This window comes from Streptomyces sp. V2I9 (assembly GCF_030817475.1).
In the GTDB taxonomy this organism is placed as follows: domain Bacteria; phylum Actinomycetota; class Actinomycetes; order Streptomycetales; family Streptomycetaceae; genus Streptomyces.
Genome location: NZ_JAUSZJ010000002.1, coordinates 6,836,285 through 6,938,157, shown reverse-complemented (window position 1 = coordinate 6,938,157; position 101,873 = coordinate 6,836,285). Strand labels below are relative to the sequence as shown.

The 101,873-nt window shown below is 72.8% G+C and carries 85 protein-coding genes, 1 tRNA gene and 3 pseudogenes; 54 read left to right on the top strand and 35 right to left on the bottom strand.

Annotated features, from left to right (window positions below; translation table 11 throughout):
• Nucleotides 1-296 precede the first annotated feature (296 nt).
• Entirely contained in the window at nt 297-983 is a 687-nt protein-coding gene (locus QFZ71_RS29995; protein ID WP_373465175.1) for a DUF5701 family protein, read from the top strand.
• A 340-nt stretch (nt 984-1,323) separates the two neighbouring features.
• Here the strand turns inward: QFZ71_RS29995 and QFZ71_RS29990 are convergent, their stop codons facing one another.
• Nucleotides 1,324-2,427, bottom strand: a complete 1,104-nt coding sequence (locus QFZ71_RS29990) for a M23 family metallopeptidase (RefSeq protein WP_307671290.1) — start codon at nt 2,425-2,427, stop codon at nt 1,324-1,326.
• Between the two features lie 292 nt (nt 2,428-2,719).
• Here QFZ71_RS29990 and QFZ71_RS29985 point away from each other — a divergent pair, with 292 nt between their 5' ends.
• The gene (locus QFZ71_RS29985; RefSeq protein WP_307671289.1) at nt 2,720-3,259 is read left to right on the top strand and encodes a GNAT family N-acetyltransferase; all 540 of its coding nucleotides are present in this window, start codon (nt 2,720-2,722) and stop codon (nt 3,257-3,259) included.
• A gap of 110 nt (nt 3,260-3,369) precedes the next feature.
• On the opposite strand, the gene QFZ71_RS29980 is transcribed toward QFZ71_RS29985, so the two are convergent.
• The 3 genes from QFZ71_RS29980 to QFZ71_RS29970 all read right to left on the bottom strand — a co-directional run bounded on the left by QFZ71_RS29980 (nt 3,370) and on the right by QFZ71_RS29970 (nt 6,404).
• Nucleotides 3,370-4,842 (bottom strand): FGGY-family carbohydrate kinase, encoded by a 1,473-nt coding sequence (locus QFZ71_RS29980; protein WP_307671288.1) that lies wholly within the window; start codon nt 4,840-4,842, stop codon nt 3,370-3,372.
• 129 nt (nt 4,843-4,971) lie between these two features.
• On the bottom strand, nt 4,972-5,745 hold the full coding sequence (locus tag QFZ71_RS29975) for a DeoR/GlpR family DNA-binding transcription regulator (RefSeq protein ID WP_307671287.1): 774 nt from the start codon (nt 5,743-5,745) through the stop codon (nt 4,972-4,974).
• Between the two features lie 5 nt (nt 5,746-5,750).
• Entirely contained in the window at nt 5,751-6,404 is a 654-nt protein-coding gene (locus tag QFZ71_RS29970) for a histidine phosphatase family protein (protein WP_307671286.1), read from the bottom strand.
• A 207-nt stretch (nt 6,405-6,611) separates the two neighbouring features.
• Between QFZ71_RS29970 and QFZ71_RS29965 the strand changes: the two genes are divergently transcribed.
• From QFZ71_RS29965 to QFZ71_RS29930, 8 genes are all read left to right on the top strand, one after another.
• Nucleotides 6,612-7,667 (top strand): 2-hydroxyacid dehydrogenase, encoded by a 1,056-nt coding sequence (locus tag QFZ71_RS29965; RefSeq protein ID WP_307671285.1) that lies wholly within the window; start codon nt 6,612-6,614, stop codon nt 7,665-7,667.
• A 52-nt stretch (nt 7,668-7,719) separates the two neighbouring features.
• Nucleotides 7,720-9,177 carry an FGGY-family carbohydrate kinase gene (locus tag QFZ71_RS29960; protein ID WP_307671284.1) on the top strand — a complete coding sequence of 486 codons (1,458 nt, stop codon included), beginning with the start codon at nt 7,720-7,722 and terminating at the stop codon, nt 9,175-9,177.
• A 188-nt stretch (nt 9,178-9,365) separates the two neighbouring features.
• Nucleotides 9,366-10,400 (top strand): substrate-binding domain-containing protein, encoded by a 1,035-nt coding sequence (locus tag QFZ71_RS29955; RefSeq protein ID WP_373465222.1) that lies wholly within the window; start codon nt 9,366-9,368, stop codon nt 10,398-10,400.
• Between the two features lie 60 nt (nt 10,401-10,460).
• Nucleotides 10,461-11,309: an ATP-binding cassette domain-containing protein gene (locus QFZ71_RS29950; protein WP_307671282.1), complete on the top strand. Its 849-nt coding sequence runs from the start codon at nt 10,461-10,463 to the stop codon at nt 11,307-11,309.
• On the top strand, nt 11,306-12,565 hold the full coding sequence (locus QFZ71_RS29945; RefSeq protein WP_307671281.1) for a sugar ABC transporter permease: 1,260 nt from the start codon (nt 11,306-11,308) through the stop codon (nt 12,563-12,565). Before QFZ71_RS29950 ends, QFZ71_RS29945 begins: the two co-directional genes overlap by 4 nt.
• Before the next feature lie 322 nt (nt 12,566-12,887).
• Nucleotides 12,888-13,178 (top strand): DUF3253 domain-containing protein, encoded by a 291-nt coding sequence (locus tag QFZ71_RS29940; protein WP_307671280.1) that lies wholly within the window; start codon nt 12,888-12,890, stop codon nt 13,176-13,178.
• Between the two features lie 131 nt (nt 13,179-13,309).
• On the top strand, nt 13,310-13,861 hold the full coding sequence (locus QFZ71_RS29935) for a GNAT family N-acetyltransferase (RefSeq protein WP_307671279.1): 552 nt from the start codon (nt 13,310-13,312) through the stop codon (nt 13,859-13,861).
• 179 nt (nt 13,862-14,040) lie between these two features.
• Nucleotides 14,041-17,403, top strand: a complete 3,363-nt coding sequence (locus QFZ71_RS29930) for a S8 family serine peptidase (protein WP_307671278.1) — start codon at nt 14,041-14,043, stop codon at nt 17,401-17,403.
• A gap of 132 nt (nt 17,404-17,535) precedes the next feature.
• Here QFZ71_RS29930 and QFZ71_RS29925 read toward each other — a convergent pair whose 3' ends face one another.
• From QFZ71_RS29925 to QFZ71_RS29905, 5 genes are all read right to left on the bottom strand, one after another.
• On the bottom strand, nt 17,536-18,126 hold the full coding sequence (locus QFZ71_RS29925; protein ID WP_307671277.1) for a hypothetical protein: 591 nt from the start codon (nt 18,124-18,126) through the stop codon (nt 17,536-17,538).
• Nucleotides 18,123-19,613 (bottom strand): HAMP domain-containing sensor histidine kinase, encoded by a 1,491-nt coding sequence (locus QFZ71_RS29920; protein ID WP_307671276.1) that lies wholly within the window; start codon nt 19,611-19,613, stop codon nt 18,123-18,125. Before QFZ71_RS29920 ends, QFZ71_RS29925 begins: the two co-directional genes overlap by 4 nt.
• Nucleotides 19,610-20,293, bottom strand: a complete 684-nt coding sequence (locus tag QFZ71_RS29915) for a response regulator transcription factor (protein ID WP_307671275.1) — start codon at nt 20,291-20,293, stop codon at nt 19,610-19,612. Before QFZ71_RS29915 ends, QFZ71_RS29920 begins: the two co-directional genes overlap by 4 nt.
• A 106-nt stretch (nt 20,294-20,399) precedes the next feature.
• On the bottom strand, nt 20,400-21,026 hold the full coding sequence (locus QFZ71_RS29910) for a bifunctional 2-polyprenyl-6-hydroxyphenol methylase/3-demethylubiquinol 3-O-methyltransferase UbiG (RefSeq protein ID WP_307671274.1): 627 nt from the start codon (nt 21,024-21,026) through the stop codon (nt 20,400-20,402).
• Nucleotides 21,027-21,129: 103 nt separating this feature from the next.
• Complete coding sequence (locus QFZ71_RS29905) at nt 21,130-21,648, bottom strand: hypothetical protein (RefSeq protein WP_307671273.1); 519 nt, start codon at nt 21,646-21,648, stop codon at nt 21,130-21,132.
• Nucleotides 21,649-21,873: 225 nt separating this feature from the next.
• Here QFZ71_RS29905 and QFZ71_RS29900 point away from each other — a divergent pair, with 225 nt between their 5' ends.
• The 3 genes from QFZ71_RS29900 (at nt 21,874) to QFZ71_RS29890 (ending at nt 23,985) form a co-directional block, all read left to right on the top strand.
• Nucleotides 21,874-22,230 (top strand): hypothetical protein, encoded by a 357-nt coding sequence (locus tag QFZ71_RS29900; protein ID WP_307671272.1) that lies wholly within the window; start codon nt 21,874-21,876, stop codon nt 22,228-22,230.
• A 397-nt stretch (nt 22,231-22,627) separates the two neighbouring features.
• Nucleotides 22,628-23,284 carry a DedA family protein gene (locus tag QFZ71_RS29895; protein WP_307671271.1) on the top strand — a complete coding sequence of 219 codons (657 nt, stop codon included), beginning with the start codon at nt 22,628-22,630 and terminating at the stop codon, nt 23,282-23,284.
• Nucleotides 23,285-23,433: 149 nt separating this feature from the next.
• Entirely contained in the window at nt 23,434-23,985 is a 552-nt protein-coding gene (locus QFZ71_RS29890; protein WP_307671270.1) for a tellurite resistance TerB family protein, read from the top strand.
• 557 nt (nt 23,986-24,542) lie between these two features.
• On the opposite strand, the gene QFZ71_RS29885 is transcribed toward QFZ71_RS29890, so the two are convergent.
• Nucleotides 24,543-25,034 carry an FBP domain-containing protein gene (locus QFZ71_RS29885; RefSeq protein ID WP_307671269.1) on the bottom strand — a complete coding sequence of 164 codons (492 nt, stop codon included), beginning with the start codon at nt 25,032-25,034 and terminating at the stop codon, nt 24,543-24,545.
• 82 nt (nt 25,035-25,116) lie between these two features.
• On the opposite strand from QFZ71_RS29885, the gene QFZ71_RS29880 reads away from it, so the two are divergent.
• A complete protein-coding gene (locus QFZ71_RS29880) occupies nt 25,117-25,689 on the top strand; it encodes a TetR/AcrR family transcriptional regulator (RefSeq protein ID WP_307671268.1) in 573 nt (190 codons plus the stop codon).
• A 121-nt stretch (nt 25,690-25,810) separates the two neighbouring features.
• Nucleotides 25,811-26,995, top strand: a complete 1,185-nt coding sequence (locus QFZ71_RS29875) for a GDSL-type esterase/lipase family protein (protein WP_307671267.1) — start codon at nt 25,811-25,813, stop codon at nt 26,993-26,995.
• A 113-nt stretch (nt 26,996-27,108) separates the two neighbouring features.
• On the opposite strand, the gene QFZ71_RS29870 is transcribed toward QFZ71_RS29875, so the two are convergent.
• Nucleotides 27,109-27,690 (bottom strand): snapalysin family zinc-dependent metalloprotease, encoded by a 582-nt coding sequence (locus QFZ71_RS29870; RefSeq protein WP_307671266.1) that lies wholly within the window; start codon nt 27,688-27,690, stop codon nt 27,109-27,111.
• A 245-nt stretch (nt 27,691-27,935) separates the two neighbouring features.
• On the opposite strand from QFZ71_RS29870, the gene QFZ71_RS29865 reads away from it, so the two are divergent.
• Both QFZ71_RS29865 and QFZ71_RS29860 read left to right on the top strand, forming a co-directional pair.
• The gene (locus QFZ71_RS29865; RefSeq protein WP_307671265.1) at nt 27,936-28,844 is read left to right on the top strand and encodes an NAD-dependent protein deacetylase; all 909 of its coding nucleotides are present in this window, start codon (nt 27,936-27,938) and stop codon (nt 28,842-28,844) included.
• A gap of 344 nt (nt 28,845-29,188) precedes the next feature.
• Complete coding sequence (locus QFZ71_RS29860; RefSeq protein WP_307671264.1) at nt 29,189-30,019, top strand: aldo/keto reductase; 831 nt, start codon at nt 29,189-29,191, stop codon at nt 30,017-30,019.
• On the opposite strand, the gene QFZ71_RS29855 is transcribed toward QFZ71_RS29860, so the two are convergent.
• Both QFZ71_RS29855 and QFZ71_RS29850 read right to left on the bottom strand, forming a co-directional pair.
• Nucleotides 30,009-30,431 carry a hypothetical protein gene (locus QFZ71_RS29855; protein WP_307671263.1) on the bottom strand — a complete coding sequence of 141 codons (423 nt, stop codon included), beginning with the start codon at nt 30,429-30,431 and terminating at the stop codon, nt 30,009-30,011. The two genes, QFZ71_RS29860 and QFZ71_RS29855, sit on opposite strands and share 11 nt — an antisense overlap.
• Before the next feature lie 112 nt (nt 30,432-30,543).
• Nucleotides 30,544-31,698: an endonuclease/exonuclease/phosphatase family protein gene (locus QFZ71_RS29850; protein WP_307671262.1), complete on the bottom strand. Its 1,155-nt coding sequence runs from the start codon at nt 31,696-31,698 to the stop codon at nt 30,544-30,546.
• An 86-nt stretch (nt 31,699-31,784) separates the two neighbouring features.
• Between QFZ71_RS29850 and QFZ71_RS29845 the strand changes: the two genes are divergently transcribed.
• The 3 genes from QFZ71_RS29845 (at nt 31,785) to QFZ71_RS29835 (ending at nt 34,012) form a co-directional block, all read left to right on the top strand.
• Nucleotides 31,785-32,483, top strand: coding sequence for a response regulator transcription factor (locus QFZ71_RS29845; protein WP_307671261.1), 699 nt, complete (start codon nt 31,785-31,787; stop codon nt 32,481-32,483).
• Nucleotides 32,484-32,616: 133 nt separating this feature from the next.
• Nucleotides 32,617-33,645: a sensor histidine kinase gene (locus tag QFZ71_RS29840; RefSeq protein WP_373465221.1), complete on the top strand. Its 1,029-nt coding sequence runs from the start codon at nt 32,617-32,619 to the stop codon at nt 33,643-33,645.
• 37 nt (nt 33,646-33,682) lie between these two features.
• Nucleotides 33,683-34,012: an antibiotic biosynthesis monooxygenase gene (locus tag QFZ71_RS29835; RefSeq protein WP_307671260.1), complete on the top strand. Its 330-nt coding sequence runs from the start codon at nt 33,683-33,685 to the stop codon at nt 34,010-34,012.
• Between the two features lie 174 nt (nt 34,013-34,186).
• Here QFZ71_RS29835 and QFZ71_RS29830 read toward each other — a convergent pair whose 3' ends face one another.
• Complete coding sequence (locus tag QFZ71_RS29830; protein WP_373465173.1) at nt 34,187-34,594, bottom strand: hypothetical protein; 408 nt, start codon at nt 34,592-34,594, stop codon at nt 34,187-34,189.
• A 91-nt stretch (nt 34,595-34,685) separates the two neighbouring features.
• Here QFZ71_RS29830 and QFZ71_RS29825 point away from each other — a divergent pair, with 91 nt between their 5' ends.
• The 8 genes from QFZ71_RS29825 (at nt 34,686) to QFZ71_RS29790 (ending at nt 57,068) form a co-directional block, all read left to right on the top strand.
• Entirely contained in the window at nt 34,686-47,660 is a 12,975-nt protein-coding gene (locus QFZ71_RS29825) for a non-ribosomal peptide synthetase/type I polyketide synthase (RefSeq protein WP_307671259.1), read from the top strand.
• Between the two features lie 48 nt (nt 47,661-47,708).
• Nucleotides 47,709-48,227, top strand: coding sequence for a hypothetical protein (locus tag QFZ71_RS29820; protein ID WP_307671258.1), 519 nt, complete (start codon nt 47,709-47,711; stop codon nt 48,225-48,227).
• Nucleotides 48,197-49,624: a hypothetical protein gene (locus QFZ71_RS29815; RefSeq protein WP_307671257.1), complete on the top strand. Its 1,428-nt coding sequence runs from the start codon at nt 48,197-48,199 to the stop codon at nt 49,622-49,624. The genes QFZ71_RS29820 and QFZ71_RS29815 overlap by 31 nt, the downstream gene beginning before the upstream one ends.
• On the top strand, nt 49,621-51,006 hold the full coding sequence (locus QFZ71_RS29810) for a VWA domain-containing protein (RefSeq protein ID WP_307671256.1): 1,386 nt from the start codon (nt 49,621-49,623) through the stop codon (nt 51,004-51,006). Before QFZ71_RS29815 ends, QFZ71_RS29810 begins: the two co-directional genes overlap by 4 nt.
• Before the next feature lie 101 nt (nt 51,007-51,107).
• Nucleotides 51,108-52,238 carry an AAA family ATPase gene (locus QFZ71_RS29805; RefSeq protein WP_307671255.1) on the top strand — a complete coding sequence of 377 codons (1,131 nt, stop codon included), beginning with the start codon at nt 51,108-51,110 and terminating at the stop codon, nt 52,236-52,238.
• On the top strand, nt 52,235-55,081 hold the full coding sequence (locus tag QFZ71_RS29800; protein ID WP_307671254.1) for a DUF5682 family protein: 2,847 nt from the start codon (nt 52,235-52,237) through the stop codon (nt 55,079-55,081). The genes QFZ71_RS29805 and QFZ71_RS29800 overlap by 4 nt, the downstream gene beginning before the upstream one ends.
• A 172-nt stretch (nt 55,082-55,253) precedes the next feature.
• Nucleotides 55,254-56,141 carry an SIS domain-containing protein gene (locus QFZ71_RS29795; protein WP_307671253.1) on the top strand — a complete coding sequence of 296 codons (888 nt, stop codon included), beginning with the start codon at nt 55,254-55,256 and terminating at the stop codon, nt 56,139-56,141.
• A 57-nt stretch (nt 56,142-56,198) separates the two neighbouring features.
• Nucleotides 56,199-57,068, top strand: coding sequence for a class II fructose-bisphosphate aldolase (locus QFZ71_RS29790; protein WP_307671252.1), 870 nt, complete (start codon nt 56,199-56,201; stop codon nt 57,066-57,068).
• 455 nt (nt 57,069-57,523) lie between these two features.
• Here the strand turns inward: QFZ71_RS29790 and QFZ71_RS29785 are convergent, their stop codons facing one another.
• Together QFZ71_RS29785 and QFZ71_RS29780 are read right to left on the bottom strand one after the other, a co-directional pair.
• On the bottom strand, nt 57,524-58,510 hold the full coding sequence (locus tag QFZ71_RS29785; protein ID WP_373465220.1) for a hydroxyacid dehydrogenase: 987 nt from the start codon (nt 58,508-58,510) through the stop codon (nt 57,524-57,526).
• A gap of 47 nt (nt 58,511-58,557) precedes the next feature.
• Nucleotides 58,558-58,683 (bottom strand): annotated as a pseudogene (locus QFZ71_RS29780) (carbohydrate ABC transporter permease); the annotation flags it as partial.
• On the opposite strand from QFZ71_RS29780, the pseudogene QFZ71_RS29775 reads away from it, so the two are divergent.
• The 3 genes and pseudogenes from QFZ71_RS29775 to QFZ71_RS29765 form a co-directional block, all read left to right on the top strand.
• Nucleotides 58,677-60,323, top strand: a pseudogene (locus tag QFZ71_RS29775) (polysaccharide lyase 8 family protein); the annotation flags it as partial. The pseudogenes QFZ71_RS29780 and QFZ71_RS29775 overlap by 7 nt on opposite strands.
• An 89-nt stretch (nt 60,324-60,412) precedes the next feature.
• Nucleotides 60,413-60,925, top strand: coding sequence for a DinB family protein (locus QFZ71_RS29770; RefSeq protein ID WP_307671250.1), 513 nt, complete (start codon nt 60,413-60,415; stop codon nt 60,923-60,925).
• A 135-nt stretch (nt 60,926-61,060) separates the two neighbouring features.
• Nucleotides 61,061-61,804: a transporter substrate-binding domain-containing protein gene (locus QFZ71_RS29765; RefSeq protein WP_307671249.1), complete on the top strand. Its 744-nt coding sequence runs from the start codon at nt 61,061-61,063 to the stop codon at nt 61,802-61,804.
• Between the two features lie 7 nt (nt 61,805-61,811).
• Here the strand turns inward: QFZ71_RS29765 and QFZ71_RS29760 are convergent, their stop codons facing one another.
• The gene (locus QFZ71_RS29760) at nt 61,812-62,312 is read right to left on the bottom strand and encodes a GNAT family N-acetyltransferase (protein WP_307671248.1); all 501 of its coding nucleotides are present in this window, start codon (nt 62,310-62,312) and stop codon (nt 61,812-61,814) included.
• A gap of 308 nt (nt 62,313-62,620) precedes the next feature.
• On the opposite strand from QFZ71_RS29760, the gene QFZ71_RS29755 reads away from it, so the two are divergent.
• On the top strand, nt 62,621-63,562 hold the full coding sequence (locus QFZ71_RS29755) for a MerR family transcriptional regulator (protein WP_307671247.1): 942 nt from the start codon (nt 62,621-62,623) through the stop codon (nt 63,560-63,562).
• Here the strand turns inward: QFZ71_RS29755 and QFZ71_RS29750 are convergent.
• Both QFZ71_RS29750 and QFZ71_RS29745 read right to left on the bottom strand, forming a co-directional pair.
• Nucleotides 63,559-63,726: a DUF6381 family protein gene (locus QFZ71_RS29750; RefSeq protein ID WP_307671246.1), complete on the bottom strand. Its 168-nt coding sequence runs from the start codon at nt 63,724-63,726 to the stop codon at nt 63,559-63,561. The genes QFZ71_RS29755 and QFZ71_RS29750 overlap by 4 nt on opposite strands.
• A gap of 150 nt (nt 63,727-63,876) precedes the next feature.
• Nucleotides 63,877-64,308, bottom strand: a complete 432-nt coding sequence (locus tag QFZ71_RS29745) for a hypothetical protein (protein ID WP_307671245.1) — start codon at nt 64,306-64,308, stop codon at nt 63,877-63,879.
• A gap of 595 nt (nt 64,309-64,903) precedes the next feature.
• Here QFZ71_RS29745 and QFZ71_RS29740 point away from each other — a divergent pair.
• From QFZ71_RS29740 to QFZ71_RS29720, 5 genes are all read left to right on the top strand, one after another.
• The gene (locus tag QFZ71_RS29740) at nt 64,904-66,241 is read left to right on the top strand and encodes a hemolysin family protein (protein WP_307671244.1); all 1,338 of its coding nucleotides are present in this window, start codon (nt 64,904-64,906) and stop codon (nt 66,239-66,241) included.
• Nucleotides 66,238-67,254: a hemolysin family protein gene (locus tag QFZ71_RS29735; RefSeq protein WP_307671243.1), complete on the top strand. Its 1,017-nt coding sequence runs from the start codon at nt 66,238-66,240 to the stop codon at nt 67,252-67,254. Before QFZ71_RS29740 ends, QFZ71_RS29735 begins: the two co-directional genes overlap by 4 nt.
• 127 nt (nt 67,255-67,381) lie before the next feature.
• Nucleotides 67,382-68,002 carry an L-threonylcarbamoyladenylate synthase gene (locus tag QFZ71_RS29730; RefSeq protein WP_307671242.1) on the top strand — a complete coding sequence of 207 codons (621 nt, stop codon included), beginning with the start codon at nt 67,382-67,384 and terminating at the stop codon, nt 68,000-68,002.
• Nucleotides 68,003-68,069: 67 nt separating this feature from the next.
• A complete protein-coding gene (locus tag QFZ71_RS29725; protein ID WP_307671241.1) occupies nt 68,070-68,690 on the top strand; it encodes a hypothetical protein in 621 nt (206 codons plus the stop codon).
• Nucleotides 68,691-68,807: 117 nt separating this feature from the next.
• Nucleotides 68,808-69,032 carry a hypothetical protein gene (locus QFZ71_RS29720; protein ID WP_030117083.1) on the top strand — a complete coding sequence of 75 codons (225 nt, stop codon included), beginning with the start codon at nt 68,808-68,810 and terminating at the stop codon, nt 69,030-69,032.
• Nucleotides 69,033-69,051: 19 nt separating this feature from the next.
• On the opposite strand, the gene QFZ71_RS29715 is transcribed toward QFZ71_RS29720, so the two are convergent.
• The 4 genes and pseudogenes from QFZ71_RS29715 to mptB form a co-directional block, all read right to left on the bottom strand.
• A complete protein-coding gene (locus tag QFZ71_RS29715; RefSeq protein WP_373465219.1) occupies nt 69,052-69,615 on the bottom strand; it encodes an AAA family ATPase in 564 nt (187 codons plus the stop codon).
• Between the two features lie 44 nt (nt 69,616-69,659).
• Complete coding sequence (locus QFZ71_RS30560) at nt 69,660-70,601, bottom strand: ATP-binding cassette domain-containing protein (protein ID WP_373465218.1); 942 nt, start codon at nt 70,599-70,601, stop codon at nt 69,660-69,662.
• A gap of 123 nt (nt 70,602-70,724) precedes the next feature.
• Nucleotides 70,725-71,336: pseudogene (locus QFZ71_RS30555) on the bottom strand (ATP-binding cassette domain-containing protein); the annotation flags it as partial.
• Nucleotides 71,337-71,646: 310 nt separating this feature from the next.
• Entirely contained in the window at nt 71,647-73,152 is a 1,506-nt protein-coding gene (gene mptB, locus QFZ71_RS29705; RefSeq protein ID WP_307671238.1) for a polyprenol phosphomannose-dependent alpha 1,6 mannosyltransferase MptB, read from the bottom strand.
• 239 nt (nt 73,153-73,391) lie between these two features.
• Here mptB and QFZ71_RS29700 point away from each other — a divergent pair.
• Nucleotides 73,392-73,467: transfer RNA gene (locus QFZ71_RS29700), tRNA-Trp, on the top strand.
• A 17-nt stretch (nt 73,468-73,484) separates the two neighbouring features.
• Here the strand turns inward: QFZ71_RS29700 and QFZ71_RS29695 are convergent.
• A complete protein-coding gene (locus QFZ71_RS29695) occupies nt 73,485-73,754 on the bottom strand; it encodes a hypothetical protein (RefSeq protein ID WP_307671237.1) in 270 nt (89 codons plus the stop codon).
• Between the two features lie 161 nt (nt 73,755-73,915).
• On the opposite strand from QFZ71_RS29695, the gene QFZ71_RS29690 reads away from it, so the two are divergent.
• From QFZ71_RS29690 to QFZ71_RS29665, 6 genes are all read left to right on the top strand, one after another.
• Nucleotides 73,916-74,536 carry a DinB family protein gene (locus tag QFZ71_RS29690; RefSeq protein WP_307671236.1) on the top strand — a complete coding sequence of 207 codons (621 nt, stop codon included), beginning with the start codon at nt 73,916-73,918 and terminating at the stop codon, nt 74,534-74,536.
• A gap of 110 nt (nt 74,537-74,646) precedes the next feature.
• Nucleotides 74,647-75,480 carry a PP2C family protein-serine/threonine phosphatase gene (locus QFZ71_RS29685; protein WP_307671235.1) on the top strand — a complete coding sequence of 278 codons (834 nt, stop codon included), beginning with the start codon at nt 74,647-74,649 and terminating at the stop codon, nt 75,478-75,480.
• A 63-nt stretch (nt 75,481-75,543) separates the two neighbouring features.
• Nucleotides 75,544-76,569, top strand: a complete 1,026-nt coding sequence (locus QFZ71_RS29680) for an MASE1 domain-containing protein (RefSeq protein ID WP_307671234.1) — start codon at nt 75,544-75,546, stop codon at nt 76,567-76,569.
• Nucleotides 76,570-76,885: 316 nt separating this feature from the next.
• Nucleotides 76,886-77,080: an antitoxin gene (locus tag QFZ71_RS29675; RefSeq protein WP_307671233.1), complete on the top strand. Its 195-nt coding sequence runs from the start codon at nt 76,886-76,888 to the stop codon at nt 77,078-77,080.
• 323 nt (nt 77,081-77,403) lie between these two features.
• Nucleotides 77,404-79,017 (top strand): sigma-70 family RNA polymerase sigma factor, encoded by a 1,614-nt coding sequence (locus QFZ71_RS29670; RefSeq protein ID WP_307671232.1) that lies wholly within the window; start codon nt 77,404-77,406, stop codon nt 79,015-79,017.
• A 39-nt stretch (nt 79,018-79,056) separates the two neighbouring features.
• Nucleotides 79,057-79,464, top strand: a complete 408-nt coding sequence (locus QFZ71_RS29665; protein ID WP_307671231.1) for a VOC family protein — start codon at nt 79,057-79,059, stop codon at nt 79,462-79,464.
• Between the two features lie 151 nt (nt 79,465-79,615).
• Here QFZ71_RS29665 and QFZ71_RS29660 read toward each other — a convergent pair whose 3' ends face one another.
• Both QFZ71_RS29660 and ctaD read right to left on the bottom strand, forming a co-directional pair.
• Nucleotides 79,616-79,957 (bottom strand): hypothetical protein, encoded by a 342-nt coding sequence (locus QFZ71_RS29660; protein WP_307671230.1) that lies wholly within the window; start codon nt 79,955-79,957, stop codon nt 79,616-79,618.
• Between the two features lie 40 nt (nt 79,958-79,997).
• On the bottom strand, nt 79,998-81,728 hold the full coding sequence (gene ctaD / locus QFZ71_RS29655; RefSeq protein WP_307671229.1) for a cytochrome c oxidase subunit I: 1,731 nt from the start codon (nt 81,726-81,728) through the stop codon (nt 79,998-80,000).
• Between ctaD and QFZ71_RS29650 the strand changes: the two genes are divergently transcribed.
• On the top strand, nt 81,712-82,710 hold the full coding sequence (locus QFZ71_RS29650) for an NADPH-dependent F420 reductase (protein ID WP_307671228.1): 999 nt from the start codon (nt 81,712-81,714) through the stop codon (nt 82,708-82,710). The genes ctaD and QFZ71_RS29650 overlap by 17 nt on opposite strands.
• Nucleotides 82,711-82,941: 231 nt before the next feature.
• Entirely contained in the window at nt 82,942-83,448 is a 507-nt protein-coding gene (locus tag QFZ71_RS29645; protein ID WP_307671227.1) for an SRPBCC family protein, read from the top strand.
• A gap of 66 nt (nt 83,449-83,514) precedes the next feature.
• Here the strand turns inward: QFZ71_RS29645 and QFZ71_RS29640 are convergent, their stop codons facing one another.
• Entirely contained in the window at nt 83,515-84,378 is an 864-nt protein-coding gene (locus tag QFZ71_RS29640; protein ID WP_307671226.1) for a pentapeptide repeat-containing protein, read from the bottom strand.
• 122 nt (nt 84,379-84,500) lie between these two features.
• Here QFZ71_RS29640 and QFZ71_RS29635 point away from each other — a divergent pair, with 122 nt between their 5' ends.
• Both QFZ71_RS29635 and QFZ71_RS29630 read left to right on the top strand, forming a co-directional pair.
• A complete protein-coding gene (locus QFZ71_RS29635) occupies nt 84,501-84,995 on the top strand; it encodes a hypothetical protein (RefSeq protein ID WP_307671225.1) in 495 nt (164 codons plus the stop codon).
• 65 nt (nt 84,996-85,060) lie between these two features.
• A complete protein-coding gene (locus QFZ71_RS29630; protein ID WP_307671224.1) occupies nt 85,061-85,288 on the top strand; it encodes a hypothetical protein in 228 nt (75 codons plus the stop codon).
• Between the two features lie 78 nt (nt 85,289-85,366).
• Here the strand turns inward: QFZ71_RS29630 and QFZ71_RS29625 are convergent, their stop codons facing one another.
• The gene (locus QFZ71_RS29625) at nt 85,367-86,485 is read right to left on the bottom strand and encodes an enoyl-CoA hydratase/isomerase family protein (protein ID WP_307671223.1); all 1,119 of its coding nucleotides are present in this window, start codon (nt 86,483-86,485) and stop codon (nt 85,367-85,369) included.
• 273 nt (nt 86,486-86,758) lie between these two features.
• On the opposite strand from QFZ71_RS29625, the gene QFZ71_RS29620 reads away from it, so the two are divergent.
• Entirely contained in the window at nt 86,759-88,891 is a 2,133-nt protein-coding gene (locus tag QFZ71_RS29620; RefSeq protein WP_307671222.1) for a SpoIIE family protein phosphatase, read from the top strand.
• A gap of 87 nt (nt 88,892-88,978) precedes the next feature.
• Here the strand turns inward: QFZ71_RS29620 and QFZ71_RS29615 are convergent, their stop codons facing one another.
• From QFZ71_RS29615 to QFZ71_RS29600, 4 genes are all read right to left on the bottom strand, one after another.
• Complete coding sequence (locus QFZ71_RS29615) at nt 88,979-89,602, bottom strand: LAETG motif-containing sortase-dependent surface protein (RefSeq protein WP_307671221.1); 624 nt, start codon at nt 89,600-89,602, stop codon at nt 88,979-88,981.
• Nucleotides 89,603-89,859: 257 nt separating this feature from the next.
• Nucleotides 89,860-90,348: a GNAT family N-acetyltransferase gene (locus QFZ71_RS29610; protein ID WP_307671220.1), complete on the bottom strand. Its 489-nt coding sequence runs from the start codon at nt 90,346-90,348 to the stop codon at nt 89,860-89,862.
• A 39-nt stretch (nt 90,349-90,387) separates the two neighbouring features.
• Nucleotides 90,388-91,569, bottom strand: coding sequence for a DUF6397 family protein (locus QFZ71_RS29605; RefSeq protein WP_307671219.1), 1,182 nt, complete (start codon nt 91,567-91,569; stop codon nt 90,388-90,390).
• 109 nt (nt 91,570-91,678) lie between these two features.
• On the bottom strand, nt 91,679-92,092 hold the full coding sequence (locus tag QFZ71_RS29600) for a roadblock/LC7 domain-containing protein (protein WP_307671218.1): 414 nt from the start codon (nt 92,090-92,092) through the stop codon (nt 91,679-91,681).
• 142 nt (nt 92,093-92,234) lie between these two features.
• Here QFZ71_RS29600 and QFZ71_RS29595 point away from each other — a divergent pair, with 142 nt between their 5' ends.
• The gene (locus QFZ71_RS29595; protein WP_307671217.1) at nt 92,235-92,663 is read left to right on the top strand and encodes a PPOX class F420-dependent oxidoreductase; all 429 of its coding nucleotides are present in this window, start codon (nt 92,235-92,237) and stop codon (nt 92,661-92,663) included.
• 21 nt (nt 92,664-92,684) lie between these two features.
• Here QFZ71_RS29595 and QFZ71_RS29590 read toward each other — a convergent pair whose 3' ends face one another.
• Nucleotides 92,685-93,260 carry an ATP/GTP-binding protein gene (locus tag QFZ71_RS29590; protein ID WP_307671628.1) on the bottom strand — a complete coding sequence of 192 codons (576 nt, stop codon included), beginning with the start codon at nt 93,258-93,260 and terminating at the stop codon, nt 92,685-92,687.
• Nucleotides 93,261-94,117: 857 nt separating this feature from the next.
• Here QFZ71_RS29590 and QFZ71_RS29585 point away from each other — a divergent pair.
• Nucleotides 94,118-94,741, top strand: a complete 624-nt coding sequence (locus QFZ71_RS29585) for a class I SAM-dependent methyltransferase (RefSeq protein ID WP_307671216.1) — start codon at nt 94,118-94,120, stop codon at nt 94,739-94,741.
• Nucleotides 94,742-94,786: 45 nt separating this feature from the next.
• On the opposite strand, the gene QFZ71_RS29580 is transcribed toward QFZ71_RS29585, so the two are convergent.
• A complete protein-coding gene (locus QFZ71_RS29580) occupies nt 94,787-95,692 on the bottom strand; it encodes an oxygenase MpaB family protein (protein WP_307671215.1) in 906 nt (301 codons plus the stop codon).
• Nucleotides 95,693-95,892: 200 nt separating this feature from the next.
• Between QFZ71_RS29580 and QFZ71_RS29575 the strand changes: the two genes are divergently transcribed.
• Complete coding sequence (locus tag QFZ71_RS29575) at nt 95,893-96,768, top strand: hypothetical protein (RefSeq protein ID WP_307671214.1); 876 nt, start codon at nt 95,893-95,895, stop codon at nt 96,766-96,768.
• Between the two features lie 18 nt (nt 96,769-96,786).
• On the opposite strand, the gene QFZ71_RS29570 is transcribed toward QFZ71_RS29575, so the two are convergent.
• A complete protein-coding gene (locus tag QFZ71_RS29570; RefSeq protein ID WP_307671213.1) occupies nt 96,787-96,969 on the bottom strand; it encodes a hypothetical protein in 183 nt (60 codons plus the stop codon).
• Between the two features lie 194 nt (nt 96,970-97,163).
• Between QFZ71_RS29570 and QFZ71_RS29565 the strand changes: the two genes are divergently transcribed.
• Both QFZ71_RS29565 and QFZ71_RS29560 read left to right on the top strand, forming a co-directional pair.
• Nucleotides 97,164-100,127: a DEAD/DEAH box helicase gene (locus tag QFZ71_RS29565; protein WP_307671212.1), complete on the top strand. Its 2,964-nt coding sequence runs from the start codon at nt 97,164-97,166 to the stop codon at nt 100,125-100,127.
• Nucleotides 100,124-101,533, top strand: a complete 1,410-nt coding sequence (locus tag QFZ71_RS29560) for an SWF or SNF family helicase (RefSeq protein ID WP_307671211.1) — start codon at nt 100,124-100,126, stop codon at nt 101,531-101,533. Before QFZ71_RS29565 ends, QFZ71_RS29560 begins: the two co-directional genes overlap by 4 nt.
• The last annotated feature ends 340 nt before the right edge of the window (nt 101,534-101,873 follow it).

Sequence of the window (101,873 nt, the reverse complement as noted above, 5' to 3'; positions counted from 1 at the left end):
CACCCACACCACATTTCTTAAGCACCGGTGACATTTCGCGGAGCGGGAGGCGGACCACTCTCCGCGAGGCAGCGGCCGACCGTACAAGTAGCGGTGAAGGTGAATTCAAAAGCTCGGGAATTCACCCCGCTGTCATCACGTCCCCCGCCAAAGCGCAACGACCGGCAGCGCCCCGGTAGCTCTCACGGAAGAGAAGAGCACGGGGGTCGGGGCGTGCCGGGAACACCTGGGCGGGTTCCCTCGTTCGACCTCAGGCCCAGTGCCGTACCTGTGAACCGTGAATCCGGGGGACCGCCTTGCCCGACAACCCTTCCGCCGACGCCTCCACCGCGGACACCACCGCGTCCGGCACCGATGCCAGGCTCCGGCCTCCCGCCGCACAGGCGGAGCGCCTGATCGAGCTCGGAGTGCACGAGATCGCGGGCATCCCCGCCGAGGACATCCGCGCTTTCGCCAAGACGGTGGGCCAGGTCGACGGCGTCCTGCTCGTCATCCATCCGGACCGAGCCCCTGCCTCCGCCCTCGCGCCCCTGCTCCGGCACGACGGCAAGCCTGGTTTCGTCGTCAGCGACATGCAGGACGTCGACGATTTCGTCCCCACCGGGATCGAACTCCCCGACGCGCCGCTCTACTTCGTCAGCGGGATCGACCGCGGCGACCACATGTCCAACTGGAGCCCGGAGGAGGCGCTGCCCTCCCTGGCCGGTGCGGACCGGACACCCTTGACGCTCGTCGAAGGTATCCACTGGGTACTGCAACAGCCGGCGGTGCTCGAACGGAACCGCTGCTTCATGACCATCGGATCACGTCTGCGCAAGGCCAACGGCGCGCTGGACGCGCGCACTCCGGCGATCTGGATCAGCAACGGAACAGGGCGGGACGGCCGGGAGCGGCGCAACGCGCCCAAGATCGGATGGTGTTGGTGGGGCAACCGCCACACCTGGCTGGGATTCGCTTCCACCACGGGGCGCGCGAGCCAGTAGCCTTCGGCCCCTGTTTTTCGCTGTCCGACGCGTCACAGGCGCCCCGGAGCTCGTGCTCCGGGGCGTTCGACGTCATCGGCACATCATCATTCCCCGTACTTCACCAGGAACTGACGGCGTGGTCACCCTGGAGGGCACGTACCTGCCGACCAAGCCCTTCTGATCGATACCGGTACCGCGTCACCCACGAGCGGCGGCGGGCGGGCCGGAAGAACAGCCTTCCGGCCCGCCCGGCCCGCTCCCCTCGTTGCCGCCGCCGTCCCGGGTGTGGCAGCCCCGAGTTCCGGGGTCGGAGCCCGGGCCCGGCCTGTGGACCGGGCCGGGCCCACGGTGGCCGTGATCAGCTGGTGCGGTTGTAGATCGCCGTACCGGGGCAGGCGGTCACGCCCAGGCGGGTGGCGCACCCGGCGTACTGGCTGGACCCGTTCGACCACAGCCAGCCGCCGATGGTGCGGCCGCTGAGCCAGGTGTACTGGCCGTTGTAGTTCGCGTCGTACGTGCGCAGGCTCCAGTGCACGTGGGCTCCGGTGGCGGACCCGCCCGCGCAGACGTCCGTACCGATGGTGCCCAGCAGGGCGCTGCGGCCGATCGACGTTCCGTTGTAATACGTGGTGTTGCGCATGTGGTAGTAGTCCGTCGAGAAGCCGCCGGGGTGGATGACCCGCGTCCAGCCTCCACCGGCGCCGCACATGGAGGTCGCGGTGCCCTCACGCGACGAACGGACCCGCCCGCTGGCGTTGCCGCCGGCGAAGTCGAGGCTGCTCCAGTAGCCGGTCGAGCCGGTGTGGGAGTGCGCTCCGCCGGTCAGGGTCATGTAGTAGTCGGGCATCCAGGGCAGCAGCAGCCCGTTGGTGTTGACGGCCGTCACCCCCACGGACGGCTTCTCCTGCTCCGGCGTCACCTTGCGCTGCGCGTAGGCGGTCATGTTGCGCCGTTCCGCCTTGCCGACCAGCGGAGACGTGGCCACATGGTCGGCGAACTCGCGGTCGCCTTCGAGGCCCGCGATCCACTTCCCGTCCTTGCGGTGGGCGATGTAGAGCCAGCCCTCCGGGTCGCCGTGGTGCGTGCGGGGCGCTTCGACGTACGCGACGCCGCGGGCCCAGTTGGCCGACACGGTGCGGACGTCGACGACGACCTTGCGTCCCTCGTCGGCGAGCTTGCTGACGGCCGCATCCGCCGAGAGACCCTTGGCGTCGTCGGACCGGGCCAGAACGTCGGCGGAGACGGCGTTCACCAATCCCTGTCGAGCGGTGCCGAGGTTGTCGGCGGCCGTGGACGACATCTTCACGGTGACGCCGGACGACGGCGGCGCGGCAGCCTGCGGTGCCACGGCGGATGGCGCGGCGGAGTCCCGGAGGGAAGCCGCCGCCTGGGGGGCGGTGACGAGCAGCCCGGTAACGGCGAGGGCGGCGACGGCGGTTCTCACGGACAGCTTGGAGAGCATGGGGGATGTCCCTTCTGAACAGGAGGCCCTACCGGACCGGCAGGAAGGAGGGCATTGCGGGTGGGACCATGCCGAACGGAAGACCAGGACGCGCGAATGTCATGCATGCATCAAGTTCTATGCGCATAGACTAGCGTGACTCCGCGTTGCCGCAAGAGAACAAGTAGCACTCCTGGTAGGGGAGTTGACGCCCACCGAGGCCGATCTCGGACGATGGCGCCGCGACCATGCCTCGGGGGCGGGTACTTCCGCGCCCTGGTTCGGGGACGGACGTCCGTGCGAGGATCGCTCCGTGAACGATCTTCGCTGCCGTCTCGCTTCCGGGACCGACCTCCCCGCTGTCGTACGGCTGCGTGACGATGCCGCCCGTTGGATGCTGGCGCGGGGCGTCACCCAACAGTGGCAGCCCGGCGAGCTGGGTGTGGAGCACTTCCGGAAGATCATGGAGAGCGGCGAGCTGTGGCTCGCGGAGAAGGCCGACGAGGTGGTCGGGGCCTGGGAGTTGTGGTGGGAGGACGAGGCGGCCTGGGGGCCGCAGTCCACAGCCGCCGGATACGTGCACCGGCTGATGGTGGACCGGACCGCGGTCCCGCGCGGGACCGGGCGGCAGCTTCTCCGGGTGGCCGAGCGGCGCGTGGCCGCGACCGGGCGGGAGCTGGTGCGGCTGGACTGCCTGGCCGGCAACGCGCGCCTGACCGCGTACTACCTCGACGCCGGTTACCGGGCGGTCGGGACCAAGGAGGGCAAGCCCCAGCCGGGTGGTTCCTTCAAGTCGTTCACCCTTCTCGAGAAGTCCGTACGGGACGGCGCGGAAGCGGCCTCCCTCACCTGACGTCTCCGCCGGGAAGGACCGGACCGCGGGCAGCCCTCCCGGTCCGGGGAGAGGCCCCCCGCCACCTCCTGGAGCGAAGGCGACCGGCCCCGGCCGGTGGCCCGTGCTCCTCAGTCACCGGGGAGCCAACCCCTGGCGTTGAGCTCCTCGACGAAACGGCCGAACGCGTCGTCCAGCGCCGGGCGTTCGGTCGCCACCGGTTCGACGAGGGCGCCGCCGCCCACCATGGCGGCGGCGCTCGCCGCGAGGTTCTCGTGGAGGGTTCCGGTAGCGGCGAGGAGCGCCGCGCCGAAGGCCGTCTCGGCGCGTTCGACGACCCGGACCGGGCGGTCCAGGGCGGTGGCCCGGATCGCCGTCCACACGGCGCTGCGGCTGCCCCCGCCGGCGGCGTGCAGGGGGCCGAGCACCGGGACCCCCAGGCGCACGATCCGTTCCAGTGCCAGGCGTTCGACGAAGGCCACTCCTTCCAGCGCGGCGCGGTGGGCGTCGGCCTCGTCGCGGGGGCCGCCCAGCCGGAACCCGCGGGCCGCGCCGGAAACGAAGGGGAACCGTTCGCCGTCGCGGCGCAGCGGGTAGCACACGTACGACGCCGGGCCTCGGGCCGCCGCGGCGGCGTCCAGCTCGGGCAGTCGGCCCGGTGCGACGTCGGCCAGGCACTCCCCTCCGGTGTTGGACGCCCCTCCGGGCAGCCACCAGCCGTCGGGGTGGCGGTGGCTGTAGAAGGCCCCGGTCGTATCGCGGACCAGGTGTTCGGAGACCCCTTTGAGGACGTACGTGGTGCCGAGCACGCCCACGAACCGGCCGGGTTCGACCGCCCCTGTGGCGATCTGGCCCGCGCAGCCGTCCGTCATCCCGAGGCGTACGGAACATCCTTCGGGCAGTCCCGTGGCCTCGGCCGCCCGTGGGCCGACGGTCCCGGCCTCGGTGCCGGGGGCGCGCACCTCGGGCAGCAGCGCGATCGGGAAGCCGAGAGCGTCGAAGACCTCGTGGGGCCACTGGGCGGCGCGGGCGTCGTAGCCGGTCTTGAGGGCGTGGCTCCAGTCCGTGGGGACGGGATGGCCCGTCAGGGCGCGGCCGATGACGTCGGGGGTATGCAGGACGTGGCGCAAGGCGGTGCCGTAGGTCCGCGAACACCGGACGGCCCGGCCGAGCGCGGCGGTGGGGCCCACCGACAGACCGAGCGCGTCCCAGCGGGCGCTGCCCGCCCGCTGGGCGTCGGCGTTGAGGTCGGCGGCTCGCCGGTCGTCGTACATCAGGGCCGGGCCGAGCGGTGCGCCGTCGACCCCGGTGGGCACGATGGTCCCGGAGGTGGCGGAGACGGCGACGGCGATCACCTCGCGTCCGCCTCGGGGCAGCGCGGCCGTGGTGCGGCGCAGTGCCGAGCGCACGGCGGGCCACCACGACCGGGCGTCCTGCTCGCTCGTTCCCGCGGGGGTGCGGACGGGCGGCGGCAGGTCGTTCCGCGCCTCGGCGAGCAACCGTCCCTGTCCGTCCACGCACACCACACGGACCGACGCGGTCGCCACGTCGATGCCGATCACGGCCGGGGGGCCGCCGGTGGCGCGGCGGGGTTCGCTGCTCATGGCGGGGGGCGTCCTTCCCGGCGGGGCGGGCCTCACATGTCCGGCTGGCACATGACGGTCCGTCACGATGGATGCGTACGGGGGAAATTAACACGCGTGCCATCAGGCGGGGGTGGAGCGGCCGCGGGTTCAGGTGGTGGCGGCCACCGTCACGCGGGTCCGTTCGCGGAGTCGGCCGAGCAGCTCGGGGTCGGCTCCGTCGTCCACGACGAGGTGGTCCAGGTCACCGACGGGCCCGACCCGGTGGAGCGCGGTCCGGGCGAGCTTGGTGTGGTCCATGAGCATGACCTTCGTCGCCGCCGAGGTGAGCATCGCTCGCTTGACCAGCACCACGTCCTGCTCCTGGTGGTAGGCCGACCTGGTGTCGAGGGCGGAGGTGGAGACCGCGACGAGGTCGACGGAGAGCGCCTCCACCGCCTCGACGCAGGGCATTCCGAGGAAGGAGTCATGGGTGCGCGAGTACTCGCCGCCCAGGGCGATCAGGCGTATGTCCTCGCATCCGGCGAAGACGTCGAGCACTCGGCGGGCGTTGGTGACCACGGTGAGCGGGCCGAGCCCGACCAGCAGGCCGGCCAGCGCCAGCACCGTGGTGGAGTCGTCGAGCATCACCGACATGCCGGGCTCCACGAGGGCCGCGGCGGCATGCGCGACGGCGTTCTTCTCCGCCGCGTGGACGCCGAGCCGGTAGTCGAGGCTCGACTCGAACACCGTGGACGGCAGGGCGGAGGCGCCGCCGCGGAAGCGTCGCAGCACTCCTTGCCGCGCGAGGTCGTCGAGGTCACGGTGGACGGTCATCAGGCTGACGCCGGTGAACCGGGCCAGGTCGGCGCCCGTGACCGTGCCCTGCTCCACGACGTGGTCGGCGATGAGCCGTCGGCGTTCTTCGGCGGATCTCTTGGTCATGGAGGTCAGTCTCCCGCAGGGGTGGGGCCGGGCGCGGGGGCGGGGGGCGGCAGGGTGGTGGGCACGTTGAGCGAGCGCAGCGCCGTCCGCGTCCCGTGGATCTCGATCTCCGTGACGGCCCCGTTGTCCAGGCGGGGGAAGGTGTGCCGGTAGCGGCCGAGGGGCAGTCCGAGCAGGTCGCACAGGGCGATGCGCAGCAGGGTGTTGTGCGCGACGACGAGCACGGTGCCTCCCCGGTGGCGGTGGGCGAGGTCGCGCAGGGTAGTGGTGGCTCGGGCGGCCGCGTCGGCGACGGGTTCGGATCCGGGAAAGGCGCCGGCGTCGGCGTCCTCGCGGAAGCGGCGTACGGCTTCGGGGTCCTCCTCGGCCATCTCCTGGACGGTGCGGCCCTCGCCCCAGCCGAAGTCGACCTCCCGCAGCCCCTCCTGGACCTCCACGGTCAGGTCCAGGGCGGCCGCGGCGGGCGCCGCCGTCAGCCGGGCGCGGGTGAGCGGCGAGCTGGTGACCGCGTCCACGCGGTGGCGGACGGCCCAGGTCCCGAGGGCGGCTCCTTGGGCGAGGCCCCGCGGTGTCAGGGCGACGTCGGTGACACCGGCGTACCGGTTCTCCGCGTGCCACGCGGTCTCGCCGTGCCGTACCAGCAGGAGACGAGAAGTCATGGGGAGTGGCCCTTCCGGGGTGGGGCGGGTGGCGGCCCGTGCCTGCGGTACACGCCGAGTGCGCCGAGCGCATTGCCGGTTCACGTGGGCGCTGTTAAATTTAACAGCAATTCCACACTCCGGAACCGTCCTCCCGCACCTCCGATCAGGCTCCGGCCTGCTCGTCACGCCGTCCCGGCGGCTCTCCCGCAGAAGGATTCCGACGTCATGCGCATCCTCGCCGCAGGCGACCACTTCGTCCGCCCCGCGCTGATCCGCGCGGCCGTGTGCCAGGAGCTGTCCCGCACGGGCCGGGAGGTCCCGGAGATCGGTGAGCTGACCCTCCCCTGGCCCCATGAGCCCTTCGGTCCGGTCGGGGAGGTCCACGAGGCGAGCGGTACGGAGGACGGGCTCGTCGAGGCGCTGGCCGGGGCCGCCGTCTGTGTGACGCAGATGGCCCCGTTCACCGAGCGGGTGTTCGCGAAGTCGCCGGAGCTCCGGCTCGTCGCCGTGTCGCGGGGCGGCCCGGTGAACGTGGACCTGGCCGCCGCCACGCGCCACGGTGTCCGGGTCAGCTTCGCCCCCGGCCGCAACGCCCCCGCCGCCGCCGAGTTCGCCGTAGGGCTGATGCTGGCCGCTTCACGGCGAATCTGCACCGCGGACGCGGAGCTGAAGCGGGGCGTATGGCGGGGTGATCTGTACGCGTACGAGGAGAGCGGCGGCGAGCTCGGCGGATCCACGGTCGGGCTCGTGGGGTACGGCGCGATCGGCCGCCTCGTGGCACGGGTGATGCGCGCTTTCGGGGCGCGTGTGCTCGCGGCCGACCCGTACGCCGATCCCGCGCTGGTCGAGGCGGACGGCGTCGAACCGGTCGAGCTCGACGATCTGCTGAGCCGCAGTCAGCTGGTGAGCCTGCATGCCCGGCTGACCGAGGAGACCCGTCATCTGCTGGACGCGCGCCGTCTCGGCCTGCTGCCTCGCGGCGCGGTCCTGGTGAACTCCGCGCGCGGCGGGCTTCTCGACCACGCGCCGCTGCCGGAGATGCTGCGCAGCGGCCGTCTCGGGGCGCTCGCTCTCGATGTGTACGACATCGAGCCGATCCCCGCCGACTGGCCGCTGCACGACGTACCGAACGTGATCACCACCCCCCACCTGGCGGGTGCGACCCGCCGGACCGCGCACCGTGCGGCGGCCATCACCGCGGCCGAGGTCGGCCGCTTCCTGCGCGGCGAGGAGTTGTCCCACCTCGCGAACCGGGACGTCCTGGAGGCCGGCCGGTCCTGACGGCCGCCGCCGGCGGCCGGGAACCCTTCGGCTCACACAGGAGGCACCAGACGTGAGCACCATCATCGGTGTGGACATCGGGACGTCGGTCACCAAGGCCGTGGCGTTCGACGAGACCGGTGGCGCCCTGACCGCCGCGGTCCGGCGCTCGCACGTGGAGATGCTGCCGGGCGGGCGGGTCGAGCAGGATCTCGACGACGTCGAGGCCGGTGTCGGGGAGGTGGTGCGCGAAGTCGCCACCGCGATCGGCGGACCGCCGGAGGCGGTGGCGCTCACCGGGCAGGGGGACGGGCTGTGGCTGCGGGACGGCCGGGGCCGTCCGGTGCGGCCCGCCATCTCCTGGATGGACGCGCGGGCTTCGGAGTTGGTGACCCGCTGGCTGGCGGACGGCACGATCGGCGCCGCGTACGCGCACACCGGTTCCGGCATGTTTCCGGGGTGCCACGGCCCGCTGCTCAACTGGCTCCAGGAGCACGAGCCGGAGGTGTTGGACCGGGCCGCCGTCGCCGGCTACTGCGTGGACGCGGTGGCCCAGCGCCTGACCGGCCGGGTGTGCCTGGACGCCTCCGACGCGACGCTCCCGTTCCTCGACCCGCGCACCCGCCGCTACGCGCCCGAGGCCCTGGAGGCGTGCGGTGTCGCGGACCGGGCGGATCTGCTGCCGGTTCCCGCCGCTCCCGGAACGGTGCTCGGGCTGGACGACCGGGGCGCACGGCTTCTGGGGCTGCCGGAGGGGTTGCCCGTCGTGGCGGGGCCTTACGACCTTCCGGCCTGCGCGATCGGCAGCGGGGTGCGCGCGGTGGGCGACGGGGTGCTCATCCTGGGCACGACACTCGCGAGCCAGGTGCTGACCGACCGCGTGGATCTCGATCCGCTCGCGGAGCCCGCCGGCATGTGGCTGTGCACGCCCGACCCCGGCCGGTGGCTGCGCGCGATGCCGGCGATGGTGGGGACGGCGGCGCTGGAGTGGGTGCTCGCCCTCGTCGGCGCGACCACGGCCGACGTGGACGCGCTGCTCACCGAGAGCCCGCCCGGCGCGCGGGGCGTCCACGCGTTCCCCTTCCTGTCCGAGGCGGGCGAACGGGCCCCCTTCGTCGAGCCATCGGCCCGGGGCAGGCTCGACGGGCTCAGTCTGGCCACCGGACGGGCGGACGCCGTGCGCGCCGTCTGCGAGGCCATCGGCTACGCGGCCCGGCACTGCCTGGACGCTGCGGGACTGAGCGGCACCCTCGCCCTGTGCGGCGGAGGCACGCGCTCGGTGATGTGGGCCAGGCTGATGGCGGACGTGCTCGGCCGGCCGGTCCGTATCCCGCTGGAGGAGCAGGTCGGGGCGCTCGGTGTGGTGTCCGTCGCCAGGGCCTCGCTGTCCCCCGGGGACGAGGTGCCGGCGGGGAGGCACCGGGTGGTCGAACCGCGCGAGGGCGTACGGGCCCTGTACGAGGACGGATACGGGCGGTACCGGGCCGAGTTGGCGACGGCGCGGGGCGGGTGGGACCGCCTGGCGCGGTAGCCGGGACGGGTCAGGGCTGCCCGCTTCCGCTGGCGGCCTCCCTCTCTCTGTTATTTATGACATGACCATTGACACTCATAACAGGCAGGCTGTTCATTTGACGTGGAGAAGGGCTCTCTCCGACTGAAGACCGGGAGATTCCAGTGACGCCACGCTCTGTCAGATCACTCGCGGCTGCCGTGTCCACGATGGCGGTGGTCGTCTCCGCCGCCGCCTGTACGACCGAGACACCGAGCGGCTCGGGCGGCGGGTCGTCACAGAACGCGAAGATCGCGTTCCTGATGCCCGACATCGCCTCCACCCGGTACGAGTTGTACGACGCGCCGCTCTTCGAGGCCAAGGTCCGGGAGCTCTGCGGTGGTTGCGAGGTGCTGTACCAGAACGCGGGCGGGGACGCCGCGAAGCAACAGCAGCAGGCCGACTCCGCCCTGGCGCAGGGCGCCGACGTCCTCGTGATCGATCCGGTGGATTCCGCGGCGGCGGCGAGCACCGTCCGTACGGCACAGGGCCGCGGAGTTTCCGTCATCGCGTACGACCGGCCGATACCGGCGGCCAGGGCGGACTACTACGTCTCCTTCGACAACGAGAAGATCGGCGCCATGATCGGCGCCTCCCTGGTGGAGCACCTCACCTCCGCCGAGGCCGAGGGGGGCCTCCTCCAGGTCAACGGTTCACCGACCGACGCGGCGGCCGGGCTGATCAAGAAGGGCATCCACAGCGCGGTCGACTCCAGCGGCTTCGAGCTCCTGGCCGAGTACGACACTCCCGCCTGGGAGCCGGGGAAGGCCCAGAACTGGGTCAGCGGCCAGATCAGCAAGTTTCCGGGGCGGATCGCCGGGGTGGTCGCCGCCAACGACGGTACGGGCGGCGGTTCCATCGCCGCCTTCAAGGCCGCAGGGGTCGCCGTGCCTCCGGTGACCGGGAACGACGCCGAACTCGCCGCCGCCCAGCGGATCATCAAGGGTGATCAGTACAACACCATCTCCAAGCCGATCAGGACCGTCGCGGAAGCGGCGGCCACCGCCGCCCACGCCTTCGTCCGGGGTGAGAAGCCCCGAGGTGGGACGACGCTCTTCGGCACCCCGTCGGAACTCTTCACTCCGACCGTGGTCACCCGCGAGAACATCGGGGAGGTCCTGGTCGGCGACGGGAAGCCGCTGAAGACCGCCGAGGTGTGCACGGCGACGTACGCCGCCGCCTGCGCGGAGGCCGGCGTCACGTAGTCGCGCGGGCAGTCACCGGCACGCCCGCCGCCCCGTCCGCCCGTCCCGGAAGGCCGGTCCATGCCCGCAGATCACTTGCCCTCCGCCCAGGGGGCGTCAGAGGGACCGCTGCTGGCCCTGCGCGGGATCTGCAAGTCCTTCGGCGCCGTCGCCGCGCTCACCGATGTCGCCCTGGACGTCGCCGCCGGAGAGGTCGTCGCACTCGTGGGCGACAACGGGGCGGGGAAGTCCACCTTGGTCAAAATCCTCTCCGGAGTGCATCAGCCCGACGCGGGAACCGTCCGATTCGACGGCGGGACCGTCTCCATCCCCTCCCCCGCCGTCGCACAACGGCTCGGCATCGCGACGGTGTTCCAGGACCTCGCCCTGTGCGAGAACCTGAACGTGGTGGACAACCTCTTCCTCGGCCGGGAGTTGAGGGCGCTGCGGCTGGACGAGGTGGCCATGGAGATCCGCTCCCGCGCCCTGCTCGGGGAGTTGTCGGCGAAGATCCCCTCGGTACGCACCCCGGTGGCGGCCCTGTCCGGAGGCCAGCGGCAGACCGTGGCGATCGCCCGGACCCTCCTGGGCGACCCCAAAGTGATCATCCTCGACGAGCCGACCGCCGCTCTGGGCGTGGCCCAGACCGCGGAGGTGCTCGACCTGATCGAGCGGCTGCGGGAACGCGGCCTCGGCGTCCTCATGATCAGCCACAACATGGCCGACGTGCGGGCCGTCGCGGACACCGTGGCCGTCCTGCGGCTCGGCCGCAACAACGGGTTCTTCGACGCGGCCGGGGCCACGGCGGCGGATCTGGTCACGGCCATCACCGGAGCCTCGGACAACGTCGTCGGCCGACGCGCCGAGCGGGGCCGGGGCGCACGTGCGCACGGCAGGACGGAAGCGACGCGCGAGGGGGAGGCGTCATGACGGAACCGGCCGTTGCCACGAGCCCGGAAGGCGAGCGGGGCGGACCCCGGAAGAGACCGGTGAGCCGGTCCGAGGGCGCGCGGGCGCGGTGGCGGACGGTCTCCGGCCGACTGCGCGGCGGCGATCCCGGTCTCCTGCCGGTGCTCGCCGGGCTGGTCGTGATCTGGGTCGTGATGCAGATCCTCAACCCGGTGTTCCTTTCGAGCGCCAACCTCACCAACCTCACCCTCGAAAGCGTGCCGGTCGGCATCATCGCCCTGGGTGTCGTCTGCGTCCTCCTCGTCGGTCAGATCGACCTGTCGGTCGGCTCGGTCAGCGGGCTCGGCGCCGCCGTCCTGGCCGTCCTCTTCGTGGACCGGGGGCTGTCCGCCTGGCTCGCCGTGACGGCCGCGCTGGCTCTCGCGGCGGTGATCGGCTGGCTCTATGCCCGGATCCACCTTCTGATCGGGGTGCCCAGCTTCGTCATCACCCTCGGCGGTCTGCTCGGCTTCCTCGGCGTGCAGTTGTGGTTGCTGGGGCCCAAAGGCTCGGTGAACCTGCCCTTCGACTCGGGTCTCGTGACCTTCGCGCAGCTCCAGTTCCTCCCGCCCTGGGCGTCCTACACACTGGTCGTCGGGGGCGCGGCCGCGCTGTACGCGACCGGTGCCGCGCGCGCCGCAGAACGCCGCCGGGCCGGCTTGACCGCCGCCTCACGGCGGTTCCTCCTCGTGCGGAGCCTGGTGCCGGCGGCCGGTCTCGGCGGCGCGGTCTGGTATCTGAACCGGGACCGCGGGGTGGGCTGGATGTTCGTGTTCTTTCTCGCCCTGGTGCTGGCGCTGCACTATGTCCTGTCCCGCACCTCGTTCGGCACGTCGATGTACGCGGTCGGCGGGGGCAGGGAGGCCGCCCGGCGGGCGGGGGTGAACGTGAAGGCGGTCCTGACCACCGCTTTCGTGCTGTGCACGACGCTGGCCTGCGTCGGTGGGATGCTGTCCGCCGCGCGGCTCGCGGCGGCCAACCAGAGCAGCGGCGGAGGTGACGTCAACCTCAACGCCATCGCCGCGGCCGTCATCGGCGGCACGAGCCTGTTCGGCGGCCGGGGCTCCGCGTTCGCCGCGCTGCTCGGCGTCCTCGTCATCCAGTCGATCTCCAGCGGGCTCACCCTGCTGAATCTCGACTCCGCCTACCGCTTCATGGTCACCGGCGGGGTGCTGCTGCTGGCGGTGTCGCTGGACGCCGTGGCCCGGCGTTCGCGGGCCTCCCGGGGCATGGCCTGAGCCACCGCTCGTGTACGGCGCCGTCCGTCAGGGGGCGGCCCCGGTCCTCTTCGCGGTGCCGGGCCGCAGGCGGTGAGACATGCCGGTCGCCGCCGACGCCCGCCCGGTGAGCGGGCCGGGCCGTGCGGGGGCAGCCCGGTTCGTCCTCGGTCCGCCGCCGCCCGTACGGCCACCGGTTCCGGCTCCCGCGCGAGCACCTCGGTGGTCAGCAGCCGGACCCGGGCTCCGGGACCGGCGAGCCCGTCCGGCAGGGGTGGGTGCCGGGCGGGCGGCCTGCCCGCGGCCCCGGGCGCCTTCGGCGTACCGGTGCCACCATGAGGGGATGACCGAGCACGAAGAACGGACCGGCCGCCTCCTGGAGCAGGCGATCCTCGACCTGCTGGAGCGACGCGGCCCGACCGCGACCATCTGTCCCTCCGATGCCGCGCGCTCGGTGTACGAGGGCGACGACGACGGCTGGCGCTCCTTGATGGAGCCCGCCCGCCAGGCGGCTCGGCGGCTGGTCGGGGCCGGCCGCGTCGACATCACCCAGAAGGGCCGCCCGGTCGATCCGGACGAGGTCCGCGGCCCGATCCGGATCCGCCGCGTCCGCCGACGCTCCGAGGAGAGCTGATCCAGCGGTTCGCAGCGGCCGGGATGCCGGAGGGCGGGTTCCGGGCCGCCCCGTGGCCGGACGGCGGAGTCGGGGCCGCGACATCGGCCGCCGAAGACCCGTGCGTACAGGCGTGCGATACGTTGCCCGGCATGGCTGAACTCGCTCGCGTCACCTGGCCTCCCGCCCCGATCGCCACGGCCCGTCTCGTGCTCCGTGTCTCCGAAGCCCGCGACCGTGCGGCGTTCATCGACCTGTTCGCATCGCCGGAGGTGCGCGTCCACCTGGGCGGCCCCCGTCCGCGCGACGAACTCGAACGCGCCGTCCCCGAGGTGCCGGGCCGGCGTCCGGGTCTCTTCGTGGTGGAACTGGACGGGGCGATGATCGGCACGGTCACCCTGGAACGCCGGGCCGCCGAACGTCCGGGAGGTGGCCTGCTCCCGGACGGCGATCATGCCGAACTCGGCTACATGCTCCTGCCACGGGCGTGGGGGTCCGGGTACGCCGCCGAGGCGAGCACCGCCGCGCTCGGCTGGTTCGCCGGGGCGTTCCCCGGCGAACGGGTCGTCCTCTGCACCCGGGTCGCCAACGCCCCGTCGCTGCGCCTCGCGCACACGCTGGGGTTCACCGAGATGGCGCGGTTCGAGGAGTACGGGGCCGAGCAGTGGTTCGGGGTGTGGAGCCCGCCTTCGCCGCCCGCCTGATCGGGTCGCGGACCCTCTGCGAGCGGGCCGGATCGCGCTGGTCCCGCTGTTACACAACGATCATTGAGTGCGTCGGAACGGCCTCGGCATACTCAGGAGCCCGGGGCCGAACGCGTATCCGAACGCACCCCGTGCGGCTGGGCTTTCGCCCGTCGAACCACTCCTGAGCAGGGACCATCTTGCGAAAACGATCAACGAGGACGTATGCCCTCGTCGCTGCGGCCGCTGTCGCCCTCACAGCGGGCATGACCGGCCCGGCGTCGGCGGGCACCGGCAAACCCGGCGCCGAACTTCCGGGCACGGTGTTCCCGGGTACGGCCGAGGACGGGAAGCCGGGCGGCCGGTCCGGCGAGACCGTCACCCTGATCACCGGCGACCGGGTCCTCGTGGACTCCCGCGGCCGGGCCGGCGGTATCCAGCGGGCGAAGGGCCGGGAGGACATGCCCTTCTTCACCGAGACCCGGAACGGCCGCACCTATGTGGTGCCGCGCGATGCCCGGCGGCTCATCGCCGACGGAACACTGGACCGCCGGTTGTTCGACATCACCGAACTCGCCACGGCACAGAGCCGCAAGACTCACGGGGCCGGGCTCAAGGTGATCGTCGGCTACCGGGGCCCGGACGCCAAGTCCGCGCGCACCGAGGTGCGTTCCTCGGAGGGCACCACGCTCCGCCGGACCCTCTCGGTCCTCGACGCCGACGCCGTCACCGGCGCCGACAGCGCGACGGAGAGCGCGGGCGCCCTGTGGGACGCCCTGACCCGCCGACGCGCGGACGGGTCGGCGGCCGTGTCGTCCGGCGTCGCGCGGATCTGGCTGGACGGCGTGCGGAAGGCGACGCTCGACCGCAGTACGGGCCAGGTCGGCGCTCCGGCCGCCTGGGACCGTTCGTACGACGGCACCGGTGTGAAGATCGCCGTCGTGGACACCGGGATCGACGCCACCCACCCGGACCTCGCCGGCAAGGTGGTGGCCGAGCGCAACTTCAGCGGTTCGCCGGACGCCAAGGACCGTAACGGGCACGGCACGCACGTGGCCTCCACCGCGGCGGGCACGGGCGCGAAGGACTCCCGGTTCAAGGGAGTGGCGCCCGGGGCCCGGCTGATCAACGCCAAGGTGCTGGACGACCAGGGCATCGGTGACGACTCCGGCATCATCGCCGGGGTGGACTGGGCCGTCGCCCAGGGCGCGGACGTCATCAACATGAGCCTGGGGAACGCCGACTCCCCCGGAATCGATCCGATGGAAGCCCAGGTGAACAGGGTCTCCGCGGAGAAGGGCGTCCTGTTCGCGGTGGCGTCGGGCAACAGCGGACCGGGGCGGGGAACGGTCGCGTCGCCGGGCAGCGCCGACGCCGCGCTGACGGTCGGCGCCGTGGACGACGACGATCTGATCGCCGACTTCTCCAGCGCCGGCCCCCGGATCGGGGACGGCGCGGTCAAGCCCGACATCACCGCGCCGGGCGTGGCGATCACGGCGGCCGCGGCGGCCGGCACGGCCGGACAGAACCCGGCCGGGTACACCACCCTGGACGGCACCTCGATGGCGACCCCGCACGTGGCGGGCGCGGCCGCGATCCTCAAGCAGAAGAACCCGGCATGGACCGGAGCGCAGCTCAAGGCCGCCCTGACGGGGTCGGCGGAGGGTGGCTCCCCCACCGTGTTCCAGCAGGGAGCGGGCCGTCTCGCCGTCGGCCGGGCGATCGACCAGACCGTCGTCTCCGAGCCGGTCTCCGTCAACCTGGGCACGCAGGCGTGGCCCCACGCCGACGACACCCCCGTCACCCGCCAGGTGACGTACCGCAACAGCGGCGACGCCGATGTCACGCTGGACCTGGAGCTCGCCGCGCCCACGGGCGGGGACGGGAAGCCGGCCCCGGCCGGGTTCTTCGCCCTCGACGCGCAGCGGGTCACGGTCCCGGCGGGCGGCACCGCCTCGGTGGGTCTGACCGCCGACACGCGGCTCGGTGGCACGGTGGACGGTTCGTACGCGGTCACGGTCGTCGCCACCGGCGGCGGCCTCGCGGTGCGCACCCCGGCGGCGGTGGAACGGGAGAGCGAGTCGTACGACGTCACGTTCAAGACCTTCGACCGCGACGGTGCGGTCGGCTCCAACTGGCAGGCCGACCTGAAAGGTTACCGCGACTCCGCCTCCGGCCTGCGGTTCCTCCCCGACCTGTCGTCGGGCACCGCCACGGTCCGCCTTCCGCGCGGCACCTACAGCCTCGCGGCCGACATGCTGGTCGACCCGGCTGCCCCGAAGAAGGGCGTCGACCTGATCAGCGTTCCCGAGCTCTCGGTGACCGGGCCCACCACCGTCACCCTGGACGCCCGCACCACCCGGCCCGTGAACGTCGAGGTGCCGGACCCGGAGGCGCGTTCCACGCGCGCGGGGATGATGTACACGCTGAGTACGCCCGAGACGTTCATCATGGAGGGCGCCGAGTTCAGCGGCTTCGACCACCTCCGCACCGCCTACCAGGGCGAAAGGATGGCCGAGGGCGTCCTCGCCCAGCAGTGGTCGGCGCACTGGGAGCGCAGCGGCACCGAGTACAACGTCCTCACCGGAGGCCCGGTCCGTGAGCTGGCCACCGGCTTCGACAAGACCTACGCGGTCAAGGACATGGCCCTGGTGAAGGCCGACATCGGGTCGTCCGCGCCGGGCGCCGACGGCGCTCTCGCGGCGCACGGTCTGCTCGACTACGGGGGAGGTGTCGACGCCCTCTACACCGTGCGTCCCGCGCCGGAGACGCGCAGGGTGTACCTGTCCACGGAGGGCGGGGCCGCCTGGAACATCGTCGCGGGTGTGCTGACCGCGGCGGACGCCGACGGCAACCGCTCCTTCGACTCGGCCTTCGAACTCGACGGGCATCAGAAGTTCGCGGCGGGCAGGACCTACACCGAGACCTTCAACGTCGGTGTGCTGGGACCGCGGATGGGCACGGACGAGAGGATCGTGCGCGACGGCGACGACATCTACGGTGCGTTCCCGATGATCAGCGACGGGGCGGGCCACTCCGGTTTCGCGCAGTACACCGATGCGAGGACCACGATCCACCGCAACGGCAAGCTGTTCCTCCGGAAGGACGCCGCCATCGACCGGGAACTCTTCACGCTGACGCCCGAGTCCGCCGCGTACAAGGTGGAGACCACGGTCCACCGGGACCCGAAGGTCAATCGCACGGGCACGCGGATCGACGCCTCCTGGACCTTCACCTCGGCCGCTGCCGGGAGTCCGACGCAGCTGCCGGTCTCCACGGTCCGCTTCCTGCCGAAGCTCGCACTGGACTCCACCGTTCCGGCCGGCGGCATGCATACCTTCCCGGTCCAGGTGCAGGGCGCGGCGGCCGGTGCCAACCTGAAGTCGCTGCGCGTCCTGGTCTCGTACGACGGTGCGACCTGGCAGCCCGCACCGGTCATGGCGGGGAGCGTCACGGTGCTCGGTCCGGGGAGGGGCAAGGCGGTCTCGTTGCGGGCCGTCGTCTCCGACAAGGGCGGCAACGAGTCGACGGTCACCGTCCACAACGCCTTCTTCGGCCGGTGAGACCACAGGGTCCGCAGGGCTGAACCCGCCCTTCGCGGGGCACGGCCCGGAGTGAGCGAGGCATGAGCGCGGCCCGCCGGAGGTGACTCCGGCGGGCCGCTGCCGTACCGTCGCGGACGACCGACCCGGTGGTCAGCGTGCCGGAGCGGGTACAGGCCGGACGGAGCAGTCGGCCGGGGGCAGTCGCCCGTCCCGGCCGACGAGGGTGACGGACGGAGCCCCCTGTGGGTGTGCCGCGTACGCAGCCGTGCAGACGAGCTGGTCGCGGGCGCGTGCGGTCAGCTGCCGTACCCCCGTGTCCAGTTCGACCTCGACGGTGGAGCCGCCCGTCACGACCCGGTCCGCGGCGGACGCCGTGCCCGGCAGGGAGGGGGCGTTGCGGAGGCCGGCCCGCCGTTCGTCCTTGTTCGGTCCGGTGAGCTGGGCGGTGACGGCGGCGAGGGGCGAGAGCGCCTCGTCCTCCTCCTCGCCGTTCGAGGGCGCGTCGCCGCCGTGCCACGGGACGTCCAGGACGCGCGGCACGGGCAGCAGTTCGCCGTCCGGGGCGTAGAAGAACAGCAGCAAGCGCGTCTCCCGTGCCGGCAGCAGGTCGCCGACGGCCGGCCTCCCGGCTGCGACGACCTCGGTCTCCTGGATGCCGCAGCCGGTGAGCGGCCCCTGGGCGAGTGCCAGCAGTACGGCGAGCCGGGCCGCCCTGCCCGCGCGGGACGTTCGCACCCTCACGCGGTGGCCTCCGTCCGGACCGGTCCGTCCTCCGGGCGCGTCTCTCGGGAGGCGGGCCCCTCGTAGGGCAGTTCCACGGTGAACAGCGCGCCCCCACCGGGCGCGTTCTGTGCCCGGATCGTGCCCCCGTGGAGGCGTACGTTCTCCCGGGTGATCGCCAGACCGAGCCCGCTGCCCGACGAGCGGGAGCGCGCCGCGTCCGCCTTGTAGAAGCGGTCGAAGATGTGCGGCAGGGCGGTGTCCGCGATACCGGGGCCGTGGTCCCGCACCTCGGCCACCAGGGTGTCCGCCCGCGGTGACAGCCGTACGGTGACCGGTTCGGCGCCGTGGCGCAGGGCGTTGCCGACGAGGTTGGCCACGATGACGTCGAAGCGGCGTGGGTCGAGGCGGATGCGGATGCCCTCGGGCAGCTCCGTAACGACCCGGTCGTGCCACCGGCGGCCGGAGAGGGTCCTGCGTACGGCTTCCGCCGCGTCCACCTCGTCGGTGTTCAGCTCGGCCACCCGGGCGTCGAACCGGGACATCTCCATCAGATCCTCCACCAGCAGGGCCAGCTTGCCGGTCTCGGCGCTGATCAGGCGCACCGCCCGCGCGGTGTCCGGGTCGAGCCTCCCGGCGTCCTCGTCCAGCACGTCCGTGACGGCGAGCATCCCGGCGAGCGGGGTGCGCAGTTCGTGCGAGACGTCCGACGCGAAGCGCCGGGCGCGTGCCCCGGCGTCCTTCAGCTCCTGCACGGAGTGTTCGAGACGGGCCGCCGAGGCGTTGAACGTCCGGGCGAGGTCGGCCATCTCGTCCCTGCCGCGTACGGCGATCCGGGTGTCGAGCTGCCCGCCGCCCATGGAGTGCGCGGCCCGCCGCAGTTCACGGACGGGCCGCAGCACGCTGCGCGCCGCGAAGAGGGCCGGCACCAGGGCCACGGCCAGCCCCGGCAGCGCACCGTCGCGGGCGGCGGTCACCAGGGCATCGATGTCGGTCTCCTCGTTCGCCATCGGCATCACGGCGTAGAGGACCAGGCCGCTGGGCACCGCGCGGCCGCCCGCGACGACCCGTGTCATCACCGGCATCCCGACCGTCAGATACGCGTCCCCGTCCTTGACGACCCGCTGGAAGGCACCGCGCGGTGCCGTGCGCGCGGAACGGCGCAGGTCGGCGGTCAGAACCCCCGAGGCGGGCCGGTCGCCCGAGGAGACGCGCAGCGATCCGTACTCGGCGAACACGATCCACGGATGGGGTTTGGAGCGTGCCGCGATGTCGTACAGCGCCCATCGGGTCGCCTCCGGGTCCATGGGCAGGCCGGGGACGAACCGTTCGGCCTCCTCACGGAACGAGGCGACGGCCGTGTCCTGCGCGCGTTCGAGGACGGCGCTGCGCGCCTCGCGGTAGGTCAGGGCGGCGGTCGTCGCGGCGCTGACGGCGGCCACCAGCAGGAACGCGAGCACCAGCCGGGTCCGTACGCCGAACGCGGCGGCCGCTCCGGGTATCTTCACAGCGGTCCGAAGCGGTAGCCGAACCCCCGCAGGGTCTGGATGTACCGGGGGTGGTCGGACCGGTCCTCGATCTTGACGCGCAGTCGGCGTACGCAGGCGTCCACCAGGCGTACGTCGCTGTGGTAGCTGTGGTCCCAGACCTCTTCCAGGAGTTGCTGACGACTGAAGACCTCGCCCGGCCGGGCCGACAGGAACAGCAGCAGCTTCAGCTCGGACGGCGCGAGGGCGACCGGCTGGCCCGCTCGCAGGACGGTGTGTCCGGCACGGTCGATATCGAGGTCGCCGTGGGGTTCGACGGCGGGCCGCGGGCCGGCGGGGGCTTCGATACTGCGCAGCACGGCACGGATGCGGGCCTCGATGACCTCGGTGCGGGCGGGCTTGACGACGTAGTCGTCCGCTCCTGCCTCCAGGCCGACGACGATGTCCCCATCGTCGCCGCGCGCGGTGAGCATGATGATCGGCAACTGGCTGGTCCTGCGCACCCGGCGGCAGACCTCGACACCGTCCATCTCGGGCAGCATCAGGTCGAGCAGCAGGAGATCGGGACGGAACGCGTCGAGTGCTTCCAGGCCGGCCTCGCCGGTGGCGGTGGCGAGGACCTCGTGGCCGCGTCGCCGGAGCCCCATCTCGACGCCGTCCCGTACGGACGGGTCGTCTTCGACAAGGACGACGCGTGGCATGCCGTGTCTCCAGGCTCTGGGAGAGGGATGAGGGAGGGAGAGGGGCCGGGGCCACGGCGGGGCGGGAGCCCCGCGCCGGCCCGGCTGCGCCGGGGGTGGCGCGGGTTCAGCTGGTGGGGGCGGCGTGGACGCTGACCGCGTAGCCACCACCTTCGCGGTAGGGATCGCCACTCCAGGTCGCGTACCGCTGCCGCAGAGTCAGACCGGCCCGTGTGCACCAGTCGTCGAACTCGTCGAGGGTCACGGGCGCTTCCTCCAGCGGCAGGTGGGCCGCGTCCAGTCCCATGCCGGTGACCAGCAGGCCGCCGGGGCGCAGTACGGCGGCAAGGTGTCCGACGACGGTTTCCCCGGTGCCGGGGGCGAGGAGGGGGATGACGTTGCCGGCGGCGAGCACCAGGTCGTGGTCCGGGTCCAGGCCGAGATCGTCCAGCCGGGCCAGGTCGCCGAGGAGCCAGTCCTGGTCCGGCGCGTCCCGCCGGGCGACGGCGAGCATCGACGGGTCGACGTCCACCCCGGTGCAGTGGTGGCCCAGTTCGGCGAGACGGATCGCGATGCGGCCGGTTCCACAGCCCGCGTCGAGCACCTTCGCGGCGGACTCCACCAACGCGGCGCAGAAGGTGGCCTCGCCATGGACGTCATGGCCCGATGCGGCGAGCCGGGCGAAGCGCTGCGCGTATTCCTCCCCCGCCCGGCCCCCGGTCAGTTCCGCCCAACGGTCGCGCTGCCCAGTCATGCTGTCCCGTTCCTCCGGTCGTCTCCCCCGAGCGCGAGCATAATCGAGGGCGCCGTACGGGGTTCCCTTCCCTTCGGGCGGTCGGCCGCGGGCCTGCGCTGTCTCAGTCCTGCTGCTCCAGCGAGTCCGCGAACGCGCGCAACGCGTCGGCCAGGTCCTTCTTCGTGGGCAACTCGTCGACCTTCTTCTCCAGCTCGTCGATGCGCTCGGCGACCTCCGCGAGGTCGACCGGAGCCGTGGGCGAAGGGCTGGGCCCGTCGGTGGGGTGCGGCCCACTCGGGCTGGAGCTGGGCTCGGGTCCGCCGGAGGATCCGGAGTCGCCGCCCTCCGATCCGCCGGAGCCACTCACGCTACCGCCGCTGTCGGCACCGTCGGAACCGCCCTCGCTCGCACCGCCGTCGGAGCCACCGGAACCGCTCACACTTCCGCCGTCGGAGCCGCCCGAGACCTCGCCGCCACCGCTCGGCGTCGGGGGGACGGTCTCGGCCGATACCGGTTCGGCAGGCCTGTCGTCCGACGTACCGACCGCCAGCGCACCGCCGACACCGAACACCACTGCCGCGGCAGTGCCGACCACTGCCGCCATCACGCGTCTCGCCCGTGTCGTTCCCGTGGTTGCCATGGTCCGGAGCCTAGCCATCACGTCCGACGGAAGGACGGGTTCCGGCATGCCCGCACAGTACGGGGCAGGAACCGTAGGGTCTTCGGCCCGGACCGCGCCCGAGGGCGAAATGGGCTTCAGGTTCGCTTCAGTTCAGGCTGTTAGAGTGCAGTCCTGCGGCAATTCGCCGAGCGGCTTTGGTACTTCGTTCTACGGGCCGAATCGACCGGGACAGGGAGCGTAGGAATGCGCTGCAGGGAGATGCTGGCCTTCTACGCCGGTATCGCCATGCTCCTGATGATTTCCGCACTCGCTCTCGGTTCCTCCCCGCAGACTCCACAGCCCTCCGACGCGGCGGCTCGTTCCCAGGTCGTGTCCGTGTTCGACACGTCCGGGCCGAGTATGCCGCTGGACGGCGTGGACGGTGAGGCCACGCTCCAGCAGCGCCACAAAGCGGGTGGCACGACGGCGTCGGCCCCCGTTCCGGCGGCCGCCCCCTCCCCCTCGCCGGACCTGTACGACGGTGCGGCGGACATCGCCCGGCAGCACGCTTCGCGCGCTGGATCGCAGAGTCCTGTCCAGGTCCGAATCCTTCGCTGCTGAGCGGGCGGTCCCCCTCGGTCCGGGGCTGTCCGCCGGGCCCCGGACCGGCCGGCACCGTACGGCGGTGCGGCCACCGGATCCCGTACGTCGTCCGGTGTCCGGCCCCTGCGGTGAGCAGGCCGTGTGCGTGTTCAGGAGCTGGCCGCCCGGCGGTGGACGCGCACCGTCACACCCCCTTCCCTTCCTTGCGCATCCCGTAGCCCGCCCCTCACATCCGCATCCGCGCGCGTATCCGGTAATCCGGACCCTCACCCGAAGCCCGTCATTCGATTCCCGTAGAAATGCGGCGCGATGCGGGCAGCACGGGTTCCCCGCGCATTTCTCGACCCGCACCGTACGAGACCGAATCGATCGGCATTCCGGTCACGGCCCCGAATCAGTCCTGGAGCAGAAGCACATGTATCACTTCCCCCTCGCCTCGGAGCCGACGAGCGGCATCGCCGGGTGGGCGACCGGACTCGTGGAGACGATGGGCGGCCCCGGAGCCGGGCTGGCGATCGCGCTGGAGAACCTCTTCCCTCCGCTGCCGAGCGAGGTCATCCTGCCGCTGACGGGCTTCGCCGCGGGGCAGGGGGTGATCAGCCTGTTCTCCGCCCTCTTCTGGACGACACTGGGGTCGGTGGTGGGTGCTGTCGCTCTCTACCAGATCGGCGCTCTTTTCGGCCGGGAGCGCATGTACGCCCTGTGGGAGCGGCTCCCCCTGGTGAAGGTGTCCGATCTGGAGAAGACCGAGCGGTGGTTCCAGAAGCACGGGATGAAGGCCATCTTCTTCGGCCGGATGATTCCGATCTTCCGTAGCCTGATCAGTGTCCCTGCGGGTGTCGAGCGGATGCCGCTGCCGACGTTCGTGCTCCTCACCGCTCTCGGCAGCCTCATATGGAACTCCGTCCTCGTCATGGCGGGCTATCTGCTGGGGGATCGGTGGGACCTCGTGGAGCGTTATGTCGGGGTGCTCTCCAAGGTGGTACTCGTACTGGTCGTCGCTGCGCTGGTCGTGGCCGTCGTCCGCAGGGTGCGGGCCCGTCGGGGGGAGCGGCGGAAGGACCACGTGTGACCGTTGCGGCGAACCGTGCGGGGCAGGGCGCTTCGGGCGGCTCACGGGCCACCGGGCGAGGGCCGCCGCGGGGCTGTTCACGGACAACCGCCGCACAGGGGTCGCGCACGGTGCGCGGTCCATCGATCCGATCGACAAGGATGGCAGGCATGGCTATGTGGGACCGCATCAAGGAACAGGCCAAGGGGTTGCAGCAGCAGTCGCAGGGAGCCGGAGGTACGGCCGGCGGCCGGCAGCCGGGTTCAGGAGCCGGGGGTGGCTCGAAGGAGAAGCTGGTCGGGCTTCTCAAGTCCCAGCTCGGCTCGCTCAAGACGGAGTTGAAGAGCGGGGCCTACCGGGACGCCAGCATGGCGATGTGCGCGTTGGTGGCGGCCGCCGACGGCTCGGTGGCCCCCGCTGAGCGACAGCACGTGGAGTCGCTGATCCTGCAGAACGACGTCCTGCAGAACTTCCCGCCCGAGCAGCTGCGGCAGAGGTTCAACAAGCACGTCGACCAGTTGATGTTCAACTTCCCGCAGGGCAGGGCCGAGGCGATGCAGGAGATCGCGAAGGCGGCGAAGAAGCCGGTGGAGGCCAAAGCGGTCATCCAGACGGGCTTCGTGATCGCCGGTGCGGACGGGTACATCGCCCCGGCCGAGGCTCAGGTACTGCGCGAGGCGTGCACGGCGCTCGGGGTCGCCCCGCAGGAGTTCGGCCTCTGAGAGGAGGGCGTGCCCACCTCAGGGCGTGAGTCCTGACGGGCTGGTTCGGGGCCCACCCGGAGGACGCGGGTCGAGACGCCCGAGCAGGTCCAGAGGCGCAAGGACGGCGGCCGGCATCCCGAGCAGACGCGCCCGCCGAGCGGCTGAGGCCGCCATGGGCAGGGTCGGGTAGACGGGCATAGCGCAGATTTCGTACCCGGTGGGCAGTGGCAGGGGTACGTGCGGCCCCACGGGGGCGGGGCCGGGGGGTCCGACTCGGTCGGGGCGCCGTCCCGGTGGGCCGGTCTCGTCGTGGATTCCGTCAGGGGACCGGTCGCTTCGCGGTGTTGGCGGAAGCGCCGCAGAAGCCGGAGAAGGGACGGCGCGCCTTCGTCACCGGTATGCCGTTCGGACTCGTCGGCAGCTTCGACGAGCGGCGGCCGGACGCCGGCGATCTGTCCGCCGCCCCCGCTGTCGCCGAGCGCCTGCGGGACGAACAGCCGCCGTCGGTCCGGCCGGTCGCGGCCGGCCGCCGTTTCTTCCCGCGAGCCCGGATCCGGGCTCGCGGGAAGAAGCGGTCAGGCGGTCACCTTGGCGATGAACGCGGCGAGGTTCTTCATGGTCCGTTCGATCTGCTGCTCCAGCGGGAGGGACTCGCGCAGGCGCCCGCCCATGCCCGCGTCCTTCTTGCCCCGTACGTAGAGAGAGCAGGCGAGGTCGCTGCACATGTACGTGCCGACCGAGTTGCCCTGCTGACCCGCCTTGCCCGACCGGGGTGCCACCAGCAGCGAGACGCCTCCGGTGTGGACGGTCAGACAGATCGGGCACATGCTGCGGCGGGTCTGCCAGGAGCCTGCGTCGGAGGAGCGGAGCTGGATGGCGAGGGGCCCTTCATCGGTCGGCAGGACCAGGTAGGCGCGGTCGGGGGCCTGCGGGTCGCGCCAGCCCAGGAAGTCGAGGTCGTCCCAGGGCCGGTCGGCCAGGTCGCGCGGGACGGCCAGCCGCTTGGCCTCCCCCTTGGTGCAGTTCACGAAGGCGGTGCGGATCTCTTGCTCGGTCAGGGGCTTCATACGAACCAAGCTAAGTTGCCTAAAACTATTAGGCAAACGTATATTCCTTTAGGTCATCAGCGAGGGCTTTTCAGGGAGTGGTATGACGCGAGCAGGGCTGGACGCGGAGAGCGTGGTACGAGCCGGGGCCGAGCTGGCGGACGAGATCGGCTTCGAGCGCGTGACCCCCTCGGAGCTCGCCCGGACGCTGGGCGTCAGGGCCGCGAGCCTGTACTCGCACGTCAAGAACGCGCACGACCTCAGGACGAGGATCGCCCTGCTGGCTCTGGACGAACTCGCCGACGAGGCGTCGGCGGCCATCGCGGGGCGGGCGGGCCGCGACGCGCTCGGCGCGTTCGCCGACGCCTACCGTGACTACGCACTCCGGCATCCGGGCCGGTTCGCCGCCGCACGCTACCGGCTCGACCCGGAAACGGCGGCGGCGAGCGCGGGCGTGCGGCACTCCCGGCTGACGCGGGCGATCCTGCGCGGCTACGACCTGGACGAGCCGCGGGAGACGCACGCGGTGCGGCTCCTGGGCGGGTTCTTCACGGGCTACGTGCAGCTGGAGGGGGCCGGCGGTTTCAGCCACAGCTCCCCCGACTCGCAGGAGAGCTGGACGGCGATCCTCGACGCGCTCGACTCCCTGCTGCGCGACTGGCCGGCCTCTCCCTGAGGCCTCGGGAGTGATCGGCACGCCCTCGTATGTCCCGAACCGTATGCCCGGTGCCCCGACCGCATGTCCGGTGCCCCGAACCGTATGTCCCGAACCTGCGACGAATGAAGAGACCGGCCCCATGACCTCCTCCCACGACTGGACCACGACTCCGATCACCACCGCCATCCTGCGGGGCGCTCTCGACCTGGAGCGGACGGAGCGGGGGGTGCTGCCGCACCGGCTGCCCGCGGCGGCACGGCGGCAGATCCCGGACGGCCAGCTCGCCATGGCCGAGTCACAGCCCTCCGGGGTCCGGCTGGCGTTCCGCACCCGCGCCACCGCCGTGGAGCTGGACGTGGTGGCCACCAAGCGGGTCTACGCCGGGGCTCCGCCGCGCCCGGACGGGGTGTACGAACTCCTCGTGGACGGCCGCCTCGCGGGCCGGGCCGGCGCCCCCGACGGGGACACGCTCACCATCGACATGGCAGCGGGCACGGCTCTGAGCAGACCCGGCCCGACGGAGACGCTCCGGTTCACCGGCCTGCCGGGGGACGAGAAGGACGTCGAGATCTGGCTGCCCCACGACGAGACGACGTGCCTGGTCGCCCTGCGCACCGACGCGCCCGTGATGGATCCCCGGCCGAGCGACCGCCCCGTCTGGCTGCATCACGGCAGCTCCATCAGCCACGGCTCCAACGCGACCACCCCCACCGGCACCTGGCCCGCCCTGGCAGCGGCCCACGGCGGGGCCGAGCTGATCAATCTGGGGTTCGGCGGCGGTGCACTGCTCGACCCCTTCACCGCCCGCGCCATGCGTGACACACCGGCCGACCTGCTCAGCGTCAAGATCGGCATCAACGTGGTCAACGCGGACCTGATGCGGCTGCGCGCGTTCGGTCCGGCCGTCCACGGCTTCCTCGACACCCTCCGCGAGGGACACCCCACCGCCCCGCTGCTGGTGGTCTCCCCGATCCTCTGCCCCATCCACGAGAACACTCCGGGGCCCTGTGCCCCGGACCGCAGCGCGATGGGCGAGGGCCGGCTGCGCTTCCTGGCCACGGGCGATCCGGCGGAGGTCGCCGCGGGGAAGCTCACTCTCACCGTCGTCCGGGACGAGCTGGCCCGGATCGTGGAGCAGCGCGCGGCCACCGACCCCCATCTGTTCCACCTGGACGGGCTGGAACTCTACGGTGCGAGCGATCACGCCGAACTGCCGTTGCCCGACGATCTGCACCCGGACCCCGCCACCCACCGGCGTATCGCCGAGCGGTTCGCACAGCGTGCCTTCGGCCCCGGCGGGCCCTTCGCCCCGCAGGACCGGTAGACCACTTCCCGGTTCCCGGTCGGGAGCGACCGGGAACCGGGGGCGGGGCGAGAGCCCGGGTCGGGCTCCGGTGCGGTAGGTGCCCGGCTCCCGCCGCTCGCCGTTCCCTCCGGTTACGGAGCGTCCACCAGCATGCGGCCGTCCGTCGGGGTGAGGGAGGCGAGACCGCGCGCGTAGGCGGACTCCACGCGGGATCGCTCGACCGCGTTCGGCACCGCGTTCGTGCAGCTCGTGCCACCGGTGGAGCCCGACATCAACTGGGAGCAGGGGCCGGGCTTGGTGTCCGGCAGCCCCAGGCTGTGGCCGAGTTCATGGGCGGCGATACGGGTCTTGTCGTACCCCTGCGCGACCGCCTGGCTGCCCAGTTCCACCCTCACCAGGCCGCCGGGGCGGACGGGGCCGAGGGTGGCCTGCGGCCAGCCGCTGGTGGCCACGATCTGTATCTCGGCGCGTGTGCCGGGGGCGGCTTCGACGAGTTTGACGTTGGCGACGTTCGCGTTCCAGGAAGCGACGCCCGCGGTGATCGCCGCCTCCCAGCCACCGGCCCGGCTGTCGTCGTAGCGGAGCGTCACTGCGGCTGCCGTACCCTCCACCGCCGTCGAGGCCGGCGCGGGAGCCGCGTGCGAGGCCGTCGCCGTGGCCAGGGTGATCGCGGCGGCGACTCCGGCCGCCTTGAACCATCTCGAATCCAGCATTGTTCGTCCCTTCACTCGTGGGGGGCTCGGCTCCACGGGGAGCCGGGCGAGCGGGAGGGCGGTCGGCCTACGGGAAGCCGAGTGGCCACGATGGCCGGTCGCCGCTCTCCCGGGGGCCGCAAGAAGCTATGCCGCGATCGCACCTTGATCATGCACCTGTCATGAAATGAGGCCGGAAACGCACCCCGCCCGCCGACGGGGCCGAGGCCCGCCGCGACCGGCGACAGCTTCCGTACCCTGGGGGCATGCGCATGCGACCCACGCTCAGCTGGACCTCCGCCGAGGAGCCGCCGCCGGGCACGACCGACCTGGAACCGGTGGTCGACGCGCTGCGCGGTGGCGGGGTGCTGGTCCTCAGCGGGGCGGGCATCTCCACGGAGTCGGGCATCCCCGACTATCGGGGCGAGGGCGGGAGCCTGAGCCGCCACACCCCGATGACGTACCAGGACTTCACCGCCGACGCCGGGGCCCGTCGCCGCTACTGGGCGCGCAGCCATCTCGGCTGGCGTACGTTCGGCCGCGCCCGGCCCAACGCGGGACACCTGGCCGTGGCCGCCTTCGAGCGGCAGGGGCTGCTCTCGGGCGCGATCACCCAGAACGTCGACGGTCTGCACCAGGCCGCCGGCAGCACGGGCGCCGTGGACCTCCACGGGCGGCTGGACCGGGTGGTCTGCCTGTCCTGCGGCGACCGCAGCCCGCGCCGCGACCTGGCGCGACGGCTGGAGGAGGCCAACGAGGGCTTCGCGCCGGTGGCCGCCGCGATGAACCCGGACGGCGACGCCGATCTCACCGACGAGCAGGTCGGGGACTTCACCGTGGCGCCCTGCGCGGTCTGCGGCGGCATCCTCAAACCGGACGTGGTCTTCTTCGGCGAGGCCGTGCCTCCGCAGCGGGTCGAGCACTGCCGTGCCCTGGTCCGCGAGGCGGGCACCCTGTTGGTCCTGGGCTCCTCGCTGACCGTGATGTCCGGGCTCCGGTTCGTCCGGCAGGCCGCCGACGCCGGTACGCCGGTCCTGATCGTCAACCGGGACCCCACACGAGGCGACCGGCACGCCGTGGCCCGCGTCGCCCTGCCGCTGGGGCCGGCTCTCACCACGGTGGCCGGGCGGCTCGGCGTCCCCCTCCCCGACGGCGCGACCTCAGGACCCGCGTAGCGGGCGAGGCGTTCCGGCCTCCGCCGCTCACCGTCGGGCCACCCCGCCCCTCCGTAACCCTGCACGAATAAGGCATTACCGATATAGATGCTTATGGGCAGTTTTCTGTCCGTTCGGTCGGGTACCCCGGAGAGAGGCGGAGTGCGGCATTCCGCCGCCCCCACCGCACCGTCGTACCGGAGCTTTCATGGCAGAGCAGCGCACGAGTTCGTCCGCCGTCGGCCCGTCGGCCCGGGTGCTGCCGCCCGGCGCCGGACTCGGCGGCCCCGCGGACTGACCCGCCGCCCGATCACCCGTACACCTTTCCCCTCCGCCTTCCGAGGCGTCGAGAGCGAGGAGCACCTGTGTCCGCAGTACCCGACATCACCCTCAACAACGGTGTGACGATCCCCCAGCTCGGTTTCGGGACCTTCCAGATCCCGCCGGACGAGACCTGCGAGACCACGGTCGCCGCCCTGGAGACCGGCTACCGGCACATCGACACGGCCCAGATGTACGGCAACGAGAAGGAGGTCGGCCAGGCGGTCCGGGAAGCGGGGCTCGACCGCGCCGACGTCTTCGTGACGAGCAAGCTGAACAACGGCGCGCACGCGTACGACGATGCCCTCCGGGCGTTCGACCGCACCATGGAGCAGCTGGACCTCGACCACCTGGACCTCTTCCTCATCCACTGGCCCCTGCCGGGTGGTCCGGGGGACTACGTGGAGACGTGGAAGGCCCTGGAGGAGATCTACCGGTCCGGGCGCGTCAGGGCGATCGGGGTGTCCAACTTCCAGGAGAACCACCTGCGCAGGCTGCTGGACAACAGCACGGTGGTCCCCGCCGTCAACCAGATCGAGGTGCACCCCTACCTGACCCAGGACCCGCTCCGCGCCTTCGGGGCGGAGCACGGCATCGCCACGGAGGCGTGGTCGCCCATCGCCCAGGGCAAGGTGCTCGCGGACCCCACGATCACCCGTATCGCGGAGCGGGTGGGCAGGACCCCGGCACAGGTGGTGCTGCGATGGCACATCCAGCGCGGGGACATCGTCTTCCCCAAGTCCGTGACGCTGAAGCGTATCCAGGACAACTTCGCGCTCTTCGACTTCGAGCTGAACGACGGGGACATCGGGGAGATCTCGGCCCTCGACCGCGGCGAGCGCACCGGGCCCGACCCGGACACGTTCAACGGCTGAGCCGGCCCTGCACCGTGCGGGCCCGTCCGGGGTACGACGCCGGAAGGGCCCGCACCGTGTGCGCGGCTGCCGACGCGGCCCGTGCCGGCCGCAGGTCGACCTCCTCGACGACCCGTACATCCGTGTCCGCCGCCAGGGTGTCGAGCACATCGGGCGGGAGATCCGGGCGGGCGGCCAGCTTCTCCCGGTGCTCGACGGCCGGATCGGTGGCAAGGAGGCGTGCCCACGCGGCGGGGCCCGCGCCCGTGTCGAGCAGGGCGAGGGCCACGTCGGGCCGGGCCGGCGGGTCGACGTCCGCCGCCGTCAGCATGGACGGCCAGAGGGCCGGCCGTCTCGCCGTCGGCGAGACGGCCGGTCGACGAGGTGAGGGCAGGTTCTCGTTCGCGGCGAGCCCGCACGGGAGGTGGTTCACGGTCGGCATCCTGCCGGTCTCCGCCCGGCGCACGGGCGCGTTTCGTGTCCGTTCCGGCCCGCGCGGGGTCGCGGGCCGGAAGCGGAAGGCACACGTCCGGGGGCCCGCCGTGTCACCAGTTGATGCGGGCCGCCACCGGAAGATGGTCGCTGCCGGTGGCGGGCAGGACCCAGGAGCTCTCGGGCCGCACTCCGCGTACCAGGATCTGGTCGATGCGTACGACGGGGAACGCGGCCGGCCAGCTGAAGCCGAACCCGGCCCCCGCCCTCTCCTGGGCCGAGTCCATCCGCGAGGTGATGCCGGCGTAGGCGCGGTCGTCCAGGGTGCCGTTCAGGTCGCCGAGCAGCACCACCCGATCGTTGCGCTCGGCGGCGACGGCCCGCCCCAGCGACTGTGCGCCGGCGTCGCGTCGGCCCACCGAGAGCCCCGCCCGGGGGTTGACGCGTACGGATCCCAGATGGGCGACGTACACCGCGAGCGGTCCGTGGTCGGTGGCCACGGTGGTGCGCAGGCCCCGGTTGTCGACCATCTTCTCCGCGGCGGGTTTGGCGGCGCCCAGCGGCCCGGCGTCCATCGCTACGTCGACCGGGCGGGTGTCCGACAGCGGGAACCTGCTCCACACCCCGACCGTGCCCTGCACGGTGTGGTGCGGATACGCCGCGGCGAGTTCCCTCTCGTACGTCCCTCGGGCGTGCGCGGCCAGTTCCTCCAGGGCCAGCACGTCCGCGCCGGAGCCGGCTAGGGCGCGCGCGGTCCCGACCGGATCGGGGTTGTCCGCGCCGACGTTGTGGGAGGCCACCATGAGGTCGCCGTCCGGGTGGGTCTTGTCGGTGAGCAGCCCGCCGAAGAGGCTCAGCCATGCCACGACCGGCAGGAGCAGGGCGAGTGCGGCGGAGGCGGAGCGGCGCAGCAGTGCCCCCGCCAGCAGTACCGGCACCGCCAGGCCGAACCACGGCAGGAAGGTCTCGACCAGGCTGCCGAGGTTCCCGATCCGGTTCGGGATGCTCGCGTGCAGCAGCAGGAACACGCCCAGGAGCAGCGCCGCCGCCGCGAGCAGTCGGCCGCGCCGCCAGATGCCCGTCCCGCCGCGCCTGCCCGAGGCATGCGTCGTGCCGGGGGTGCCGGTCGTGGGCGCCTCTTCGGCCGCACCCCCCGCCACACGGGGGAATGTCGCCGCGATGGCCTCCCGGAGGACGGCCGGCACGGCGGCGAGGGACCGGCGGGAGCGAAGGGGTGGCGTACGCGTCGGCTGCGGGGGTCGAGTCATGCTGCCAGTGAAGGCGGCGCGCGGTTGCCGGCACGTATGCGCTTTTCGATACGCCGACGATATGTGCCGACTCCTACCATCGGGGCATGCGTGTGCTGATCGTCGAGGACGAGCCCTTTCTGGCGGAAGCCATCCGCGACGGTCTGCGTCTGGAAGCGATCGCGGCCGACATCGCGGGGGACGGTGACACCGCACTGGAGCTGCTGAGCGTCAACGCCTACGACATCGCCGTCCTCGACCGTGATGTTCCCGGCCCCACCGGTGACGAGATCGCCCGGCACATCGTCGCCTCCGGCAGCGGCACGCCGATCCTCATGCTGACCGCGGCCGACCGGCTCGACGACAAGGCGTCCGGGTTCGAACTCGGCGCCGACGACTATCTGACGAAACCCTTCGAACTGCGGGAACTCGCGCTGCGGCTCCGGGCTCTGGACCGCAGACGCGCCCACAGCAGACCTCCCGTGCGGGAGATCGCGGGTCTGCGGCTCGACCCGTTCCGCAGGGAGGTGTACCGGGACGGCCGGTACGTCGCGCTGACCCGGAAGCAGTTCGCCGTGCTCGACGTCCTGATCTCCGCGGAAGGCGGTGTCGTCAGCGCCGAGGAACTCCTCGAACGCGCCTGGGACGAGAACGCCGATCCGTTCACCAACGCCGTGCGCATCACCGTATCGGCTCTTCGCAGACGCCTCGGGGAGCCCGCCATCATCACGACCGTGCCCGGCGCCGGCTACCGCATCGGACCTGCGGCGGACGCCGGGCGCGGGAGCGGGGAAGACCGTGGCTAGGGGATGCCCGGCGGATCGGGGCCGGACAGGCCCCGAGGGCGAGCACGACGCGGTCGGGGCGGAGGGGACCACGGTCAGGCGGCCCGGCCTGAGCGTTCGCCTCAAGCTCACCCTCAGCTACGCCGGGTTCCTCATGGTCGCGGGCGTCCTGCTGCTCACGGCCGTGTGGGTGTACCTCCTGGAGTACGTGCCCGACGACTGGGACCGGCGCATGCTGCACCAGAACCCCAACCGTCAGCTCCTCGCGTACACCTTCGCCCCGGCGGCGGCCACCGTCCTGGGCGTCCTTCTCGCCCTCGGTCTGGTAGGCGGGTGGGTCCTGGCCGGCCGGATGCTCGCCCCGCTGGCCCGGATCACGGAGGCCACCCGCACGGCCACGGACGGCTCGCTCTCGCACCGGATCCGGCTGCCGGGCCGCACCGACGAGTTCCGCGAACTCGCCGACGCCTTCGACACGATGCTGGCCAAGGTCGAAGCGCATGTCGCCGAGCAGAAGCGGTTCGCCGCCAACGCGTCCCACGAGCTGCGCACGCCGCTCGCGGTGTCGAAGGCGCTCCTGGAAGTGGCCCGTGCCGATCCGGACCGTGTCACCGGCGACGTCATCGACCGTCTGCACAGCGTCAACGACCGCGCGATCGACCTCACCGAGGCGCTGCTCCTGCTCAGCCGCGCCGACCGGCGCACCTTCGCGCGGGAGCCCGTGGACCTGTCGCTGCTGGCGGAGGAGGCGGCCGAAACCCTGCTTCCCCTCGCGGAGGAACGTGGCGTCACCGTCGAGACGCACGGCGACGTCTCCCCCACGGCCGGATCGCCGGCCCTGCTGCTGCACCTGACCACGAACCTCGTCCACAACGCGATCGTCCACAACCTGCCGGAAGCGGGGGCCGTCCGGATCACGACGCGCGTCCGCCCCGGAGCCGTGGAGCTGACGGTCGAGAACACCGGGGCGCCCCTCGCCGCCGAGCTGGTCCCGACGCTCACCGAACCGTTCCGGCGCGGCGCCGAGCGGCTGCGGACCCACGACGCGGGCGTCGGCCTCGGGCTCGCCATCGTCGAGAGCATCGCCCGTGCGCACGACGGGAGGCTCACCCTCGCGCCGCGCCCGGCGGGCGGGCTCCGCGTCACGGTGGAACTCCCCGCCGCCCCGCGCGCCGACGGGTGAGCGCCGGCGACCGGGCGCGGTACGGCAGGATGGGGCCATGAGCGTAGTCAAGATCAATGTGCTGACCGTCCCCCGGGAACAACGTGAAACGCTGGAGAAGCGCTTCGCTTCGCGCGCCCACGCCGTGGAGAGCTCCGACGGTTTCGAATGGTTCGAGCTGCTCCGGCCCGTCGAGGGCACGGACGACTACCTCGTCTACACGCGCTGGCGCGACGAGGAGTCCTTCCAGGCGTGGATGGAGGGGCCGATGAAGGCGGCCCACCAGGGCGGCGACGCCCCGAGCGGTGAGCGCCCCAAGCCTGCGGCCAGCGGGTCGACCGTGTGGTCCTTCGAGGTCGTGCAGCAGACCGCGCCGGCCGGAGCGTAACCTCCGTACGCGGACGCGGCGCGCCCGTCCTGTCCGGTGCGGCCGGGCGGGACGGGCGCGGTGACCGGATCGTCGGCCGGGCCCCGGTGCGGCCGGGACCTGGTGAGTCCGGCCCGTGGCCCGACCTGGTCCTGGTCGGACGTGCCCTGATCGGACCGGGGCGGCAGGTGCGGGTCAGCGGTCGATCGGCGGCAGTCCGGCCAGGCCGGTGCCGCGCATCACGCGGTCCGCGGTCCTGTCCGGGGAGCTGTCGGGGCCGATCACCGTCTCGACACCGCCGGGCAGCACCTCGCGGAGGCGGTACCACTCCCACAGCCGGGTTCGTCGATCTCGTCGGCGACCGACCTGGTCGCGTCCGCGCGGCACGGTTCGGCGGATGATGTCCTGGCCCACCGCCGCCGGCCCTCCGCCGAACGCGGCGCGGACGGCGGCTGCCACACTCGGCTTCCCCGAGGCGCTGGTGCCGCGCAGGATGATCAACCGGGTCTCTTCGCCGCCCACCTTCACGGTGCCCACCGAGGTGAGGACCGTGAGCTGTGCGCCGGGTCCCGGCGCAGGGGCCGGGTCACTCCCGGGGCGCACGTCGTCTCCTCCCGGTGGTTGATTCCGTCCACCCCGTCCGTTTTTAAGATCATTCTCCGAGCAACGGATCGATCGACCGGTGGAGCACCTCATGACCCTGCTGAATGTACTGCTGGACGCGGTCCGTGAGGCCCCCGGACAGACCGTCGTGCATGTGCGCGGTGACGGGAGCGAGCTGACGGTCACCCTGCGCGAACTCCTGGACGATGCCCTGCGGGTGGCCGGCGGCTTCCGGGGTGCCGGGGTGCCGGCCGGGACCTGTGTGCCGTTGCTCGCCGACCGCGGCGAGGACTTCCAGCCCATGTTCTGGGGCGCGCTGGCGGCCGGCCTCGTTCCGGTTCCGCTGGCTCCGGACGCCCGCCGGGCCCTGCCGATCTGGGAGCACCTGGGACGGCCGCCCGTCGTCGTGGACGCCGCTACCGCGTCGCTGACCGGCGCGTTCCCCGACGGAACCGCTGTCCTGACCCTCGACGCCCTGCGGGCGGGACCGGTGGTGCGGGAGCCGGTCGCCGCCGGGCCGGAGGACATCGCGTTCGTGCAGTTCTCCTCGGGCAGCACCGGCGCGCCCAAGGGGGTGGAGGTGACGCACGGCGCGGTGCTGGCCAATCTGCGGCAGATACGCGCCGCCTCGGCACTGTGCGCGGACGACGTGGTGGTCAGCTGGATGCCGTACTTCCACGACATGGGGCTCATCGGCACGCATCTCGCCCCGCTGGCCGCACGCGCCCGGCAGGTCAGGATCGGCCCGTTGTCCTTCGCCAAGCGCCCCGGCCTGTGGTTCGAGGTGGCGGCCCGGCACCGGGCCACGGTGCTGTCCGCGGCCAACTTCGCCTTGGCGCTGGCCGTGCGCAGGGTTCCCGACGAGGTCCTGGCGCGGCTGGACCTCTCGGCCGTACGGCTCCTTCTCGTCGGGGCGGAACCGATCGCGCCCGCGGTGTGGCGTGCCTTCGCACGCAAGACCCGGCCGGCCGGGCTGGACCCGGCGGCCGCCCAGCCGGTGTACGGCCTGGCGGAGGCGACGCTGGCGGTGACCTTCCCGCCGCCGGGCGAGGTGGCCGAGCCGCTGGTCCTGGACCGCGCGTCGTTGAGCGGTGGCGTGGCGGTCGACGCCGAACCGGGCGAGGGCGCCGTCGAGTTGATGGACGTCGGACGGCCGGTGGCGGGCTGCGCCGTGCGCATCGTCGACGACGCGGGGGCCGGCCTCGGGGACCGGCGGGTCGGGCACATCATGGTGCGCGGCCCCCAACTGGCCCGTGGCTACCACGGTCTTCCCGGTGTGAGCGCGGAGGTGTTCGCCGATGGGTGGTTGCGCACCGGTGACCTCGGGTTCCTGCGGGACGGGCGGCTGTGCGTCACGGGCCGCCACAAGGACGTGCTGTCCCTCAACGGCCGCACGTTCCACGCCACGGACATGGAAGAGGTCGTGGCGGCGACGCACGGGCTGCCGTCCGGAGCCCCGGCGGTGATCGGTTCGTCCGATCCGGTCAGCGGTGCGGAGCGCGTCGTGGTGTTCGTTCCCTGGGCGCGGCCTCCGCGCGACGCGGCGACGGTGCTCGACCGCGTGGCGGCGCGGGTGCGGGAGGCGCTGTTCCATGACGACGTACGGGTGCTGGCCCTGCCGCCCGCGGCTTTTCCCCGTACGACGAGCGGCAAACTGCAACGCCGGCGGTTGCGGGAACGGTTCGAGGCGGGCGAGTTCGCGGCGCACGGGCGGGGTGTGCGCGGACAGGCGAGGGATGGCGCCGGGGCGGCCTACGGCAGTTCGTCGGTCGCTGCGGGCGGCGGGGGTTCGCCGGTCGGGATCGGGGGCGACGGGTCGTCGGTCGGGACCGGAGACGGCGGACGTTCGCCGGTCGGGAGGGGAGACGACGGCAGCTCCTCGGTCGCGGTGTGCGACGGCGGTGGCGGGTTGTCGGTCGCGGCCCCTGTCGGCCGGGCGGACGGGCATCGGACGGCGGCGGAGTCGCACGCGGCAGCGCCTCGGGATCGGGCCGAGACCGTCGAGGCGGTCCGGGACGTCTGGGCCCGGGTCCTGGGTGCGCCCGCCGGGTCGATCGGGGTGCACGAGCCGTTCGGGAGCCTCGGGGGCACGTCGCTCAAGGCGATGGAGGTGCTGGTGGAGCTGGAGGAGGCGTTCGGTGTGACGCTGCCGCCGGCGGTGATCCGCGACCACGGGACGGTGTCCGCGCTCGCGGATCACCTGCTGAGGATCGCTCCCGGAACGGTGGCCGTCCCTCCCCCGACGTCCGCTCCGGAAGCGGTGGGGACCCCCGCTCCCGGAGCAGGGGAACCGCCCCGGACTGGCGCACCGGCCGGGCCCCCCGCCACCGCGCCCCGGTCTCTCCCGGCGTCCGCCGAGGCCGCCGTCATCGGACTCGCGTGCCGCTTCCCCGGTGCGGACACGCCCGAGGCGTTCTGGGACCTGCTCCTGGAAGGACGCGACGCCGTCACCCCCGTACCGTACGAGCGCTGGGGTGACGACCCCCGCGACCGGCAGGGCGACCGGAGGCGTTGGGCGGGGCTCCTGGAGGATCCGGCCGCCTTCGACGCCGGGTACTTCGGCATCGGGGCTGAGGAGGCGCGGGCGCTCGATCCGCAGGCGCGGCTCTTCCTGGAACTCGCGCACGAGGCCCTCGAACGCGCCGGGTACGCGGGTCCGCGCCGGCGCGGTCGCCGCGTCGGCGTGTTCGCGGCGGTCGGTGACAGCGGCTACCGGGAGGTGCTGGACCGGGCCTCGGCCGACGGCTCCCCTCCGCCCGCCGCGCTCACCGGGAACCTTCCCTCCCTCATCGCCGCCCGCGTCTCGCAGTGCCTCGATCTCGACGGCCCCGCGCTCGCCGTGGACACGGCGTGTTCGTCGGGCCTGGTGGCGCTGCATCTGGCCCGGCGCAGCCTGCTGGACGGCGAGTGCGACCTCGCCGTCGTCGGCGGGGTCAACCTCCATCTGACCTCGTCCCCGCACCGGTTGCTCGAAGCGGCCCAGGCCCTCTCCCCCACCGGGCGCAGCCGCGCCTTCAGCGCCGACGCCGACGGGTTCGTGCCCGGCGAGGGAGGTGCGGCGATCGTCCTGACACGCCTGGACGCGGCGCGGCGCGCGGACGATCCGGTACTCGCGCTGGTCCGGGGCACGGCCGTCAACAACGACGGCCGGTCGATGAGCCTCATGGCTCCGAACCCGTTGCGGCAGCGCGAGGTCATCACCCGCGCGTACGAGGCGGCGGGCGTCGATCCCGCCACGGTGACCTACGTCGAGGCCCACGGGACCGGCACCGCCGTGGGGGACCCGATCGAACTGCGCTCGCTGGCCCACGCGTTCCCCGTACGGCCCGACGGCGAACCCCGGCTGCTCGGGTCGGTGAAGACCAACATCGGCCATCTGCTGAACGCGGCGGCGCTGCCCTCCCTGGTGAAGGTCGTGCTGGCCCTGGGTCACCGCAGGCTGCCTCCGTCGCTGCACCATGCCACCCCCTCGGCGGGCCTCGCTCCCGCCGGTTTCTCCCTGGTGTCCGAGGCCAGGGAGTGGACGGCGGCCGGGCCTCTGGTCGCGGGCGTCAACGCGTTCGGATTCGGCGGCACCAATGCCCACGCCGTTCTCGAACAGGCTCCGGTTTCGCCGTCCTCCGCCGTCCCGGTCACGCCGCCGGCCGCGAGCGCCGCGCGGGAAACCACGGTCGAGGGGCCTCATCTCCTGACCCTCTCGGCCCGGAGCGCGGGTGCCCTGCGCGACGCGGCGGCCGAGCTCGCCGCGTATCTGGAGAACCGCCCGTACGTGCGCGAGGGCGACGTCTGCCGGACGGCGAGCACCGCGCGGGACGAGGGGCCCCATCGGCTCGCGGTCGTCGCGGACGGTGATCTGCGGGAGCAGCTCGCCGCCGTGGCGGTGGCCTCCGCCGGAACGGGCACGGTGCGTGGGCGCGTCGGAAGCGTCGTCCGGTCCCGGCCACGCGTGGTGTTCCTGTTCCCCGGCCAGGGCGCGCAGTTCCCCGGCCAGGACCGGGCGCTGTACCGGACGGCCCCGGTGTTCCGGGAGACGTTCGACGAGGCGTCGGCGCTCGTGGGCCCGGTGTGCGGCCGGCCCCTGCGGGACTGGGGCCTGGACCCGGACGCGGACCCGGACGCGCAGGCCGCGACGGAGGTGGCGCAGCCGCTTCTGGTCGCGTCCGGGGTGGCGCTGGCGCGCCAGCTCCGCGCCTGGGGCGTGGAACCGGACGCGGTCGTCGGGCACAGCGTCGGGGAGATCACCGCTGCCTGTGCCGGCGGCGCGCTGACCCTGCCGGACGCCGTGCGCTTCGCGGCCGAACGGGGCCGTCTGATGAGCGAGTTCACCGATCCAGGAGCCATGCTCTCCGTGCTCGGTGGGGACGACGCCGTCGCCGCGGTGGTGGCCGAGTCCGCCGGGGCGCTCACGGTGGCCGCGTACAACGGTCCCGGTCTCCAGGTCCTGTCCGGGAGCGTGTCCGCCGTGGAACGCGCGGCGCGCGTTCTCGATGCCCGAGGCGTCCCGACGCGTCGTCTGCGCGTCTCACGGGCCTTCCACTCACCGCTGATGCGGCCGATCGGCGGCCCGCTCGCCGAAGCGGCGCGGGCGCTCGTTCCGGCGGCGCCGTCCACCGCGCTGATGAGCACCGTCACGGCTGAGTGGCAGCCGGTCCTCGGCCCGGAATACCTGCGCGACCACGCCGAACGCCCGGTGCAGTTCGGGGCGGCCGTGGAGCGCCTGGCGCGGGAGGGGTACGACACCTTCGTCGAGGTCGGACACGGCATGACGCTCTCGGGTGCGGTGCGCGCGGCGACAAGGGCGTACGCGGGTGGCGGGTACGGCGTATCCGGTGCGTCCGGTGCGACTGTGGGGGCCGGCGTGAACGGGGCGACTGTGGGGGCCGGCGTGACCGATCGGGAGCATGGTCCCCACCGATCCGGCGGGCCCGTGGTGTCCGGTGCGCCCGGCCCGTCCGAGGTGTCCGGTGCGTCCGAGGTTGCCCACGCGTCCGAGGTGTCCGACGCGTCCGGCGCGGACCGTGCGTTCACGGTGGTGTGCGCCCTGCCAGGCCGCTCCGCCGCCCGGCCGGACGCCGCCGCCGAGCAGGTCGATGAACCGGGCGGGCGCGGGGACCTGCTGGGAACGGTCGGACGTCTCTGGTCGCTCGGCGTTCCGCTGGACCGGAGCGCGCTGGACGCGGGACATCGCCGGATTCTGCTGCCCACCTACCCCTTCCAGCGCAGCCGGTACTGGGCCGTTCCGCCCGCGAACCCGCTGCTGCACCGGGTCCTCTGGGAGGAAGTCCCCCTGCCCGGCCCGGCGGGGGGCGGCGTACGTTCGGTGCTGCTGACCGGGCCCGATGCCGCGTCCGTGGGGCGGCTCGCCTCCCAGCTCTCCGCCGAGGGCATCCGGATGCACGCACCGGGCGAGGGACCGCCGGACACCGTGGTGCTGGTGGCCGGGCCCGCTCCCGACCAGGACACGGCCCACGCTCTCGGGCGGGCGCAGGAGGTCGCGGTGGCCGCCTTCGACGAGGCCCTGGCCCGGTTCGACGAAACGCGTGCGGGCAGGCTGCTGGTGCTGACCGAGGATGTGCACGCCACCGGGAGTGCGCGGGAGCGGCCTCGTCCCGCCCACGCCGTCCTCGGCGGCCTTCTTCTGGCTCTCCCGCAGGAGACCGAGGGCGCGGTCGCCGCCGCGGTCGACCTCTGTTCGTCGGACACTCCGTCGCAGCGCCTGGCCGCCGTGCTCGCCGAGCTCGGAGCCGACGGTGTCCCGGGCGGGGCCGCCACCGTCGCCTGGCGCGGTGGCCGCAGGCTCACCCGCCGTTTCGCACCGGTGGCGCACGACACCACGGCACCGCCTGCGGCAGCGGCCGTCCGGTCGCCGTTGCCGCCCGACGGCACGTTCCTCATCACCGGGGGCGGCGGCGGGATCGGTGCCGCGCTCGCGCGCGAACTCGCGGGCCGGGGCCGCCCGACCCTCGTCCTCACCGGACGTTCCCCCCGGCCGCCCGCCGGGCTGACCGAGGAACTACGTTCGCTGGGTGCGACCGTGCGCTACCGCGCCGCCGACGTCTCGGTGGAGCGGGACGTCGACGCGCTCGTCGCGGAACTGCCCCGTCTCGACGCCCTCTTCCACGCCGCCGGTGTGGTACGCCCGGCGCCCCTGAGGAACCGGCGCGCCGAGGAGACGTCGGACGCCTTGGCCGCGAAGACGCGGGGCGCCCTGCTGCTCTCGCTCGCCCTGCGCCGGCACGGGCTCGACCCGGCGGTGCGTGTCGCGTTCTCCTCCGTCAGCGCCGTGCTGCCCGGCCTGGCGGGAGCGCTCGGCGACTACGCCGGAGCCAACGCCTTCCTCGACGCGTTCGCCGCCTCGGAGCGGCACGCCGGACGGCGCTGGCTCTCCGTGAACCTCGCGGCGGTGGCCGGGACGGGCATGGCGTCGGACTGGGGCTCCGGGGCGGGTTCCGCCGGCGTGCGGAGCGGCGGAAGCCGTCCGGTCGCCCTCGCTCCCGCGCTGGCCGCGCTCCGTACGGCGTGCGGCGTCGACGCCGCACAGCTCCTGCTCGCCGACCTGTCGCCGTCGCCGGAACCGGACCTCTCCCCGCCGCCGACCGGGACGGCGGGCGTCGCGGGAGCGCACCCCGCGACCGGCCCGGCCGCCGCGCACCGGGCCCCCGCCACCGGAGCTCCCGCGCCGGGGACGGCGCGCACGGGGGCCGAACCCCGTACTCCGACCGCCGCGTTGCTCCGTCGGCTGCTGGCTTCGGCGCTGCGACTGCCCGACGCCACCGTCCCCGACGACGCGTCGTTCCTCGCGCTCGGGCTGGACTCGCTCGCCGCCGTCGATCTCGTCCGGCAGCTCGAACGGGAGCTGGGCAGGACTCTGCCCGCCACGCTCTTCTTCGAGTACCGGACCGTCGCCGAACTGGCCGCGTACCTCGACACCACGCCCTCCCCCTCCCCGGCGCCCGTCTCCCCGGCCACCCCATCCCCGGTGCCGGAGGGGCGCTCGTTCCCGCTCACCCCCGTCCAACTGGCCCTGCTCACCGGCAGCCGGCTCCACCCGGACATACCCGCGCACGGCTACGTCCGGCAGACCGTCCGGGGCCCCCTGGACACCGGGCTCCTGGGCCGCGCGCTCGCCGCCCTCGCCGACCGGCACCCCATGCTGCGGGTCCGTATCGACAACGCCGCGGACACCGGGGACGGGACCGGCCCGGCACAGTACGTCGCGCCGCCCTCCGCGCTCTTCGACTGGTACGAGGTGCGTGAGCTCTCCGGCCGTATCGAGCAGGTGGAGACGGACCTGTGCAACCGGCCGTTCGACCTCTCCGCCGAGCCGCCCGTGCGCGCGGTCCTCGCCCGTGAGAGCGCGGAGCTGTCCCATCTGGTCCTGGTGATCCACCATGCGGCCGGTGACGGCTACAGCCTCAACGTCCTGGCCGGGGAGCTGTGGACGCTCTACACCGCACTCGTCCACGGCGAGGACCCGCGTCTGCCCGCACCCGACGCCGGCTTCGCGGCGTACGCGGCCGCTGCCGCCACCGAGCCGTCCTCCGCCGACGGACCCACGGCCCTCGACGTCGACCGGCGGTACTGGGCGGAGCGGCTGGCCTCCCGCCGCGAACCGCTGCGCCTGCCGTACGACGGTGATCCCTCCGCCCTCCCCGCCGCGCCCATCGCCACGCGTCAGAGCGCCCTCGACGCGGCGCTGACCGCCGCGCTGGAGGAGCGGGCCGCCGCTCGCGGGGTGAGCCTGTTCCATCTGCTCCTCGCCGTGCACGTGCGCTGTCTGGCCCGGTGGAGCGGGCAGCGGGACATCGCGGTGAACGTCGCTCGCGCCCGGCGGGACCACCGACGGCCGGGCCTGGAGCGGCTCGTGGGGCCGCTCGCCGACTCCCTCCCCCTGCTGTGCTCGACGGGCCCGGAGGAGCCGGTGGACGCCCTGGCCGGGCGGCTGGCGGAGATCTGGCTGGAGTGCGAACAGCACGCGAGCCTCACGAGTCCGGACCTGGCGCGGCTGCTGCCGGCCGACCCGTCCGGTGCGGGACCCCGGACGGTGTCCCCGGCCGGTTTCAGCTTCTCGCGCTTCCCCGTCGCTCTCGACGGACGGTGCCCGGTGAGCGTGCGGCCGACCGCCGCGGGCACCGCCACCGCCGCGACGCGCCTGACCCTGCTGTGCTGGCAGGACGAGTCCGTCCTGCGCTTCTCGTGGAACTTTCCCGTCCGGCTCTTCGATCCGGAGACGGTGGCCCGGCTGGACCGCGAATTCCACGACGCGTTGACCGCTCTGGTCCGGCCCGGAGCGCCACTCCTTCCCGACGCCCGGCCGGAACCCGGCGCGCCCGGAGGACCGCTGTCCGAGGGCGGGAGCGAGGGTTCCGGCCGCACGGCACCGGTTCCCGTGGAGGCCGGTGGCCACTGCCCGGAGACCGGCAGGGCCACGCTGGTAAGGCGATTGATCGAGCGGTTCCGGGCCACGCCGGACGCGATCGCCGTCGACACGGGCGACGCCACCCTGACGTACGCCGAACTCGACCGCGCTTCCCATGCCCTCGCGGCCGTTCTCCTCGCCCGTGGCGTGATTCCGGGGAGCCTCGTGGGTCTGCTCACCGAGCCCGGCGCCTACACCGTCGTGTCGGTCGTGGCGACCCTGCGCGCCGGGGCGGGCTGGGTTCCGCTGGACGCCGGCCACCCGACCGCGCGCCTGGCGGACCAGCTCACGCGCTCGGGGGCCCGCGCGGTGCTCTGCCACGCCGCCACGCGGGCGGTGGGCGCGTCGCTCGGCGACGTCACCCTCGTGTGCGTCGACGAGGTGACGCCGCTTGTCCGGAGTGCCCCGGATGCCACGGGCGGCCACGGCCCCTTCCCGGCGGACACGGCCCGGCAGCCCGCCGCGCAACCCGGCGGGGGCCCCGTACCCGATCGGCCGGCCGACGCCGACGGCATCGCGTACGTGATCTTCACATCCGGGTCGACCGGGCGGCCCAAGGCCGTGCCGATCACCCACCGGTCGATGGAGAACTACCTCGACTGGGCCGTCGCCACCTTCGGCTACGACGAGCACGACCGGCTCGCCCAGACCGCGTCACCCTGCTTCGACGCCTCCGTCCGCCAGCTCCTCGCCCCGCTGCTCGTCGGCGCCACCGTGGTCACCGTGGACCGGGACCTGCTGCGCGACCCCGACCGGCTGCTGACGCACGTCGAGCGGAGCCGGATCACCGTCTGGAGCTCCGTCCCCACGCTCTGGGAACAGCTCCTGGGCGCGTCCGAGGAACGGGTACGGCGCGGCGCGCCTCGGCCGGACCTGTCCGCGCTCCGGTGGATCCATGTCGGGGGCGAGGCGCTGTCACCGGCCCATGTCCGCCGCTGGTTCGACTTCTTCGGCGACGGGCAGCAGATCGCCAACCTGTACGGGCCGACCGAGGCGACCATCAACACGAGCTGCCACATCATCCGGTCCCGGCCCGGCGACGAGGTGCGGCGACTCCCCATCGGCCGCCCGGTCTCGGGTACGGAGGTGAGGGTCGCCGGGCCCGGCGGTGAGCCCCGTAGGCCCGGCGATGCCGGCGAACTCCTGATCTCCGGTATCGGCCTGACCGCGGGCTACCTCGGCGAACCGGACCTGAACGAGGCGGCGTTCACGGTGCTGGCCGGACGTCGCTGGTACCGCAGCGGTGACCGCGTGCGGTGCTCCGCGGACGGCGTCCTGGAATTCCTCGGGAGGCTGGACGACCAGGTGAAGATCCGCGGCAACCGGGTCGAGCCGGGCGAGGTCGAGGCGGTGCTCCAGACCCATCCGGAGGTCGCCCACGCCGCCGTCCTCGTCCTGGACGGGCGGCTGGCCGCTTTCGTGACCCCGGGTCGCGGCGCGGACGCCGCGGCGCTCCGCCTCCATCTCGCGCAGTCGCTGCCCCCGTACATGCTTCCGTCGCGGATCACCCGGATCGGCAGGATGCCGCTGACGGGCACCGGCAAGATCGACCGGCGCGTACTCCTGGACCTCCGGGAACCGTCCGGCGGGGCCGGGACGGGCGGGGCAGCCGCCGAGGCGGTCACGGAGTCCGCTGCCGGCGCGGGTTCGGCCGACGGCCGAACGCCCCAGCCGTCCCGTACGGCGTCCCCGTCGCGCCCGGCCCCGCGCACAGCGCCCCGTACCCCGACCGAGGTCCGGCTGGCCGCCGTCTGGTCCGCCCTGCTCCGGACCGACGACGTGTGCCGCGAGGACGACTTCTTCGTCCTGGGAGGCGACTCCCTGCTCGTACTGGAGGTGTTCGCCCGCCTGGAGAAGCAGGGCGGGCCGCTCCCCCGGCCCACGGTGATCTACCGTCACCGGACCCTCGCGTCGCTCGCGTCCGCTCTGGACGCGTCGGCGGACGCGGGCGCGGACCGCGGGCCGGACGCCTCCGCGCGCGACCACGAGGTGCCGGGCCGCGCCGCGGGCCCCGGACCGGCCACGGCTCCGCCGCCCCACCCGCTCACCCCGACCCAGCGGGGCTTCCTGCTGGCCGAGGCCATCGCGCCGGGAGCGACCTCGTCCTGGCTCACCCGGATCCGGCTGCACGGGCGCCTGGACCGGGCCCGTTTCCAGAGCGCGGTGGACACGCTCGTCGCCCGCCATCCGATGCTGCGCACCGTCTTCCCGGCAGGAGCCCGTCCGGCCGTCCAGCAGGAGCTTCCGTCCTCCCTGCGCCTGCCGGTCGACTTCGAGACCCTGACCGGCCCGGAGCAGGTGGAGGAGCGGGCCGCCGCCGAGCGGGCGCGCCGCTTCGAACCCTGGGCCTGGCCTCTGCTGCGGCTGCGGGTGCTCACCGTCGCACCCGAGGAGCACGTGCTGGTCGCGCACGCGCATCACATCATCGGCGACGGCTACAGCGCCGCGCTCCTGATCCGCGAGCTGACGACCGTGTACGACGCCCTGGCGGACGGCGGCGCACCGGCCTCGGCGCCGCTGCGCAGCACGTTCCACGACCACGCCGCCCACCTCGCGGCGCGGTCGGACGCCGACGCGGCGCAGGCCCCGGCCGAGAATCCCGTGACGGCCTGCCCCGCCCCGGCGGGCGTGGACCGGTGGACGCGGCTCAGCACGCCCTACGTGCCGCCGGTGCTCTCCGCCGGCACGACGACGGACACCGGCGCGGGCCGGCTCCCCGGACCGGACCCGCTGTTCCACACCCACGGTTTCACGCTCAAGGCCGACCAGGTGTCGGCGCTGCGCGGACTCGCCGCCGTCCACAGCGGATCGAGCCTGTACGTCCCGGTGCTCACCGCCTACTACCGGGCCCTCGTCGCGGCGACAGGCCGGGCGGATCTGGTGCTCGGCCTCGCGGTGAGCGGCCGGGACCACGCCCTGCCCGACGCGCACCGGGTGTTCGGGCCGTTCGCCACGGCCGTGCCGCTGCGCCCGGCGGGTCCGGCGTCCGGGCGGCCCGACGACGCCGGCTTCGACGACGATCTGCGGCGCGTCGCCACCGAGGCGGCCGAGGCGCGGGCATACGAGGGGGCAGTTCCGTCGCTGCCCAACGGGCTGCCGCTGACCTCGCAGTTCTTCTTCACCTCCCTGGACTTCTCCGCCCTGGGCCCGGTGGGCGGCCGGACGCTGACCGTCGTCGGGGAGGACGGCGACAGCGTGTTCACACCGCCTCCGGCCGGTACGGACGTGTTCCTGGCGGCCGCGCCGGAAGGGGGGCGACTGCGGATCACCGTCCGCGCGGCGGCGACGGCGTTCACCCCGCGGACGCTGGCCGCGCTCGCGGGCACGGTGCGCGACGGTCTCGTGGAGGCGGCGGCCTGGGCCGGGCCCGGCCCCGTCTCCGGGCCCCCGGAGAGGCCGCGGCCCTCGGGCCGGGGCCGACGGGACGCTCGCCCGGACCGGCGGGACGTACCACGGCCGGTCCGGAAGGGCCGGGACCCGGACCGACCGGACGTGGGCGGGGGCGAACGGCTGGACGCCGCGCTCATCGGCTATCTGCCGTCCCCGGCCGACCTCGCCCGGATGGCGGGGCTGCCCCGAGCGGCCCTGCGGCGGGAGGAGTTGCGGGCCCTGTTGTTCCCTGCCGGACAGCCCCGGCACCTGGAGACGCTCGGCACCCCGCTGGGCCGGTCGGGCTTCGTCGGCGTGCCGGTGTTCGCGGACGAACTGGCCTCCGACGGGAACCTCCTCGGACACACCGCGCGAGGCGTGGAGCTCGCCGGGTCGCTCGGTGCGCGGGCGGTGTCCCTCGCCGGCATGATCCCCTCCCTCACCGGCTACGGCTTCGACGTCCTGCGGGAACTCGGCACCACCGGGGCCGCCGTCCCCGCTCTCACCACCGGTCACGCGACGACCGTCGTGTCCGTCGTCCGGACCGTGCACGCCGCGCTCGACGCGACCGGGCGGCGGCTGAGCGCTCTCACCGTCGCGTTCGTGGGGCTCGGCTCGATCGGCTCGTCCTCGCTGGAGTTGCTGCTCACCCGTGCCCAGCGGCCGCCCGCCCGTCTGCTGCTCTGCGACGCGCCGGGCAGCGGGCCGCGCCTGAAAGAGCTGGCCGAAAGCCTGCTGGAACGCCGCCTCGTCGAGGACGTGGAGGTGGTCGAGTCGGAGGGCCACGGGCTCCCCGACGCGGTGTACGGGGCCGGTCTGATCGTCGCGGCGGTCGGCGGGGGCGGCGGCGCGCTCCTGGACGTCGACCGCCTGGCACCGGGGACGACGGTGGTCGACGACTCGTTCCCGCACTGCTTCGACACGGCGCGGGCCTTCGAGCGGATGGACCGGACGAAGGACGTCATGATCGTCGGCGGCGGGCTGCTGAGCGCCGGAACCGTACGACAACGGCCGGCCGAGGGTCTGCCGGCCGCCGCGGTGGCCGGCTACCTGGCCCGGCCGATGGTGCCGGACACCATCGCGTCGTGCCGCCTCGAATCCCTTCTCCACGCGTCGGGGGCCGCTGTCCCGCTCGTCCGGGGCCTGGTCGACGCGGCCACGGGGGCGGCCTACTGGGAGGCGGCGGAGTCGACCGGAATCCGGGCCGCGCCCCTGCACCTCCTCACCCGTACCCTCGACGTGGCCGCACTCGATCGCGTTGTCAGTGGGCGGGATTAAGTTCGTGACCGTCCCGCCGATACGGCGTGGACGTCCCCTTTCGCATGCATGGGAGTTGGCGCGTTGTCGGTCTGGGAGAAGTCGAGTACCGCGCGGGTGACGGCGCCCGCGCGCCCACGGAAGCTGGCCAAGGTGCCGTTCGTCGAACTGGCCGACGGACGGTTGCAGGGAGTCGTCTCCAGCGGATCGGACATCGGGCGGGTGTACGTGTCGTCGGTGGCGGCGCGGACGTACGCGTTCGCGTGCAGCACCAACAACAACCGGCCCTGCGGCGGGGCGCGCGGCATGTTCTGCAAGCACATCCAGGCGCTCGTCGCCGAGGCGGTGCTGCAGTACGGGGCGGAGCGCGTCGCGCGCTATCTGGCGGTGGAGACCCCGGACGGGGAGCCGACCGCCCAGTCGCTCACCGGCGCCATGAGCGCCACCCGGCCCGAGAAGGGGGACGCGTCGGCGGCCGCCCGGGTGTTCAGCCGGTTCCTGCGGCAGCTGGCCTATCTCGAACGGGAGCCGGTCACCACGCCGTTGCCCGAGATGCAGTGGTTCCCTCCGACGCGGGCGGTGGCCTGATGCGCGGCGGCCTGCTCTCCGAACCGGTCGAGGGGCTCGACGAGGCGCTCGCCGTCGTGGACTCCTTCGACGAGGCGCTGGTGGCCGGTCTGCTCCGGCCGGGCCCTGCCCAGGCGGCCGCGGTCGCCGGGCTCGCCGCGGCCGTCGCCGGGACTCCGCTGGCCGCGCGGGTGACGGAGGCGGCCGAGAAGGCGTCGGCCGGGACCGCCGGGGAGGACCACTTCGTGGCTCTCGCCGCCGCCCGGAGCGCGCTGCTCGGTTCCGTCCACGACGCCCTGACGCAGCGGATCGACGAGGCGGTCGGCCGGCCCGTCGAGGAGGCGGCGGACCCGGAGCCGGCGCCGGCCGCGCCGGAGCAGGCGGCGAACCTGCTGGTGGCGGCCCGGAGCTGGCTGGGCGATCTCGCGCGCAGCGGCTGGCGGGGCATCGACCATGAGCTGGTGGCCGGGTGCGCCCCGGTCGTCTCGGCGATGCTGCCCGATCCGGGGATGCGTCGTCGGGCGGCCCTCCTCGACGGGTTCGCCGCCGAGTTGGCCGCGTCCTGCCCGGGGGCGACGCTGGAGCGCGTGCCGGTGCGCCGCTGGGCCGATCTGTGGTCGCGCGCCCTGCTGCTGACGGTGCCCGGTTCGGCCGGGGTCCGGCCCGCCGCGGCGGTGACGGGGCGGCTGCTGCCGCTCGGCGTCGATGTGCAGGAGCATGCGACAGCCGTCCAGGCGCAGGTGCACGCCGTGTTCGAGCCGGCGGACGGGGGCACGCCCCGTCTGGTACGCGCCGGAGTGTCCGCGCCCAAGCCCGACACGGTCGTCGGGGCGGGCCTGTGGCAGCTGCTGCGTCCCCGGATGTCGTTGCTCGCCGCGGTGAGCGAGGGCCGTGCGATGGAGCTGGAGGCCATGCCGGCGACCGCCGAGGGGGATCTGCTCTGGGACGACGAGCGGGCTCGTGCGGGTGAACCCGCCGACGCCTTCGCCACGGCGCGGGTGATGCTGTCCGCCGCGACCGCCGCCCGTGTCGCGCCGCTGGACCGGCATCCTGTGCGGATCGCCGTACCGGTGCTGCTGGAAGGGTACGCCGTGCACAGCGAGGAGGAAGGTCTCGCGTTCGGTCTCGCCGGGCGGCTCCTGGCCGTCGACACCGACCGGATACCCGCCGCCGGGCCGCTGACGCCCGAGGCGGTCGCCGCCTCCCACGCCTGTGTCGGGCTGCTGCGCTGGGATGCCGGACAGTTCGTGCTCCAGCCCCTCGCGGTCGAGACGACCGTACGGAAGAAGGCCGTGGCCGTGCACGCGGGCGCATGGGCGGGCGGTACGACGGACAAGGCCGGTGTCCGGGCGGAGAAGGCCGCCACCGACGCCGTCGCCGTACTGCGCGAGCGCGCCGGAAGGCTGTTGCGGAAATGACCGAGGAACCCACCCGCCGGTCACCGGGTGCCGAAGCCCCGTCCCCGGCCGGGCCCGACCCGTACGACAACCGCCGTCAGGTGCTGTACTGGCGGCTCCTGGCCCGGCTCTTCGACGGGGAGGAGCAGCCCGCGCTGGAGTCCGCGAGCCTCGGTGTGGTCGAGGACATCGGGCTGCCGTCCGCGCTGCTGGACCCGGGGGCGTCGCTCGACTCCGTCGTGCAGCGCCACCCGGAGCTGGCCTCCGAGTTCGACGGGCTGATGACACCGGACGACGGTGAGGACGACGGCCGCGACGGGGCGGCGGAGGTGCGGCGTGCCGCACTGGTCTCGAAGGTGCTGCTCAATGTCTTCTCGACCGGCTCCGGCACGGTGACGGCGAAGGAACTGGCGCGCTGGCAGTCCGACGCGGGCTGGCTGGAGCGGGCGCTGGGCTGCCCGCCCGGCGGTCTCCGCGGGGGCCGGGCGGCCGGCGCCGGGCTGGACGGCGGCGGCCTCGGTCCCGAGCTGGCGGCGATCGAGGGCGACCTCGTGGGGCGCATGCGGCTGCGGGAAGTGCTGGCCGACCCGGCGCTCGCCGCGCAGCTCACACCCAGCATGTCGCTGATCGAGCAGTTGCTGCGCGACAAGGGCAACCTGTCGGGCGTGGCGCTGGCCAACGCGAAGTCGCTGATCCGTCGTTACGTCGACGAGGTGGCCGAGGTGCTGCGTACGCAGGTGGAGAAGGCCACCGCGGGCGAGCTGGACCGTTCGGTGCCGCCCAAGCGCGTCTTCCGCAACCTCGATCTGAACCGCACGATCTGGAAGAATCTCACCAACTGGAGCCCGGAGGAGGAGCGGCTCTACGTCGACCGCCTCTACTACCGGCACACCGTCCGCCGGACGACGCCGCAGCGGCTGATCGTCGTGGTGGACCAGTCCGGTTCCATGGTCGACTCGATGGTGAACTGCACCATCCTGGCCTCCATCTTCGCCGGGCTGCCGAAGGTGGACGTCCACCTCATCGCGTACGACACGCGCTCGATCGATCTCACTCCGTGGGTGCACGACCCGTTCGACGTGCTGCTGCGCACGAATCTCGGTGGCGGGAACGACGGGCCCGTCGCCATGGCGATGGCCCGCCCGAAGATCGCCGAGCCGAAGAACACGGTGATGGTGTGGATCTCGGACTTCTACGAGTTCGACCGCTCCCAGCCGCTGTTCGAGGGCATCGAGGCCGTTCACCGGTCAGGGGTGAAGTTCATCCCCGTCGGCTCGGTCACCAGCTCCGGGCGGCAGGAGGTCAACCCCTGGTTCCGGGAGCGGTTCAAGGCTCTCGGCACACCGGTGGTCTCCGGTCACATCGACAGGCTCGTGCACGAGTTGAAGACGTTCCTCACGTGAGGACCTGACGTTCCGAGGCCCGGCGGGGCCGAGCCCCCGCCTTTCCGGCCAGCCCCCCCTGCTTCCCCGACCTTTTCCCGCCTGTTCAGAAAGGCCCTCCCATGTCCGACGTGTTGCGTGCCCCCGCCGAGATCAAGTACGCGGAGGAACTCGACTGGCTGGAGTCGATCGACGACAGCCCCAAGCCGTTCTCCTGGCGGCTCTCCCCCAAGATGGTCCGGCTGTTCATCCTGGGGTCCGAGCGGGCCGACGGCCTGGACCGGGAGGTCTCGCAGAAGTGGTTCGGCGACCGCAGCTTCGTCGAGCGCTCGATCGTCACCCTGGCCTCCGACCGCGGTCTGCTGCTCATCGGGGACCCCGGCACCGGCAAGAGCTGGCTGGCGGAGCTGCTGTCCGCGGCGATCTCCCGCAACTCCACCCTGGTGGTGCAGGGCACGGCCGGTACGACCGAGGACCACATCAAGTACGCGTGGAACGTGTCGATGGTCATCGCCAAGGGGCAGTCGCGTGCGTCGATGATCCCGTCGCCGATCATGACCGCGATGGAGACGGGCGCCATCGGCCGTTTCGAGGAGCTGACCCGTTCCACCAGCGACGTCCAGGACGCGCTGATCTCGATCCTGTCGGAGAAGTACATCTCGGTGCCGGAGCTGCAGAGCGACGGCGCGGACGCGGGTGACAACATCGTCTTCGCCAAGCCCGGCTTCTCGATCATCGCCACCGCCAACAGCCGCGACCGGGGCGTCAACGACCTGTCGTCCGCGTTGAAGCGCCGCTTCAACTTCGTCCGCATCCCGGTGGTGACGAACCGGAAGAGCGAGGCGGAGATCGTCCGCTTCCGCACGGAGGAGCTGCTGCGTCGCCATGCGATCGACCTGGACGTGCCGCCGACACTGCTCGATGTGCTGCTCCAGAGCTTCGCCGATCTGCGGGCCTCGGCCGCCGCGGCGGGCAGCGACGACGAGAAGCTGGAGTCGTCGCTGTCGACGGCGGAGCAGATCGGTGTGCTGGAGGACGCCGTCCTGCACAGCAACTTCTTCGGCGAGCGCACGCTGACCGCCCGGACCCTGGCGTCCTCGCTCGTCGGCTCGCTGACCCGGCGGGACCCGGAGGACCTGGCCATCTTCAACAAGTACCTGCACGGTGTCGTCGAACCGCGCAGCAAGCAGGAGGGCGGCTCCTGGCCGGAGTTCCTGGACGGCGGCCGCGACACGATCGCCACCCTGTCATGAGCGGGTCCCCCACCGACACCCCCGGGGAGACGTCGTTCGCCGCGCTGCGGGGGCAGTTGCACGAGGCGGCCGCGGCGTTCGCCGGCGGGCCCGACGCGCTGGAGGGCATCCTCCTGGGCATGGTCGACGACGTCGACCGGGCGGTGCGCGAGCCGCTGGAGATCTTCCCGGTCTGCCACCACTCGCCGGCCTCCGCGCTCGCGATGGCGCGCCGACTGCGCGAGAAGCAGCCCAAGGTCGTGTATCTGGAGCTGTGCGAGGACATGGCGCCGCTCCTCGGCGAGCTGCGGAACTGCCGTCTGCCGGTGGCGGTCCAGGCGTTCGCGAGCGAGGTGGACGGGTTCCCCGCCGAGTGGGCACCGCTGTCGGTCGTCGCGCCGATCACCGAGGCGTCCGCCGAGTACCAGGCCATCGCCTACGCTCTGGACACTCCTGGGGTCGAACTGGTCCTGGTCGACCGGTCCTCGGACCACGTCTTCCAGTGGGACACCCGCCACGGCGGACGCGCCCCCGAGGAGTCGTCCGCTCCTGCGGACGGTACGCCCGAGCCCGAGGCCGCGCTGCACGGCGAGGCGGTCGGCGTCGAGATCGGCGACCTGCGGCCGCGCTTCGCGGAGCTGGAGGAGCATCTGCTGCGCCACGGCAAGGTCCGGCACTGGTCGGAGTGGTGGCACCAGTACGTCGAGGTGCCGCTCGGCAGCAGCGACCACGACGCCTACCGCCAGGTGATGTTCCTCGTGGGCAGCCTGTTCCGTCGGCTCGCCCCCGGTGACCGGGACCGGGTCCGGGTGGACGAGGACCGCGAGCGGTACATGTGGACGCGGATGCGCGAGCACCTGGCGGCGAGCGGGGCGGATCCGGAGGACTGCCTGTATGTGTGCGGCGCGTTCCACGCGGCCAGCCGGGTCGAGGAGTTCGGGGTGGCGGGCGACGGGTCGTATCCGATCCCGCCGCGCTCCGCCACCACCTGGCAGCACGGGTTGATCCCGTCGAGTCACGCGGCGATCGAGGCGCAGTTCGGGCTCGCTTCCGGTTCGGTGTCGATCGCCGCGACCCAGTGGGCGAAGAACCTCAAGCGGACCGGGGTGCGGCCGTACCGGCTGGCCGGGCAGGACGGTGCGAAGAAGTCCCGCGCGGCGAAGAAGGCGGCGGTCCCGGCCGTCCCCGCTCCCCCGCCGGACACCGCCCCGGACCGGCTCACCGGGTTCCTGCGGCAGCCGCCGGTCCTCGACACGCTGGACGAGGCCGAGCTGCTGGGCTGGTCGGTGGACATCGTGCGCGCGGCGCGACGCAGTGGTTATGCGGCGTCCACCGCCGACGCGATCGCGGTGTTCGAGACGTCGATCCTGCTCGCCGGGATGCGGGACCGCGCCAAGCCCACTCCGTACGACTTCCAGGACGCGGCGGTCACCTGCATCGAGAAGGACGCGGTGCCGGGCCGGCGCGACGTGCGGCGGCTCGTCGAGATCATGATGGGCGGCGACCGGATCGGCCGGGTCGGTTACGACGCGCTGCCGCCGCTGGCCCGCGACGTGCACGACCGGCTCGCGCCGCTGGGGTTGAAGCTCCAGCAGCGCGGCGTGCGGCGGGCCCTGCTGGACATGGACTCCCACCCGGAGCTGGGGGCCTGTTCGGATGTGCTGTGGATGCTCCGCCGACTGCTGCCGCACGGCGCGGCCCGGCCGATCATGGGTGAGCGGAAGCTCGGTGAGCGGTCGATCCAGGAGTCCTGGGACCTGGCGCTGGGCACCCATGAGCGGGCGCTCATCGAGCTGGGGTACGAGGGGGTGAGCATCGAGCAGGTCCTGGAGCAGCGGCTGCGCAGGGAGGCGTACGGGCCGCGGGCGACGGCCGCGGTCGTCCTCGCCGCTGTGGAGGACGCGACGCTGTACCTCCGCAGCCGGCGTCTCGCCGACGAGCTGGGCGCGCACGCGCTGGAGGTCCTGGCCGCCGAGCGGACCGTGGACGGGGCACCGGAGGTGCTGCGCCGGGTGCGGGGGCTGCTGGCGTACTACCGGACCGCCGAGCCGGTGCTGCCGCCGTGGGTGGAAGCGTTCGTGAAGGCCGGTTACGCGCATTACTGCACACTGCTGCCGATGGCATTCACGGACGAGGACGCCACCGTGGGGCAGGTGGCGGCGATGCTCGGCTTCCTGTTCGGGATGGAGAGCCTTGCGCTGTCCCTCGGGTGCGACCGGGCCCAGCTGGAGCTGGCCGTCGCGCAGTCGCGCCCCACGGATCCGGAGCGGACGGCTCTGTTGTGGGCGGCGCAGGTCCAGCTCGGCGCGCTGTCGCGGGCCGAGCTGAGGGAGCGCTGCGGCGCGTTGCTGGCCAACCCGATGGTGGTGCCCGCCTACCCGCGCTATCTCAGCGGCTTCGTCCACGCGTTGGTGCCGGTGCCGGGGCTGGCGGACGTGGTGGTGGAGGCCGTGTCGAACGCGTTCGGGAGGCTGCCGGACCGGGTTCTGCTGCCCTGGCTGCCGCGTCTGATCACGACGCTGCGCGCGGGGGCGGCGGAACTCGCCCCGCTGCTGACCCGCGAGGCGGGGCGGATCTTCCCGGCCCGCCTCGCGGCGCTGGACGCGTGGGTGCCGCCGTGGCGTGAGGTTCCGCAAGCCGCTGCTCCGGTCGGCGGCCCGGTGGTCGCCGGTGGGGGCGGGGGCCGTGGGGCCGCTCTGCTGTTCGCCCATCCGTCGTCGCTGGACGCCGTGGCGGGGCTGCTCGGCTGCGACGGCACGTGGGCCGCTCCCGGCGCCGATGCGGGGGCTCCTGCGGGTGCGGAGCTGGTGGGGCTGCACCCTGCCACCGCGATCGCGTGGGAGTCGCTGCTCACGGAGGTCTGAGACGAGGTGATGCGGCGCCGGGCCCACAGGCCCGGCGCCGCATCGGCGTGCCCGCAGCGGCCCGACCCGGCCCGGCGGATGACGACCCCGCCCCATCGTCTGCTTGATATTGCTTGAAATGCACGCCTAAAATGCAGCTTCGAGCATTGCTAGCGTGGGACAGGGAGCACAGATGACGCACGTGGCTCAGGAGCTGGCCAGCCAGCCCGACTGCTGGCAGGTGGCCGCCGGCATGGCGGACGGTCTCGCCCACCGGCTGCCGGCGGCCGGCGAGCGCATCGCCGTGGTCGGGTGCGGGACGTCGTACTTCATGGCCCAGGCGTACGCGGCCCTGCGCGAGGGCAGCGGCCAGGGCGAGACCGACGCGTTCGCCGCATCGGAGTTCCCGGCGGGCCGCCCGTACGACCGGATCGTGGCGCTGAGCCGCTCCGGTACGACGACGGAGGTGCTGGAACTCCTCGCGCGGATCGGTGACACGACCCGCCGCACGGTCGTCATCGGGGACCCGGACACTCCGATGGCGGCGATGGCCGACGACACGATCGTGCTCGAGTTCGCCGACGAGAAGTCGGTCGTGCAGACCCGTTTCGCCACCTCGGCGCTGACCCTGCTCCGCGCCCATCTGGGTCTGCACACCGACGCGGTCGTCGAGGACGCGCAGGTGGCGCTCGCCGAACCGCTGCCGGCCGGGCTGACGGAGTGCGGCCAGTTCACCTTCCTCGGGCAGGGCTGGAGCGTGGGCCTCGCCAACGAGGCGGCGCTGAAGATGCGTGAGGCGGCGCTCGCCTGGACCGAGGCGTACCCGGCGATGGAATACCGGCACGGCCCGATCAGCATCTCCACCCGGTCCACCGCGACGTGGATGCTCGGCGAGGCCCCCTCCGGGCTGATGGACGAGGTCCACGCGACCGGCGCCCGCTGGGTGGCCGGCGGCCTCGACCCGCTGGCGGAGCTGGTACGGGTGCAGCGGCTGGCGCTGGCGATCGCCGAGGCCCGCGGTCTCGACCCGGACCGGCCGCGCCACCTCACCCGCTCGGTCATCCTCAGCACCACGGCCTGACGGCCCGGCCGCCTCTTCCCCGCCCACCGGTACCCAGTCCCCCATCCGGGAGTCACCATGCCCATCGCCGCCACCGGCGAACTGATCGCCGATGCCGACGCGGAGCAGCGTGCGGTCGCCGCGTTCAACGTCATCACCCTGGAGCACGCGGAAGCCATCGCGGAGGGCGCGGAGGCCGCGGGGTCGCCGGTGATCCTCCAGATCAGCGAGAACGCGGTCGCCTACCACCGGGGCCGTCCGCGCCCGCTCGCGCGCGCCGCCGCGGAGGTGGCGGCCCAGGCCGCCGTTCCCGTCTCGCTGCACCTCGACCACGTGCAGTCGGCCGAGCTCCTGCACCGCGCGGCCGACTGCGGCTTCAGCTCGGCGATGTTCGACGCCGCCCGGCTGCCGTACGCCGAGAATCTGGCGGCCACCCGCGCCGCCGTCGTCTGGGCGCACGAACGGGGGCTGTGGCTGGAGGCCGAACTCGGGCAGGTCGGCGGGAAGAACGGCGAGCCGGCGCTGGACGCCCACGCCCCCGGTGCCCGTACGGACCCCGAGGAGGCCCGGTCGTTCGTCGCGGCCACCGGGGTCGACGCGCTGGCGGTGGCGGTCGGCACCTCGCACGCCATGACCTCACGGGACGCCGTGATCGACCACGCTCTGCTGGGCAGGCTGCGGCAGTCCGTACCGGTTCCGCTGGTGCTGCACGGTTCGTCCGGGGCTTCCGACGAAGAGCTGTCCCGAGCCGTCGCGGGCGGGATCCGCAAGGTCAACATCGGTACCGCGCTCAACATCGCGCTGACCGCCGCGATACGGGAGCGGCTGGCGCGGGACGACCGGAGCGTGGACCCGCGCCGGTATCTGGCGGACGGCCGGGACGCGATGGCCGCGACGGTCGCCCGGATGATCTCGGCGCTTCCCTCGGGTCGTGCGCACGCCGCGTGACACGACAGGGGGCGCCGGGGGCCGGGGGCGCGATGCCCGTCGGCCCCCGGCGCCCCCCTCGCGTCAGATCGCTCGGGCTCCCGCCGTCGGCGCCCCACCCTGCTCCCACTGACCCCATTCGCGCGGCAGGCAGGTGAGGTCCGGGCAGACCCACCGCCGAGGCGGCGGCGATCCCGGTCGGGTTGTCCTCGACCGCGAGACACGCCTCGGGCGGGAGGGCCCAACCCGTGCGGCCGCCTTCGGACCGGGGCCGGGAAGGGCTGGGAGCGGTCGCTCGCTCCGTCCGCCACCGTCGGCCGGTGCGTCGAGGTGCGGGGTGGGCACGCGCCACAGGGTGTCGGGGCGTACCCCGTCGATGCCGACGACGAACACGCGGCGGGTACGGGACGGGGCGGGTCTCCCGAGGAGGGGTACGAGGGGTGGGGACGGGAACGGCGGGTGGGGACGGGAACGGCTCACGCCTGCTGGTGCAGGACGCCGGGGTCCACCGCGTGGGCGAACGGCAGTCCGTGCGCGTACCGTTCGAGTTCGTCGACGGCGGCGTCCGCCAGCCGGTGGAGTTCGCCGCCCTGGGACCCGGCGATGTGCGGGGTGAGCAGCACGTTCGGCAGGTCGTAGAGGGGCGAGTCGGCGGGCAGGACCTCCGGTTCCGTGTGGTCGAGCACGGCGTTGAGCCGTCCGGTGACGAGTTCCTCCACCAGGGCGTCGGTGTCCACCAGGGAGCCCCGCGCGGTGTTGACGAGAGTCGCCCCGTCCCGCATCCGGGCCAGCGTCGGCGCGTCGAAGAGGTGGCGGGTCGCAGGGAGTTCGGGGGCGTGGATGCTCACGACGTCGCTCGCGGCCACCAGCGCGTCGAGTCCGGCGCGTTCCACGCCGAGGGCCCGTGCGTCCGCCTCGTCGAGGTACGGGTCGTGGATCAGGACGCGCAGGTCGTAGGGGCGCAGCAGTTCCACGACGCGGCGGCCGATGCGGGAGGCGCCCACGATGCCCACGGTGCGGCGGTAGTTGCCGATGCCGGGGAAGCGTTCGAGGACGTTCACCCGCGAGCGCGCCCGGCGGTAGACGCGGGCGCTCTCCAGGACGCTCTTGTTGGCGAAGAGGATCGCCGCGACCGTGTACTCGGCGACCGGGACGGCGTTGGCCGTGGCGGCGGTGCTGACGGCGATGCCGCGGTCCCAGACGTACGGCGTGATGTGGTGCTTGACGGATCCGGCGGCGTGGATCACCGCGCGCAGCCGGGGCATGGCGCTCAGGGCCGCCGGGTCCAGGGGCGGGCAGCCCCAGCCGGTGAACAGCACCTCGGCTTCCCGGAGTCCGCCGCGCTGCGCGGGGTCGTCGGCGCCGAAGTCGGTGACCAGGAGGCCGGGGACGAGGTCGGCGACGCGGGCGAGCCGGTCCAGGGCGGCGGGGGTCAGGACCGCCGTCCGCGTCTCGCCGCTCATCGCCAGGACGGTGCGGGGGCGGGTCCGTCGGCGCGGGGCGGGGTGGTTCACTTGACGGCTCCTGCGGTGAGGCCCGAGCGCCAGAAGCGCTGGAGGCAGAGGAAGGCGACGATCAGGGAGACTACGGCGACGAGCGAGCCGATGATGACCAGCGGATAGAGCTCCGGGCGACGGGCTCTACGCCGACGGCTCGTTCATCCAGCACACCACCGTGCCCTACACCGGCAGTTACGGATCGGTGATGCTCGGCGGGCTCGGCATGCTGTTCGCGCTGCTGAAGGGGAGCAGCTGGGAGGTCACCGACCCGAAGCGGCAGGTGGTCTTCGACGCGGTGGAGAACGCCTGGGCCCCGTTCCTCTTCAACGGCCTCGTCATGGACGCCGTCGCGGGGCGCGCCATCAGCCGCGGCGAGAGCGACGACCACCGGCGCGGCCACCCGACACTCGCCTCCATCGTGCTGCTGGGCCAGGGCGCGTCGGCCGCCGAGGACACCCGCTGGCGGTCGCTGGTCAAGGGCTGGGCGCAGCGCGACCACTACAGCCCGCCGCTGGGCAATCCCTCCCTGGGGATCACCGCGCCGGCCCGGATCAAGAACGTCCTGGACGACACCTCCCTCACGCCGGTCCCCGAGCCGGACGGCCACCGGCTCTTCCCCGACATGGCCCGGTCCACGCACCGCCATCCGGGCTGGGCGGCGTCGCTGAGCATGGCCGACCGGCGGATCGCCTACTACGAGACCGGGAACGGCGAGAACCCGCGCGGATGGCACACCGGGTCGGGGATGCTCTCCTGGTGGGGCGACACCTTCGCCAACGGCCAGTACAGCGACGCCTTCTGGCCGACCGTCGACCCGTACCGGCTTCCCGGGACCACGGCCTCGCGCAAGGTGCTCGCCAACGGCGCGGGCGGCGACTGGGGCGCCTCGCTCCCCGACGTGAACTGGGTCGGCGGGGTCACCGACAAGAAGCGCGCGGCCGTGGGCCAGTACCTCAAGGGCCTGTCCAGCACGCTGATGGCGAAGAAGTCGTGGTTCTTCCTGGACGACACCGTGGTGTGCCTGGGGGCGGGCATCCGGAGCCGCGACGGCGCGCTCGTGGAGACCACCGTCGACAACCGCAGCCTCGGGCCGGCCGGCAACGCCCCCTTCACCGTCGACGGTTCGGCCGAACCCGTCACCGTCCCCTGGTCCGCGACGCTCACCGGGGCGTCCTGGGCGTATCTGGCCGGGCACGGCGGTTACGTGTTCCCCGGCGGGGCCGGCGTGAAGGCGCTCCGGGAGAACCGGACGGGCCGCTGGCGCGACATCGACACGGGGGGCTCCACGGAACCGGTCTCCCGGAAGTACCTCACCCTCTGGTTCGACCACGGCAAGGACCCCTCGGCCGGTACGTACGCGTACCAGCTCCTGCCCGGCGCGTCCGAGCAGCGTACGGCGGCACGGGCGGCGGACACCGGCTGGCTGCGGGTGCTCGCCAACACCGGCGCCCAGCAGGGGGTGGCGGTGCCCTCGCTCGGCCTGACCGCGGTCAACTTCTGGTTCGGCGGCAGCGTCGGACCGCTGGTGGCGGACGCACCGTGCTCGGTGATGGTCACCGAGCACACCGACGGGACGGCGACCGTGTGTGTGAGCGACCCGATGCGGATGCGGATGCGGACGGGTCTGACCCTGACCTGGAACCGGGCCGTCGCCTCGGTGGTGTCGAAGCCCGCGACGGTGACATCGGTGGCCACGGGAGCGTCGCTGCGCCTCGTCCTCGGTGATCTGTCCGGGACGCGCGGGGCGACCCAGGCGATCAAGGTGCGGCTGCCCTGACCCCTGCTGATCAGGCCGTGCGGCCCGCTCCGGGCGGGCCGCACGCCGCCCGGTCATACTGTCGGCCTGCATACGGACTGGGGAGCATCATGACGACTGACGACCGGACCGCACCTCCACTCCTGGGGAGCGAGCGCGCGACACTGCGGGCCTTTCTCGACCACCAGCGCGACACCCTCGCGATGAAGTGCGCGGGGCTGGGCGACGAGGAGCTGCGCGAGCGGTCGATGCCACCGTCCACGTTGTCGCTGCTGTCGCTCGTCCGGCATCTGGCGGAGGTGGAACGCGCCTGGTTCCGCAGGGTGTTCGAGGACGAGACGGCCCCGATGGTCTGGTCGGAGAAGCCCTTCGACTTCCAGGCCGCGTACGACGCGAGCACCGCGACCCGCGCCGAGGCGTTCGCCGCCTGGCAGGCCGAGGTGGAGAACTCACGCCGGATCGAGCGCGAGGCGGCCTCGCTGGACCTGGTGGGACGTCAGCCGCGCTGGGAGAAGGAGGTCTCGCTGCGGATGGTGATGGTGCACGTGCTGCTGGAGTACGGCCGCCACAACGGCCACGCGGACCTGCTCCGGGAGGGCGTGGACGGGACGGTGGGGGCCTGAGCCCGCAGGTGGCGGCCGCCCCCGGCCCGCTTCTTCCGCCGGGCGTGACGGATACGTCCCGAACATCCTTCGCCCGCGCGGAAGCCGTCTCCTGCTCCCTTCGACCCCGGCCGGCGCGCTAGTAGACTCGGCGTCATGCCCCAGCAGCCCACGCCTTCCACCCTCGTGTCCGCGTTCGCGCCCGGCGGCGCCCTCCGCGCCTCGGTCAACCTCGGCAATCCGGTCCTCGCCCACCGCGACCGGATGAGCGGCGAACCCGCCGGCGTCTCCGTCGACCTGGCCCGCGCGTTCGGGCAGCGCCTCGGGGTGCCCGTCGAGCTGGTGGCCTTCGAGAGGGCGGCGCTGTCGGTCGACGCGGTACGGGCCGGGCGGGCGGACATCGGCTTCTTCGCGGTCGACCCCGCCCGGAGCGAGGGGCTGCGGTTCACCGCCCCGTACGTTCTCATCGAGGGCGGGTACCTCGTACGGGAGGCGTCCCCGGTCACCGAGAACGGTGAGGTGGACCGCGAGGGCACCCGGATCTCGGTCGGCGCCGGGTCCGCCTACGACCTCTTCCTCACCCGCGAGATCCGCCGGGCCGAAGTGGTCCGGCTGGAGGGCGCTCCGCGCGCGCTCGCGGCCCTGCGCACGGGTCAGGTCGACGTGGCGGCCGGTATCCGTCCGTTGCTGAAGGCCGAAGCCGCGCGGGCCGAGGGCGTACGGGTGCTGCCGGGGCGGTTCATGGTGATCAGGCAGGCCATGGGACTCCCCGCCGGGCGAGGGGCGGCGGCGCTGGAGCTGCTCGCCTCGTTCGTGGAGGAGATGAAGGCGGACGGCTTCGTCGCCAACGCCTTGGAGCGCCACGGCATCGGGGGAGCGATCGTGGCGCCCGCGGGCTGACTGCGGTTCAGCGGTGGCGGGTCAGCACACGCGTGGTGCTGCCGTCGTCCTCCTCGACGTCCCTCACGTGTTCGAAGCCGATGCGCTCCAGCAGGGTCAGCGACGCCTTGTTCTCGGCGGCGACGGTGGCGTGGATCTCGGACAGGCCGAGGGCGCCGAAACCGTGGGCGACGACGGCTTGCGCCAGCTCGGTCCCCAGGCCGCTCCCCCAGACCGCGGGCGTGAGCGCGTAGACGACCTCGTGACCGTCGACGGCGTCGGTCCGCTTGATCTCGGCGTGCCCGATCAGCCGTCCGTCACGGCGGACGGCCCAGACGTCGAACAGGTCCCGCGCGTAGACCTTGGTGAAGACCCGCCCGAACAGAGCCCGGTCCTCGGCCTCGGTGGAGGGGCCGTCCCCCATCCACCGGGACACGTCGGTGTCCTGGAACAGGGCGACGAAGTCCTCTTCGTCCTCGGGGACGTACGGCTCCAGCAGTAGTCGGTCGGTGCGCAGGGTGGGGGTCACGGCGCGGGACGCTACCGGGCGGCGGCCACGCGGGCAATCGGCTTTCCCGCACGGACGCCCGACGATCTCCGGAGGGGAGCAGGCCGTGTTCCGGGGTGGGCCGCCCCCGCACGCGCCTCACCGTGATGGTCAAGGTGCTGCGGCTTTGGCCGCTTTCGCGCGGTTGTCCTGACGGGCGGGCCGAACGGTGCGGCCAAGGGCGCTTCTCCCGGCATGGACGCCGGACGGAGTGTCTCGGGTTGCAGCTTCCGTAGCGGTATGTGGTCCGGTGTACTCACGTCCCGCCCCATCGAGGAAGGCCCCCACCCATGTTCTCGTCCTTCACCGCGCCGCGCCAGGTCATGATCGGTGACGCGGCGGCCTTCGTCGGCACCACGCCGCGGGCGATCCGTCACTACCACGAGATCGGTCTGCTCCCCGAGCCCGTGCGGGGCGACGGCCGCCGCCGCTACGGCTACGGCTACGGCTACGGCTACGGCTACGGCTACGAGGACATGATTCGGCTGCTGTGGGTCCGCAGGACGGCCGACGCCGGAATCGCCCTGGACGACATCCGTGACGCCTTCGCCGACACGGCCCCGGCCGGCACCGACACCGACGACGGCATCGCGGGCACCCTGGAACGGCTGGAGGAAGCCCTTCTCGCCCGGGAGGCAGAACTGCGGCGGCAGCAGACCGCCGTGCGGCGCATGCGTACCGAGGGAAGCAGGGTGGGTCTGCTCTCCGACTTCGTCACCAGCCGCCTCAAGGGCCTGCCCGAAGGCTCCTTGCGCCAGGCGGACCTGGACGGCCTGCTGGTCACCGAGCGGATCTTCGGACCGCTCGGAGCGGCCCTCCAGGCAAGCCGTTTCATCGCCCTGGCCACCCATCCGGATCTGCGGGAGGAGTCCGACCGCGTGGACGCGGCCGAGCAGGCACTCGACGACACGGTCGCTGTCGATGACCCCCGCGTGGCCAGCCTGGCGGCCGAACGGCACGCCTTCGAAAAGGCGTTGCACGCCGTCATCGAGGACTCCGGCCTGGCGGAGAGCGACGACGCGCTCTTCGACTCCTGGGGCTCCGTGCACCCCGCGCCCGCCGGTGAGGGCGAGGACGAGGCCGGCCACAGCTCCGGGGAACAGAAGGCCATGAGCGCGATCGAAGCTGTCGGGAAGATGCCCTACGACTTCTCCCCGGCCCGTCTGCGCTGCCTGGAACTGGCCGGAGAACTCACCGCCCACGAGTCGACCGCTTCCTCGAACACCCCCTAGGAGGGGCGGGAATCGGCCGGTCCCTCGCGCAGCAGCCGCAGGGCCTTCTCCCGCAGCCGCTGCCGGTGCTCGGGGTCGGTGGCCCGGTCGGCGGCGCGGCCCAGCTCTTCGGCGCGTTCACGGGTGCGGCGCGCCCGCTCCACCGGACTGTCGTACGGGTCCATGGGCCGTCCTCCGTCGTGGGCCTCCGTCGGCAACCGGGGGTGCGTGCGCGACCGGAGCCCCAGCGTCACCGGAACCGGTCCGCTCCGCATCTCGTGCGGCTACGGTCGGTGACGGCAGGGAGGCGTGTTCCGGCAGGACGCGGCCGCCCGTCAGTCGGCGCTGTGGTCCGGGTGCCCGACGGTCCGGCGGGCCGCCTTCATCTCGGCCTCGTAGAGGTGGTCGCGGCCCTGTGCGAGCTCCTCCGTGATCCGGCGTTCGATCGCCCGGAACACGTCGTAGTAGGTGGTGTTGTACTCCTCGACGATCTGGAAGGTCCAGTGTCCAGGGATGACGTTACGGCCGAGGATCTCCCGTTCGACCCGCTCGGCTTGTTCTCCGTGTCCTGCGGCGCGGAGCAACCGGACGGCGTCGTCGAGGGCGAGGTCGGCACTTCCGGTGAGCTGATGGAAGTCGTAGAGGGCGCCGCGGGCGCGCTCGGCGGTCTCCAGGGCCTTCGACAGGGCCCCGAGCGCCTCGACGGTCGCGTCGGTGACGCCTTCGGGGCGCTGGTGCCCCGCATCGGTCCGGGGTCGGTGGTTCATGGGGCTCCTTGTCCACACGGGCGGCCGTTCGCTTCCCAGCTTCCTACTCCGGCTTCCCGTACACCCGCCGGAAACGCCCGGAACGGCGAACAGCCGCCGCCGTGGCTTCCTCCCCCACCTCCGCGGCGGGCAGGGGCACACTCCGACGGATCGGACCCGGCCGTCTCGGCGCGCCTGTCCGCCTCGATGACGACCTGTGCGGCGCGGAGGTCGTCATCGATCCCGCGGAAGCTTCCGGACGTCGCGGGGCTCCCCGAGGCCGGGACCGTCACGCACCGTTCCGGCCATGAGGGTCACGGCGGGCGCCCTCGGGTGCCCGCGCTCCCCCGCCACCGCGCGGAACCGGAGCCGGACTTCCTCCGGGCGACGTTCGGGCGCAACGCCGTACCGAGACCCGTGGCGCACTCCGTGTGACGATCGGCACTCCCGTTTGCTTTGCGTTCCCTTTACTATCTATGGGGCGGGTTCACACGCGTCCCGCACCGTCGATCCCGACGACCGAACAGAGAAGGAGCTGCGGCACCGCAATGGGTGAGCCTCCCAGTAGGAACCGTGTCATCCCTGGCCCTGCGCACCGCGGGACGGAGGTGACACGGTGAGCGAAGTGGCCCTGCTTCTCCTCGCCCTCGCGCTGACACTGGCCTGTGCGGTGTTCGTCGCGGCGGAGTTCTCGCTGACGACCATCGAGCGCGGCGAGCTCGAAAGGGCCGCGCAGGCCGGAGAGCGCGGTGCCGAGAGCGCGCTCAAGGCCGCCAAGCGGCTGACGTTCCAGCTCTCCGGCGCGCAGCTCGGCATCACGGTGACCTCTCTGGTCATCGGCATGCTGGCGGAGCCGTCCCTCGCGGTGCTGCTGCGCGGTCCGCTGGAGGCCGTCGGGCTTCCGGCCGGCGCCGTCTCCACGGTCGCCACCCTCGTCGGTGTGGCCGTCTCGACCGTGGTCCTCATGGTCGTCGGTGAGCTGGTCCCGAAGAACTGGGCGATCTCCAGTCCGCTGGCGGTCGCCAAAGTCGTCTCGACCCCGCAGCGGGTGTTCACGGCGGCTTTCGCCCCGCTCATCCGGCACCTCAACAACACCGCGAACCGCGCGGTGCGGCGACTGGGTCTGGAACCCGCCGAGGAGCTGGCCTCCGCCCGTACACCGCAGGAGCTGATCGCGCTCGCCCAGCACTCCGCCCGTGAGGGCGCCATCGAGGAGGACTCGGCCGAGCTGTTCGTCCGTACGCTGCACCTGGCGGAGTTGTCCGCGGAGAACGTGATGACGCCGCGCGTCGACGTCCGGGCACTCGACGCGTACGCCACCGCCGCCGACGCCGCCAATCTCACGCTGGCCACCGGCCTCTCCCGCTTCCCGGTCTACCGCGACAGCCTGGACGAGGTCATCGGCACGGTCCACATCCGCGACGTCCTGGCCCTGGACGAGTCCGAGCGGGCGCGGACCCCGGTCACGGCGCTGGCCACCGAGCCGCTGCTGGTGCCCGACTCGTTGCCCGTGGACCGGCTGCTGGCGCAGCTGCGCAAGCGCCGGACGATGGCGGTGGTGATCGACGAGTACGGCGGTACGGCGGGCGTCGCCACCGTCGAGGACATCGTCGAGGAGGTCGTCGGCGAGGTCCGCGACGAGCACGACCCCCACGAGCGCCCCGACCTCGCACCGGCCGAGCCGCTCGGCGACGGCCGCCAGGTCTGGGAGGCCGAGGGCAGCATCCGGCTGGACCAGCTCGACCGGATCGGCTTCCGGGCGCCGGAGGGCCCCTACGAGACCCTCGCCGGTCTGCTCGCCAACCAGCTGGCCCGCATCCCGGTCCGCGCGGACCGGGTCGAGGTCGACGGCTGGCAGTTCGACGTGCTCGACATCGAGCACCACCGGGCCGACCGGGTCCGGATCACCGCGCCCGCCCCGGCGCTCGCCCTCGTGGAGGAGGACGCCCGATGACCGCCATCCAGCTCGCCATCGGCGCGCTCACCCTTCTCACCAACGCGTTCTTCGTGGGCGCGGAGTTCGCGCTGATCTCCGTGCGCCGCAGCCAGATCGAGCCGCAGGCGAGGCAGGGCAGCCGACGGGCCAGAAGCACTCTGTGGGGCCTGGAGCACCTGTCGGCCGCCATGGCCACCGCTCAGCTCGGCATCACCATCTCGTCGCTGGTGCTGGGCGCCGTCGCGGAGCCGGCCATCGCCCATCTGCTGGAGCCGCCGTTCGACGCGGTCGGCGTGCCCGAGGCGCTGGTCCACCCGATCGCGTTCGTCATCGCGCTGACCCTGGCGACGTATCTGCACATGCTCATCGGCGAGATGATCCCGAAGAACATCGCGCTGGCCGCCCCGGTCGCCACCGCGCTGGCCCTGGGGCCGTCCCTGGTGGCCCTGACACGGGCACTGCGTCCGGTCATCTTCGGCATCAACGCCTTCGCCAACGCACTGCTGCGGTTGCTCAACGTGGAACCGAAGGACGAGGTCGCCTCGGTGTTCACCGACGACGAACTCGTACGGCTGGTGAAGGACTCCAGCGATGCCGGGCTGCTCGCCCCGGCCGACGGGGAGCGCCTCCAGGACGCGCTGGAGCTCGGGACCCGGCCGGTCGGCGAGGTGATGGTCCCGCTGAACCGGACCGTCACCGTCGAGCTGGGCATCACCCCGCAGGGGCTGGAGCGGGCCGCGGTCTCCTCGGGCTTCTCCCGGCTTCCGGTCACCGGCCCCGACGACGGTCTGCTGGGCTACTTCCACATCAAGGACGCCCTGGGTGTCGCGGAGCGCGCCGAGGCGCTGCCGAAGAGCGCGCTGCACCCCGTCATCCGGGTCGAGATCGACACCCCGCTCGACGACGCCCTCACGGCGATGCGTGCCGCCGGTACCCACCTCGCAGCGGTGGCCGGTGACAAGGGCACGGTCATCGGCTTCGTGACCATGGAGGACGTGCTGGACGAGCTGGTGGGGGCCGCCGCGGTCTGACCGGGCCGCCAACGGTGGACGCCGGTGACCCGAGCGGAACGAGAGGCGGCCGTGGTGCCACGGCCGCCTCCCCTGCTTCCCGGCAGAGGGTCTCGGCCGCCCGTGCCCGAGCGCGTAAGCTCGGCGAATGGCCAAGTACTTCGACGTGCACCCCGCGAATCCCCAGCCCCGCACCATCGGCACGGTGGTCGACAGCATCCGGTCCGGCGCGCTCGTCGCGTACCCGACGGACTCGTGCTACGCACTGGGCTGCCAGTTGGGCAACCGTGACGCCATCGGCCGGATCAGGTCGATCCGGAACCTCGACGACCGGCACCACTTCACGCTGGTGTGCCACGACTTCGCGCAGCTGGCGCAGTTCGTCCGCGTGGACAACGACGTGTTCCGGGCGGTCAAGGCGGCGACGCCCGGCAGCTACACCTTCATCCTCCCGGCGACGAAGGAGGTGCCCCGTCAGTTGCTGCACCCGAAGAAGAAGACGGTCGGCGTGCGCATCCCCGACCACGTGGTGACCCAGGCGCTGGTGGCCGAGCTCGGTGAGCCGCTGCTGTCGAGCACGCTGCTGCTGCCGGACGAGGACGAGCCGATGACGCAGGGCTGGGAGATCAAGGAGCGGCTCGACCACGAGGTGGACGCCGTCATCGACTCGGGTGACTGCGGCACGGAGCCGACCACGGTCATCGACTTCTCCGGCGACGAGCCCGAGATCGTGCGCCGCGGTGCCGGGGACACGTCCCGCTTCGAGTAGCCCGTGCGGCGCGCCGTACGGCTCGTCGGGTCTCCTCCGACGTGCGCGGCGGGGCAGATTGGCGGGCGTGACGGGTGAGCGACTGCGGTTCGACGGCTGGATCGCCGGTGTGGGCACCGGCTCGGGCACCCGGCTGGTGGTCGGGCACTGGCCGCGTTCCCCGTTCGGGGCGTTCAGCGACGTGATGGTCGAACATCCCGACGGCGAACGGGTGCTGCCGGCCCCGTCCCGGCGGATCGCGGACTTCGTCGCCGCCACCTACCGCTTCGACCGTGTCGAGGTGGTCCCTGTGGCCGTCGCCGTCACCGGGGAGACCTGGGTCGTCGAGGCGGGCACGCTGCGCCTGCGGCTGCGAGCCGGCCGCCCGTCCGCCCTCGGCCTGCTGCTGTCCGCCGTGCCGGCCCCGCTCGTCCGCAGTCCGCTCTGGGCCGCGCTGTGCGACGTGCCGGCCCGGTTGCTGATGCCCGGTGTACGCACCCTGGGCCGCGCGGGACCGGGCCGGCGGGAGTGGTACGGGGCGCGCGGGCTGCGTCCGGTGGTGTCGGCCGAGGCCGTGCTGGACGGGGTGACTCTGGGGCGGCTGGGCCCGCTCGATCCGCCGGTCGCCTTCGGCTTCGGTTCCGCCCCGCGCAGCCCGTCCGTGGTGCGCGTCACCACAACGGTGGAACTCTCCGGCGGCAAGCGGTAGGGACCGCCGTGGCCCTTCGGGGAAGGGGCGGGGGCCGTCCGCGATCCCTCTCGGGTCCGGTCGCCTGCGGGGCGGGCCGGGGATGCGAAGGGGCGGGGCGCGGCGCAGGGTGGAGCCATGGCAACTCCCCCGATCGTCATCCACCGGCCGACCCCCTCGGGCGGCCGCCGGGTGACCGTGCACTACGAAGGCCGGGACGAGATACTCGGGCTGGCCCACAGCGACCACGATGTGATCGTGTTCCTGAGCGAGGCCGGCCTCGAAGAAGCGGACCGACTGCTCGACAACCCGGTCTGGGTGGAATGGCGGGGCGGGCGGGCCCACCACTACGAAGCGGCCTGACCCGTCGCCCCGCCCCCGGTCACTCCTCCCGCGGCAGCCCCGGTTCCCCTGCTCCGCCACGAAGGCCGTCGAGGATGGCCGAAACCGTCTCCTCGGGCGTCTGCCCGGACGTGTCCAGCCACAGGCCGATCCGAGGCGTCCCGCTCCGCAGATACGCGTCGAACGCCTCGACCGTCCACTCCCCGTACCCCGTCTTGCCCCGCCCGGCCTCCCGTGTGCGCACGGCCTCGGGCGAGGGGGCGAGCACGACGACGTGCAGGGGGCGGGTGCGGACCCGGTCGAGATACCGGGGCAGGTCGTCGCCGAGGACGATGTCCTGGACGACGGCCGTCCAGCCGTCGTCCGCGTACGCGTCGGCCACCCGGGCCGAGAGCCGCTGGCGCAGATCGAGCTGGCTCCGCGCCTCCTCCGCCTCGTCGGGTGTCATCTCCGCGCGTCCGGAGACGATCATGCGGCGGAAGACATCGCCGCGCACATGGACCGCCCGCGGCAGACTCTCCGCCAGGAGCTGGGCGACCGTGGACTTGCCCGCGGCCATCACTCCGGTGATCAGTACGACGCAGGGACCGAGGTCGGCGCCCATCCGGATCTCCTCCTTCATCTTCTTCTCCGATCGTGCGGTCGGTGTCATGCCGTTCCCGTCGGGGCGGACTCCGGGCTTCCGAACAGCTCGCGGATCTCTTCGGCGTCGGTCTCGCGCAGGTCGTCGTCCAGCAGGATCCACCGAGTGATGCCCACGGACTCCAGGAACGGCAGGTCGTGGCTGGCGACGACGAGTGCGCCCTCGTACGACTCCAGGGCGCTCGTCAACTGCCGCACGCTGGCCATGTCGAGGTTGTTCGTCGGCTCGTCCAGCAGGAGCAGTTGCGGGGCAGGGGCGGCGAGCATGGTCGCCGCGAGCGCGGCCCGGAAGCGTTCGCCGCCCGACAGGGTGCCGGCCGGCTGCTCCGCGCGGGCTCCCTTGAAGAGGAACCGGGCGAGCTGGGAGCGGATCTGGTTGTCGGTGGTGCCCGGAGCGGTACGGGCGACGTTGTCGGCGACGCTCAGCGTGTCGTCGAGGACGTCCAGCCGCTGCGGCAGGAATTTCAGCGGGACCGCCGCCGTGGCCTCCCCGGTGGTCGGTGCCAGCTCCCCGGTGAGTGTGCGCAGCAGCGTGGTCTTGCCGGCCCCGTTGCGGCCGACCAGGGCGATGCGTTCGGGGCCCCGCACCTGAAGGCTGCCCCCGCTCAGCCGCCCGTAGGGCAGGCTCAGGTCCCGTACGGTCAGGACGGTCCGGCCCGCGGGGACGGCGGTGTGGGGCAGGCTCACCTTGATCTCGGCATCCCGGCGGATGGCCTCGGCGGCCTCCTCGCGGCGCTCGCGTGCCTCGTCGAGGCGGTCCTCGTGCAGTCCGCGCAGCCGGTCCCCGGACTCCTGGGCGGAGCGTTTGCGCTCCCCGGCGACGATGCGCGGTGCTGTGCGGCGGCCGTCCAGCTTCTTGTCGTGGCGCTGGCGGCGCGCCACCTTGATCCGGGCCTCCTCCAGTTCGCGCTGCTGACGGCGTACGTCGGCGTCGGCGGAGCGCAGCATCCGTCCGGCCGCTTCCTGCTGGGTGGCGAGGGCTTCCTGGTACGCGGACCAGCCGCCCCCGTACCAGTTCACCGAGCCCGCTCGCAGTTCGGCGATGCGGTCGACCCGTTCCAGGAGTTCCCGGTCGTGGCTGACGACGATGAGGATGCCGGTGCGCCAGGAGTCGACGGCGTCGTAGAGGCGGCGGCGGGCGAACAGGTCGAGGTTGTTGGTCGGCTCGTCGAGAAGGAGTACGTCGGGGCGTTCCAGGAGCAGCGCGGCCAAGCGGAGCAGGACGGTCTCCCCGCCGGACAGCTGGCCGACGGTGCGGTCCAGTTCGACGGTGCCGAGACCGAGGGTGCCGAGGGTGGCCAGGGCGCGCTCCTCGACGTCCCAGTCGTCGCCGACCGTCTCGAAGTGCTCCTCGCGTACGTCCCCGGACTCGATGGCGCGCAGGGCGGCCCGGCGCTCGGAAATGCCGAGGGCCGCGTCCACGCGCAGGGAGGTGTCCAAGGTGATGTTCTGCGGCAGATGAGCGAGGCTGCCGCCGGCGGTGACGGACCCCGTCGAGGGGCGCAGGAGTCCGGCGAACAGGCGGAGCAGGGTGGACTTCCCGGCTCCGTTGGCACCGGCCAGGCCGGTACGGCCGCGGGGGACGGTGAGGGAGAGCCCGTCGAAGAGGCTGGTGCCGTCGGGCCACTGGAAGGTGACGTCGGAGGCGGTGAGGGAGGCGCCGGGCGCGGTGGGATGGCTCATGGGAGTTCTCGCAGTCGGAAGCGGAGGAACAAGGGGCTTCGTATGCGAACAGCACGCGGCGACCCGGCTCGGGAGGGCCGGATGTGGTGGGAAGAACAGTCCTGCGAAGGCGGGGGACGGCTCAGCACCGAGGTCGCATCCACGCGGAAGTCACGGACGGCAGACATGCCGACGGTGTCGTGACCGTGTACGGGCCAGGGCCGTACCGCGCGATGATCGCGGACCTCAGATGCGCAACGTCCACCTCTATCGGAGACAACAGGACTCGACGAGCCTAGCCGATGGTCGTGGCGAGCGTCGAGGGAATTGGCTACGGAGCACTCCGCGCGGCCGGTTCCTGCCCGGCGGCAGCGGAGGAGACGTCCCGGTCGGCCACGGAGTCGGCGGGGCCGCGCCGGCCGGGCAGGAGGACGCCGGGCGGAACGACGGGGGCGCGCCGGATCGTGAGCGTACCGAGGAGCACGGCGAGGCCGGCGAGGACGAACCCGTAGGGCGGGGTCGCGCCCATGGGGTGGGTCTCGTAGACGAGGGCCGCCGAGAGGACGACCAGGAGGGCGGAGAGGCGGCCGTACTGCTCGGTCGCGGCGACCACCGCCATTCCCCACAGCAGGTACCAGGGCTGGACCATGGGCGAGAGGGCGACCAGGAGCAGCAGCGAGAGGCCCAGTGCGTGGACCGCCGTGATGCCGCCCCGCATCGCGCGCCGGGCCAGCAGGAGGATCAGGGCGACCGCGACCGCCAGGCCCAGCGTCTGGACGGCGGACTTGACCGGGTTCGCGTCGACGTCCAGGAGCAGCTGGGCCGACTTTCCGAGCCCGAGGCCGAGGTCGCTGGTGACGGAGAGCGCGGTGTGGATGTTCGCGGCGACACCCTGGGTGCGGAGCCAGCCGAATCCCGTGCCGCTGATCAGCGTCGCCCCTCCGGCGACCGCGCAGGCGACCAGGCCGGGTGCGAGGAGGCCCTTGGCCCAGCGGCGCCACCGGGGGCCGGTCGCGGCGGCGTGCACGAGGACCCCGATGAACAGGAGCGCCACGGCCGCCGGGGACTTCACCATCACGGCGAGGCCGACCAGGGCGCTGCCGGTGATCCACCTGCCGCGCAGGGCGAGCACGAGACCGGCGAGCATCAGGCCGATCATCAGCCCGTCGTTGTGGACGCCGCCGACCACGTGCATCAGCAGCAGCGGATTGAGGGCGCCGAGCCAGAGGGCGCGGCTCTCGCTGCGACCGTGTTCGCGCGCCAGGCGGCGCAGGGACCAGACGATCAGGGCGAGGGCGACGAGGGCGACGAGCCGCATGGCCAGGACGGCGGGGACGATCGTGCCGCCGGTGGTCCATGCGACGGTGGCGGAGAGCAGCAGGAAGAGCGGGCCGTAGGGGGCCGGCGTGTCACGCCAGTGGTTGCCGACGCTCGCGGCGGCGTCGCCGCCGATTCCGCCGGGGTCCAGGGCGGAGGGGCCGAGGGTGTAGACGTCGTGGCCTTCGACGACCATCGAGCCCTGGGCGATGTAGCTGTACACGTCGGCGCTGTAGAGCGGAGGCGCGAGGAGGAACGGGGCGGTCCACCAGGCGAGGGTGACCAGCGTTTCCCGGACGGTGACGGCGGTCTTCCCGTACTGCCACCAGGCCACGACGAGCACGGTCAGCCCTACGTAGGCGAGGACGGCGCCGGCCGCCTTCACCGCGGACCCGTGGTCGACCCACAGGCCCCAGGGGTCGTGCACCGGCAGCTTTCCGGCGAACCAGCCGCCGCCGACGACCGCCAGCGATCCTGCCGCACCCAGCCGACGGTGCCCGACCGCGCTCAAAGCCCACATGACCGGTCAACCTATCGGACGGCCGGGGCCCCCTCGCAGCCGCTCCCCGGCCCACGGGCCCCCGGAGACCGCATGGTCACGGGGCTGGTTCGGGCCCGGCCGCCGAGCCGTCCGGCGTGACGAGGTCCGGCGCCGGTACCGTGCCGAGGTCGGGGCCGGGTCGGGGTCGAGCCGGGGTCGGGGCCGGGTGAATCCGTTGGTGTCCGGGCCGGAGCGCGCCAGGCTTCGGCCCGCCGCCCAGGGGCGTGGCTCAGCGGCCGGAGCGACGGTCTCCACAACCGTGTGTCGCAGGTTCGATCCCTGCCGCCCCTGCCATCACCACCCGGCCTCCGTCACCGCACGTCGCCGCGCCAGTCCCACTGATGGCTGTCCGGCGACCGCGGCCCGTACTCGGCACGTCCGCCGGGGCCGTAGGCGCCGATCTCGGTGACCAGCCCGACCCCGTCGCGCAGGTCGGCGTCGTCCCACCCCGTGACGTCCAGCAGCAGCCCGTCGAGCGGGCCGCCGACCAGTTCGCGGTAGTCGTGCCCCGGCCGGGGTCCGGGGCAGGGATCGTCGTGGTCGGTGCCGTACACCCGTCGCTGCCTCATCAGCTCGTCCATGCGGGCAGCATCCCACCGGGCACTGACAACGGCTCGGTACGCGGGTCCATCCGGCCGCCCTTGCGCGAAGTCGGCCATCGAGCGCGTCCCGGCCCTCGATGCGGCCCGGAGCCGCCGCGAAAGGAGGTGCGTCCGCCAACCGGCTGTGGCACGCTCCCCCGATGTCCTTGCCTCCCCGCCTGATCCCGCTGCTGGAACAGTACGACTTCGCCTGCGAACGACTCCTCTCCCGTCTTGCCGGACCTGTCATGGACAGCGGCAACGGTGTCGGCATCGGCGTCGTCCCGCTCGGCGACGACGAGTACCTCTGGGAACCCGTGCCCGACTGCTGGTCCGTCCGCCGCCGCGACGACGGCCCCGGCGCGCGGGCGACCGTGCTGGCGGGGTCCGGGGCGTGGGGGCGGGACTCGGCGGACTCGCCGCATCCGTTCCCCCCGCCGTTCACCACGCTCGCGTGGCGGCTGAGCCACCTCTCGGAGATGCTCACCCTCCGGGCCGACCACACCTGCGGCAGCCGGTCGCTCACCCGCGAGGGCTATCGCACCCCTGGGGACGCCGTCGGCGCCGTGGCCGCCTTCGCGTCCGCTTCGGCCGCCTGGCGGGAAGCGCTGCACACGGCCGACGAGACAGCTCTGGACACCGTCGGGTACAGCACGTATCCGAACGGCAGCGACGCCGGGGACCCGTTCGTCGACGTCGTCTGGTGGGTCAATCAAGAGGTGCTGCACCACGGTGCCGAGATCGCCCTGCTGCGGGATCTGTACCGCGCCCGGCCCTCCTGAACGGCTGTGGGGGGACCGCGGCGACGGACGCGGGTTCCGCCGCCGTCGCAGTCGCCGCTGTGAGACACCGGCTATATGATTCAGGGACATATCGCACCGCGGAGCGGCACATGAACCGGCGTCGGACCTCCCGCTCGGCCAGTGCCGACGATCTGCTCCACACGTTGCAGGACCTCACCGCCCGCGCCCGGCGCGAAGTGGAGTTGCACCAGGCCAGGGTGGAGCTGGCCCAGGCACTCCAGCGCGACATGCTCCCGGCGGTCCTGCCCGTCCTCCCCGGCCTCCGGTCGGCGGCCGGCTACGCTCCGGCCCGGCACGGGCTGGACATCGGCGGCGACTGGTACGACGGTTTCCCCCTCGCCGACGGGGCCCTCGGCTTCGCCATCGGCGACGTACAGGGCCACGACGTCGAGGCCGCCGCCTTCATGGGACAGGTGCGCATCGCCATGCGGGCCATCGCGGGCACGGCGTCCGATCCGGGCGAGATCCTGGGCCGGACGAACGACCTGCTCCTCTCCGTGGATTCGGGACTCTTCGCGACCTGCACCTTCCTGCGGCTGGACCCGGTGACGCGGGAGCTGCACAGTGCGCGGGCGGGCCATGTCGCCTCCGTGTGGGCCGCCGCGGACGGCCGGTCCGGCGTCACCGAGGACCCCGGCGGCCTGCCACTGGGCATCGAACCCGGCGAGGACTATCCCGTCACCCGGCGCACGCTCGACTTCGACGGGGCGATCGTGCTGCTCACGGACGGGGTGGTCGAGGGCCCGTCCCTGGCGATCGAGGACGGACTCGAACGCGTGCGGCAGTTGGTGGCCTCGCACGTCGGTGCGAGCGCTGCCCAGCTGGCCGACCTGGTGCTGGGCGCGGCGGAGGTGACGGGCCACGAGGACGACGCGGCCGTCCTGGCCCTGCGGCACGCGGCCGCCCTCACCGGAGCCCGGTGACGCGGGGGACGTCGCCGCGCGTGTCACCGGCCCTCCCCACCGTGGCCGGTGTCTGATGAGTGGGTGATCCGCAGCAAGGAAGCCAGACGTCGGGCCGTGTACGTGGCGCAGGTGCTGGGCGTGACCGGCGCCTATTTCCTGGCCGGGCGGATCGGGCTGATGCGCCAGGTCGTCCTGGACGGTGCGGTGGTCACTCCGCTGTGGCCGTCGACCGGGATCGCCCTGGCCGCGCTGCTGGGTCTGGGCGTCCGCGTCTGGCCCGGTATCGCGCTGGGGACCCTGCTCACGGTCTCCGAGATCGGCGACGCGTTCACCATGAGCCGTCTGGCCATCGTGTTCGGCAACACGGTGGCACCGCTGGCCTCGTACGCCCTGCTGCGGAGGGTGGGCTTCCGTATCGAGCTGGCGCGGTTGCGGGACGGGGTCTATCTGGTGTTCCTGGGCGCGTTCGCGGGGATGCTGCTCAGCGCCACCCTCGGGAGTCTCACGCTGCTGTTCGACGGGAAGGTGCCGCCGGGCCGCTTCTGGCTGGTCTGGTCGTCCTGGTGGGCCGGGGACGCGATGGGGGTCCTCGTGGTGGCCCCCGTGCTGCTGGTCCTGCGAAAGGCACGGTGGCCCCGTCCGGGCGACAGGTGGCTGGAGGCGTCGGTCCTCGCGGTAGTCGTGGTCGCGTCGTCGCTGATGGCCACGCGCAGTTCGCTGTCGATGATCTACCTGGTGTTCCCGGTGATCATCTGGGCGGCTCTGCGTTTCCAGTTGCCCGGCAGCGCTCCGTGCGCCCTGGTGGTCTCGGTGCTCGCCACCATCGCCGGGACGGATGCTCTGGGACCGTTCGCGGGACACAGCCTGATGGAGATCATGGTCAATCTGTCGCTGCTCAACGGGTGCGTCGCCCTGACCGCGCTCCTCCTCGGCGCCATCGTGGCGGAGCATCAGACCATGCGCCGCGAGACGGAGTACGCCGTCGAGGAGCTGGAGGCCCTGGTGGAGCAGCTCGCTCCCCTGTCGGGCCCGGCCTCGGCCCGGTACGAGGACCGGCCGCGTGGGCACGGTCCGCGCGGCGAGGGCCCCCGCCAGGATCAGCGGTAGCACGCACGGACGCCACCGGGTCGGGGCCGGTGGCGTCGGCGGTCAGTACGGAAGAGGGCGGCCGGACGGGGTACGCAGGTCGAGCGGCGGCGGCCCCGAAGGGGGCGGGGGACGACGGACGACGACTCGGATGCGGCCCAATGCCACCACCTCCTCCTGGTAATCCGGTATGTGCCCAGTCGGCGCGCGTTCACACATGGGCCCCGGCCCGGTCCGCCCGGCCGGGGATCACGCGGACACCCGGCGCGGATGCGGACGGCGTTCCGTGCGGTGACCCTTGGTGGGGGGGGGGAAGCAGCATCGACGAGGAGGACGCATGTCCGCACTGGACAAGATCAAGAAGATGCTCAAGGGCCACGAGGACCAGGCCGGCAAAGGGATCGACAAGGCCGGCGACATGGTCGACGACCGTACGCAGGGCAAGTACGCGAAGCACGTCGACACCGCCCAGGACAAGCTCAAGCAGCGGTTCGGGACGGAGCGCGACCAGGACGGCCCGCCGCGCGGCTGAACCGCCCCCTCCGGTGACCGGACAGCCACCGTCCGGATCCCACCGGTTCCCCGCACGGGTCCGTGCCACGGTGCTGTGAGCCGTGGCACGGACCCGTACGCGGAGAGTGCCGACACCCCGACGCCCGGCCGCAGCGCCGACGCCTGGCCGTCCGGGGGTCGGGGGGGGGGGGACCTTCGCAGGGCCGGTGACGCAGAGCTCCCGAGAGCCCGAGACAAGCGATTCCGCGGCTGCCCGGCGGATTCTTGTTATCGTCCCGCTCGCACGCCGTCTCCCAGGGTGTGGGAAGTGACAGCACCGGACCCCGGAAGAGTGAGCACAGCATGGGCAACGATCACCCGACGGCCTTGATCGCGGCGGCTCGGAGCGGCGACCAGCAGGCCAAGGACCAGCTCGTCTCGGCGTACCTGCCTCTGCTCTACAACGTCGTCGGACGCGCGCTGGACGGTCACGCGGACGTGGACGACGTAGTGCAGGAGACGGTGCTGCGCATGCTCCGGGGCCTGCCCGAACTGCGTGCTCCGGAGAGCTTTCGCTCCTGGTTGGTGGCGATAGCCATGAACGAGATACGCACGCACTGGCGCGAGAAGCAGTCGGAGGCGATACCCGCGGACCGGCTGGACGCCGCGTACGACCTGCCCGACCCCCGCGCGGACTTCGTCGAGGCGACGATTCTGGAACTCGGCCTGACCGGCCAGCGGCGACAGGTGGCGGAGGCGACACGCTGGCTGGACGAGGACGACCGCGCCCTGTTGTCGCTGTGGTGGCTGGAGACCGCTGGACATCTGTCCCGGACCGAGGTCGCCTCCGCGCTCGAGCTCACCCCGCAGCACACAGCCGTCCGGGTGCAGCGCATGAAGGCGCGGCTGGAGGCCGCTCGGGTCGTGGTGAGTGCGCTGACCGCCGAACCTCCGTGCGTCCTGCTGGAGGACATCGCCGCCGGCTGGGACGGCGTCCCCTCCGCCCTGTGGCGCAAGCGCTTGGCCCGCCACGCCCGCGAGTGCACGGTGTGCTCGGGGCTCCGCTCGGGCCTCGTGCCCGCGGAGGGGCTGCTCGTGGGGCTGGCGCTCGTCCCGGTGGCCGCCGTGGCGGGGGCGGGGGCCGCTCCCGACCTGCTGGCCACCGCGGCGCACCTCCAGGCGCCGGCGCCGGGCGGGGACGGTTCCGGGGCTGCGGCGGGACGGGCCGAGCGCAGGCGGGTGCAGGCCCGGCGGCGGCGCCGCAATTCGGCCGTGGCCGCCGTGGTGGCGGTCGCGGCGCTGGGCACGGGCGGGGCGGCGGTGCACCTCTACACCGACGGTGACGGGAGGGACGGCACGACCGTCACGGCGGACGCCCCGGCTCCTCTTTCCGAGGCCCCGACGCCGGCATCCCCGTCGACGGCCCCCTCCTCCTCGCCCTCCGCTTCGGCATCGGCGAAGCCCGCCACGTCGGCGTCACCGAGCCCTTCACGTACGCCCGAGGCCAAGCCGAAGAAGAGCACTCCGCCGCCCGTGCCCAGTTCCGCCGCCCCGGCCCCGAAGCCGGCCCCGCCCAAGCCGGCGCCGCCCGCCCCGGCGGGAACGGCCGAGCAGGTCACCCAGTTGGTCAACGCGGAACGCTCCAAGGAGGGGTGCGGTCCGGTGTCGGTCAACGGTCTGCTCAACTCAGCAGCGCAGCGGCACTCCGCCGACATGGCGGCGCGGGACTACTTCTCGCACACCTCGCAGGACGGCAGGGAACCCGGCGACCGGATCACGGCCGCCGGTTACCGGTGGTCCACCTATGGCGAGAACATCGCCAAGGGCCAGCGCACCCCGGCCGATGTGATGCGGGCGTGGATAGACAGTCCGGGGCACCGCGCCAACATCCTCAACTGCTCGTTCGAGGAGATCGGTGTGGGGAAGCAGGAGTCGGGGGGCGGTCCCGTGTGGACGCAGGTGTTCGGCGCACGCTGAGTCCGCGCGCGCCCGGCGGCGCACGCCTACGATGCGGTCATGATCGCTGAACTGGAGTGCGTGGTCCTGGACTGTCGCGCCCCGAGGGAACTCGCGGGCTTCTACCGCGCCCCGAGGGAACTCGCGGGCTTCTACTCCGTGCTGCTCGGCGGGGAGATCGACCGCCCCGACCGGCGGTGGGCGTGCGACGGGGACTGGTCCACCCTGCACACGCCGGGCGGGCTTGTCCTCGCGTTCCAGCGGGTGGCGGACCACCGGCCACCGAACTGGCCCGGTCAGGACCCACCACAACAGTTCCACCTGGACTTCGGCGTCACCGAGCTGGAACGGGCGCACGACGAGGTCCTGGCGGCCGGGGCCTCCCTGCTCGACGCCGGGGACGAGAACCGTGGCTGGCGGGTGTACGCCGATCCCGCCGGGCACCCCTTCTGCCTGGTGAGGCACTGACCGCTCCAGCTCCGCTCCAGGGCCCCGAGCACCCCGGTGCGGCCGTGCCGATCGGTCGCACCGGGGCCCGCCGCCCGACCGACCCCGCCGGGACCGGCTGGGGCCGCTGGGCTTTCCCGGGTCCGCGTCAGCCCAGCGGGCCGAACGCGGATCAGCGCAGGACCAGCGTCAGTGCCGTGCCGAGGCACGTCGCCGCACCCACCGCACCGGCGGAGACGGCGACACAGCGTGCCCGGAGCCGGGCGTAGCGCCCGGTGTACTCCGCGCGCAGTTCTTCCGCGCGGTCCCGGACGCGGGTGAGGGATTCACGGGCGGTGGTGACGCGCTCGGCGATGAACACCCGCTCGACGTCCTCGCGCTGTGCGGTGGTCAGCCAGGGCAGTTGGTCGGTGAACCGGCGTGCCTGCCGTCGGGCCCGTTCGACCTCGGCGCTCCACAGCAGGAAACCCTCCAGCTGGGTCAGGCCCCGGGCGCACTCCTTGTCGGGTTTCATGCGGCCTCCTCTCCGTCACGTCGCCGGTACGGAGCCGGTCTCACGACTGCTGGTCCCCCGGGGCGACGACCGCGGAGTTGTCGGGACGGTTGGTGGCGTCGGCCAGGGCACGGACCGTCGGGTGGTGCAGATCGAACGCCGGGGACTCGGAACGGATCCGCGGCAGGGTCACGAAGTTGTGCCGCGGCGGCGGGCAGGACGTCGCCCACTCCAGCGAACGCCCGTAGCCCCACGGGTCGTCGACCTCGATCTTCTTGCCGTACTTGGCGGTCTTCCAGACGTTGTAGAAGAACGGCAGCAGTGACAGGCCGAGCAGGAACGAGGAAATGCTGGAGATCGTGTTCAGGGCGGTGAAGCCGTCCGCGTCGAGGTAGTCCGCGTAACGGCGCGGCATGCCCTCGGCACCGAGCCAGTGCTGAACGAGAAACGTGCCGTGGAAGCCCACGAACAGCGTCCAGAACGTCACCTTCCCGAGCCGCTCGTCCAGCATCTTGCCGGTGAATTTCGGCCACCAGAAGTGGAATCCGGCGAACATCGCGAACACCACCGTTCCGAACACCACGTAATGGAAGTGGGCCACGACGAAGTACGAATCGGAGACATGGAAGTCCAGGGGCGGCGAGGCGAGGATGACCCCGGTCAGACCGCCGAACAGGAAGGTGACGAGGAATCCGACGGCCCAGAGCATCGGGGTCTCCACCGAGATCGAGCCCTTCCACATCGTGCCGATCCAGTTGAAGAACTTCACACCGGTCGGCACCGCGATGAGAAAGGTCATGAAGGAGAAGAACGGCAACAGCACACCGCCCGTGACGAACATGTGGTGCGCCCATACCGTCGCGGAGAGGCCCGCGATGGCGATGGTGGCCGCGACCAGGCCGATATAGCCGAAGACCGGTTTGCGGCTGAACACCGGGAAGATCTCGGTGACGATGCCGAAGAACGGCAGGGCGATGATGTAGACCTCGGGGTGGCCGAAGAACCAGAACAGGTGCTGCCAGAGCAGTGCGCCGCCGTTGGCCGCGTCGAAGATGTGCGCGCCGAACTTGCGGTCGGCCTCCAGCGCCAGCAGGGCCGCGGCGAGGACCGGGAAGGCCAGCAGGACCAGGACACCGGTCAGCAGGACGTTCCAGGTGAAGATCGGCATGCGGAACATCGTCATGCCGGGCGCGCGCATGCAGATGATCGTGGTGATGAAGTTGACCGAGCCGAGGATCGTGCCGAAGCCGGAGAAGGCCAGTCCCATGATCCACATGTCGCCGCCGATGCCCGGGGAGCGGACCGCGTCGGTGAGCGGGGAGTAGGCGAACCAGCCGAAGTCGGCCGCACCCTGCGGGGTGAGGAAGCCGGCCACCGCGATGATCGAGCCGAAGAGGTACAGCCAGTAGGCGAACATGTTCAGCCGCGGGAACGCCACGTCGGGCGCGCCGATCTGCAGCGGCATGATCCAGTTCGCGAACCCGGCGAACAGCGGCGTCGCGAACATCAGCAGCATGATCGTGCCGTGCATCGTGAACGCCTGGTTGAACTGCTCGTTGGACAGCAGCTGGATTCCGGGCCGGGCCAGTTCGGCGCGCATCACCAGGGCCAGGAGTCCTCCCACACAGAAGAACGCGAAGGAGGTGACGAGGTAGAGCGTGCCGATCGTCTTGTGATCCGTCGTGGTCATCCACTTGACGATCACGTTGCCGGGTTCCCCGCTCCGTACCGGCAGTTCGTCCTCTTCGGCGGTATCGGTCTCCACCGATTGCGCGATGCCCCTCGTCGTCACTACGACGCTCCTTCGGTCGACGGTCCGTGTGGACTCGGCGACCAGAATGGCCCCGCGGCGTTACGTGCGGTGGGACATCGTTCCCCGTTCGGCGGACGCGGCCGACAAGGACACTCAAATGGCCTACGGGCGGACGGATCGGCGCTCGCGGCCAGGCCCGTCGGCGCGGCGCCCGAAATCGGATGTCAACGTCCGCGATCCGTGCGGATATTCCTTCGCGGAGATCGGAATAGCACCAGATGCCGCCGAGTTGGTGAAGCGACAGAACCTCATCTCCCTGTTCCACTCCCCCTCCCCACTCGACGAGCTTCGGAAGGTCGGATCCATGAAGATCGGCATCATCGGCGCGGGCAACATCGGCGGCAACCTGACACGGCGTCTGACCGCACTCGGGCACGAGGTCGCGGTCGCCAACTCCCGTGGTCCCCACACACTCACCGCACTCGCCGAGGAGACGGGGGCGACGCCCGTGGCGGCGTCCGACGCCGCGAAGGGCGCCCAGGTGGTCGTGGTCACCGTGCCGCTCAAGGCCGTACCCGACCTGCCCGACGGGTTCCTCGACGGCGCGGCGAAGGGCGTCGCGGTCATCGACACCGGTAACTACTACCCCCAGCGCGACGGGCGCATCGACGAGATCGAGGGCGGGCTGCCCGAGAGCCGGTGGACGGAGCGGCAGATCGGCCACCCCGTGATCAAGGCGTTCAACGGCACGTACGCCCAGGACATCCTGGACCGGGGCCGCCCGCAGGGCGCCGTGGGCCGACAGGCACTCCCGGTGGCCGGCGACGACCCGAGCGCCAAGCAGACCGTGCGCGACCTCATCGACGCGCTGGGTTTCGACACGGTCGACAGCGGCGGCCTGGACGATTCGTGGCGCCAGCAGCCCGGTACGCCGGTGTACGGCAGCCGGGGTGACGTCGACGCCATCGTGAAGGAGCTCGCCGAGGCGTCGCCCGAGCGCACGGCGGAGTGGCGCGCCTGACAGCGGGGGTCACGGGAGGAACGACCGGGCGAAGGCTCCGGCCGGGTGGGGGACGGGGGTGTCCGCCCGGCCGGATCGCCGACCGTTCTCGGGCCCTGCCCGCCACGGGTGTTCACGGCGCGGGAACATCCGGACCTACTCCCGAGTAAGGTATGGGTCCGGGTCGCCGTCCCACGGTCCGTGCGGTGCCCGGAGGTGGTCCTTGGACGGCCGTGGACGAGGAGCCGTCTCATGCCCCGCACCATGTCCGTAGCGGACAGCATCGTCATCGACGCCACCCCGGCGCAGGTCTACGAGCAGCTCAGCGATCCCACGGCGATGGGCCGTTGGAGCCCGGAGAACCAGGGCGCGACCGTGCGCGGCGCATGGCGCGGCGCCTACGTCGGCATGGTCTTCGACGGCCGGAACAAGCGGGGTCCCGCCCGCTGGACGACGCGGTGCACGGTGACGGCGGCCGATCCGGGCGCACGCTTCGCCTTCCAGGTCCACGCGATAGGTCTGCGGCGCCATCTGTTTTTGGGGCCGATCGCCACGTGGGAGTACCGCTTCGAGGCGGTGGCCGGCGGAACCCGGGTCACCGAGATCTGGACCGATGACCGTCGCCGTTGGCCGGACTTCCTCGCCCATGCCTTCGACCGTGCCGCGACGGGCGGAAAGACCTTCGCACAGTTCCAGGGCGGCAACATCCGTACGACGCTGAAGCGGCTCAAGGCGGCACTGGAGTCGGACAGGAGCTGACGGCGGACCGCCGCCCGGCGGGGACCGGGCGGATCAGGTCCGGACAGGCCGGCGCCGCGGGCCCGGTCACGATCCGTCGGGTGCCCCTGTGGCGGTCCAGTGCGGAGGCCGGCCGAGGGACGGGGGAAGTGCGGTCCTCGCGTCGCCCTTCGCGGCGTTGACCTGTGCCTGGGTGAGGAAGAGGCTTCCGGCCAGGTCGGCGCCCGAGAGGTCGGCGTCGCGGAAGTCCGCGCCGATGAGGTCGGCCAGCCGGAGATCGGCGCCGGTGAGATCGGCGGCGATCAGATAGGCCCCGCGGAGATCGGCTCCTCGCAGGTCCGCCCCGCGCAGCCGGGCACCGATGAGGTCGGCGCCGCGGTGGTTGCGCTTCTTGCGGCGGGGCGCGGTGGACCGGACGAGTTCGCTGGTGCGCTGGAGCAGTGCTGCGACCTTGTCCCGGTGGCCGGCGATGTCCAGCTCGGCGAAGTCGACGGCGGGGCGCGCGGTGTGCCGTTCGGTCACTTCCAGGGCTCGGCGGAGTTCGGCGTGCAGAGGCCGCGCCTCGGGGCGTGCGAGGGCTTCGGTGAGGTACCAGAGCAGCTCGTGGAGTTGCCGCATGACGGGGAACACCTGGAACATCTGCGCGGCGAGGTCGGGGGACGAACGCCAGTCGCGGCCCTCGTACGTCTCCCGGGAGACCTTCTGTCCGGCGCCGAAGCAGTCGTACACGGTGCAGCCGGGGAAGCCCCGGGGGCGCAACCGTGTATGGATGCCGCAACGGAAGTCGTCCTCCAGGTTGGGGCAGGGGCGTCCGGCCTCCTTGTCGATGGCGAAGTCCGACGAGGCCGTCAGCGTGAGGGCTACGCAGCAGAGGGCGAAGCAGTTCGCGCAGTCCGCGCGCAGAGCCTCGCGTCGGTCGTCGGCTACGGCGGTCGGTACGGCGTCGGGCACGGGTGGCGGGTCCTCGCGTGGGTGCTGCTGCGAAAAGGTGGGATGCGGTCGGGTGGAGACCGCACGAGTCTACCGAGGAGCGGCGGTGCACACTGGGCGCGTACGGATGACGAGGGGGACGTATGGGTGCCGAGGAGAGCGGTGGGTTCGAGCCCGCGACCGGCGACGGGCCGCCGTCTGCCGAGCCTGCGGCGGTGCGGGCCGCTTCGGTACGGACCGCGTTCGAGGGTCTGCTGCAGATTCGTCGCCTCACCGGAGCGGCGCGGCCCGACCCCGTGGCCGCGCCCGCGCCGTGGGAGCGGAACCGTCCGGTCAGGGCGGTCGCGTTGGCGTTGGAGCACGCGGGGGTGGTCCCGTCGGCCGTCGATCCCTCGGGGCGCCGGGTGTCGGCCGGCTACCGGGTGGGCGAAGGGGAATCGGCGGGGTCGGTGCGGGTCGAGTGGACGGGACCGCCGGGCAGTGGCGCCGTGCACGGCGAGGAGGAAGCGCTGGCCGACTGCGCCGCGGCCTTGCGTGAACTGGGCTGGACGGTGCTGCTCTACCGAGGGGCCCGCAGGCGGCGCTACCTGGAGGTGGAGCCGCCGGGCGGGTGGTCCGGCGGGCACGGCCGGGCGTGAGGCCGCGTTGTCAGACCCATGGGGGATGCTTGACGGTCCGACAGCCCTGAGGAGGAGATGCTGAGATGGACCAGGACGAACTCGCGGCGGCGCAGGCGTACGTCCGCCTGTTGGAGGCCACGCGGGCAGCGCTCGCGGATCCCGGCGACGCACCGGTCTACCTGCCGCTCCTCACCTCTCCCATGCGGGAGGCCGACCATGCTCTGCGCAGCGCGGGGCTGACGGGCAACGAGGACCGGCTCTTCGCGCTCGTCCGGGCGCTGCAACCGAGCCTTTCCGGCAGTGGCGGATAGCCGCGCCGCCGGGTGAGCGCCGGGCGGTCCGGGCAGGGCGGCATGAGGGGGGCGGCACGGAACCATGCCGGTTCGTCCTCAGCCGGCCTGCGCCTCTCGCGGGGAAGGGCCCGGCGCGGGGGTGGGCGGGAGCTGCGACGCGAGACCGAGTTCCTGCTCGCCGGGACCGAGCGGGGCGAAGAACCGGGCGACGTGCTCGTCGTCGACCTCGGCGAGCGAGCCGGGCTTCCACTGCGGATCGTTGTCCTTGTCGATGATCCGGGCACGCACCCCCTCCACGAAGTCGGGCTGCTCGTACGCGCGGCTGGAGACACGGAACTCCTGGTCGAGTACGGCTTCCAGGCTGTCGAGCCGGGCTGCCCGGCGGACCGCGGCGAGGGTGACCTTGAGCGCGAGCGGTGACTTGGTCAGGAGTTCGTCGGCCGCCGTCCGCGCCGCCGGGACTCCGCTCGTACGCAGCCGGTGGAGGATCTCCTCGACGGTGTCCGCCGCATAACAGTCGTCGATCCAGTCGCGCTGCAGGGGGAGGTCCCCGGCGGGCGGTTCCGTGGCGAACCGTTCGACGATGCCCTCGACGGACTCGCCGGGCCCGGCAGGCTCGGCGAGCGCCTCGGTCAGGGCGGGCAGGAGACGGGCCGGGACGTGGTGATCGGCCAGACCGCAGAGGACGGCGTCGGCCGCCCCGATCGAGCGGCCGGTGAGCGCCAGGTGGGTGCCCAGTTCGCCCGGAGCGGCGGCCAGCAGGCGGGTGCCTCCGACATCGGGCACGAAGCCGATGGCCGTCTCGGGCATGGCGACGCGTGAACGCTCGGTGACGACACGGTTCCCGGCATGGGCCGACACCCCGACGCCGCCGCCCATCACGATGCCGTCCATCAGGGCGACGTACGGCTTGGGGAAGCGTGCGATGCGGGCGTTGAGCCGGTACTCGTCCCGCCAGAACTCCAGCGACGCGCGCCCCGAGGCCCGTGCGTCGTCGTGCAGGGCCCGGATGTCGCCGCCGGCGCACAGACCCCGGTCGCCCGCCCCGGACAGCAGGACGGACGTGATCTCCTCGTCCTGCTCCGCGCGGTCCAGGGCCTCGTCGATGAGCCGCACCATGGTGTGGCTGAGGGCGTTGAGGGCGCGGGGGCGGTTCAGGGTGAGGTGCAGGCAGGCGCCGCGCGTTTCCAGCAGGACGGGCCGGTCGTCGTTCATGCGTGCGCTCCGCTCACTGGCTCGTGGACATGCTCAGGGGCATGCGGGACACCTGCCATGATCGCGGACGGTCCCCGTCCACCCTTCCGCACCCCCCGGATCCGGCCGAAAGCGCGGGGCGGGCGGGGCACGGGCGTACGGATCGCGGGGCGGGGTGAGCGGATTGCGTATCCGCGGGGTGAGCCCTGTGGCACTCCGATGGCCGCGGCTCGACAATTGAGGCCGACGGGGTGCACCGACGCACGGCCCGACCGGACGACCTCCGGAGCAGGAATGACCGACGACGAACGGCCGCAGGACGCCGATACCTCTCCGCTCCGCCCGATCGACCGGAACAACAACGGTGAGATCCGGCCGACGGAGCGCCTCGCCATGAACCGGACCGGCAGTTTCGACTGGGATCTGGACACCGGAACCCTGGACGTCGACGAGGCCGGGCTCATGGTGTTCGGCGTGGATCCGGCGACGTTCGACTCCCGGCCGGGCACCCTGTTGGAGCACCTGGAACCGGCGGAGCGGGCCAGGCTCGACGTCACGGTCGACGAGGCCATCACCGGTGGCAGCAATTCCTACAGCGTCCACTTCCCCGTGCCGCTCGACGACGGGACCACGCAGTGGACCCATGTGCAGGCCCGCATTCTGCGGTCGAAGGACGGAAAGGCCCACCGGATCGTGGGCATCGTCCGGGACGCGACGGCGGAGGCCACCCATTCGGCCTTCGTCCTCAACCTGGAAAAACGCCGGCAACGCCAGACCAACATCGTTGAACGTACAACGAGCGCGATGTCCCGCGCGGTGACCGTGGACGACGTGACGGCCGCCCTCACCGGACCCGGCGGTTTGGCCCGGCTCGGCGCGGACGGTCTCGCCCTGGGGCTCGTGGAGAACTCCACGCTCAACATCGTCGCACTGAGCGGAGAGTCGCTGGAGGTGCTCGACGGTCTCGGCTCGGGCGGCCTCGACCGTGACCTTCCGCTCACGGACACCATCCGCAGCGGCCGCCCGCGGTTCATCACCTCGCTGTCCGCACTGGCCCGCCGCTACCCGGAGCTGGAGCCGCACCTGGGGAAGCTCGGATTCCGGGCGGCGGCCTACCTCCCGCTGGTGGCCCAGGCGCGGTCGCTCGGCGGCCTGGCCCTCTTCTACCGCGAGCGCACGGTCTTCAACGCGGACGAACGTATTCTGTGCCTGGGCCTCGCCGCCATCGTGGCGCAGTCCCTGCAACGGGCGATGCTCTTCGACGAGGAGCGGGAGTTCGCCACCCAGCTCCAGTCCGCGATGCTCCCGTCCCGGATACAGGAGGTCGAGGGAGGCGAGATCGCGGTCCGGTACCACGCCGCGTGGAGCGGACGGCAGGTCGGCGGCGACTGGTACGACGTGATCACCCTGCCCAAGAACCGGTACGGGCTGGTCGTGGGGGACGTCCAGGGGCACGACACCCACGCGGCCGCGATCATGGGCCAGTTGCGTATCGCCCTGCGCGCGTACGCCTCCGAGGGGCACCCGCCGGCCAGCGTGCTCGCCCGCGCCTCCCGCTTTCTCTCCGAACTGGACACCGAGCGCTTCGCCACCTGTACGTACGCCCAGGTCGACCTGGCGTCCGGGGCGGTGCGGGTGGTGCGGGCCGGGCACTTCGGACCGCTGATCCGGCACGTGGACGGACGGGTCGGAAGCCCGCAGGTGCGGGGCGGGCTGCCACTCGGCACCTCCACGGACCTCCTGGACGAGGAGTATCCGGAGACGCGGCTCGATCTGGTGCCCGGCGAGACCTTCGTCCTGTACACGGACGGGCTGGTGGAGGAGCCCGGTGCCGATCTCGACACCGGGATCGACGCGTTGCGCCACGAGGTGAGCGCCGGGCCCGCCGGAGCCGAGGCGCTGGCCGACCACCTGTCGGAACGGCTGTGGGAGCGGTGGGGCTCCGGTGACGACGTAGCACTGCTGGTCCTGCGCCGGAGCCCGGACGTGGGGACGTCGCATGCGCCCCGGATCCACCAGTACATCCACCAGGCGGACCCGGAAGGGCTCTCGGAGGCCCGCGCGATCGTGCGCCAGGCCCTCGCCGACTGGGACATGGCCGAGTTCGCCGACGACGCGGAGTTGGTCACGGGCGAGTTGCTGGTCAACGTGCTCCTGCACACCGAGGGCGGAGCCGTTCTCACGCTGGAAGTGCTGCCCGAACCGGTGCGCCGGATCCGGCTGTCGGTCCAGGACCGGTCCAGCGCCTGGCCGCGACGGCGTACGCCGGGCGAGACGTCCACGTCCGGCCGGGGACTGCTCCTGCTGGACGCGGTCGCCACCCGTTGGGGGATCGAACCTCGCGGCGAGGGAAAGGCCGTCTGGTGCGAGATCGGCCCCCCTCCTCCGCCGGCCACCTCACCGCCGCCCCCGGCTGCGGAGCGGTGACGAGCCTCCACGGACGGTGAGGCGCTAAGGGGGTGGGGGCCGGCGCGGCGCGCCGGCCCCCACCCTCGGCTCAGCTGAACCGACGCGTCAGTTCTGGGGGCTGCGGCGCTTGCGGACGGCCCACAGGATGCCGCCACCCGCCAGCAGCACCGCGACGGCGGCGCCACCGATGACCGGCGTCGACGAGGACGAGCCGGTCTCCGCCAGGTCAGGCGAGCTCGGGCTCGGCGCGGGCACGGCGGGCGCGGACTCCGAAGGCTGCTCACTGGGCGTGGCGCTCGGCTCGGGCGTCCCGGCGGACTCCGACGGGGTCGGCTCGCTCGGGGTCGGCTGGGGCGGCGCGGGGGTGGGCTCCTCGCAGACCGGTGCCGTCTCCGTCTTGTCGACGGAGTGCGCGCCGCCGCCGGCGTCCGTGACGACCAGTCGGACGGTCACCGGCTTGTCATGTTCGGGCAGCGTCAGCTTCTTGTGGAACTCACGGCCGAACGTCTCGGTGGGAAGCAGGTCCTTCCCGTCGACCGTGACGGTCACGGTGTTGGGGACGCCGTCCGTGTAGTCGGTGAGGTCGACAGTCACCTCGGAACAGGTCACGGCCCAGGTGGGGGTGTGAGCCGCGGCCGGACCGGCGGAGAGGACGCCTCCGGTCAGGCCGACGACCGCAGCGGCCACGAACGCTCCCGCACCCCGCCACGATCTCCTGGGTATGGTCATGGATTCTTCCTCCAGATACGTCTCATCGCCCCGATGGCGGTGGGGCGCACAGTACTGCCATCGTCCCGCTGCGACGCACCCGGCCCACACACGTCCCGGCACTCCAACTCAGGTCATAGCACCGCTACTTCCGCAATGCGGGCGGCTCCCCCGGTGTGCCGCTCTCCTGCCGTGGCCGAAAGGAGTGGGGAGCATGCGGGCGTCTTCCGCCGCCCCCGCGCGGAAGTCACCGCGGAAGGCGGCCGTCGGACTCGCCGTCATAGGGCCTTGTGCATGATGTGCAGCCCCACATAGCCCTGGGTCGGGTGGCGGAAGCCCTCCGGGAGGGTTCCGATCACGTCGAATCCGAGCGACCGGTACAGCTTGACCGCATAGGTGTTGGTCTCGATCACCGCGTTGAACTGCATGGCCCGATAACCTTCGGCGCGAGCCCAGTCGATGGAGTACGCGCAGAGTGCACGCCCCACCCCCCGGCCGGAGTGGGCGGGGTCGACCAGATAGGTGGCGCTGGCGATGTGGGATCCGTTGCCCATGTGGTTGCGGTTCATCTTCGCCGTGCCGAGCACCGTCCCCGCTTCGTCGACAGCGACGACCACGCGGCTCGGGGCGGGGACGAACCACCACCCCTCGGCCTCCTCCCGTCCGAGATCGAGCGGATAGGTGAGCGTCTCGCCCGCGGAGACGATCGCATGGAAGAAGGGCCAGATGGCGGGCCAGTCCTTCGCTGTGGCTTCCCTGATCAACATGCGGACAGGATGGCCCAGGCGGTCGATCAGCGCGAAAAGTTATCCGGCGCCCCGGCCACGCCACCCCAGCCTGACGAGGAGGCCCTTCCCTCTCGGGGCGCCGGGTGCAGCGGAGAGGGACGCTTCCGCACGGACGAGCGCCGGAGACGAGTCGGCGACGGAGACCGGGCCCGCTTGCCCGAACACGCCCCTGGCCCGGGTCCCGGCAACTGTCACCACCGCGCCGTTCGCCCCTGCCTCCGTCCCGGTCCTTGCCGGTGCCTCCTCCCCAGCCCCGCCGCACCTCCCGGTGCCGGGACCTGCCCCGGCACCGGCAGCCGGGGCCGTACGGAACCCTGCACCGCCCCCCGGCGTCGGGGCCGGCCGTTCCTCGCGTGCCCGGTCCAGCTCGAGCGTCAGGTTGACCCGCCGCCAGAGGATTTCGTCGGGGTCGTCGGCCAGCATCAGCTCCGCCATGGCGACCCTCGCCGGCACCGAGACCGGACGCCCGAAGACCGGCTCGGGACGGACCCGTGCGAGGTGGGCGCGTTCGTAGGGATCGTCCACCACCTCCGCCAACTGCACCGGGTCCAGCGCGGAAGCCTGGACCGCCGCCCGCACCCAGGGGTCCCGCAGGCGTTTCGTCAGCCGATCGATCCGCTGCGAACGCCAGTTGCGCGCCCGCCAGTCGGCGCCGGACTCCAGCATGGTGCGCATCCCCACAGGGGCCCTCCCGCCGAGCAGCTCGGGCTCCCGCGCCGCGAACGCGACGAGTTCGTCCGCCAGATAGAGCCACACCACCGCGCGATACCGATTCAGATAGAACGTCACCGGTGACACGCAGCCCGCACGGGCCAGCCGGGTGAACCGTGCCGGGGCAATACCCAGCAGGGCCGCACCTTCCGCCGTGCCGACGGTACGGACCCTCTCCGCCAAGCTGCCGGGGAAGCCCGGAAGTCCCCGTAGACGCGCGATCTCCTCCTCGTGCACGCGCGGCCGCCCACCGTCCGACACGGTGACGACGGCGATCAGTCCGAGGTGCACCGCGATCTCGAACTCCGCCCGCCGGAGGCCGAGTTCACGGATGGCTCGCCCGGCCGCGACCGTAGCCGTGCGGGTGACGGCCAGGGCCCGACCACCCGCATCCTCCGCACCGGCGGGGCCCTCGGCCCCCACCCCGCCACGGCCGGTTCGCGCCTCCTGGTCCCCGATGCCCGCCCGCATCACTTCGCTGACCGTCATGAGCCTTCTCCCCCGCCATCTCGACTACGCTCCGTAATGACGGTAGTCGAAAGGGGCCACCATCCGTCAGCCCTGTGGATAACTCCGCAGGGACGAAGGAAAGTGCAGGTCAGATGGGCCCGATGTCGTCGAGAGCGCCTTGGCGGACGGAGACTCCGAGGTGTTCTCCGACCCGGTTGACGAGGAGGGTCATCTCGTAGGCGACCTGGCCGATGTCGGCTTCGGCGCCGGTCAGCACGCACAGGCAACTGCCGTCCCCGGCGGCCGTCACGAAAAGCAGCGCTTCGTCGAACTCCACCATCGTCTGGCGGGCCCGGCCCGCCCGGAAGTGACGCCCCGACCCACGCGCCAGGCTCTGGAGGCCCGAGGCGACCGCCGCCAGGTGTTCCGCGTCCTCGCGGGCGAGCCCGGTGCTGGCCCCGGTGACCAGCCCGTCGTTCGAGAGCACCAAGGCGTGCTGTATGAACTGCACCCTTTTGGTGAGATCGTCGAGAAGCCAGTCAAGTCCCCGGTCAAGCGGCATGTGCTCGTCCTCCCCGTGCCTTCGTTCCCCGTGCCCCCGTTACGCTCGCAAGCCTCGCGCAACCGCCCCTCCGGGGCAAGCGTCCCTCGCGCCGCGGGGTGCCGCTTCGCGCCATACGCGGATCGGGCCCAGGATGGTGCCCATGGCACATCACATGACCGAAGACACGTGGCGGGCCTTCCTCTCGGAGGGAACGCGCACGGCGAAGGTTTCGACGGTGCGGGCCGACGGCAGTCCGCACGTCGCCCCCGTCTGGTTCCTTCTCGACGGCGACTCGGTGGTCTTCAACACCGGCAAGGAGAGCGTGAAGGGGCGCAATCTCGCACGCGACGGCCGCGTCGCCCTGTGCGTGGACGACGATCGACCACCGTACGCGTTTGCAGTGGTGAACGGCCGTGCCGAGCTGAGCGAGGACCCCGGCGAACTCCTGCGGTGGGCCACGCTCATCGCTCGCCGGTACGTGGCGGCGGACGCCGCCGAGGAGTTCGGGCGACGCAACGGCGTGCCGGGCGAACTGGTCGTGCGGGTGCGGATCGACAAGGTGATCGCCATGGCCGACATGGCCGACTGACGGGCGGCCCACGCCGGGGCGTCAGCCGACGGAAGCGAGCAGCCGGGCGGTATGCACACGACCGGCGTACTCGACCGTACGGATCAGGACCTCTTTTCCGGAAGCTCGATCCCGTGCGTCGCACAGCACGATCGGTGTGCCCCGGTCGAGATCGAGCGCCCGCGCGACGTCGTGCTCCGTACGACCGGGAGCTCCGGGGAAGCGGTTGACGGCGACCACGAACGGAATCCGTGCGCGCTCGAAGTGGTCGACGGCGGCGAAGCAGTCCTCCAGCCGCCGGGGGTCGGCGAGCACGATCGCCGCCAGGGCTTCCGCGCACAGCTCGTCCCACAGGAACCGGAAGCGGTCCTGGCCCGGCATGCCGAACAGGTACAGCGAGAGACCCGAATGGACGGTGATGCGGCCGAAATCCATCGCTACGGTCGTCGTGGCCCCCCGCTTCGCTCCGGCGGCGCCGCTCTCCCCGCTCCCGTTCGCCGCCTCTTCCGATCGCAGCGGGCGGATCTCGCTCACCGAGCCGACCAAGGTCGTCTTGCCCACCCCGACGCCGCCGGCCACGACGATCTTCAAATTGAGCGCGATGTCCTCCCCGAGCATGGTCCTGCCGATGTCGCCGGGGCTGCGGTGAGCGGTGCGGGGGCTCGGCTCTCTGTCGGTGTACTCGGGTGGCATGCGTTCCCTCTCTTCTCAGGAATCGCTTCGGGTCGACAGCATGGCAACCGGTCCGCTTCGTACGAGCGGGTTGATCGTTCTTGACCGATGCGACTCCGCCACGGTCATTCCTTGCCGCATCCTGACCTGAACGCGTCTCTCTCGGACTGGCCGCTGATCTGCCGGTCACTCTCGGACGGGGCGCTGACCTGCCCGTGACCCACCGGACATCGTGCAACGGGCCGAAGGGCCGTCCGCGGCCCCGCCGCTTCCGGCTCAGCCTCCGTACCCTCCGCCTCCGCGCAGCACTCCGACAGGTCCGGTTTCGCCCTTGTCTCCAACCGGGCCTCGCTGCGTCGATCTGAGCCTCGTCGAGATGATCCGTGTGCGGCGGTCCGCCGGGGAGCACCGAGCGGACCTGGCGGCCGTGGCGCCGCGTGAACTGCCGGCGGCCACGACCACCATGATGCGGCGAGCCTCGGAGGACGCCCCTCCCTGGGGGGGGCGGGAGGCACCGGTCGCCGACTCGGTACCGGAAGGTGCGATCCGGGCTGATCCCCACTGATCGCGCACCCTCCGATGTGCGACTGCTATGCACCGAAGGGCTCATCGTGCCCCGGTCGGCGGCGACCGGGGCGGCGTCCGGCCCGACGCGGCACAAGCGCCGGAGCCCGGGCCGGCTCCGGCCACCACGGACCGCACCCGAACGGGCCGGGCGCCTCAGCCATTCCCGGACACGTGGCCGTACGTCCGGTGGAGCCGGAGCCGGTGACACGGCCCGACGGCTGCGCGACCATGTCCTCATGGCCGACGACCACACCCACGTCCTGGACTTCTTCACCCCGCGCGCGGCCGGCTGGGACCGCCGGTTCGCCGACGACGGTCCCGCCTACGCCTCCGCGGCCCGCCGGCTCGGGCTGCGCCCCGGTGACACCGTGCTCGACGCGGGCTGCGGTACGGGGCGCGCGCTGCCCGCCCTGAGGGCGGTGGTCGGGCCGATGGGCACGGTGCTCGGCGCCGACCTCACTCCGGCCATGCTCGCGGAAGCCGTACGGGCGGGTCGGGGCGGCTGCGGTGCCCTCGTCCGTGCCGACGTCGCACGGCTGCCGCTGCGCGACGGTGTCCTGGACGCGGTCTTCGGAGCCGGGCTGATCTCGCACCTGGCGCGGCCGGAGGCCGACGTGGCGGAACTCGCCCGCGTCGTGCGACCGGGCGGGACGCTCGCCCTCTTCCACCCGATCGGCCGGGCCGCCCTCGCCGCGCGACAGGGGCGCACCATCGCCGACGACGACCTACGGGCGGAGCCCCGGCTGCGGGAGCTGCTGGCCGGTGCGGGATGGCGGCTGGAGTCCTACACCGACGAGGACGACCGCTTCCTCGCCCTGGCGAGCAGGAAGGAACGAGAGACTCCGGTCAGCCGGGGGTGACCCTACGGAGGCGATGGCGAGGACGCCCCGGCCGAAACGGGCGTCTCACTCGGCCGGGGTCCGCGACGGACGGTGGCCGGGAACGGGGCAGCCGCGGACACCCGGCGTGGGGAACGTACCGAGCTTCGCGATCTCGTACCCGTCGGGATATCCCTTGATCTCGGGGTTCTGACGTGCGTAATGGGGTGTCCGGCGGGGCGGCATGAGCCGGACGGCACGGGCCCTCAGCCGGAGCGCACCCCTGGTCACTCCGCGGGCCACCGGCCCGGGGCGGGGGTAGCGGAACGCGGTGAGCAACGAGTCGTCCAGCAGCGCCAGGCTGGCGCCGCGCACCAGGGGGGCCAGCACCGCCGGGTACCACGAACCCATCAGCGCCAAGGTGGCGTCGGAAACCCGGCGGGCCCCTTCGTCCCAGCCGAAGTGCTCGTCCTCGTAGGCGTCGAGGGTACGCTCGAAGTCCTCGTAGGTCTCCGGCACATCCTTGATCCCCATCCGGGTGCCGAGGGCGCGGTAGTAGGCGGCGAAGGCGCGCCGTTCGTGGCAGCACAGGCGTCGCCAGCCGAAATCGTCCAACCAGCGCTTCGGGGTGACGACGAACGTGCACAGGACGTAGCGCATGTCGTCGTTGCTGATGTCGTAGCTGCGGTGCATCTGGTTGATCCGGCGGATGGCCGTGCGGCTTTCGTCGGCGTCGAAACCGTGCTCCACCACCGCGTCGAGGAGCAGGGCGGTGTCGTCGTAGCGCTTCTGGGAACGGTCCGTCAACTCCGTGGTCTCGTCGAGGAGTCGACCGATGCTGGGCACGGCGTAGGTGCGGTAGAGGGCCAGTTCGAGGGCGCGGGTGACGTCCCAGGGGAACTCATGGGCGACGGTGAGCCGGTAGATCTCGTGGAAGTCCCGCTCCGGGTCCATTCCCTGGATCTCCTTCAGCCGGTCGTACCGCTTCGCCATGCTGCCCCCTCGTTCGGCCGGAGCTTCCACCCTACGCACAGGGCCCGCGCGCGCCCAGACGTGCGGCCCGTCCCCACCCGGACGAGTGGACGCGGCTGCGGATCGGCGGCGCCCACCAGGGTCTCGACCAGGGGGTTACCGAGTAGTTAGGGTGCGCCGACGGACCGAGGGAAGCAGACCGGACGAGGGGCGGGTGCGCGATGAGCGACGGGGAGGGCTCCATGTCCGGTGCGGACGGCCCGGTCACCGACGACGTGGGCGCCGACGACGCGCTGCTGGTGCTGACCGCGATGCTGCTGACGCCCGCGCGGTTTCCCGGCGTGCTCGGGGATGACTACCCGGCGGCGTGCGCCGCCCTCGCCCTCGAACCGTACGAGGAGGGCTACGGCCTCGTCCTGGGGCAGGACGGCGAAGGCGCCCGCTGGACCGTGGTGGTCGAGGACGCCTCCCGCGTGGCCGTCGCCATCGCCGCGTGGGACTGCGGCATGGAGCACGACCTCTCCCCTGACGAGCGGTCCATGGTGTGCGCCCTGCCGGGCTGGCCGATGGATCTCGCCGTCTCGGCGCCCGGCGTCCCCGATCCGCACGATCCGGAGACGGACGGGGAGGGCCCGGCACCGCTGGTCCCGCCCGACGCGGAGGCGTGGGGTCCGCCGCAGCGACGGCTCGGGGCGGACGAGATCGCCGCACAGTGGTCGGTGTGGCGCGAGCAGCTCGACGACGCGCAGGTGCTGCGGCCGGGCGCCGGGGCGGGGCCGGGGAGCGACGACGCGGGAAAGCGGGCGGACGACGCATCCGCCGCCGTCCGGCACCCCGGTGTGCGCAGGGCGCTGTCGGAGGCGGCCGCCTACACGAAGGCTCCACCGCCGCCCGGACGGATCCGTTCCTCGTACGCCTCGGCCGAGGCCCGAACGCTGCGCGTCGACGGACCGGGGTGGTCGATGGTGGCACGGACCGACGACATCGCCCTGTTCCTGCTGGACGAAGAGCCGGGCACCGTCATTCCCGTCGGGCGGGGAGCCGCCCTTCCCGGCCTTCTCACGGCGCTGGACGCGCTGGCCGTTCACCCCATGTGACGCCCGGGGCCTCTGCGGTCAGCGGCCGATCTGCTTGCGGTTGATCCGGCGGAGCCTGCGCCGCTGAGACGGATCCAGCAGCAGATAGCCCGCCACCGGGACCCCGATCACGACCAGCAGCGCCCACCAGAATCCGAGCAGAGGCCAGAGGATCGCTGCCGCGAGAACTCCCCCGATGGCGACCTTCGCACCGTTCGACATGGTCCATGCCTCCTTCGCGGCCGGCGCCGCTCCTGCCCTGTCAACGCGCCCGCGCCCGTGCGCGTTCCCCGTCGGAGACACCTTCGCAGCGGCACGTGACGCACGCCACATGGGCACGCGACTCACGATCGCGCGAAAAGGAGTACCCTCGGCGACTCGCCCCACTAGTCAAATTTGAGGAACCTGACATCGCTGTGCACAGACACCCTTCGGCAACACCCTCCGAGATCGCCGAACTGGCCCGCTGCTCCGCGGTCTTCGTCCCCGCGGACCCGGCTCGTGCCGGCGGCATCGCGTTCTGGAACCCGGACGGTGACACCGCTCCGGACGTTCCGGGGCCGTTGTCGGAGCTGACCGTGCTCGGGGACGACCTGTGCCTCCGTACGGTTTCGGCACTCCGGCTCCCCGTGGGGGACGCCCTGCCGGTGCTGACCCGCGCGCGTGCCGTCACCCACGCCTCCCCCGCCACGGCGTTCTGGGGCGCCGCCGCGCTTCTCGGCCTCCAGTTCGTCGCCCGCGGGCTGCTGCTGCCGGGGCTGAGCAGCACCGAGCACGACGCCTGGCGGATCGGGCCGTTGGGCCTCGACGATCTCGAACGGCTGCGGGAACTGGCCGCCTCGATGCCGCCGACCGCGCACGCGACGCCCCTTCCGGCCGACGACGAGCCGTTGCTGCCCGAGCCGGAACACCTGCTGCGGGCGTTCCTCGACGCGGTCGCCGACGCGATGCCCCGTACACCGGCTGCCGGATTCGCCGCCGCCGGACCCGCGTTCACCGCGCCGGAGCCGCAGCATCTGCCCGACGGACGGGACTGGGCGGCCGATGTCGCTGCCGGGCACGACGCCGGTGTGCGGCTCTCGTTGCGTATCGAGGTCTCGGGGGTGACCTCACCGCGCTGCGGCACGGCGGCGGAGGACGGTGCGGATCCCGGTGCCGCCCCGGTGGCGACGGGGGCGGCGTCCGGTGGGGGCGCCGGGGCTCCGTCGTTCCGTGCCGTGCTCCAGATCCACAGCGTCAGCGACCCTTCGCTGGTCGCCGACGCGGCCGAGGTGTGGGCGGGGACCTCGAGGACCGCTGCCGCCTTCGGTCCTCGGGCCCGGATGGACGCCCTCCTCACCCTGCGGCGCGCCGCCCGCGCCTGGCCCCCGCTGGCCCCGCTGCTCTCCGCCGCGGTACCGGACTCGGTGGAGCCGGCCGACGAGGAGATCGCCGAACTGCTCGGGTCCGCCACCCGCGCCCTGGCCGCCGCCGGGGTGCAGGTGCACTGGCCCAAGGAACTGGCCCGGAAGCTCACCGCGCGAGCCGTGATCGGCCCGGACGACCGTGACCGGGAGGAACGGGATCTCGGGGCCGAGGAGGGCTCCGGGGCCGGGGGGCGTACGACCGCCGGCATGCCCTCGTTCCTCTCCGCCGACGCCCTGCTCTCGTTCGACTGGCGGTTCGCCCTGGGCGACCGGAATCTGACCCGCGAGGAGGTGGAGCGGCTCGCCGAGTCCAGCAGGCCCATCGTGCGCCTGCGCGACCAGTGGGTGCTCATCGACCCGGAGGAGGCGCGCCGGGCGCGGGAGGCCCGGGACCGCAAGGTCACCCCGATCGACGCTCTCGGCGCGGTGCTGACCGGTTCCACGGAGGTGGACGGGCGTCGCGTCGAGGTGGCGGCGACGGGCTGGCTCCAGCGGTTGCGCGACCGGCTGGCCGAGCCGGAGTCCGCCGCCCGGCAGAGCGTCGAGCAGCCCGAGGCGCTCGCCGCGACCCTGCGCGACTACCAGCTGCGCGGGCTGAACTGGCTGAACACCATGACCTCGCTCGGTCTCGGCGGCTGCCTCGCCGACGACATGGGGCTCGGCAAGACGATCACGCTCATCGCCCTGCATCTGCACCGGCAGACCGCCGCCGACGCGGCGGGACCGACGCTGGTGGTGTGTCCGACCTCGCTGATGGGCAACTGGCAGCGGGAGATCGAGAAGTTCGCGCCGGGCACCCCCGTCCGTCGCTTCCACGGCGCTTCGCGCTCCCTGGAAGGGCTGGTGGACGGCGAGTTCGTCCTGACGACGTACGGCACGATGCGCCTCGACGCGCCCCGGCTCGCCGCCGTGCCCTGGGGCATGGTCGTCATCGACGAGGCGCAGCACGTCAAGAACCCGCACTCGGCGACGGCCAGACAGTTGCGCACGATCGGGGCACGGGCCCGCGTCGCGCTCACCGGCACCCCCGTCGAAAACAACCTCACCGAGCTGTGGGCGATCCTGGACTGGACGACGCCGGGCCTCCTCGGCCGCCTCGGCACGTTCCGTACGCGCTACGCCGCGGCGATCGAGGGCGGGGACGACCCGGCCGCCGCCGAGCGGCTCGCCGCGCTGGTACGGCCGTTCCTGCTGCGGCGCCGGAAGTCGGATCCGGGGATCGCGCCGGAGCTGCCCCCGAAGACCGAGACCGACCGGGCCGTGTCGCTGACGGCGGAGCAGACCGGTCTGTACGAGGCGGTGGTCCGCGAGACCCTGGCGGAGATCGCCACCGCGGACGGCTTCGAGCGGCGAGGGCTCGTGATGAAGCTGCTGACGGCTCTGAAGCAGATCTGCAACCACCCGGCGCAGTACCTGAAGGAGGAGCAGCCCCGGATCGCGGACCGGTCGGGGAAGGTCGAGCTGCTGGACGAACTCCTGGACACGATCCTCGCCGAGCGGGGTTCGGTGCTGGTCTTCACCCAGTACGTCCGGATGGCCAGGCTGTTGGAGGAGCACCTGGCCGCACGCGGGGTGGACACGCAGTTCCTGCACGGCGGCACGCCGGTGGCCCGGCGCGAGGAGATGGTGGCCCGCTTCCAGGCGGGTGAGGCGCCGGTGTTCCTGCTGTCCCTCAAGGCGGCGGGAACCGGGCTCAATCTCACCAGGGCGGGCCACGTCGTGCACTTCGACCGCTGGTGGAATCCGGCGGTCGAGGCGCAGGCGACCGACCGCGCCTACCGGATCGGCCAGACGCAGCCGGTCCAGGTGCACCGGCTGATCGCCGAGGGCACGATCGAGGACCGGATCGCCGAGATGCTCGCCCGCAAGCAGGGACTCGCGGACGCGGTGCTCGGCTCCGGCGAGGCGGCGCTGACCGAACTGACCGATGCGGAACTGGCCGACCTGGTCGAGCTGCGAGGGGGCGCGCGATGAGCGACGGTTACGAGGACGACCACCTGTACAGGGCGGAGTACGGGACCGGCTACGGCACGGGTGACGGGGAAGCCCCCGACGGGGACGAGGAGGCGGCGGCGCGCGACGGCCGTCGTGGACCGGAGCGTACGTTCGCGGCGTTTCCGCCGGCCCGGGGCAAGGGCTTCGCCACATCCTGGTGGGGCCGGGCGTGGCTCCAGGCCCTGGAGGACACGGCGCTGGACGGCCAGCAGCTCAAGCAGGGCCGTCAGCTGGCCCGGAAGGGCGGCGTCGGGGCGGTCTCCGTACGGCCGGGGCGGATCACGGCGATGGTGCGGGACCGCGACGGCACGGCCCATCGCAGCGACGTCCTGCTCCAGCAGCTCGACGCGGGCGACTGGGACCGATTCCTGGACATGGCCGTGGAGCGGGCCGGGCACATCGCGGCGCTGCTGGACCGGGAGATGCCGCCGCACCTGGTGGAGGACGCGGTGGGCGCCGGAGTCGACCTGCTGCCCGGCATCGGGGATCTGGAGCCGGAGTGCACCTGCGGGGCCTGGGACCACTGCCCGCACTCCGGTGCGCTCTGTTATCAGGTGGCACGTCTCCTGGACGAGGATCCGTTCGTCCTGCTGCTGATGCGGGGGCGCGACGAGCGGCGGCTGCTGGACGAGCTCCAGGTCCGCAGCGCCGCACGTGCGGTCCGGGCGGGCGGCGGGGTGCGGGAGACCGCCGGTGCCGTGCGAGAGGTTCACGGGGTACCGGCCGGGGAAGCGTTCGCGGCGGCCGGGATCCTGCCGCCGTTGCCCGCTACCCCGCCGGTCCCCGGCGAGCCGGCGCTCGGACCGTCGCTGGACACCGAGACCCGCCCTCCGGCCGGGATCGACCCGGCGGCACTGGAGGTCCTGGCGGCCGACAGCGCGGTGCGCGCCCGCCGGATGCTGGTGGAGGCCCTGGCTCCGGGCCACGCGGAACAGCCGCTGCCGGTGGAGCTGTCCCCGCGGCAGGACGCGGTGCGGCTGGCCGCGGACGTCCGGCCGGAGCCGCGGATCGGGGCCAGGCTCGCCACCGGCTCCGGCCGGACGGCGGCGGACCTGGAGGCGGCCGTGCGCGCCTGGCGGTACGGCGGGGTCGCGGCGCTCGCCGTACTGGACGAGGAGTGGACGCCCGATCCGGAGCAGCTGGAGCGGGCCCGCGTGCGGCTCGGCGAGGCGTGGGAGCCGGGCGAGCGGCCGTCGTTGCGGACGAGCGGGCGGGCCCGCTGGACCGTGGCGGGGGCCGACCTCCAGCTTCGGCTCGACCGGGCCGGGCGGTGGTGGCCGTACCGCAAGGAACGCGGGCGCTGGGTTCCGGCCGGGCCGGCGGACGACGACCCGGCCGGAGCACTGGCGGCGGCCGAGGGCGGAGCGGCGGACGCCGCTGTCTGATGGGGCCGGGCGGGGCCGGGCCCGCATCGGGGCCCGTCCCCGCCGACCCGGCCTCGACGGGGTGCGGCCGGCCTCCGGCGGTGACTCCCCGGCAGTGGCCCTGCGGCCGCGCGCGTCACCGTGACGAGGGGCCTCCGGGGGCAGGAGTCGTGGGCGGGAAGCCGTGACGCGGCTCCGGTGGGCAGGCTGTGGGGGCCGGGAGACGTGGCGCCGCAGCCCCTCGAGGGAGCCGTGCGCGGGGAGCTCCGGTACGTGTCCGCGACGTGGCCGGGGGAACCGGACGTCCTGCACGGTCGTCATCCGTCACGGCGGATGGTCTCCCTACCGGTGGCCCGGAGGG

What these genes read in the sequence shown, in the direction of transcription:
- QFZ71_RS29715 (WP_373465219.1), bottom strand. Translation starts at nt 69,615, where the DNA reads ATGGGCGCCGACCTCGGTCCCTGCGTCGTACTGATCACCGGAGTGATG.
- QFZ71_RS29770 (WP_307671250.1), top strand. Translation starts at nt 60,413, where the DNA reads ATGACGACTGACGACCGGACCGCACCTCCACTCCTGGGGAGCGAGCGC.
- QFZ71_RS29875 (WP_307671267.1), top strand. Translation starts at nt 25,811, where the DNA reads ATGACCTCCTCCCACGACTGGACCACGACTCCGATCACCACCGCCATC.
- QFZ71_RS29630 (WP_307671224.1), top strand. Translation starts at nt 85,061, where the DNA reads ATGGACCAGGACGAACTCGCGGCGGCGCAGGCGTACGTCCGCCTGTTG.
- QFZ71_RS29575 (WP_307671214.1), top strand. Translation starts at nt 95,893, where the DNA reads ATGAGCGACGGGGAGGGCTCCATGTCCGGTGCGGACGGCCCGGTCACC.
- QFZ71_RS29805 (WP_307671255.1), top strand. Translation starts at nt 51,108, where the DNA reads ATGTCCGACGTGTTGCGTGCCCCCGCCGAGATCAAGTACGCGGAGGAA.
- QFZ71_RS29745 (WP_307671245.1), bottom strand. Translation starts at nt 64,308, where the DNA reads ATGAACCACCGACCCCGGACCGATGCGGGGCACCAGCGCCCCGAAGGC.
- QFZ71_RS29955 (WP_373465222.1), top strand. Translation starts at nt 9,366, where the DNA reads ATGGCGGTGGTCGTCTCCGCCGCCGCCTGTACGACCGAGACACCGAGC.
- QFZ71_RS29990 (WP_307671290.1), bottom strand. Translation starts at nt 2,427, where the DNA reads ATGCTCTCCAAGCTGTCCGTGAGAACCGCCGTCGCCGCCCTCGCCGTT.
- QFZ71_RS29645 (WP_307671227.1), top strand. Translation starts at nt 82,942, where the DNA reads ATGCCCCGCACCATGTCCGTAGCGGACAGCATCGTCATCGACGCCACC.
- QFZ71_RS29560 (WP_307671211.1), top strand. Translation starts at nt 100,124, where the DNA reads ATGAGCGACGGTTACGAGGACGACCACCTGTACAGGGCGGAGTACGGG.
- QFZ71_RS29600 (WP_307671218.1), bottom strand. Translation starts at nt 92,092, where the DNA reads ATGCCGCTTGACCGGGGACTTGACTGGCTTCTCGACGATCTCACCAAA.
- QFZ71_RS29800 (WP_307671254.1), top strand. Translation starts at nt 52,235, where the DNA reads ATGAGCGGGTCCCCCACCGACACCCCCGGGGAGACGTCGTTCGCCGCG.
- QFZ71_RS29755 (WP_307671247.1), top strand. Translation starts at nt 62,621, where the DNA reads ATGTTCTCGTCCTTCACCGCGCCGCGCCAGGTCATGATCGGTGACGCG.
- QFZ71_RS29650 (WP_307671228.1), top strand. Translation starts at nt 81,712, where the DNA reads ATGCCCCTCGTCGTCACTACGACGCTCCTTCGGTCGACGGTCCGTGTG.
- mptB (WP_307671238.1), bottom strand. Translation starts at nt 73,152, where the DNA reads ATGTGGGCTTTGAGCGCGGTCGGGCACCGTCGGCTGGGTGCGGCAGGA.
- QFZ71_RS29870 (WP_307671266.1), bottom strand. Translation starts at nt 27,690, where the DNA reads ATGCTGGATTCGAGATGGTTCAAGGCGGCCGGAGTCGCCGCCGCGATC.
- QFZ71_RS29970 (WP_307671286.1), bottom strand. Translation starts at nt 6,404, where the DNA reads ATGACTTCTCGTCTCCTGCTGGTACGGCACGGCGAGACCGCGTGGCAC.
- QFZ71_RS29750 (WP_307671246.1), bottom strand. Translation starts at nt 63,726, where the DNA reads ATGGACCCGTACGACAGTCCGGTGGAGCGGGCGCGCCGCACCCGTGAA.
- QFZ71_RS29905 (WP_307671273.1), bottom strand. Translation starts at nt 21,648, where the DNA reads ATGGCAACCACGGGAACGACACGGGCGAGACGCGTGATGGCGGCAGTG.
- QFZ71_RS29765 (WP_307671249.1), top strand. Translation starts at nt 61,061, where the DNA reads ATGCCCCAGCAGCCCACGCCTTCCACCCTCGTGTCCGCGTTCGCGCCC.
- QFZ71_RS29585 (WP_307671216.1), top strand. Translation starts at nt 94,118, where the DNA reads ATGGCCGACGACCACACCCACGTCCTGGACTTCTTCACCCCGCGCGCG.
- QFZ71_RS29730 (WP_307671242.1), top strand. Translation starts at nt 67,382, where the DNA reads ATGGCCAAGTACTTCGACGTGCACCCCGCGAATCCCCAGCCCCGCACC.
- QFZ71_RS29835 (WP_307671260.1), top strand. Translation starts at nt 33,683, where the DNA reads ATGAGCGTAGTCAAGATCAATGTGCTGACCGTCCCCCGGGAACAACGT.
- QFZ71_RS29590 (WP_307671628.1), bottom strand. Translation starts at nt 93,260, where the DNA reads ATGCTCGGGGAGGACATCGCGCTCAATTTGAAGATCGTCGTGGCCGGC.
- QFZ71_RS29635 (WP_307671225.1), top strand. Translation starts at nt 84,501, where the DNA reads ATGGGTGCCGAGGAGAGCGGTGGGTTCGAGCCCGCGACCGGCGACGGG.
- QFZ71_RS29670 (WP_307671232.1), top strand. Translation starts at nt 77,404, where the DNA reads ATGGGCAACGATCACCCGACGGCCTTGATCGCGGCGGCTCGGAGCGGC.
- QFZ71_RS29810 (WP_307671256.1), top strand. Translation starts at nt 49,621, where the DNA reads ATGACCGAGGAACCCACCCGCCGGTCACCGGGTGCCGAAGCCCCGTCC.
- QFZ71_RS29690 (WP_307671236.1), top strand. Translation starts at nt 73,916, where the DNA reads ATGTCCTTGCCTCCCCGCCTGATCCCGCTGCTGGAACAGTACGACTTC.
- QFZ71_RS29885 (WP_307671269.1), bottom strand. Translation starts at nt 25,034, where the DNA reads ATGAAGCCCCTGACCGAGCAAGAGATCCGCACCGCCTTCGTGAACTGC.
- QFZ71_RS29665 (WP_307671231.1), top strand. Translation starts at nt 79,057, where the DNA reads ATGATCGCTGAACTGGAGTGCGTGGTCCTGGACTGTCGCGCCCCGAGG.
- QFZ71_RS29840 (WP_373465221.1), top strand. Translation starts at nt 32,617, where the DNA reads ATGGTCGCGGGCGTCCTGCTGCTCACGGCCGTGTGGGTGTACCTCCTG.
- QFZ71_RS29820 (WP_307671258.1), top strand. Translation starts at nt 47,709, where the DNA reads ATGGGAGTTGGCGCGTTGTCGGTCTGGGAGAAGTCGAGTACCGCGCGG.
- QFZ71_RS29685 (WP_307671235.1), top strand. Translation starts at nt 74,647, where the DNA reads ATGAACCGGCGTCGGACCTCCCGCTCGGCCAGTGCCGACGATCTGCTC.
- QFZ71_RS29945 (WP_307671281.1), top strand. Translation starts at nt 11,306, where the DNA reads ATGACGGAACCGGCCGTTGCCACGAGCCCGGAAGGCGAGCGGGGCGGA.
- QFZ71_RS29605 (WP_307671219.1), bottom strand. Translation starts at nt 91,569, where the DNA reads ATGACGGTCAGCGAAGTGATGCGGGCGGGCATCGGGGACCAGGAGGCG.
- QFZ71_RS29865 (WP_307671265.1), top strand. Translation starts at nt 27,936, where the DNA reads ATGCGCATGCGACCCACGCTCAGCTGGACCTCCGCCGAGGAGCCGCCG.
- QFZ71_RS29825 (WP_307671259.1), top strand. Translation starts at nt 34,686, where the DNA reads ATGACCCTGCTGAATGTACTGCTGGACGCGGTCCGTGAGGCCCCCGGA.
- QFZ71_RS29660 (WP_307671230.1), bottom strand. Translation starts at nt 79,957, where the DNA reads ATGAAACCCGACAAGGAGTGCGCCCGGGGCCTGACCCAGCTGGAGGGT.
- QFZ71_RS29615 (WP_307671221.1), bottom strand. Translation starts at nt 89,602, where the DNA reads ATGACCATACCCAGGAGATCGTGGCGGGGTGCGGGAGCGTTCGTGGCC.
- QFZ71_RS29570 (WP_307671213.1), bottom strand. Translation starts at nt 96,969, where the DNA reads ATGTCGAACGGTGCGAAGGTCGCCATCGGGGGAGTTCTCGCGGCAGCG.
- QFZ71_RS29850 (WP_307671262.1), bottom strand. Translation starts at nt 31,698, where the DNA reads ATGACTCGACCCCCGCAGCCGACGCGTACGCCACCCCTTCGCTCCCGC.
- QFZ71_RS29845 (WP_307671261.1), top strand. Translation starts at nt 31,785, where the DNA reads ATGCGTGTGCTGATCGTCGAGGACGAGCCCTTTCTGGCGGAAGCCATC.
- QFZ71_RS29675 (WP_307671233.1), top strand. Translation starts at nt 76,886, where the DNA reads ATGTCCGCACTGGACAAGATCAAGAAGATGCTCAAGGGCCACGAGGAC.
- QFZ71_RS30560 (WP_373465218.1), bottom strand. Translation starts at nt 70,601, where the DNA reads ATGCTGCGCTCCGCCGACGCCGACGTACGCCGTCAGCAGCGCGAACTG.
- QFZ71_RS29950 (WP_307671282.1), top strand. Translation starts at nt 10,461, where the DNA reads ATGCCCGCAGATCACTTGCCCTCCGCCCAGGGGGCGTCAGAGGGACCG.
- QFZ71_RS29880 (WP_307671268.1), top strand. Translation starts at nt 25,117, where the DNA reads ATGACGCGAGCAGGGCTGGACGCGGAGAGCGTGGTACGAGCCGGGGCC.
- QFZ71_RS29580 (WP_307671215.1), bottom strand. Translation starts at nt 95,692, where the DNA reads ATGGCGAAGCGGTACGACCGGCTGAAGGAGATCCAGGGAATGGACCCG.
- QFZ71_RS29795 (WP_307671253.1), top strand. Translation starts at nt 55,254, where the DNA reads ATGACGCACGTGGCTCAGGAGCTGGCCAGCCAGCCCGACTGCTGGCAG.
- QFZ71_RS29965 (WP_307671285.1), top strand. Translation starts at nt 6,612, where the DNA reads ATGCGCATCCTCGCCGCAGGCGACCACTTCGTCCGCCCCGCGCTGATC.
- QFZ71_RS29790 (WP_307671252.1), top strand. Translation starts at nt 56,199, where the DNA reads ATGCCCATCGCCGCCACCGGCGAACTGATCGCCGATGCCGACGCGGAG.
- QFZ71_RS29910 (WP_307671274.1), bottom strand. Translation starts at nt 21,026, where the DNA reads ATGACTGGGCAGCGCGACCGTTGGGCGGAACTGACCGGGGGCCGGGCG.
- QFZ71_RS29890 (WP_307671270.1), top strand. Translation starts at nt 23,434, where the DNA reads ATGGCTATGTGGGACCGCATCAAGGAACAGGCCAAGGGGTTGCAGCAG.
- QFZ71_RS29975 (WP_307671287.1), bottom strand. Translation starts at nt 5,745, where the DNA reads ATGACCAAGAGATCCGCCGAAGAACGCCGACGGCTCATCGCCGACCAC.
- QFZ71_RS29735 (WP_307671243.1), top strand. Translation starts at nt 66,238, where the DNA reads ATGACCGCCATCCAGCTCGCCATCGGCGCGCTCACCCTTCTCACCAAC.
- QFZ71_RS29785 (WP_373465220.1), bottom strand. Translation starts at nt 58,510, where the DNA reads ATGAGCGGCGAGACGCGGACGGCGGTCCTGACCCCCGCCGCCCTGGAC.
- QFZ71_RS29595 (WP_307671217.1), top strand. Translation starts at nt 92,235, where the DNA reads ATGGCACATCACATGACCGAAGACACGTGGCGGGCCTTCCTCTCGGAG.
- QFZ71_RS29900 (WP_307671272.1), top strand. Translation starts at nt 21,874, where the DNA reads ATGCGCTGCAGGGAGATGCTGGCCTTCTACGCCGGTATCGCCATGCTC.
- QFZ71_RS29915 (WP_307671275.1), bottom strand. Translation starts at nt 20,293, where the DNA reads ATGCCACGCGTCGTCCTTGTCGAAGACGACCCGTCCGTACGGGACGGC.
- QFZ71_RS29720 (WP_030117083.1), top strand. Translation starts at nt 68,808, where the DNA reads ATGGCAACTCCCCCGATCGTCATCCACCGGCCGACCCCCTCGGGCGGC.
- QFZ71_RS29625 (WP_307671223.1), bottom strand. Translation starts at nt 86,485, where the DNA reads ATGAACGACGACCGGCCCGTCCTGCTGGAAACGCGCGGCGCCTGCCTG.
- QFZ71_RS29620 (WP_307671222.1), top strand. Translation starts at nt 86,759, where the DNA reads ATGACCGACGACGAACGGCCGCAGGACGCCGATACCTCTCCGCTCCGC.
- QFZ71_RS29610 (WP_307671220.1), bottom strand. Translation starts at nt 90,348, where the DNA reads ATGTTGATCAGGGAAGCCACAGCGAAGGACTGGCCCGCCATCTGGCCC.
- QFZ71_RS29980 (WP_307671288.1), bottom strand. Translation starts at nt 4,842, where the DNA reads ATGAGCAGCGAACCCCGCCGCGCCACCGGCGGCCCCCCGGCCGTGATC.
- QFZ71_RS29935 (WP_307671279.1), top strand. Translation starts at nt 13,310, where the DNA reads ATGGCTGAACTCGCTCGCGTCACCTGGCCTCCCGCCCCGATCGCCACG.
- QFZ71_RS29940 (WP_307671280.1), top strand. Translation starts at nt 12,888, where the DNA reads ATGACCGAGCACGAAGAACGGACCGGCCGCCTCCTGGAGCAGGCGATC.
- QFZ71_RS29695 (WP_307671237.1), bottom strand. Translation starts at nt 73,754, where the DNA reads ATGGACGAGCTGATGAGGCAGCGACGGGTGTACGGCACCGACCACGAC.
- QFZ71_RS29895 (WP_307671271.1), top strand. Translation starts at nt 22,628, where the DNA reads ATGTATCACTTCCCCCTCGCCTCGGAGCCGACGAGCGGCATCGCCGGG.